The sequence below is a fragment of the Pantoea sp. XAF26B01_ASV70 genome, from assembly GCF_054512635.1.
Genome location: NZ_JBTNCJ010000004.1, coordinates 114,524 through 207,631 on the forward strand (window position 1 = coordinate 114,524; position 93,108 = coordinate 207,631).

Annotated in this window: 65 protein-coding genes and 3 pseudogenes (1 of these 68 running past the window's edge); 33 read left to right on the forward strand and 35 right to left on the reverse strand. The window is 53.9% G+C overall.

All coding sequences use genetic code 11. The features are described from left to right. The 7 genes from ACX8ZY_RS23830 to ACX8ZY_RS23860 form a co-directional block, all read right to left on the reverse strand. A protein-coding gene (locus tag ACX8ZY_RS23830) for a type I secretion system permease/ATPase (RefSeq protein WP_158601662.1) crosses the window boundary here: on the reverse strand, positions 1-1,756 show its 5' portion. The gene continues 521 nt to the left of window position 1, outside the view; the window shows 1,756 of its 2,277 coding nt (coding positions 1-1,756); its start codon is at positions 1,754-1,756; its stop codon lies beyond the left edge, outside the window. An 88-nt stretch (positions 1,757-1,844) separates the two neighbouring features. After that, positions 1,845-3,059 carry a TolC family protein gene (locus tag ACX8ZY_RS23835; protein WP_161973546.1) on the reverse strand — a complete coding sequence of 405 codons (1,215 nt, stop codon included), beginning with the start codon at positions 3,057-3,059 and terminating at the stop codon, positions 1,845-1,847. 394 nt (positions 3,060-3,453) lie between these two features. Next, positions 3,454-5,367 carry a hypothetical protein gene (locus ACX8ZY_RS23840; RefSeq protein ID WP_459261477.1) on the reverse strand — a complete coding sequence of 638 codons (1,914 nt, stop codon included), beginning with the start codon at positions 5,365-5,367 and terminating at the stop codon, positions 3,454-3,456. Continuing rightward, the gene (locus ACX8ZY_RS23845; RefSeq protein ID WP_459261479.1) at positions 5,364-16,247 is read right to left on the reverse strand and encodes an Ig-like domain-containing protein; all 10,884 of its coding nucleotides are present in this window, start codon (positions 16,245-16,247) and stop codon (positions 5,364-5,366) included. Before ACX8ZY_RS23845 ends, ACX8ZY_RS23840 begins: the two co-directional genes overlap by 4 nt. A 363-nt stretch (positions 16,248-16,610) precedes the next feature. Continuing rightward, positions 16,611-17,330: a hypothetical protein gene (locus ACX8ZY_RS23850; protein ID WP_050680289.1), complete on the reverse strand. Its 720-nt coding sequence runs from the start codon at positions 17,328-17,330 to the stop codon at positions 16,611-16,613. 140 nt (positions 17,331-17,470) lie between these two features. After that, entirely contained in the window at positions 17,471-18,106 is a 636-nt protein-coding gene (locus ACX8ZY_RS23855; RefSeq protein ID WP_010256756.1) for a helix-turn-helix transcriptional regulator, read from the reverse strand. 45 nt (positions 18,107-18,151) lie between these two features. Then, entirely contained in the window at positions 18,152-18,742 is a 591-nt protein-coding gene (locus ACX8ZY_RS23860; protein WP_033759834.1) for a helix-turn-helix domain-containing protein, read from the reverse strand. A gap of 1,025 nt (positions 18,743-19,767) precedes the next feature. Between ACX8ZY_RS23860 and ACX8ZY_RS23865 the strand changes: the two genes are divergently transcribed. From ACX8ZY_RS23865 to ACX8ZY_RS23915, 11 genes are all read left to right on the forward strand, one after another. Then, positions 19,768-20,085: a hypothetical protein gene (locus ACX8ZY_RS23865; protein WP_010256762.1), complete on the forward strand. Its 318-nt coding sequence runs from the start codon at positions 19,768-19,770 to the stop codon at positions 20,083-20,085. Between the two features lie 9 nt (positions 20,086-20,094). Beyond that, entirely contained in the window at positions 20,095-20,316 is a 222-nt protein-coding gene (locus tag ACX8ZY_RS23870) for a hypothetical protein (protein WP_158150227.1), read from the forward strand. 94 nt (positions 20,317-20,410) lie between these two features. Continuing rightward, positions 20,411-20,941, forward strand: a complete 531-nt coding sequence (locus tag ACX8ZY_RS23875) for a fimbrial protein (RefSeq protein WP_421665529.1) — start codon at positions 20,411-20,413, stop codon at positions 20,939-20,941. Positions 20,942-21,003: 62 nt separating this feature from the next. Then, the gene (locus ACX8ZY_RS23880; protein ID WP_033759838.1) at positions 21,004-21,741 is read left to right on the forward strand and encodes a fimbrial biogenesis chaperone; all 738 of its coding nucleotides are present in this window, start codon (positions 21,004-21,006) and stop codon (positions 21,739-21,741) included. Positions 21,742-21,766: 25 nt separating this feature from the next. Continuing rightward, complete coding sequence (locus tag ACX8ZY_RS23885; RefSeq protein ID WP_421665530.1) at positions 21,767-24,358, forward strand: fimbria/pilus outer membrane usher protein; 2,592 nt, start codon at positions 21,767-21,769, stop codon at positions 24,356-24,358. 12 nt (positions 24,359-24,370) lie between these two features. Beyond that, positions 24,371-25,426 (forward strand): fimbrial protein, encoded by a 1,056-nt coding sequence (locus tag ACX8ZY_RS23890; RefSeq protein ID WP_062759546.1) that lies wholly within the window; start codon positions 24,371-24,373, stop codon positions 25,424-25,426. Positions 25,427-25,485: 59 nt separating this feature from the next. Further along, positions 25,486-26,148 (forward strand): response regulator, encoded by a 663-nt coding sequence (locus ACX8ZY_RS23895; protein WP_010256781.1) that lies wholly within the window; start codon positions 25,486-25,488, stop codon positions 26,146-26,148. Positions 26,149-26,182: 34 nt separating this feature from the next. After that, positions 26,183-27,505 carry a TolC family outer membrane protein gene (locus ACX8ZY_RS23900; protein WP_459261485.1) on the forward strand — a complete coding sequence of 441 codons (1,323 nt, stop codon included), beginning with the start codon at positions 26,183-26,185 and terminating at the stop codon, positions 27,503-27,505. 25 nt (positions 27,506-27,530) lie between these two features. Continuing rightward, the gene (locus tag ACX8ZY_RS23905; protein ID WP_158150231.1) at positions 27,531-28,790 is read left to right on the forward strand and encodes an HlyD family efflux transporter periplasmic adaptor subunit; all 1,260 of its coding nucleotides are present in this window, start codon (positions 27,531-27,533) and stop codon (positions 28,788-28,790) included. 16 nt (positions 28,791-28,806) lie between these two features. Then, the gene (locus ACX8ZY_RS23910; RefSeq protein WP_029519681.1) at positions 28,807-30,990 is read left to right on the forward strand and encodes a peptidase domain-containing ABC transporter; all 2,184 of its coding nucleotides are present in this window, start codon (positions 28,807-28,809) and stop codon (positions 30,988-30,990) included. Continuing rightward, positions 30,983-31,417, forward strand: a complete 435-nt coding sequence (locus ACX8ZY_RS23915; RefSeq protein ID WP_010256796.1) for a DcrB-related protein — start codon at positions 30,983-30,985, stop codon at positions 31,415-31,417. The genes ACX8ZY_RS23910 and ACX8ZY_RS23915 overlap by 8 nt, the downstream gene beginning before the upstream one ends. A 112-nt stretch (positions 31,418-31,529) precedes the next feature. On the opposite strand, the gene ACX8ZY_RS23920 is transcribed toward ACX8ZY_RS23915, so the two are convergent. From ACX8ZY_RS23920 to ACX8ZY_RS23945, 6 genes are all read right to left on the reverse strand, one after another. Further along, the gene (locus ACX8ZY_RS23920; RefSeq protein WP_022624196.1) at positions 31,530-32,027 is read right to left on the reverse strand and encodes a FidL-like protein; all 498 of its coding nucleotides are present in this window, start codon (positions 32,025-32,027) and stop codon (positions 31,530-31,532) included. After that, the gene (locus ACX8ZY_RS23925) at positions 32,024-32,857 is read right to left on the reverse strand and encodes a winged helix-turn-helix domain-containing protein (protein ID WP_132499668.1); all 834 of its coding nucleotides are present in this window, start codon (positions 32,855-32,857) and stop codon (positions 32,024-32,026) included. The genes ACX8ZY_RS23920 and ACX8ZY_RS23925 overlap by 4 nt, the downstream gene beginning before the upstream one ends. A gap of 200 nt (positions 32,858-33,057) precedes the next feature. Next, on the reverse strand, positions 33,058-33,978 hold the full coding sequence (locus tag ACX8ZY_RS23930; RefSeq protein WP_421665531.1) for a substrate-binding domain-containing protein: 921 nt from the start codon (positions 33,976-33,978) through the stop codon (positions 33,058-33,060). A 68-nt stretch (positions 33,979-34,046) separates the two neighbouring features. Then, complete coding sequence (locus ACX8ZY_RS23935) at positions 34,047-34,826, reverse strand: TIM barrel protein (RefSeq protein WP_010256807.1); 780 nt, start codon at positions 34,824-34,826, stop codon at positions 34,047-34,049. Continuing rightward, positions 34,826-35,839 carry a Gfo/Idh/MocA family oxidoreductase gene (locus ACX8ZY_RS23940; protein WP_060678789.1) on the reverse strand — a complete coding sequence of 338 codons (1,014 nt, stop codon included), beginning with the start codon at positions 35,837-35,839 and terminating at the stop codon, positions 34,826-34,828. Before ACX8ZY_RS23940 ends, ACX8ZY_RS23935 begins: the two co-directional genes overlap by 1 nt. Beyond that, on the reverse strand, positions 35,836-37,299 hold the full coding sequence (locus tag ACX8ZY_RS23945; protein ID WP_163763529.1) for a sugar porter family MFS transporter: 1,464 nt from the start codon (positions 37,297-37,299) through the stop codon (positions 35,836-35,838). Before ACX8ZY_RS23945 ends, ACX8ZY_RS23940 begins: the two co-directional genes overlap by 4 nt. Before the next feature lie 189 nt (positions 37,300-37,488). Here ACX8ZY_RS23945 and ACX8ZY_RS23950 point away from each other — a divergent pair, with 189 nt between their 5' ends. The 4 genes from ACX8ZY_RS23950 (at position 37,489) to ACX8ZY_RS23965 (ending at position 42,847) form a co-directional block, all read left to right on the forward strand. Further along, complete coding sequence (locus tag ACX8ZY_RS23950; RefSeq protein ID WP_421665533.1) at positions 37,489-39,447, forward strand: sigma-54-dependent Fis family transcriptional regulator; 1,959 nt, start codon at positions 37,489-37,491, stop codon at positions 39,445-39,447. A gap of 144 nt (positions 39,448-39,591) precedes the next feature. Beyond that, entirely contained in the window at positions 39,592-40,206 is a 615-nt protein-coding gene (locus ACX8ZY_RS23955) for a TetR/AcrR family transcriptional regulator (protein WP_010256825.1), read from the forward strand. Between the two features lie 237 nt (positions 40,207-40,443). Further along, on the forward strand, positions 40,444-41,727 hold the full coding sequence (fabF, locus tag ACX8ZY_RS23960; RefSeq protein ID WP_029519682.1) for a beta-ketoacyl-ACP synthase II: 1,284 nt from the start codon (positions 40,444-40,446) through the stop codon (positions 41,725-41,727). A 241-nt stretch (positions 41,728-41,968) separates the two neighbouring features. Further along, a complete protein-coding gene (locus ACX8ZY_RS23965) occupies positions 41,969-42,847 on the forward strand; it encodes an ROK family protein (protein ID WP_010256830.1) in 879 nt (292 codons plus the stop codon). Positions 42,848-42,961: 114 nt separating this feature from the next. Here ACX8ZY_RS23965 and ACX8ZY_RS23970 read toward each other — a convergent pair whose 3' ends face one another. The 3 genes from ACX8ZY_RS23970 to ACX8ZY_RS23980 form a co-directional block, all read right to left on the reverse strand. Next, entirely contained in the window at positions 42,962-43,912 is a 951-nt protein-coding gene (locus ACX8ZY_RS23970; protein WP_029519683.1) for an Rpn family recombination-promoting nuclease/putative transposase, read from the reverse strand. Positions 43,913-44,242: 330 nt separating this feature from the next. Next, positions 44,243-44,365 (reverse strand): hypothetical protein, encoded by a 123-nt coding sequence (locus ACX8ZY_RS23975; RefSeq protein ID WP_254920079.1) that lies wholly within the window; start codon positions 44,363-44,365, stop codon positions 44,243-44,245. Positions 44,366-44,373: 8 nt separating this feature from the next. Next, positions 44,374-45,159, reverse strand: coding sequence for a MipA/OmpV family protein (locus ACX8ZY_RS23980; RefSeq protein WP_022624202.1), 786 nt, complete (start codon positions 45,157-45,159; stop codon positions 44,374-44,376). Between the two features lie 129 nt (positions 45,160-45,288). Here ACX8ZY_RS23980 and ACX8ZY_RS23985 point away from each other — a divergent pair, with 129 nt between their 5' ends. The 4 genes from ACX8ZY_RS23985 (at position 45,289) to ACX8ZY_RS24000 (ending at position 51,421) form a co-directional block, all read left to right on the forward strand. Further along, the gene (locus ACX8ZY_RS23985) at positions 45,289-45,987 is read left to right on the forward strand and encodes a response regulator (protein ID WP_421665534.1); all 699 of its coding nucleotides are present in this window, start codon (positions 45,289-45,291) and stop codon (positions 45,985-45,987) included. Then, positions 45,984-47,153 (forward strand): sensor histidine kinase, encoded by a 1,170-nt coding sequence (locus ACX8ZY_RS23990; protein ID WP_062759541.1) that lies wholly within the window; start codon positions 45,984-45,986, stop codon positions 47,151-47,153. The genes ACX8ZY_RS23985 and ACX8ZY_RS23990 overlap by 4 nt, the downstream gene beginning before the upstream one ends. Before the next feature lie 93 nt (positions 47,154-47,246). Then, positions 47,247-48,380 (forward strand): efflux RND transporter periplasmic adaptor subunit, encoded by a 1,134-nt coding sequence (locus ACX8ZY_RS23995; protein ID WP_421665535.1) that lies wholly within the window; start codon positions 47,247-47,249, stop codon positions 48,378-48,380. Next, the gene (locus ACX8ZY_RS24000; RefSeq protein WP_421665536.1) at positions 48,377-51,421 is read left to right on the forward strand and encodes an efflux RND transporter permease subunit; all 3,045 of its coding nucleotides are present in this window, start codon (positions 48,377-48,379) and stop codon (positions 51,419-51,421) included. Before ACX8ZY_RS23995 ends, ACX8ZY_RS24000 begins: the two co-directional genes overlap by 4 nt. Positions 51,422-51,471: 50 nt before the next feature. Here the strand turns inward: ACX8ZY_RS24000 and ACX8ZY_RS24005 are convergent, their stop codons facing one another. Further along, positions 51,472-51,717, reverse strand: coding sequence for a hypothetical protein (locus ACX8ZY_RS24005; protein ID WP_010256845.1), 246 nt, complete (start codon positions 51,715-51,717; stop codon positions 51,472-51,474). 71 nt (positions 51,718-51,788) lie between these two features. Then, complete coding sequence (locus ACX8ZY_RS24010) at positions 51,789-52,694, reverse strand: LysR family transcriptional regulator (RefSeq protein ID WP_022624205.1); 906 nt, start codon at positions 52,692-52,694, stop codon at positions 51,789-51,791. A gap of 104 nt (positions 52,695-52,798) precedes the next feature. Here ACX8ZY_RS24010 and budA point away from each other — a divergent pair, with 104 nt between their 5' ends. The 6 genes from budA to ACX8ZY_RS24040 all read left to right on the forward strand — a co-directional run bounded on the left by budA (position 52,799) and on the right by ACX8ZY_RS24040 (position 60,388). Continuing rightward, the gene (budA, locus tag ACX8ZY_RS24015; protein ID WP_342606769.1) at positions 52,799-53,581 is read left to right on the forward strand and encodes an acetolactate decarboxylase; all 783 of its coding nucleotides are present in this window, start codon (positions 52,799-52,801) and stop codon (positions 53,579-53,581) included. A 14-nt stretch (positions 53,582-53,595) separates the two neighbouring features. Further along, positions 53,596-55,275 carry an acetolactate synthase AlsS gene (gene alsS, locus ACX8ZY_RS24020; protein WP_010256852.1) on the forward strand — a complete coding sequence of 560 codons (1,680 nt, stop codon included), beginning with the start codon at positions 53,596-53,598 and terminating at the stop codon, positions 55,273-55,275. Positions 55,276-55,296: 21 nt separating this feature from the next. Continuing rightward, complete coding sequence (locus ACX8ZY_RS24025; RefSeq protein WP_050680277.1) at positions 55,297-56,070, forward strand: (S)-acetoin forming diacetyl reductase; 774 nt, start codon at positions 55,297-55,299, stop codon at positions 56,068-56,070. 205 nt (positions 56,071-56,275) lie between these two features. Beyond that, positions 56,276-57,727 (forward strand): flagellin N-terminal helical domain-containing protein, encoded by a 1,452-nt coding sequence (locus ACX8ZY_RS24030; RefSeq protein ID WP_421665537.1) that lies wholly within the window; start codon positions 56,276-56,278, stop codon positions 57,725-57,727. A gap of 340 nt (positions 57,728-58,067) precedes the next feature. Next, on the forward strand, positions 58,068-59,381 hold the full coding sequence (locus tag ACX8ZY_RS24035; protein WP_031292261.1) for a CitMHS family transporter: 1,314 nt from the start codon (positions 58,068-58,070) through the stop codon (positions 59,379-59,381). A 167-nt stretch (positions 59,382-59,548) separates the two neighbouring features. Then, positions 59,549-60,388, forward strand: a complete 840-nt coding sequence (locus tag ACX8ZY_RS24040; protein WP_159227283.1) for an MBL fold metallo-hydrolase — start codon at positions 59,549-59,551, stop codon at positions 60,386-60,388. Positions 60,389-60,439: 51 nt separating this feature from the next. Here ACX8ZY_RS24040 and ACX8ZY_RS24045 read toward each other — a convergent pair. Further along, positions 60,440-60,753: pseudogene (locus ACX8ZY_RS24045) on the reverse strand (HigA family addiction module antitoxin). A gap of 99 nt (positions 60,754-60,852) precedes the next feature. Further along, positions 60,853-63,390 (reverse strand): excinuclease ABC subunit UvrA, encoded by a 2,538-nt coding sequence (locus ACX8ZY_RS24050; protein WP_421665538.1) that lies wholly within the window; start codon positions 63,388-63,390, stop codon positions 60,853-60,855. A gap of 661 nt (positions 63,391-64,051) precedes the next feature. On the opposite strand from ACX8ZY_RS24050, the pseudogene ACX8ZY_RS24055 reads away from it, so the two are divergent. The 3 genes and pseudogenes from ACX8ZY_RS24055 (at position 64,052) to ACX8ZY_RS24065 (ending at position 65,989) form a co-directional block, all read left to right on the forward strand. After that, a pseudogene (locus ACX8ZY_RS24055) lies at positions 64,052-64,529 on the forward strand (STM2901 family protein). Further along, positions 64,502-64,795, forward strand: coding sequence for a DUF1493 family protein (locus ACX8ZY_RS24060; protein ID WP_421665539.1), 294 nt, complete (start codon positions 64,502-64,504; stop codon positions 64,793-64,795). The pseudogene ACX8ZY_RS24055 and the gene ACX8ZY_RS24060 overlap by 28 nt, the downstream one beginning before the upstream one ends. A 73-nt stretch (positions 64,796-64,868) precedes the next feature. Next, positions 64,869-65,989 (forward strand): annotated as a pseudogene (locus tag ACX8ZY_RS24065) (IS3 family transposase). A gap of 213 nt (positions 65,990-66,202) precedes the next feature. On the opposite strand, the gene ACX8ZY_RS24070 reads toward ACX8ZY_RS24065, so the two are convergent. Continuing rightward, entirely contained in the window at positions 66,203-67,681 is a 1,479-nt protein-coding gene (locus ACX8ZY_RS24070) for a YsnF/AvaK domain-containing protein (protein WP_421665540.1), read from the reverse strand. A gap of 286 nt (positions 67,682-67,967) precedes the next feature. Continuing rightward, positions 67,968-68,537, reverse strand: coding sequence for a pyridoxamine 5'-phosphate oxidase family protein (locus tag ACX8ZY_RS24075; RefSeq protein WP_421665541.1), 570 nt, complete (start codon positions 68,535-68,537; stop codon positions 67,968-67,970). Between the two features lie 258 nt (positions 68,538-68,795). On the opposite strand from ACX8ZY_RS24075, the gene ACX8ZY_RS24080 reads away from it, so the two are divergent. Next, complete coding sequence (locus tag ACX8ZY_RS24080; protein ID WP_010671972.1) at positions 68,796-69,380, forward strand: GNAT family N-acetyltransferase; 585 nt, start codon at positions 68,796-68,798, stop codon at positions 69,378-69,380. 55 nt (positions 69,381-69,435) lie between these two features. On the opposite strand, the gene ACX8ZY_RS24085 is transcribed toward ACX8ZY_RS24080, so the two are convergent. The 3 genes from ACX8ZY_RS24085 to ACX8ZY_RS24095 form a co-directional block, all read right to left on the reverse strand. Continuing rightward, a complete protein-coding gene (locus ACX8ZY_RS24085) occupies positions 69,436-71,571 on the reverse strand; it encodes a putative bifunctional diguanylate cyclase/phosphodiesterase (protein ID WP_010256889.1) in 2,136 nt (711 codons plus the stop codon). Between the two features lie 405 nt (positions 71,572-71,976). Further along, positions 71,977-72,216 (reverse strand): hypothetical protein, encoded by a 240-nt coding sequence (locus tag ACX8ZY_RS24090; protein ID WP_010256895.1) that lies wholly within the window; start codon positions 72,214-72,216, stop codon positions 71,977-71,979. A gap of 361 nt (positions 72,217-72,577) precedes the next feature. Next, positions 72,578-74,011 carry a methyl-accepting chemotaxis protein gene (locus tag ACX8ZY_RS24095; protein WP_421665542.1) on the reverse strand — a complete coding sequence of 478 codons (1,434 nt, stop codon included), beginning with the start codon at positions 74,009-74,011 and terminating at the stop codon, positions 72,578-72,580. A 346-nt stretch (positions 74,012-74,357) separates the two neighbouring features. Here ACX8ZY_RS24095 and ACX8ZY_RS24100 point away from each other — a divergent pair, with 346 nt between their 5' ends. Next, positions 74,358-76,139 carry a sensor domain-containing diguanylate cyclase gene (locus ACX8ZY_RS24100; RefSeq protein WP_029519685.1) on the forward strand — a complete coding sequence of 594 codons (1,782 nt, stop codon included), beginning with the start codon at positions 74,358-74,360 and terminating at the stop codon, positions 76,137-76,139. Positions 76,140-76,163: 24 nt separating this feature from the next. On the opposite strand, the gene ACX8ZY_RS24105 is transcribed toward ACX8ZY_RS24100, so the two are convergent. Together ACX8ZY_RS24105 and ACX8ZY_RS24110 are read right to left on the reverse strand one after the other, a co-directional pair. Continuing rightward, on the reverse strand, positions 76,164-77,747 hold the full coding sequence (locus tag ACX8ZY_RS24105) for a sensor domain-containing diguanylate cyclase (protein ID WP_033770170.1): 1,584 nt from the start codon (positions 77,745-77,747) through the stop codon (positions 76,164-76,166). 398 nt (positions 77,748-78,145) lie between these two features. Then, positions 78,146-78,319: a hypothetical protein gene (locus tag ACX8ZY_RS24110; protein ID WP_010256913.1), complete on the reverse strand. Its 174-nt coding sequence runs from the start codon at positions 78,317-78,319 to the stop codon at positions 78,146-78,148. Between the two features lie 518 nt (positions 78,320-78,837). Here ACX8ZY_RS24110 and ACX8ZY_RS24115 point away from each other — a divergent pair. Then, on the forward strand, positions 78,838-79,749 hold the full coding sequence (locus ACX8ZY_RS24115; protein ID WP_033774047.1) for a GNAT family N-acetyltransferase: 912 nt from the start codon (positions 78,838-78,840) through the stop codon (positions 79,747-79,749). Between the two features lies 1 nt (position 79,750). Here the strand turns inward: ACX8ZY_RS24115 and ACX8ZY_RS24120 are convergent, their stop codons facing one another. Beyond that, entirely contained in the window at positions 79,751-79,996 is a 246-nt protein-coding gene (locus ACX8ZY_RS24120) for a hypothetical protein (protein WP_010256916.1), read from the reverse strand. Positions 79,997-80,378: 382 nt separating this feature from the next. On the opposite strand from ACX8ZY_RS24120, the gene ACX8ZY_RS24125 reads away from it, so the two are divergent. Beyond that, positions 80,379-80,924 (forward strand): chorismate mutase, encoded by a 546-nt coding sequence (locus ACX8ZY_RS24125; protein WP_421665543.1) that lies wholly within the window; start codon positions 80,379-80,381, stop codon positions 80,922-80,924. A gap of 22 nt (positions 80,925-80,946) precedes the next feature. Then, positions 80,947-82,137: a cytochrome P450 gene (locus tag ACX8ZY_RS24130; RefSeq protein WP_158150247.1), complete on the forward strand. Its 1,191-nt coding sequence runs from the start codon at positions 80,947-80,949 to the stop codon at positions 82,135-82,137. Positions 82,138-82,162: 25 nt separating this feature from the next. Here ACX8ZY_RS24130 and ACX8ZY_RS24135 read toward each other — a convergent pair whose 3' ends face one another. From ACX8ZY_RS24135 to ACX8ZY_RS24165, 7 genes are all read right to left on the reverse strand, one after another. Beyond that, complete coding sequence (locus ACX8ZY_RS24135; RefSeq protein WP_039387344.1) at positions 82,163-83,167, reverse strand: substrate-binding domain-containing protein; 1,005 nt, start codon at positions 83,165-83,167, stop codon at positions 82,163-82,165. 29 nt (positions 83,168-83,196) lie between these two features. Beyond that, complete coding sequence (locus tag ACX8ZY_RS24140) at positions 83,197-84,606, reverse strand: sucrose-6-phosphate hydrolase (RefSeq protein WP_421665544.1); 1,410 nt, start codon at positions 84,604-84,606, stop codon at positions 83,197-83,199. Then, positions 84,606-85,976 carry a sucrose-specific PTS transporter subunit IIBC gene (locus tag ACX8ZY_RS24145; protein WP_010256928.1) on the reverse strand — a complete coding sequence of 457 codons (1,371 nt, stop codon included), beginning with the start codon at positions 85,974-85,976 and terminating at the stop codon, positions 84,606-84,608. Before ACX8ZY_RS24145 ends, ACX8ZY_RS24140 begins: the two co-directional genes overlap by 1 nt. A gap of 67 nt (positions 85,977-86,043) precedes the next feature. Next, on the reverse strand, positions 86,044-87,579 hold the full coding sequence (locus ACX8ZY_RS24150; RefSeq protein WP_033774052.1) for a carbohydrate porin: 1,536 nt from the start codon (positions 87,577-87,579) through the stop codon (positions 86,044-86,046). A gap of 158 nt (positions 87,580-87,737) precedes the next feature. Continuing rightward, on the reverse strand, positions 87,738-88,664 hold the full coding sequence (locus ACX8ZY_RS24155; RefSeq protein ID WP_158150249.1) for an aminoimidazole riboside kinase: 927 nt from the start codon (positions 88,662-88,664) through the stop codon (positions 87,738-87,740). A 219-nt stretch (positions 88,665-88,883) separates the two neighbouring features. Next, positions 88,884-89,855, reverse strand: a complete 972-nt coding sequence (locus ACX8ZY_RS24160; RefSeq protein WP_010671957.1) for a ParB family protein — start codon at positions 89,853-89,855, stop codon at positions 88,884-88,886. Beyond that, the gene (locus ACX8ZY_RS24165) at positions 89,852-91,054 is read right to left on the reverse strand and encodes an AAA family ATPase (protein ID WP_158150251.1); all 1,203 of its coding nucleotides are present in this window, start codon (positions 91,052-91,054) and stop codon (positions 89,852-89,854) included. The genes ACX8ZY_RS24160 and ACX8ZY_RS24165 overlap by 4 nt, the downstream gene beginning before the upstream one ends. Positions 91,055-93,108 lie beyond the last annotated feature (2,054 nt).

Genomic DNA, 93,108 nt, shown 5'->3' on the forward strand with positions numbered 1-93,108 from the left:
CATACATAAAACGTGGTTCCTGATTGACCAGCGCGATACGCGTCCGTAATTCCACCGGCTCGACCTGGCCTATATCTACGCCAGCAATGGTGATCGTGCCTGTTGTGGGTGGATATAGCCCAACCAGCATGCGCAGCAGCGAAGATTTACCGCTGCCCATTTTGCCCAGTATGGCAACCCGCTCGCCCTGACAGAACCGGACATCTAGCTGCTCAACGATGGCCGGTAAATCGTCTTTATAACGTAATGAAACGCCCTGACAGACAATCCCGGTCTGGCTGCCCTGGGGAAGCTGCACATAAACCTTCTCATTATCGCGTTCAGCAGGGGCCTGCATCACTTTATTGAGGATGGCCAGCGAGGTTTTTGCCTGCTGAATACGCAATCCCAGCGCGGCAAGCGTTGCTATGGGCATTATGGCGCGCCCCATCAGGGTCATCGTGGCAATGATGCCTCCCATTGAGATATCACCATCACCGACCAGATAAGCACCCCAGACCAGCAGAATAACGGTACCAAACTGCTGGGTCGTCTGAATGACGCTTGAGCCCATAGTGGCAAGGAACCGCGATTTCATATTCACTGCAGAGAGTTTTACGCTGGCAACATCGTGTTTAGAGGCGACCAGGTTTTCAGCACGCAGAACTTTAATGGTTTCAAGATTATCCAGTGATTCAATAACCAGACCGTAACGGTTACTGCCTATTTTCATTGACTCTTCAGCGTGGCGTTTCAAAGGGATCTGCATCAGCAGCACCATCGCCACGATGACCACTAATATCAGGATCACACACCAGACCAGTGGCCCGGCAACCAGATGGATTACAACCAGGAAGAGTAAAACAAAGGGTAAGTCAGCAACCGTCGTTAAAGCGGCTGACGTAGTAAGCTCGCGGACGCTGTCAAAGCTTTGCATGACATTGCCAAATGCACCGCTGGATTGGGCTCGACCCGACATTTTGCCGTTCAGCACGTGACGAAAAAGTTGTGCGCCCAACACCAGATCGATCTTTTTACCGGCGCGATCGGTAATCCAGGCCCGACCCAGCCGTGCAGCCAGTTCAAACAACAACGCCAGACTCACGCCGATAGCCATCGTCCAGAGTGTTACGTAGGTCTGGTTAGGCAGTACCCGGTTATAAACCGTCATGGTGAATACGGACATCGCCAGAACGAGCAGGTTAATAACGACTGACAATGCGGCGGCTTCAAAGATATAACGTTTGAATCCCCACAAAGTATTCCAGAACCAGTGCCCTTTACCGACATGGACAATGTCATCGGCACGATGATCAAGATAAGACTTAGGTCGCAGCAGCAGCAACTCGCCGCTATAGTGCTGAGCCAGGCGAGCGAAATCGACCTCAACAGGCTGGCTGCCCAGTGCGGGATCGATAATGGCGCACTTCTTTTCGCTACACTGTGTCAGCACGCAGTAGCCCGTTTCCAGACGCATGATGGCGGGGAGAACAAAGCTTTTCACATCCGTCAGGTCAATCTTCTGCCAGGCAGCACTCATGCCGCGGCTCTGCAGCGTGCGCAATGCCCAGTCATTCTGGGCGCTGATATCAGCGTCTGGTGGAAATGCAGGCATACCCACACGTAAAGCATTTAGCGTAAGCCGGACGTCAAACAGGCGCAGTGCGCTTTGCAGTGCAACCAGCAAAGTCTCCTGCGTATCTGATGGCGATCTGGATAACACTCTGTTTTCAGCATTCAGTTCAGAGCCAGCAGGCTCAAATTGTATATCAGTCACAATGGCGTCCCCTGGACAACTAATTCATTCTGGTCTGGCGGCAAAGCATGACAGCGGCCAGAAATACTCGTTTTTTACGTCAGCGTGATTAGTGCACCGCTTCGATGGTATTCGCTGGTAAAGCGTTAACCTTCTGCACCAGTTGGCTGGTTTTACCCAGTGCCGCAACGATGTTCCATTGCGCAGCCAGATACTGCATCTGCTGCTCCTGATAACTTGCGAGACTGGAGTAATAGTCGGTAGCAAACGAGATTAAATCCGTTAACGGGCGCTGCCCCGCGAAGAACTGCACTTCCCCCGCTTTCCAGGTTTTCAACGCGGTTTCTGACTGTCTCTGTAATGCATTGAGCTGGCGTTCACGAAGCGGTAAGGAGACCCACAGCTGATCCAGCTGCTGTTTCAATGTCCGGAGTGTTGCATCCTGATCCGCCTCTGCGGCAATGAGTCGCTGAGTTTCAGCTTTGGCATTTGCCCTGCCAGCCCCACCATCCCAAAGATTGATATCGCTGCTCACCTGTAACGTCACCGCTTTAAACGGTTCCATTTCACCGTTGCGCTTTGGACTGTCCATACTCAGTTGCACACTCCATTTCGGCCTGTTCCACTTAGAGGCCAGATCCACTGCGGCTCTCGCTTCTTCTTTACGCTCGCGTGAGACCGCCCAGTTGGGATTTTCTTTCAGTACCTGTTGTGCCTGTGCCAGTGACGCGGGCAACAGACCCGCTTTTTTCAGATCGGGCAGGCCTCTGGTGATAACAATCTCGTGGTTCAGCAGCGAGCTGAGTTGCTGCTGCGCCTGTATATAGGTGGTGTAGCTCATTTCACGACTGGCAATCACGGAATTGAGGCGAGTCGCAACCTGATTGATCTCAGAAGCTCTGCCGCTATCAATACTGGCAATATTCTTTACCCGATTAAGCAGATCCTGCAGTGCGTTAATTTCTTTATCCAGCACAGCGACAACTGTGGCATTAGTGGCTGCAGAGGTAAAAAGAGAAAGCACCTGCTCGTTGAGATTTTCGCGCGTGACATTTACCTGAGCCTGCTGCATGGAATAAGCAGCCTGCTTTCCGGCAACGCTCGCATCAGTACGTCCGTGATCGTAAAGTAATTTACTTACAGTGATATGCGGGGAGACCGGGTTATTCTCATAACCGGGTTGACCTGAATATCCTGATGCGCTGATACCCGTGCTGACCTGAAAACCATCAGCGGCTTTTGCCTGATCGATATCATACATAGCACCGGTGCTGTTTGATAAAGCAGACTTTACCGACGGATGGTCGGCTGTCATACGAATCATTTCAATAAAGTCCGTTGCATGGGCATTTAACAGGGGATTAAAAAATAGCAATCCCGCAATTAAACCATGCAGCGAACATCTGGATTTTGTAGTAAACAAGTTTTTTTTCATAGTTAACTCAAAATAACAAATAAAGTGGGATGGCTAATTTTCCCTGTCGCTAATCCAATGCTGCGACCGGAACTGTTTTAACCGCCCTACATGTCATATGGCAACGTTAATTCTGCTAAAAAGAAATATTTAGGTTTTACATGCTGCTAACATGCCTTTATTTATTCTTTTCATCTGTGAAATCAGATCTGGGGCTCACCTGATGGGCCTGCCTTAAACAGGCCCATCAGGTGAGTTTGATGTGAAAAAAAGCTGGCGATGACCGAAGTCATCGCCAGTTCTATCAGATAACGTTTAAGCCATGCTGGATTAACAGCTTGACAGTGGTGTCATCATTATTGGTATAGACGTCATAATTAACGCCATTTTCAGTTTGTGCGGCTGAAGCCGTCCATTCTGATTTTCCAATATTAACGGTATCAGTTGCATTACTATTGTTTGAACTTCCCACATCTCCCGTAATATGTAATGTGTTCGCTTCACTACCATTATCTTTAGTAATTTCGAGCACATCGCTGGCGCTGATAAATAATGTCTGCGCCGTGTTATTACCCAGATGGATAGCTTCAATTCCACTAATTTTGCCTGATACCGTTCCGAGTTCTAAATCGTTATTAGAATCCCAGACCAGCGTATCGTGACCTTCTCCTCCTTTCACACTGCTAAAATGAGTACTGTTAATGACGATAGTATCATCGCCCTCTTTTGCATCGACGGAATTCGCGCCGCGTGCATCCAGTACATCATTACCTGAAGTGCCATTAAGATCGTACTGAGCAGGTTGATACTCAATATGCGTCGATCCCGTTTCAGACGTCAGTCCCAGTGTCTCGTTCAGATCAACTAAGCGGCCTTTGATTGCTGAGCCATCGCCGTCGCCCACGCCCTGATCGGTCCAGGTCACGTAGAGCTGACCGCCCGCCAGGAAGGTCGCATCGACTTCAACCTGCTCACCATAGGTCAGCTGGTTGATCTGGATCTGCTGGCCCACTTTATTACCCGCTGCATCAAAGTACTGTGCGTAGATACCGCTGGTACCTGCACCCGGCGCGATGTCGGTTGTTGACAGGAAAACGGCAATAAAGCTGCCGTCAGCCTGACTGACCACCCTCGCCATGTGCTGATCGCCAGCCGTCGTGGTGTTGATCAGGAATTCGCTGGTCAGCGCCGTACCGTCTGCCGCGTAGATGCGGCCCCAGACGCTGTAACCATTCTGATCCGGTCCGCTGGTATCGTTAGAGTCCCAGGTCACCACGTAGTTACCGTTTTGCAGCGCACTGACTGCGGATGACGCCTGATTGTTAGTCAGGGTCTGGTTCGCTACGAAGCTGCCTGTTACAGCATGCGTTGACGGATCATAAACTGACACACCAACATCATATCCAGTGGCTTTAATCGCATAAGTAATCGCAACCTGGCCATTTTCCAGCGTTGTAACAGATGGTAACGGCTCCCATTCAGGAATGATGGCATTTGCGTTCAGGGTCGTGGTTGCCAGCACGGTCTCCGCCGTGACCGGCGTGCCGTTTGCGTCATACTGACGGCCATAAACCGTCCAGTTGCCGTTCAGGCTCGCTTCCCAAACCACCAGATAACCGCCGTCTTCCAGCGAAGTGATCACCGGAACGCGCATTTTGCTGGCGGCGGTGCTGGAGTCCACATTGTACTCTGCGCCATTAGTCACGACGCCGTTCACGTTACCCGCACCGTCGTAGCTGTAGGTATAGCCCTGACCCTTGATATGCGCACCGGAATCCGTGCTCCATACCACCTGGAAAGTGCCATCTGACAGCACGGTAACCTGCGGCGTGATCTGGTCGCCCGCTGTGGTGGTGTTCACCGTGAACTCCGCCCCGACCGGCTGGCCTTTCGCATCCAGCAGCTGACCCTTGACGCAGCTGCCGGAGCCGTCTCCGCTCGCCGACTGCCACACCACGATGGCGCCGCCGTCCGGCAGGCTGGCTACCGACGAGACCGTCTGCGCTCCCGTGGTGGTGGTGTTCACCGTGTACTCGGAGTAGAACGCCGCATCCACGTCAATCACGATACCTTCAATGCCGGTTCCCGAGCCGTCCACGTTGTCCGACTGCCACGTCACGTATACGCTGCCGTCCGCGGTCAGCACGGCGTCAAATATGTGCGTTGCATCCACCGAGTCGCCACCGGTACCCTGGTTGCCGCTCGTGGTGGTGTTCACCAGGAACTCGCGTCCCACCCTGTTATCGTTCGCATCAAAGCGCTGTGCGTAGATGGCCGAGCCATCCCCGTCGCCGCCTTCGGAGCCCCAGATAAGCGCAGGTAGCCGCCATCATCCAGCGCCACGCCGACCGGCTTATACTGCTTGCCGCTGGTGTAGCTGTTGACGATGAAGTCACCGCTGCCGACCAGCGTCAGCGTTCCGGTGGCGGCATCCACGCGGTAGTGCACTGCGCGGATGTCAGAGCCGCTGGTGCCGCTGTCGCTGCTGTCCCAGAACACCACGATGCTGCCGTCGTTCAGGGTGATAACGTCCGGATAGTTCTGGGAGCTGTCCGTGGTGGTGTTCACCTGGAAGTTACCCCCCAGTGGCGTGCCGTCTGCGGCAAAAATCTGCCCGACAACCCCGCTGCCGCTGGTGTCACCCGGACCGCTGGTGGCGTTCCACACGGTCACGTACATGCCGCCGTGCGCCGCATCGGTAAAGGCCGCCATTTCCGGCCCGCCGGAGCTGCCCATGCCCTTGCCGGTTGCCACCGTCACTTCGCCCGTCACCGGCTGGTTATCCGCCCCGTAGCTGCGCTGCACGATGCCTGTGCCCTGGTCTTCCCAGCTGATGATGTAGCCGCCGTCGGCGGTTGCCATCGCACCCGGACGGTTCTGTGCACCGCTGTAGGTGGTGTTCACCTGGAACTCGTCGGTCACCGCCTGGCCGTCGGCGCCGTAGCGGCGCGCCATCACACCGTCGCCGCTGTTGTCCAGTCCGTTAACGTTGGACTCGTAGACAATCAGAAAGCCGCCGTCGGTCAGCGCGATCACCTGCGGGCTGTCCTGATTGTTGGCCGTGCGCTGGTTCACCTGCTGCTCGGTGCCGATTTTATGCACACCGTCTGCCTCGTACAGCTGCATGTAAACCTCGGTGCCGGAGGTGCCGTCACCCTGCCACGTCACCACGATGCGGCCGTCCGCCAGCCGGGTGACCGACGGGTTGAGCTGATCGCCTGTGGTAGTGGTATTCACCTGCGCGCTTTCATTCAGCAGATCGTAAGCACTCAGTGCGGCTCCGGAGATCAATACTGGCTGGCTCTGGTTACCTGCCGCGTCAATAGCCGAGAGCGTTCCGTTTTCACCGACACTGAGTGGGTTAGGTACAATACTCCATACACCCTCAGCATCTGCCACCGTGGAGTAAACCGTTCCAGCCGCATTCGTCACGATAACAGTAGCGCCTGCTTCGGTCTGGCCACCCAGAGTCTCCTTAGTATTGGTAGAGAGACCCACGTTCGGCGGCAGTACATCGGTGTCGCTCGACGCTGGTGTCGTCGCAGGCTGATAGTCAATGGTCGTCGGATCGTTGTTGTCCGGCGTCATTTGCTCCAGTCCCAGCGTTTCAACCAGATCCACAACGCGTCCTTTAATCGCCGAGCCTTCGCCGTCACCCACACCTTTGTCAGTCCAGGTCACGTAGAGCTGACCGCCCGCAAGGAAGGTCGCATCGACTTCAACCTGCTCGCCATAGGTCAGCTGATGGATCTGCATCTGCTGGCCCACTTTGTTACCCGCTGCATCAAAGTACTGCGCGTAGATGCCGCTGGTACCTGCACCCGGTGCCGTATCTGTTGCAGACATAAAGAGCGCAACGAAACTGCCATCAGGACGGCTCACGACTTTCGCCAGATGTTGATCGCCTGCTGTTGCCGTGTTGATCAGGAACTCGCTGGTCAGCGCCGTACCGTCTGCCGCATAGATGCGGCCCCAGACGCTGTAACCGTTCTGATCCGGTCCGCTGGTATCGTTAGAGTCCCAGGTCACCACGTAGTTGCCGTTATCCAGCGCGCTTACTGCAGGTGATGCCTGATTATTAGTCAGGGTCTGGTTCGCTACGAAGCTGCCGGTTACCTCATGCAGTGAAGGATCGTAGATCGACACGCCAGCGTCATACCCGGTACCTTTAACGGTATAGGCGATAGCGACCTGGCCGTTTTTCAGTAACGTAACAGACGGCAGCGGCTCCCAGTCAGCGCCAAAGCCCAGCACGCCGTTTACGCTCAGCGAAGTCGTAATCAGCACAGTCTCCGCCGTGACCGGCGTGCCGTTTGCATCATACTGGCGGCTGTAAATCGCCCAGTTACCGTTCAGGCTTGCCTGCCATACAACCAGATAGCCGCCATCTTCCAGCGAGGTAATGGCGGGTTCAGTCAGTTTACTTGCCGTGGTACCGGTGTTAACGCTGAACTCTGTGCCATCAGCCACCAGACCATTTACGTTACCCGCACCGTCATAGCTGTAGGTATAACCCTGACCCTTGATATGCGCACCGGAATCCGTGCTCCACACCACTTCGATATGGCCGTTTGTCAGGACCGTAACCTGCGGCGTGATCTGGTCGCCCGCTGTGGTGGTGTTCACCGTGAACTCCGCCCCGACCGGCTGGCCTTTCGCATCCAGCAGCTGACCCTTGACGCAGCTGCCGGAACCGTCTCCGCTCGCCGACTGCCACACCACGATGGCGCCGCCGTCCGGCAGGCTGGCTACCGACGAGACCGTCTGCGCTCCCGTGGTGGTGGTGTTCACCGTGTACTCGGAGTAGAACGCCGCATCCACGTCAATCACGATACCTTCAATGCCGGTTCCCGAACCGTCCACGTTGTCCGACTGCCACGTCACGTATACGCTGCCGTCCGCGGTCAGCACGGCGTCAAAGATGTGCGTTGCATCCACCGAGTCGCCACCGGTACCCTGGTTGCCGCTCGTGGTGGTGTTCACCAGGAACTCGCGTCCCACCCTGTTATCGTTCGCATCAAAGCGCTGTGCGTAGATGGCCGAGCCATCCCCGTCGCCGCCTTCGGAGCCCCAGATAAGCAGGTAGCCGCCATCGTCCAGCGCCACGCCGACCGGCTTATATTGCTTGCCGCTGGTGTAGCTGTTGACGATGAAGTCACCGCTGCCGACCAGCGTCAGCGTTCCGGTGGCGGCATCCACGCGGTAGTGCACTGCGCGGATGTCAGAGCCGCTGGTGCCGCTGTCGCTGCTGTCCCAGAACACCACGATGCTGCCGTCGTTCAGGGTGATAACGTCCGGATAGTTCTGGGAGCTGTCCGTGGTGGTGTTCACCTGGAAGTTACCCCCCAGTGGCGTGCCGTCTGCGGCAAAAACCTGCCCGACAACCCCGCTGCCGCTGGTGTCACCCGGACCGCTGGTGGCGTTCCACACGGTCACGTACATGCCGCCGTGCGCCGCATCGGTAAAGGCCGCCATTTCCGGCCCGCCGGAGCTGCCCATGCCCTTGCCGGTTGCCACCGTCACTTCGCCCGTCACCGGCTGGTTATCCGCCCCGTAGCTGCGCTGCACGATGCCTGTGCCCTGGTCTTCCCAGCTGATGATGTAGCCGCCGTCGGCGGTTGCCATCGCACCCGGACGGTTCTGCGCACCGCTGTAGGTGGTGTTCACCTGGAACTCGTCGGTCACCGCCTGGCCGTCGGCGCCGTAGCGGCGCGCCATCACGCCGTCGCCGCTGTTGTCCAGTCCGTTAACGTTGGACTCGTAGACAATCAGAAAGCCGCCGTCGGTGAGCGCGATCACCTGCGGACTGTCCTGATTGTTGGCCGTACGCTGGTTCACCTGCTGCTCGGTGCCGATTTTACGTATACCGTCGGCCTCAAAGAGCTGCATGTAAACTTCGGTGCCGGAGACACCTGCGCCCTGCCACGTCACCACGATGCGGCCGTCCGCCAGCCGGGTCGTCGACGGGTTAAGCTGGTCTCCAGTGGTGGTAGTGTTCACCTGCATACTTTCATTCAGCAAGCTATACGTAGCCAGTGCAGATCCCTGGAAGGCCACTGTATCGCCCTTGTTCCCTGCTGGATCGATAGCGTAGATCTCTCCTGACTCGCCAGCTGAGATTGGGTTAGGTGCTATCACCCATTTACCCTGCTGATCGGCTACTACGCTATATTCCGTGCCGTTCTTATCGACAATGACAACCACAACGCCTGGCTCAGTAACACCGCTCAGTGACTCCTCTGAGTTTCCTGAAATCCCAACGTTAGGCGCTGTGATATCGATAATAAAATCCCAGCTACTGCTGATTTCACTGACGTTACCTGCAGCATCCGTTGCCGTCGCCGTAATACCGTGTGTCCCTTCCAGCAGGTTAGTAGTCGGCGTATAGCTCCACTCACCCTGTGCATCTGCCGTCACTGTCGCAAGCAGGATGCCATTGTCATAAAGCGTAACCAGCGAGCCTTTTTCCGCCTTGCCGGTAAAGGTCGGCGCCGGATCGTCAATGACATTACCTGCCACTGGTGAGGTGAACTGCAATGTACCGACGTCATCCTGTAATGACTGGATGATCACTGGTTCTGGCGGTGTGGTATCCACATTCAGGGTAAATTTCGCCTCGCTGCTGTTGCCCGCTGCGTTGGTTACCGATGCCGTAAAGACGTGCTCACCGTCTGCCAGCTCCGCCACCGCGAACGTCCACACGCCGCTGCTGTTTGCCGTGCTGCTGCCCAGCACCGCGCCCGATTGGTCGCTGATGGTCACCACCGCGCCCGCCGCCGCCGTGCCCTGCAGCTCCGGCGTGCTGTCGTCGGTCAGGCCGCCGTTCAGTACCGCGCCGGTGACGCTTCCCGCATCGTCGTTCGCCTGGTCAATGCTCAGCTCCACGCTGCTGCTGTCCAGCCTGAAGGTCGAGCGCTCGCCGCGGGTTTCGTTCCCCGCCGCGTCCGTCACCTTCACCTGCCAGCTGTAATCGCGGTCCGTCAGCGTGCCCAGCGCCAGTGTCCAGTTGCCGTCCGCGTCCGCCACCGTGCTGCCTGCCGGCGTGCTGCTGTCGTCCAGATATACCGTCACCGTCGCGCCCGCTTCCGCCGTGCCCTTCAGCACCGGCGCGCGGTCGTCGGTTACCCCGCCGCTGGCGACTTCGCCCTGCACCTCACCCTGGACGTCCATCAGCGCCGCCACGGCCGCCTCCGGTGCCACGGTGTCCAGCACCACGTTAAACGCGCCGGTCTCCGCCGAGGAAACCCCCGCCGCGTTCACCGCCGTCGCCGTCAGGTCATAGCGGCCGTCCTCGCCCAGCGCCGCCGTGGTAATGCTCCAGCGGCCGTTGTCATCCGCCACGCCCGACCCCGCGTTTACCCGGTTGCCGTCCGCATCCGTGGCCCACACGATGACCGTCAGCCCCGCGCCCGCGGTGCCGTTCAGCGTCAGCGTGCCGTCGTTGGTGAACTGGCCCTTCTGCAGGAAGCCGCTGTCCGCATCCTCGCCCTGGCTGTAGTCGTCCACCACGTTTTCAATCGCCGGCTGCGCCGGGGCGCTGGTCAGGACGCTGAAGTCCCACGCCGCATCCGCCGTACCGCTTACCTGCGGACCTTCATTGCCCGCCGCGTCCACCGCCGCGACCGTCAGGGCGTGTGCCCCGCTGCTCATCGCGCTGTCCGGCGTCCAGCTCCACTTGCCGTCCGCCTCCACCGCTGCGCTGCCGATCAGCTTGCCACTGTCATAGATATTGACACTGACCACACCCTGCGCTATTCCTGCCGTGCTCACGCTACCGCTGTAGGTCGGGCGTGCATCATCAGTCGTTGCACCGTCGGCGATCTCGCCCCGTACCGGACCGACGTCATCGGTCAGCGTGATGCTGCTGTCTGTAAAGGCGTCGATATCCGGCGCAGTGGTGTCGACGGTAAAGCTCCAGCCATCGTCATCAGTGCCGCTCACCTGCGGGCCTTCGTTACCCGCCGCGTCCACCGCCGCAACCGTCAGGTCGTGTGAGGATCCGTCCGCCATATCCTGCTCCGGCGTCCAGCTCCACTTGCCGTCCGCGCCCACCGCTGCGCTGCCGATAAGCTGGCCGTTGTCATAGATATTGACGTGATCGATGTCGGCGGTTGCGTCGCCGGAGAAGGTCGGCCGTGCGTCGTCGGTGACGCTGCCATCCAGGATCTCGCCGGTAATCGCACCGACGTCGTCGGTCAGGGTGATGCTGTCGATGACCAGGCCCGAGGTCTGGTTATCCGGCGGCGTGCTGTCTGCCGGGCCGTCGATCACAACGCTGTTGCTGTTGCCCGCCTCGTCGGTGGCTTCCACCACGACGTCTTTGGCGTCCACGCCCGCCGGATTCGGCTGGATGCTCCAGTGACCGTCAGCATCTGCCACCGTGCTGGTCACGCTGTCGCTGACCGGATCGGTGATCACGATCACCGCACCCGGCTCGGCGTTACCGGCCAGCTCGTCTTCGGTGTTGTTCGTGATTTCCGGAGCCGCCGTGCTGGTATCCAGCTTAAACGGCCATTCTGCGCCAGGCGCGGAGATGTTTCCTGCCGCGTCCGTACTAACGGCTTTGATACTATGATCGCCGTCTACCATATTGGTGGTCGGCGTATAGCTCCAGTTGCCCTGCGCATCCGCCCGAACGCTGCCCAGCACGCTGTCGCCGTCATACAGCGTAACCAGCGAACCTTTTTCCGCCTTGCCGGTAAAGGTCGGCGACGGATCGTCCGTTACGCCACCACTGGTCGTAGACGTGCCCTGTACAGTGCCTACATCGTCAATCATCCCGGTGATGGTCGGCAGGACAGGTGCGATGGTGTCAACGGTCAGGGTAAATTTCGCCTCGCTGCTGTTGCCCGCCGCATTGGTTACCGATGCCGTAAAGACGTGCTCACCGTCTGCCAGCTCCGCCACCGCGAACGTCCATACGCCGCTGCTGTTTGCCGTGCTGCTGCCCAGCACCGCGCCCGATTGGTCGCTGATGGTCACCACCGCGCCCGCCGCCGCCGTGCCCTGCAGCTCCGGCGTGCTGTCGTCGGTCAGCCCGCCGTTCAGTACCGCGCCGGTGATGCTTCCCGCATCGTCGTTCGCCTGGTCAATGCTCAGCTCCACGCTGCTGCTGTCCAGCCTGAAGGTCGCGCGCTCGCCGCGGGTTTCGTTCCCCGCCGCATCCGTCACCTTCACCTGCCAGCTGTGCTCCCCGTCCGTCAGCGTGCCCAGCGCCAGTGTCCAGTTGCCGTCCGCGTCCGCCAGCGTGCTGCCTGCCGGCGTGCTGCTGTTGTCCAGATATACCGTCACCGTCGCGCCCGCTTCCGCCGTGCCCTTCAGCACCGGCGCGCGGTCGTCGGTTACCCCGCCGCTGGCGACTTCGCCCTGCACCTCACCCTGGGCGTCCATCAGCGCCGCCACGGCCGCCTCCGGTGCCACGGTGTCCAGCACCACGTTAAACGCGCCGGTCTCCGCCGAGGAAACCCCCGCCGCGTTCACCGCCGTCGCCGTCAGGTCATAGCGGCCGTCCTCGCCCAGCGCCGCCGTGGTAATGCTCCAGCGGCCGTTATCATCCGCCACGCCCGAGCCCGCGTTTACCCGGTTGCCGTCCGCATCCGTGGCCCACACGATGACCGTCAGCCCCGCGCCCGCGGTGCCGTTCAGCGTCAGCGTGCCGTCGTTGGTGAACTGGCCCTTCTGCAGGAAGCCGCTGTCCGCGTCTTCGCCCTGGCTGTAGTCGTCCACCACGTTTTCAATCGCCGGCTGCGCCGGGGCGCTGGTCAGGACGCTGAAGTCCCACGCCGCATCCGCCGTGCCGCTTACCTGCGGGCCTTCATTGCCCGCCGCGTCCACCGCCGCGACCGTCAGGGCGTGCGCCCCGCTGCTCATCGCGCTGTCCGGCGTCCAGCTCCACTTGCCGTCCGCCTCCACCGCTGCGCTGCCGATCAGCTTGCCACTGTCATAGATATTGACGCTGACCACACCCTGCGCTATTCCTGCCGTGTTCACGCTACCGCTGTAGGTCGGGCGTGCATCATCAGTCGTTGCACCGTCGGCGATCTCGCCCCGTACCGGACCGACGTCATCGGTCAGCGTGATGCTGCTGTCTGTAAAAGCGTCGATATCCGGCGCAGTGGTGTCGACGGTAAAGCTCCAGCCATCGTCATCAGTGCCGCTCACCTGCGGGCCTTCGTTACCCGCCGCGTCCACCGCCGCAACCGTCAGGTCGTGAGAGGTGCCGTCCGCCATATCCTGCTCCGGCGTCCAGCTCCACTTGCCGTCCGCGTCCACCGCTGCGCTGCCGACGAGCTCGCCGTTGTCATAGATATTGACGTGATCGATGTCGGCGGTTGCGTCGCCGGAGAAGGTTGGCCGTGCGTCGTCGGTGACCGAGCCGCTGGCAATCTCGCCGGTGATCGCACCGACGTCGTCGGTCAGGGTGATGCTGTCGATGACCAGGCCTGAGGTCTGGTTATCCGGCGGCGTGCTGTCGCCGGGGCCGTCGATCACAACGCTGTTGCTGTTGCCCGCCTCGTCGGTGGCTTCCACCACGACGTCTTTGGCGTCCACGCCCGCCGGATTCGGCTGGATGCTCCAGTGACCATCCGCGTCCGCCACCGTGCTGGTCACGCTGTCGCTGACCGGATCGGTGATCACGATCACCGCGCCCGGCTCGGCGTTACCGGCCAGCTCGTCCTCGGTGTTGTTCGTGATTTCCGGAGCCGCCGTGCTGGTGTCAACGGTAAAGCTCCAGTCGCCGTCTGCCTGCGGGCCTTCGTTGCCCGCCGCGTCCACCGCCGCGACCGTCAGGTCGTGGGAGGTGCCGTCCGCCATATCCTGCTCCGGCGTCCAGCTCCACTTGCCGTCCGCCTCCACCGCTGCGCTGCCGACGAGCTCGCCGTTGTCATAGATGTTGACGTGATCGATGTCGGCGGTTGCGTCGCCGGAGAAGGTCGGCCGTGCGTCGTCGGTGACCGAGCCGCTGGCAATCTCGCCGGTGATCGCACCGACGTCGTCCGTCAGGGTGATGCTGTCGATCACCAGGCCCGAGGTCTGGTTATCCGGCGGCGTGCTGTCTGCCGGGCCGTCGATCACAACGCTGTTGCTGTTGCCCGCCTCGTCGGTGGCTTCCACCACGACGTCTTTGGCGTCCACGCCCGCCGGATTCGGCTGGATGCTCCAGTGACCGTCCGCGTCCGCCACCGTGCTGGTCACGCTGTCGCTGACCGGATCGGTGATCACGATCACCGCGCCCGGCTCGGCGTTACCGGCCAGCTCGTCCTCGGTGTTGTTCGTGATTTCCGGAGCCGCCGTGCTGGTGTCAACGGTAAAGCTCCAGTCGCCGTCTGCCTGCGGGCCTTCGTTGCCCGCCGCGTCCACCGCCGCAACCGTCAGGTCGTGAGAGGTGCCGTCCGCCATATCCTGCTCCGGCGTCCAGCTCCACTTGCCGTCCGCGTCCACCGCTGCGCTGCCGACGAGCTCGCCGTTGTCATAAATGTTGACGTGATCGATGTCGGCGGTTGCGTCGCCGGAAAGGGTCGGCCGCGCGTCGTCAGTGACCGAGCCGCTGGCAATCTCGCCGGTGATCGCACCGACGTCGTCCGTCAGGGTGATGCTGTCGATGACCAGGCCTGAGGTCTGGTTATCCGGCGGCGTGCTGTCGCCGGGGCCGTCGATCACAACGCTGTTGCTGTTGCCCGCCTCGTCGGTGGCTTCCACCACGACGTCTTTGGCGTCCACGCCCGCCGGATTCGGCTGGATGCTCCAGTGGCCGTCAGCATCCGCCACCGTGCTGGTCACGCTGTCGCTGACCGGATCGGTGATCACGATCACCGCGCCCGGCTCGGCGTTACCGGCCAGCTCGTCCTCGGTGTTGTTCGTGATTTCCGGAGCCGCCGTGCTGGTGTCAACGGTAAAGCTCCAGTCGCCGTCTGCCTGCGGGCCTTCGTTGCCCGCCGCGTCCACCGCCGCAACCGTCAGGTCGTGAGAGGTGCCGTCCGCCATATCCTGCTCCGGCGTCCAGCTCCACTTGCCGTCCGCGTCCACCGCTGCGCTGCCGACGAGCTCGCCGTTGTCATAAATGTTGACGTGATCGATGTCGGCGGTTGCGTCGCCGGAAAGGGTCGGCCGCGCGTCGTCGGTGACCGAGCCGCTGGCAATCTCGCCGGTGATCGCACCGACGTCGTCCGTCAGGGTGACTGAGTCACTGACAATGCCGGAGTTGATGTTATCTGGAGGAGTTATGTCCGGTCGGGAACCGTTGGACGGCGGAGAGACATTACCCGCAGGATCGACAACCACGATAGTTACGTCGGTATCCCCTTCATTGACAGGGTTAGGCTGGATACTCCAGTCACCATTTTCATCAACTACAACCGTGGTGGTTTCACCGGTACTGCCATCGGAAATAACCACAGTTGAACCAGGTTCTGCTTTACCTGAGATTTGTTCATCATCATTGCTATTTATAACCGCCGCTTCTGGCGAAGAGGTGTCAGTAAACTCTTCAGTCAGGCTACCGCTATTGCCCGCACTATCAGTTACCGTAACAGTGACGGTGCCATTTGGTTGTGAAGTCGGTGCTTCCACATACCAGTTACCTTCACTGTCCGTCTGGGTCGTGATCTGGGTGCCATCAGGCAGTTGAATGACAACCTGTGAGTCAGGGCTATTCGATGTTCCGGAAAACTCTGGACGACCATCATTATCACTGTCCGCAACAGGATCAAGTGTCACCGATACACTCTTAGCGGAAGAGTCATGGCCACTGCTACCACGCCCGGACGCACCAATAGCAACGCCGCCTGCCGCGCCGCCCAGCAGCATAAAGGGCAACCAACCAAAATTGTTGTCACTGGCAGTCAGCGGATCGGCACTGGCATATCCTTCACCGCCTAATACCTGTTCACCGCTCTGACCTTCAGTTAAAGCTGGCGGATATTCAGCGACATCGCCGGAAGTCGGCACATATTCATAAAATTGACCGTTTTCGCCCAGCCCAATCAGATGAACGTTTTCATTATCATAATAATCTTCCAGCACAATATCAGGATGCTGAGAATCATCCTGGCTAAAGAAAAGCTGCAGATTATTGCCAACGCGCTTGGTTACAACCATTTGCGGAGCATGTCCTGTAGCGCTATCGATCAGTTCTATATTTAATGCACCCTGATGCGGAACTTTGATCGTTGTAGGATTTTCAGATTTTGTATCAACAGTGTATGAAGAGATAATACCCTTCACACCACGCAAGTTCACTTTCAACATAACAACCTTCTTAATTAACGAGGATTGATTAAATTCAATAGAAATAAGGCTTTCACAAACCCTTAATCTCTATATTCATATACTTAGAATAACCGTGATTTTATGACGAGATAATCTGCAATCCTGACATTGCTTCCAGCACAACTCTTGATTCTGGAGTCAGTGAACGGCATTATCAGAACTGATTAATAAAAAATATGGTGCCAGATTGCATCAATGCAGTGAGTATGCAGCGCCTTGAGCGTTACTGCTTTTATCAGCTATCTTCATAGCATTGCTCTGAGCATGACTACTGTCAGAATTTAATAGTGAAGAAGCCACCGGGTGATTCAACAGTTTTGACTCGCCCGCTTCAGAACAAGAACGTTCATTTACTACACGCGATAACGTACGTGATTGTGCTTTGAGACTGGTTAAAACAGATTCAGCTTCCTTTGCAGGCACCAGACGCGCCGTGATTTTATGCTGATCATTTACCGCTAACTGATAGTAATAGCGCTCACCTGATTTCAGCTCTGGTGTGGATACTTCAATTTTTGCTGGCTGGACAAAATCATGCTGGCTGAACATAACGTCCAGTTTTTTCTGGCCAGGACACACACTAATTTCAGTCCCTCTATCACCTGACATTACGCTCGTATAGTATTGATTATTAACAAATACGTTAACGACGCGTTTTGATGCGGCAGGATTTTTTTCATCAATACGGTAGACAATAATGTGCGCACGCGGGTCGCGTATCTGCTCCGGTGCCTTGTCATTGTTGACCTCTTTAAACAACGATGGCGCAGGAACGTTCTGCGATGGCGCCGCCTCAACATAATTGCAGTACAGGTAGCCTGTAAGTAATAAAACCATACTCAGCATTGCTCCCTGCATAAATTTAAAGGGATTATTCGATGCTTTGCATGTTAAACGTGAATTATTTTCCATATAACTCTCCTTAAGGTGCTTAACCTTTATATTTAAAACACCTTATATCCGATGTTGAACAGGAGCTGACAACTCCTTAAAAAATAAAAAATGGGAAATTTAAACAGCGCAGAAGGGTGAGCCTACGCCTCTGGACAACGTTAAATCTCATTTACATTGATAACTCCTTTGTAAAGTTCAAGCAACGAGACATCATTGATAAATGCATTAAATTCTTTATCTCCTTTCAGAGCGAACTTTCTCATCACATTATATTTATGTGCATAGATTGTTTTAACTGACAAATCTAACCTTTTTGCTGTCTGGATTACACTGTATCCTTTCTTCAAAAAACTAAGCACCTGAAGTTGCACCACGGTGATACGTGCAAATTCGCACCGTAAACAGTCTGAAGGCAGATATCCCATAACTCTTCCCTGAGTGTTTAACCAGGCCTTGGTTATTTTCTCAGTTATTAAACGTACCGAATCCCTTTTTGACACTTCAAGCAAAGATTGATAACAAAATGGTAACGGGTTTTTAATTTTCTCTCCGAAATCATCGGTAAATACCAATATGATACTGCCAGGCTTTCGCTCGCGATAAGCGGGTTGACACATATAAAGACGCCATTGCGAAACATTGATCAGGATGAAGTCAGCCTGCCGCAGGTTATGACTATCAAAACCTGATAAAAATTTTACTTCTGCATCAGACAGCAGTGCCTCCTCAATTACCTTTGATATGCCCAGTCTGAAGAAGTAATTGTCATCCGTACAAACCACATTAACATCCATTTTTTCCCTTCAGCATCACAAAATTCACGATGACAAATATTATATTCAGGTGAACTTACCGTTAATCAGTACCAATTCGCCTTTCTCTTTTAGTTCCTTGAGCACTCTGCAAATGGAACTTTTTGATAAATGAGAACTATTTTCAATAAGATATAGTGCTGAAAATCGTTTCTTTAAATGAGTCGGCAGTTTTTTCCATCTTTCAATCAAAGAAATAACTTCATCATATGAGTTACTTTTTGGTAACTGAATGTAATTCATCAGATCAGAATACTGTCCTGATAAAATAGACATTGCGTCATTAAAAAGATCTTTCTCAAAAACCAATCGCCAGAACACGTCATAGTCAATGAAACTGACTTTTCCATAATCGACTCGTTCCAGATAGACTGGCGGCTCGTCTAAAGCTGGAGTGACGCCGACAACAAACGGAGCGGATAAGATATTCAAAACCTTATTCTCGCCTTTAAGTTTAAGTAAAAAATCGCCGTCAAGAATGAACATAACGCGACGTACATTATCTTTAGTCAAATGATAACGGCGCTTGCCTCTTGAAATTTCATCTGGATTAGCAATCTGCGTAAATCCTGCTAATGCATCGATGATCCGTTCATGATTTTCAGTCACTCTATACATATTAATTAACTCAATCTAACTGACGTATTGGTCAGTGATTAGCAACAATTCGTAAAATCAGTTTTTTATAGTCTCTTTCTCTTTCGCCTGGTGTACTCGCTTACCTGAGCTCGCCTCCATAACTCGGGCAGTTAAAAATAGTCTTTATCGGTTCCACTATAATAAAACCGACCCAACAAAATTCAAAACCGCAAATACAAATAAATAAAGACATTCAGGCTAATAAAAGAAACAATAACCAGATCTTACACCATTCAAATGCTGTTTAGTTAGCACATAAATCTACTTTGTAGCACCTTACGGGCAGTGTTATAACTTTTTTCCTAAAAAAAGAATTTCCCATTACCATTTGAAAGATGATGTTATGAGCATGCTATTTTAAAAGCACGTATTTAAACACCTCTCTCAATTTTCCAGCATGGCTGAAAAGAAACAAATCAAATTGGCATCAATGTTAATGCTCCTTACTAAAGTTACGCTGTCAGGCAGCATTGCATGGAAGGAATTAAACCACGGCACCCATCAAACAGATACTTAAATTGGTTATCTTTAGATATTTAGTTTTTTATCCTGATAAATATAATTTGCTTAGCTTAAATCACCAGAAACTGGCAAATGGGATTTTTCCCTTTTTAATTCCACTTCTCAAATGACTTCACATTCAGGCAAGTGAAATCATTAACTCATAGCTTTATGCACAAGCTTATTCATAGATGAATCAGTTTCACTGAACCGCGTTCATGGCATGCGCTTCCCTGATGCCAGATAATTTTAAGCATCAGGCATAAGCAGTGCTGTTAATGGTTAAATCACGCATAAGAACACTGTGCGCTCAAAAAACTCCAGAATACCAACAGCAGTTAATATTATGTAAAAATATAATAGCCATATCCTTGCTTGCGATAACAAAAGAAGAATTATGGATGTTTTACTATTTCATTTTTTATGACCACCAATTCTAATAGCGCCGTTCGCTAGAAGCGGCATAAATAATAATATTGAAAAAATGATACATGGAGATATCGATGAGAGAGTTAACATCTTTTGAAATGCAAAACGTTTCAGGAGCAGGTTTTTTTGACTTTATTGGTGCTGTAGTTGTCGGTGCCGTTACAGGTATTAGTTCTTTTGGTCTTAAATGGGGAATGAGTGGCGGAAGCACCGGTGGCGTGTTAGGCGTTGGTATTGTCTCTGCCGGTGTAGGTCTGATTGTCGGCGCAGTCCTTGGTCTTGTTGATGGTGCTTTATATGGTGCTATGAATGGCTGGGATAGCACGGCAGGCTGGTTTAACGCGGTCGTTGAAAACCAGTTTGATCCTAATGCATCTGTAATTACAGCTTAAGGAAACAACATGCGTGACTTGAACAATAAAGAAATCGAAGGCGTTAGCGGTGGTTCATTAACTTCGGTGATCCTGGATTTCTTTAAGCAGCTAGGCGCAAGCTCAGAAGAGAAAACTGAATGGACGCGCCCAGACTCAATTCCAGCAGCGAACCCGGTTAGTGGGTCTGCCTTTGGCATGGGTATTGTTGGTGTCGCAGCAGCAGTCGTATTTGGATTGCTGATTTTCTAATTCTCTTGTGAGGAATGAATCCTCCAGGGAAGTGAACGATTATTAAATCGTTCATTAATTGATGTTATTAATTATTTTATACAAAGGAAAGTATATGAAAAAGTTATCTATGGTTGCTCTTGGTCTGATGCTGGCTGCTGCTCACGTTAATGCTGCTGAAGCTTCAGATGGCACCATTAACTTCACAGGAAATATTGCGTCACAGACTTGTACTGTAAGCGTAAACGGCGGCGGCAGCACTGCAACCGTTACACTGCCTAAAGTAGCAAGTAGTATTTTAAGCACATCTGGTCAGACTGCAGGTAACACTCGCTTCACTATGGCGCTGAGCAATTGCTCAGCTACGACTGGTGACGTGTACGCTTACTTTGAACAAGGTGCCAACGTCAATGCTGATGGTCGTTTGACCAATACTGGTACTGCAACGAATGTTGACCTGCAGCTGCTGGATAGCGGAAATGGCGTGTTGAACGCGGGTAGCACTCAGCAGACCACCTCTCCAAAAACTGTCGCTCTGACTGCTGGTGCAGGTACTCTGACCTATTCTGCTCAGTACTATGCAACTGGTGCAGCTACTGCTGGTACCGTCTTATCAGCTGTGAACTATTCAATCAATTACCTGTAATTGATTATGGTGGGAGCATCTGTTCCCACCTCTCTTCCTCTATCATCATTTCTGTCAAAATCATGAAAAAAAAAAGTTTTAAATTTTTGATCTCCTGTCTGCTGGCTTTTACGGTGACCTCATCGGCTTTTGCCAGCGTGACGATTATCGGCACCCGGGTAATCTACCCCGCAACAGAAAAAGAAGTCACAGTCCGCTTAGATAACCATGGCAATCAACCTGCGCTGGTACAGGCCTGGATTGACAATGGAAATCCTGATGAAGCACTGGATAAAATAAACGTACCGTTTGTCTTGCTACCGCCTGTTTTCCGTATGGAGGCTAACAAAGGACAGACATTACGTATCGTTTATACCGGTTCAAACCTGCCCAAAGATAAAGAGTCGGTATTCTGGCTTAACGTACTCGACATCCCTCCTCGCGATAAAAGCCTTGCGAATCAAAATCAGTTGCAAATGGCTATTCGTAGTCGCATCAAAATTTTCTTTCGCCCAGCCCGGTTCGATGCGATGCAAGCCACAGAAGCAGCGTCGGGTCTTATCTGGCATCAAGGGGAGAAAGCGAATCAGCTGACAGCAACAAATAACTCTTCGTTTTACGTCAACGTTTCACAGATCAATGCCGAGGATAACGCGGGGCGAAAAGTAGTCAGTGAAAAGGGAGATATGCTTGCACCAGGCGAAACAAAAAGCTTCTCCCTAAAAGGATTGAACGCAAATCAAATAAAAACAAACTTTCATTATCAATATCTGGATGATTATGGCGCTGCACGCAATGTAGACGCCAAAATTAGTCAGTAACTTTGGTAACTCATCAGGGGTAATAATGATGGCAAGGATGATTAAAAATAATAAACCAACGGGAAAAATATTTTACCGATCTTTTCTGGCGCTTTTTTTAACTGCATCAACAGGCGCCGCATTTGCAGAAAATTCGTATGATTTTGACGAATCATTTGTGAAGAATTTACCGGGCGTTAAAGTTGATGTGGCCCGCTATGCAACCGGTAACCCTATTGATCCTGGTACTTATACGCTGGATATTTTCCTGAATGGTCGTCAGATTGGTCGGGAAAATGTTCAGGTCATTCGTGAAGGGGCGGGAACCAAAGCGTGCCTTTCCTATGATCTGGTCAAAAGCTTGTCACTTAAGGACACAGTTTTTAGCCCGGGACAAGCTGAAGATTTGCGCTCTGGTAAACAGTGTATGGCGCTGGAGGAGGTAGTTAAAGAGAGTCATGCAGCTATCAATTCTGCCGATATGCAGATGGATATCTCAATTCCGCAAATTTATCTGTTGCGATCTGCGCGCGGCTACGTTGCGCCAGAATTCTGGGATAAGGGTGAAACAGCACTCACGCTAACCTATAACACCAACTATTATCGCTCTGTAAATCACGGTCAGCCATATGACTCATTTTATGGCCGTGCGCTGGCGGGCTTTAACCTTGGCGGATGGATGTTCCGTCACGATGGTTCTCTCAGCTGGCAACGTCAAAAAAACAACGAGTATCATCATTACGATGCAATTAATACCTATGTCCAGCGTGATATTCCGCAAATAAAATCACGGCTGTTATTAGGTGAAGGCAATACCAGTGGCGAAATTTTCGATACGCTTTCTTTTCGTGGTGCGCAAATATCTACAGTTGACCAGATGTGGCCAGACTCTCAGCGAGGCTATGCACCAGAAATCCGCGGCGTAGCCCGAACCAACGCTCAGGTAACTGTATCGCAAAATGGCAACAAAATTTATGAAACGACGGTTTCACCAGGCCCTTTTAATATCACCGATCTTTATCCTACAGGCTACGGTGGTGATTTAGACGTGACCGTGAAAGAAGCTGACGGCGGTGAGACCCGTTTCTCAGTTCCTTACGCAGCGATGACGCGTCTGAAACGTCCGGGCATGACTTTTTATAGTCTGACCGGTGGTGTATCCCGAAAAGACAATATGGTTTATACACCTTCGGTCTATCAGGGCACTATTCAGCATGGTTTTAGCAATAGTCTGACCGGTTACTCAGGTATTCTGGGATCAGATAACTACACCTCTGTGCTGTTGGGAGGTGCATTTGGTTTACCTGTTGGTGCGATCTCACTGGATATTACTGGGGCTCAGACAAAATATGGTGATGAGAAAAAGCAAGGTGTAAGTTATCGGGCAACTTATAGTAAGAAGGTTTCTCAGACTAACACGAATTTTACTCTGGCGGCTTACCGCTTCTCATCATCCGGTTATTACAGTTTTGATAACGCATTACAAATCAATAACTATTATAAAAAAAATCATAAAAACAGTTTGTCAAATTATCTTTCGCGCCCCAAACAACGTTTTTCTATGACGGCAAGCCAAAATTTTGGGGAGTCATATGGGAATATCTATCTTACTGGTTTTGTTCAGAATTACTGGGATTCTGCCGGAACAAATACGCAATTTCAGCTGGGTTACAATAATACAATTGGTCGGGTCTCCTATACTTTATCAGCAAACCGATTATTATATTCAACCGGCGGGCATGACACTCAACTGTCACTCGACTTCTCGGTGCCAATTGGCAGCGATAGTCAAAGTTATGTAACCGGAAGTGCGACACATAATAAACAAGGTGTGAATGCACAAACAGCAGTTAATGGTGTTCTGGGTGAACATGACCAATATAACTATAACGTTGGAATAGCGCGCGATACTGATAATGAGAAGTCCGGTTCAGTTAGTGGGCAGTACCGTTCGCCCTACAGTATGCTGACGGCGTCTTATACTAAAGGGGAAAACTATTATTCTGCCTCGGGTGGTATCAGCGGTGCGGTAGTCGCTTTACCTGATAGCATTAATTTCAGCGCTTATCAGTCTACGACTTATGCTGTTGTTACCGCAGAAGATGCAGAGGGCGCGCGTGTACTCGGCTATCCCAATATTGTGTTAAACGGCAGCGGCAAAGCTATTGTGCCAAACATTAACCCGTACCGGATAAACGAACTGGCCATCGACCCAAAAGGAATTCCACTGGATGTTGAGCTTGAATCAACTCAGCAGCGCGTTATTCCTGTTGAGGGTGCAGTCGTCAGACTTGATTATAAAACCAGCAAAGGAAAGCCACTGTTAATTCGGGCTAATCAGCCGAACGGAAATGCCTTGCCATTTGGTGCAACGGTTAATGATGAAGACGGTAACCTTATCACCACTGTTTCACAGGGTGGTCAGATTTATGTGAGGTTAAATAAAGATGTCAGCCGCCTGCATATTTCCTGGGGTAAAGCAGCCAGTGATAAGTGTCTGGTTAACCTGGAGTCCGGTATTGTTAATTCCAGTGAAAACAACACCCTTGCAAGGCTCACAACAACATGCAGCAGCGATCAATCAAAACCTGTTCGCTACGTGTCTAACGGCGAAATGCACAAAGATAATCAGGGTTAATCGGGTGACATTATGATGTTTATTAACTTTAGAAGGACACTGACCAGAATAGTCAGCATCATGATTATGGTATCTGGTTTCGTCATGCTAGCACCAATTAATGCGAACGCGGCAGATGATGTCACACTGACGTGCAAAAAATCTCTTTCTGATGCGGTATTAGATTTCCGCTCACTGGGGATAAATATTTCGGCAGCTGTTCCGGTGGGCACGGTCGTTTATAGTGGCAATTTAACAGTCACGTTCAAATGTGCCCTGGATAATCTGCAACAGTTTTTTGATGGTTTAACGGGAGAAGTGTACTTAAAGCGTAAAACAATTGCTGAAGATGCACTCGGTTATGGCTTAACCATTTATACCGGTTACGGTGGTGAAATGTCCACCGACGCTGCCAATATTCCTACCGGCAACAAGATCGCTACTTACGCGTTAACCAGTGGCGGTACAGTCGGTGCTTATACTGATGTCACATTGAATGTGCCTTTTCAGATTGTGCGGACGTCAAACTCGATGGCTGGCCCCAATTTGCTTCCGGACTATGTCAACGTATTTGATGTAGGCTCATTGGTACCAGGAAATGACCTGAAACTTTATGTCAGATATATTAAAAGCGGCATCACTGTGAGGGATCAAACCTGCTCAGCAGCAGGCGATGTTAACCCGAAGGTGTCATTAGGGAGTTACACAGCGAATACCAGTAGTGGGTTGGGTTCCGGTATTGGACAAACCAGCCCATCTACTGCTTTTAATCTTCAGCTTAACTGTGAGGCACTTCTTTCAGGTACCTTTGACGTTATGATGCAGTTGGATGGGGATGCGGCTGATGGGCTATCGGATGTCGGCGTAGTTTCTCTGAATTCGACCTCAACTGCCAGCGGAGTGGGTGTTCAGATTCTGAATGAAAGCCAGCAACCTGTTGCACTGGCAGCACCATACAGAGTTGCAGCTTATCCACTGTCGTCTGCATTGATAACAGTGCCCTTATATGCACGTTATTACCAGACTGCTGCCACAATAACTCCTGGTAGTGCTAACGCAGTTGCTACCTATACCATTAGTTATCAGTAACCATATGGGCTCTTCGGAGCCCTTTACCAGACTTTATAAACTGAGAAAGGATTTTATCAGTGGATAGGCCATTAAAAGGAAGGAGGTTTAAAGTTGGTGTCTCTGATGAGAGTCCTTTTATTTTTTATTCAATACAAAAAATACTCTCAACCGGATTTCACAACCTGGACATTGCAGCATACCCGGTAGAAGCAGAAAATCTTTTTGTAAAACTGAATAGCGATCCTCCTGATATATTAATTACTGATTTTTGCTTTAATTTTGAACGTAATGATTTGAACGGCGTTAGAAAGCTAGAAGAAATTTACAACCATAATGCTAACCTTAAAATCATTATCTTTACGGCACAGAATAGCCCGGCCATTTTGAAAAGAATATTGCAAATTCCGGTAAATGCAATAGTGAGCAAACGTGATGATATACGGGATCTGGTAGAAGCTTTGCACTGGGTTTGCTCATCGAATTCTGAAATATTTTATTCAGAAAAGATGAAAGATCTGGCGCATTCTGCTTCAGAGGAGCCCGCACAGACTCTTTTATCACCCGCAGAAGTTGAAGTAATCAGACTTTTTGCTATCGGGTACAGTTTAATGGAGATAGCTAAAGCACGTAAACGTAGTATCAGTACGGTTGCAACGCAGAAATATAACGCCATGCGTAAACTTCAGCTGCAGTCTAATACTGATTTGATTAAATATGTCTTTGCCCAGCAACTCATTTAATTTCGGGCTTAATTTTTAAGAAACAGCGAGCATCATGAAATTTTATAATTTTAAAATTGCATTTATTGTACTGTCCTGCGTGCCATTTGGATCTTATGCGACCAGCTTACAGCAGGCTGCCCGAGCCGCATTAACCTATGACTCTGCATTGCAATCCAGCCAGATGACCAGTGAAGCCGATCAGCAAAAATACTGGCAGGGTATGGCCGGAATGTTGCCCACATTGACGCTCGAAGGAAACTGGGATCGTCAGGAACAGCCGGATAAAAAATATCAAAGTGGTGTAACAAATCACAGTTACGATCTCAGTGTCAGACAACCCCTGTTTGATATGAGTAAATATGCTGGCTGGCGTAAAGGCGTTGCTATTGCCAATACCGCTGAAGCCCAGTCAAAAAAAGCTGAAGAAAAGTTATTAAATGCGATCAGTAATGCCTACTTTTCGGTGCTCTATCAGCAGGAAGTTTTACAGGCTGCGAATGCTGCCAGTCACAACTTCAAACAACAACAGCAAAAACTGCAGGCCGGTATTCTGAATGGACAAAACACCCGTACAGAGCTGGATGAAGCTAAGGCCAATTACGCTCTTGCTCAGGCCAAAGAAATAGAGGCGAGTAGTCAGTTATTGCTGGCTGGAGAAGCATTTCGTCGCTTATCGGGTGTCAGTCCGGACACTGTCGAGCCGGTAAACTTTCAGTGCCTTAACGCTTCGCCCTACGCTTCTTTAACTGATGCGATTAATGCCAGCCAGCAACGTAACACTGAAATCAAAATTGCCCTGTTTCAGAATGATCAGGCCGATGCTGATGTATTGGCTGCAGATGGCGCACATATGCCTGTCGTGTCACTTTACGCCAGATATGGCAAAAACTGGAGCCGTAACGATAACGACGATAATTTACTTTATGATGCTATTTTTGGCACTAACTCTAAAAGTAATAATCTGCAGTATGGCGTTAACGTTTCTATTCCATTATTCGCGGGTGGCAGCCAGATTTCACAATCTTATGAAGCAGCCTATCGCCGTCAGGCAGCGAAATATTCCACCATGGAAGCACAACGCAAAGCGGCTACAGATACACGTTCAGCATGGCTTAGTCTTACGAATGGAAAAGCGTTAATCAACGCGCAGAAAAATGCCGTCGAGTCTTCACGCGAAAAAGTGGTGTCTGTTCAATATGGCCGGGAAATGGGTTTCCGTACGGTAAATGATGAGCTTGATGCTCAGCAAAAATATTTTAGCGCACTTAAAGATAAGGCTGAAGCTCGCTTCAATTACCTGAACGCCCTCATTAATCTGGCACAAAGTACCGGATCACTATCAATCGACATGCTGAATTTTTTTCAGTGCCGTTAATCCCTTACTCATGATGATTATATAAATGGAACAGTCACTATTCCGTCAGGAGGCACTTGATGCAGCCAACCGTGGAAACCTGGGCATTGTGGCACTCTATTGCCCACCTTATCGCTGGTTAGTTATTTCCGTTGTAGTGCTGATCACTGCCGCGACAGCGCTGTTTTTTATATTTGGCAGTTATACAAAATATGAATCCTCTACCGGAGAACTGCTGCCTAAAAATGGCATGCTGATCATTCCGCCCCCCGTAAGCGCCACGGTGGTCGATATCCCGGTAAAAGAGGGCCAGCATGTTGAAAAAGACGATGTGCTGATGGTGTTGTCATCAGAGGTTTCAACACAGTTAGGTCAGACTCGTCAGGTTATTGCCGAGAATCTGAAAGGCCAGCGTGAAAGGCTTGAACAGGATCTGGTGACGCTTGAAAAGCTTCATCAGGTTGAAATGAAGGGCCTGACCGACACTATCGCCAGCCTGAAACTGCAACAGGAGCAGCTGAAGCTGCAATTGACACACCGTCGGAAACAGGTTTCCCTGGCGAAAATGCAGTTGGACAAGCTGGAAGCCATGCACAACGAAGGGTATGCCTCAAGCCGTCAGATGGAAGAGCAAGAGTCTAATCTGCTCGATAGCCAGGCGCGCTACCAGGAATATCAACGTCAGCTGTTGGACATCTCGCAAAAAATTGTTCAGACCGAGCAACAGCTGCATGAAAAACCGCTGGATGACGAGAAAAAGCGTAACGATATCGAGCGCCAACTGGCTGATAACCGTCAGTCGATGGCTGAAAATGAAGCGCGCCGCTCGTTTGAATTACGTGCGCCTAAAAGCGGGTATGTCGGCATGATTATGGTCAAAAATGGACAGATGCTCACCGCCGGTCAGTCAGCCATAGCAGTTTTGCCAAGCAATACTGAACTGGTCGCCCGCATCATGGTAAACACGCAGTCCATTGGTTTTATCCAACCGGGACAGCGGGTGGTGCTGCGCTATAAAGCGTTTCCTTATCAAAAGTTTGGTCAACAGTATGGAAAAGTTATCGAGGTTTCACGCACCGCTCTGTCTCCTCAGGAAGTCACTACGTTAACCGGCAAAAACAATATTCAGGAACAGCAGTACCGCGTGCTGGTCTCCCTGGACAAACAATCAATTACTGCTTATGCGCAGAATGAAAAACTCAAGCCGGGTATGGCGCTGGATGCCGATTTTATCGTCGACAAACGTCGTCTTTATGAATGGGTGCTGGAGCCAATTTTTGCGCTTGGACACAAAATCTCTCTCTGATTAAAAGGTCTGTTCTGTGTTGTTATTAGAGAAACTCAATTTTAAATGGTTTAACCGCCTGCCGATGATTCGTCAGTCACAGGCGACGGAATGTGGTCTTGCTTGTCTGGGGATGATTGCCAATTATCACGGTCATGAAATCGACATGATCACCCTGCGTCGCAGGTTCGCAACGTCGCTTAAGGGTGCAACCCTTAGTGATGTCATTGCCATGGCACAACAACTCAATATGAGTTCCCGTGCGTTACGCGTTGATATGGAAGAGCTGTCTAAATTACGCATGCCCTGCATTCTGCACTGGGAATTGAACCATTTCGTTGTGCTAAAAAAAGTGCGTGGCAATAAGATCACGCTTCACGATCCTGCACGCGGCATTCGGGAACTGACATTTAAAGAAGCATCACCGGCGTTCACCGGCGTTGCACTGGAGCTGGTTCCCTCCTCCACTTTTGAGGTCAAAAAAGAAAAAGAAAGCATCTCGATGATGAAGCTGGTGGGCAGTGTGACAGGGGTGAAATCTGCCTTTGCCCAGGTGCTTATCCTGTCCATCGCTCTGGAGCTTTTCGGCGTACTCTCCCCCTTCTTTATGCAGTGGGTGATGGATATGGTGCTGGTCTCCGCAGATTACTCGCTACTCTCCTTGCTCGGGATCGGCTTTATCATGATTGCGTTGTTTCAGACCATGATTACAGCGCTGCGCTCATGGGTGATGAGCTGGTTCTCAAGCCAGCTCAGCGTGCAGTGGACGGTCAATGTCTGTCACCACATGTTAAAGCTGCCACTTGAATGGTTCGAATCCCGTCACGTTGGTGACATTCTGTCCCGCTATGGCTCGCTAAACACCATCCAAAGTACGCTGACCAGCCGCTTCATTAGTACTGTGCTGGATGGGGTAATGTCGATCGTGACAGTAGTGATGCTGTTTATCTATAACGCTAAGCTTGCCTGGCTGGTAATTGGCCTTTTTGTCGCCTATGCACTGTTACGCTTCATGGCTTATGATCCTGTTCGCCGCGCCAACGAAGAGCAAATCATCAGTTCAGCCCGCACGCAATCTTCATTACTGGAAACGCTTCGCGGTATCCAGGCGGTAAAAACCAATAACAAGCAGGTGCCTCGTCTCTCCGCCTACATGAATTTCCTGGTGGATACGACCAACAAAGGCATTGTGATTCAGAAGCTTAACATTTTGTTTGGTTCCGCCCAGGGATTGCTCACTTCTGTAGGCAGGGTCGTACTGGTCTGGCTGGCTGCGCTGCAAGTACTGGATGGCAACTTCTCTGCAGGTATGCTTACCGCCTTTATTAGCTTCTCCGATCAGTTTATGAGCCGCGGTGCAGGTCTGATCAACGCCGTAATCGACTTCAGAATGCTGCGTATGCATGGTGAACGACTGGCCGATATCGTGTTGTCAGAAACTGAAGTCAGCTCAGAAGCCAGTCCGGTACTGGTGAGTAAAGATACGCATGATGAGACAGAAACGCCGCAGGATATCAAACTAACGGATATCCGCTTCCGCTATGCACCTACCGAACCCTGGGTAGTAAATGGTGCCAGTCTGGAAATTAAGGCTGGCGAAAGCGTTGCGATTGTCGGCCCTTCAGGTCAGGGAAAGACCACCATGGCCAAAATCATTCTGGGTCTGCTGCACCCGGAAGGTGGAACAATCACCGTGGGCGGAATGGACATTACCCAGACAGGACTTGAACACCATCGTAACCGCATCGGCTGTGTTATGCAGGATGACATCCTGTTCTCAGGCTCGATCAGTGAAAATATTAGCTTCTTTGATAATAATCCTGACCACGCAAAAATTACCCGTGTAGCACGCCTGGCGCAAATTCACGGCGATATCATGAAAATGCCGATGAACTATCAAAGCCTTGTCGGTGATATGGGATCGTTTCTCTCTGGCGGGCAGCTGCAGCGTATTCTGCTAGCTCGCGCCCTCTACCGCGAACCAAAAATACTGGTACTGGACGAAGCAACCAGTCATCTGGATATCTATAACGAAGCGCAGATCAACAATGCAATAAAGCAAATGAAAATCACCCGAATCATGATTGCACATCGCCCGGAAACCATAAGAAGTGCAGATAAAATCGTCCTGTTAAATAACGGTACGCTCAGTGAAGTTACCGCAGATCAGTTATTTGGCCAGACAGAAAAAACTAAAGAAATGGAGATTACACATGGATAAAAATATTTGCCGGTTTAGCGAAGGTATGATTACTTTACCGGAAGGCTACTGCGAGCGAACCCTGAACACGCTGGCGGATCCCCGTTCAGCGATGCCACCCGTCACTATTTCTCGTGATAAACTGGCCAATCACAACAATCCAGAAGAATATATCAGCAGCCAGCTCGCTATTCTGCAGAGACAAATGAAAGACTGGCAACAGCAAGCAAATCAACCCGTGGTGTTGGGCGATAATCTGAGCACAGGCATCATGATTACTTATGATTTTCTGCGCCCGGATAATATCCGGCTTTATCAAAAACAGGCGATTTTCACCTTAAACCTGGAGGATGTATTAATTTTCTCTTTGTCAAAGGCTGCCCCCCTGACCGATGAAGAAATTCAGCTGTTTAATAATATCCTGAAGAGTTTCCAGAGCTGGCCCTGATGCTTTTCCTCAGCAAAGCCTGACGACATAACGTTAAAAGAAAAACCGGGCAGGATAAATCCTTCCCGGTTTCATGCATTCTGAACACCGCTAAGTTAGCCGTTTACAGAGCTTAGTAACGCTGGCAGGTAAAGAGATAGGAGATCGGCCCACCGATAATATAGGTATTTTTATCAATCTTATCGACATCCAACTGCAGATGCGTTGGATCCAGCGTGATCTCTGCTAACAACTTATTAAAGATGACATCAGGAGTAGTATCAGTATTCGAAGTGACAACTTTGCTGATCTGATACCGGTAAGTATCATCGGAAATTTTAGCGCCATTGATTAATGCAACCCTTCTGTTAAGAATAGTAACACCGTCATTGCTCGTTGCCTGCCCATTCAGCAAAAGATAGCCTGAATCCTTTTTATCAAAACGTAAATCCTGGGCAACAGCGAACTCAATTCGTTTATCATCATTACGACTGAGATCGTAACGGCTAAACGCTGAGCATCGAAAAGGAAAATCTTTGGCCTGATGTGTTAAGTAATAAACCCCTGCAAAAGTCACCATTAATAGCGCAGCCAGCATGAAGATAATATTAATACCAATGCTCCGCTTCATCCCATTCTCCAGTCAAGATAATAAAAATTGTCGCATGAGATGATATGACCATCGCTATTAATTTTACACGATGAAAGAATCGTTCTTCCGAAATTCTTAGTAGTAAAAGAGGTGTTTTTATCAAAAATAATCCGGTGACCCGCATCGCAGGTTTGATTATTTTCCCTTAGAATTTGCACTATTTGCTTACCCAATGCCTGTCGTTCAACCTCATCCAGACCCTGCAATAATACTGCTTCGCAGCCACCTTCAAGTTTTATTGAACTCATTGGAATAATTTGCTCGTCAGGACGCGATACCGTGAAATACCAGAGCACCATGCCCAGCACTATCAGAGCAACAGAAGCAAACCAGTATCGCCGGGTGACGTTAACGGACGTAGCTGGCAGCTGATTACCGGGCGGAGTGGCAGGCAGGACAACGTTTTCAGCAGACCCTTCAGTTATACTTCCTTCCGATATGTCATCAGTTAAAACTTCCGTCCCCCCCATGACCGGGGCTGATTGACGTTCAATTTTAATATCGGTATTCAGGCGTATACCAATTTTCGGGATGGTGATAATCAGATTTTCACAGCCATAAGCCGCGAGTGCCCTGCGCACAATACTCAGATATTGATTCAGATTACTATTCGATCCACGCAGGCCATATTTATCCCAGACCTCGGTCAGCAACGTATCACGCGCCAGTATTTCTCCCCCGGAATTCAGTAACTGCTCAAAAAGCCGACCTGAAGAAATACTGAGGCTCAGCGACTCCTGAGTAGGAATGTGGCTAAGCGTGCAGTCATCAGAATTGTAAGAAACCTGATCATCGATTATGTAAATCATTAAGAAATCACTGAATTTCCGCTCATTTATCGACAGTATAATTCAGCTTATATGAAGAAGCACTACAGACGCGTTAATCAGGCGATTAAGGAAATTTTTACAGATTAGCCAGCAAAACAGGCCGGGCAGAGTGCGTCACTGCCCGGCAGCTGGCTAATAATTTAAGAAACGACGAAGAATCATAAAGTTAGCGGCAATTTTTATGGCTGATTAGCGGCAGCAAACTCCGCATAATTACTTTGTGTAATGGTTTTATAGGGGATCCAGTTCAGTGATTCGACTTTCTGTTTATCCAGTAACGCTTTCACGACTTTCACAGCGCCCGTCGCCTGCCCTTTCGCATCCTGGAAAATAGTCAGCGTCATCTTTCCATTTTTGACGAACTGCTGGCCATCTGGCGTGCCATCGATCCCGGCAACCAGAACGTGGCTGTTTTTCGCCTGATTCAGCGCCATAATCGCCCCGATAGCCATTTCATCATTATTGGCGGCGATTGCATCGATTGGTCGCTGATTAAGCAGCCAGCCCGAAACTACGTCTACCGCTTCATTACGCTGCCAGCGTGCAGTCTGTTTTTCGATTACCGCCATTTGCTTATATTTAGCGATCACCGCTTCAACAGCACGCGTCCGTTCCCGCGCTTCTTCATTTGATAATGCGCCCATTAAAATGGCGACATTGCCCCGATAGTTCATCTGTTTTGCCAGCGCTTCCATCTGCATCTCACCCCCCAGGGCAGAGTCAGAACCGACATAGGCCATACTGGACGGTAATTTCACTTCCGGTTTACGGTTAACAAACACCAGCGGAATGCCCGCCGCTTCTGCCGCTTTCACCATCGGCAGTACGCCCTGTGTATCGACCGGGTTGAGAATAATGGCATCCACGCCCTGATTGATAAAATCTTCAACCTGCTGTACCTGAAGAGCTACATCCCCTTTGGCATCGACGAACTGCCCATCCATTTTCAGCGCTTTTATCTCACCCACCATCTGCGTCCGCAGAATCGATACGAAGTTAAGATCGAAATTAGCCAGTGCGACACCGATTTTAGGTGTTTTAGCCCAGGCGGTAACGCTGATCATCAGGCTGAGCAGCAGTGCTAACATTTTGGTTTTCATTGCGTAATCCTGTAGGGTTTATTATTGATAGAACCGCCGGGCAACAGGCAAATACCCGGCGGCAGAGCTCACAACGTAAAGTGATCGCGGAACTGTGCCAGGGCTGTTTCGCTGTCGCCTTCGGCCCAGCCCTCCAGCGCAACGACGCCGCAATAGCCGACCTGCTCCAGCGCACGGGCAATGGCGCGATAGTTAATTTCCCCGGTGCCAGGCTGCATGCGGCCCGGCACATCAGCCACCTGGATTTCACCGATAGCGGGGCCGCAGCGTCGTATCAGCTCTATCAGGTTGCCCTCTCCAATCTGGGCGTGATAGAGGTCCAGATTCATCTTCAGTGCCGGGCTGTTGACCGCTTCGACCAGCGCCAGCGTATCGGCAGCCCGTGCGAACGGCGTACCCGGATGATCAACCGCCAGATTCAGGTTTTCGAGAGTAAATACTCGCCCGGCCTGCTCGCCGAGCGCAGCGACACGCCGCAGGGTGTCGGCCGCTTTAAGCCACATCTCACCAGTGACCACCTCAACCGGACGAACCGCCTGGCCGTGAGCATCCAGCCCGGTGCCATGCAGATTCAGGCTCGGGCAGTTCAGACGATCTGCAATCGCCAGTGAGGTTTCTGCGCTATGCAGCAACTCTGCAATCTCATCATCATCAGTCAGGTTACCGTTGAGGTAGCCGGTCATGGAGGTAAAACGCGCACCTGTCGCCACCAACGCGTCGATATCTTTGTTGGCCCAGTTCCAGATCTCCACGCCAAATCCCAGCGCATGAATCCGCTCAACACGCGCGATAAAAGGCAGTTCGAGAAACACCATCTCCGCACAGACTGAAAGCTGATAACCGGCCATTAGCGTTCTCCCAACAGAATGGGTTTGCGTTGCTGCACCGATTCAATACAGGCCAGCGCAATTTCCAGCGCGTTACGTGCATCAGTGCCAGTAGCGCGCGGCGTGTCACCGTGCAGAATCGCGCGGGCGAATTCTGCCATTTCAGCAACATAGGCCTCACGCAGCAGATCGGTATCCATTCGAGACGTTGCGATGGCAATACCCTCGGCGTGATAGCGCACACAGTTGTCCTGATTGATGTTGCCCGCCTGCAGCATACCTTTACTGCCAAACACCTCACCGCGAACGTCATAACCGTAAACTGCCTGGAAGTTGGCTTCCGCAGTGGCAATGGCACCGTTATCAAAGCGGATGGTCACCACCGCGGTATCAAGTAATCCCTTATCTTTAAAATCGGGACGCACCAGCGCATCAGCCAGCGCATAGACCTCAACCGGCCGGGAACCCGGATTGAAGTGCAGCAGGGTGTCGAAGTCATGGATTAAGGTTTCAAGGAAGATGGTCCACTGCGGGATTGGGGCCGGATCGCGCAGGCCAGGGTCGCGTGTCACCGAACGGCTTAGCTGGGTGGTGCCATTGGTGCCTGCTCTGACAGCTTCAATAGCTGCGGCGAAGCCTGCACTGAATCGACGATTGAAGCCGACCTGCAACACAACGCCCGCATCCTGTGCGGCCGCGATCGCCCGATCTGCCTCATCCAGCGTTACCGCCATCGGTTTTTCGCAAAACACGTGCTTGCCAGCCCGGGCTGCAGCGATCACCAGTTCGGCGTGAGTGCGAGCCGGCGTAGCAATAGCAACGGCATCGATTTCGCTGTCATTGAGTAACGCCTGGATATCGGTATAGGCTTTCTCCACCCCCAGCCGGTCTGCCAGTTGCTGCGCTGCGCCGGGTTGCAGGTCGGCGACCGCTGTCAGCCGTGCCCCAGGCACCCGCAGCGCCAGATTCTCTGCATGAAAACTGCCCATGCGGCCAGCACCGATCAATCCCACTCGTACTGTTTTAAGGTTCATAACTGCTCCTGTTTTTTGTTGTCAGCCCAGTCAGGCTGAATAGGGTGTCCGGATGTCGCCTGCGCTTTGGCGGCAAAACGACGGGATTTTGAAAGCATCAGCGGCTCGATGTGCTCCAGTGAGATGCCTCGGGTTTCAGGCAGAAAACGTTTTACAAACCAGAAGGCCACCAGGGAGCCAGCGGCGCAGAGCATCAGTGGAAAAGCACCATGGAAGTGATCCATCAGCAAACGGCTACGGTTCATCATCGGGAAAGTCTGAGTAACGATGAAATTGGCGAGATACATCGAAGAAAAGGCGTAGCCCATCGCGACGGCACGAATTCGGTTGGGAAATATTTCAGAGATCAGTAGCCAGGCACCCAGACTCCATGACATACCAAAAATCAGTACGAACGCCACCAGGCCCACGACCGGCAGCAGGCCACCGATCTGCGCTATAAAGGCCCAGGCCGTAATCACCAGGCTGACAGCGCAACCCAGCGCTCCCCAGCGCAGCAGACGCGTCCGTCCCCAGCGATCCACTGCGTTCAGACAAAACGCTACTCCGACCAGCAGCGCCAGTCCAAGGAAAATGCTGTGATAGAGGGAGGTCTGTGTATCCGGTGAGATGTTCTGCAGCAGCGACGGTGCGTAATACAGCAGGATGTTGATGCCCGAAACCTGCTGAAGAATTGCAATCGCGCAGCCGATCAACAGGATGTAACGCATTCTGGCGTCGCGGAGCAGACGGGTTCCCTGCTGACGGGTAACAGAATCCGCGTCCGGTGCACTGATTTCTGCCAGCAGACGCCGCGCATGTTCAGGCGTCGAAAGCCGGGTCAGCACTGCCAGCGCGCGTTCACGCTTGCCGTTTAACGCCAGCCAGCGTGGTGATTCCGGCATAAAGGGCACCAGTGCCAGAAACAGCAGGCAAGGCACCACACCCGACGCCAGCATCCAGCGCCAGCCTTCACTGACTATCCAGGCATGGGGCATACCGCGTGCAATCAGGTAATTCACCACATAGACCGTGACCTGACCACCAACCATCAGCATCTGCTGCAGCCCAAGCATGCGCCCTCGCCAGTCCTTAGGTGAGACCTCTGCGATATAGAGCGGCGTAATTGCCGACGCCATCCCGACCGCCAGGCCACCCACCAGCCGGTAAATCACAAACCCGGTTAGTGAATCTGCCAGCGCAGAACCCACCGCAGACACGGCAAACAACAGCGCGGTGATCACCAGTGTAGGTTTACGCCCGATCCGATCTGAGATCGCGCCGACACAGCCAGCGCCGACGATACAGCCGAGAATGACATTTGAAACAGCCCATCCACTTTGCCACGGCGTTAGCGCAAGGTGTTCCGTTAATGGCTCAATAACGCCGGAAATCACTGAGGCGTCATAACCGAGGATCACCCCGCTCAATGAGGCGATGGAACAGATGAACAGCAACAACTTCAGATTATGTTTACGCATAACACCTTAACTTTCCCATTGTTTTTGACAGGTGAGAGTTAATGTCAGCGTTGCAAAGTGGATGCCAGTTTTAAAGCGGGCTTTTATGTGAACGCGCTCGCAGATGACGCGTCCTGATTGAAAATAAAATTTACATGTCAACTTAACATGTCATTAAAATGGACATTCCATCGACCACGAGAGAGTGAAATGCAATCTCTGCATGATTTGCTGCCTAATAAAGAAGAGAGCGATGCCATATTCAGCCTGCCGGAAGGCGGTGATGCGGCACAGTGGGAAGCTCGGTTTGCCCGGGGCTGGCAGGCATTTAGCCAGGGTGAACAGCCGCGCTGGATCCGCCGCAGTATTTTGCAGTCATGGAACCGCTCGCACGAACATGGCATCGATCCGGTATCTTTTGAGTACAGTGCCTCCGATCCAACGGAGCTGGCCGCCGTTCTGCGTCATAACAGTGAGCTGATTACTGTGGCGCATAGCGTGATGGAGAACCTGCTGGCTTACAATCCCGATGGTCATATCAATCTCACAGATGCGCAAGGCATCGTACTGAGTTTTTGCGGCAGCGACCTGACTCCGGTCGGCAGCATCCTGCGTGAGGAGGTGCTCGGCACCAACTGCACCGCGCGCTGCCTGCGCGAGCAGCGGCTGGTCTATGTACTCAGCGGAGAAAACTGGAAAATCGCGCTGCGTGAACGTAACCGGCAGTGCGCCGCAGCTCCTATCCGTGATGCCAGCGGTCGTATGACCGGCGTACTGACGCTGACCGCCACGCCTGACAATTTCAGTGCCCATACGCTGGGCACCGTGCAGGCTGCCGCAGAGGCAATTGGCCAGCAACTCACCTTACGCCGTCTGCTGGCCGAGCAGCAGTCGATACTGGAGACCCTGAATGAGGGCGTTTTGGTCTGCGACCGCGACGGGCGCATCAAAACCCTGAACCGCTACGCTCGTCAGATCTTTGCCGGTATTGATACCGACAACGCCCTGATCGATCAGGTGCTGCAGCCCCAGTCCGGTTCATTGCTCACACTGCCCTGCTGTAATGACCGCGAGATGGTGTTCCGCCCCGATGGCAGACCCAGTGTTTCATGCCTGGTCTCGCTGATGCCGGCACCGGACGGCGGTCGCATCCTGTCGCTGCGGGAAAATCAGCGCATCCGTGCCATTACCCGTCGTGTGCTTGGCGTCAGCGCCAGCTATACCTTTGAGATGATTCGTGGTCAGGCACCCACGCTGCAGAAGGCTCTTCAGGATGCCCGCGCCAGCAGTCGCAGTGACAGTACCGTTCTGCTGACCGGTGAAAGCGGAACCGGTAAAGAGCTGTTTGCTCAGGCGATCCACAATGCCAGCAGCCGGGCGCATGAGTCCTTTGTCGCGGTTAACTGCGGCGCACTGCCGCGTGACCTGGTGCAGAGTGAGCTATTCGGCTACGTCGATGGCGCGTTCACCGGCTCACGGCGCGGCGGTTCGGCAGGTAAATTTGAGCTGGCCGACGGTGGCACGCTGTTTCTGGATGAGATTGGCGAAATGCCACTGGAGGCACAGACCAGCCTGCTACGCGTGCTGCAGGAGAGTGAGGTGCTGCGCATCGGAGCGGCGCATCCGCTGAAAGTGGATGTCCGCATCGTGGCGGCAACCCATTGCGATCTGCTCAGTGCAGTGGAACAGGGTGCTTTCCGCCGTGACCTGTTCTATCGCCTCAATGTTATCTCCCTGACCATCCCTGCCCTGCGTGAACGCCAGAGCGACATTCCTGATCTGGTGAATACCTTCATTCACGCCCTGTGTCAGCGGCTGAATAAAACGCCTCCGCAGGTGAGCATTGAAGCAATGAACGCCCTGCAGGCATGGCACTGGCCCGGCAACGTGCGCGAGCTGGAAAATCTGGTCGAGCGGATCGTTAATCTTTGCCAGAGCAGCATCATCGACCTTGCCGATTTGCCGCCAGCGATGGTGACGCGCGCAGCCGAAAACAGACCAGCGGCCAGCAGCCTGTTGCAGGATAATGAACGAGCCTGCATCCTGCAGACCCTTCGCGCGCAGGGGGGTAATCTGCGGCAGTCCGCTAAGCTGCTGGGCATTTCCCGCACGGCGCTCTATAACAAGCTCAATCACTGGAATATCTCTATAGATACGCTGCGCCAATAACCGGCTGGTGGCACTCAGCAACACCAGCATACATTCAGCCCGTTCAAAATATGGCTTTTGATCGCAACAGGGCCTAAAATGTGACCACCCTTAACAGTGGTCACTGAATTTTTTCACCCACCTTTGATCTGCCAGGTTCTGACAATGACTCAATCCGTAACGGAAAATGGCACACGCGGCCCGGCCGGGCACAATGTGCGTGACCAGATTGTCGATGCTGCCATGCAGCACTTCGCGCATTATGGTTACGAAAAAACCACCGTCTCCGATCTCGCCCGTGCTATCGGCTTTTCCAAAGCGTATATCTACAAATTTTTTGAATCAAAACAGGCGATTGGCGAAGTGATTTGCTCCACCCGGCTTGCGATGATTATGCAGCACGTCGAAGTCGCTATCGCCGATGCGCCTGGAGCATCGGAACAACTGCGGCGACTGTTCCGCACGCTTTCCGTCACCGGCACTGAACTCTTTTTTCACGAACGTAAACTCTATGATATTGCTGCCGTCGCGTCGCGTGACCGCTGGCCGTCGGCGATGGCGCATGAAGAACGACTGCTCAGCCTGATTCAGCAGATCCTGCGCCGGGGGCGTGAATCCGGTGAGTTTGAGCGTAAAACCCCGGCTGACGAAGCGGCGGAGGCAATCTATCGGGTGATCAAACCCTACGCCAGTCCGGTACTGCTGCAGTACAGCCTTGATGACGCTGAAGAAGCCTCTGCACAACTGGCAGCGCTGGTGTTACGTAGCCTTGCGCCCTGAACAATGCGCATGATGTGACTATTGACTTATTTAGTCACAAGAGCAACGATAGCACTCTGTCTGGTTATCGCTCAGGATTCTGATGCTGCTAAGCTTATCTCTCTCTGCTCTATTCCATCCCTGCGTTCGTCCATCGCACCATTCTACGCAGGGTCTCACCTTCCGCGCTCAAGGCGTGTATCCATTGTCTGCGGCAGCATTTCAATCACTGTCCGGACTCTCTACGGGAGTAATCCAATGAGTCACTTAGCCTCATCACAACGCATTGTCATTACCGGCGCGGGCATCGTTTCGCCACTGGGTTGTGGCGTTGAAACCGTCTGGCGGCGATTAACGGCTGGAGAATCAGGTATACGTACCCTTCCCGATACGCTTACTGCTGGCACCGGTATTTCAGTAGGTGGCAGCGTGCCGGGCATCGATGAAGATCCGCTGGCAGGTTACGACCCCGAGGCGTTCATTGCGCCGAAAGAGCGTAAAAAGATGTCGCGCTTTATAGAATTCGCGCTACTGGCAGCAGAAGAAGCGCTGAATCAGGCGGCCTGGCATCCTGAAGATGAGGCGGCGCGTGAACGTACTGCGACGATTATTGCTTCAGGCGTCGGCGGCTTTGGTGCCATTGCCGACGCGGTGCGCACCACCGATGCACGCGGCCCGCGCAGGCTCTCACCCTTTACAGCACCTTCGTTTCTGGCCAACATGGCCGCGGGTCATGTCTCGATCAAACACGGCTTCACCGGCCCGCTGGGTGCGCCCGTTACCGCCTGTGCAGCAGGGGTTCAGGCAATTGGTGATGCAGCCAGGTTGATCAGAAGCGGTGAAGCGGACATTGCTATTTGTGGCGGCACAGAAGCAGCGCTGGATCGCGTCACGCTGGGCTGTTTCGCGGCTGCACGTGCGCTATGTGTGGGCTATGAAGATCAGCCGCACCATGCCTCACGTCCGTTTGATCGTGACAGAAACGGCTTTGTGATGGCCGAAGGTGCAGGCCTGCTGGTGATTGAGTCGCTGGCTCATGCCGAAGCACGCGGTGCGACGCCGCTGGCGGAGATTGTCGGCTATGGCACCAGCGCCGATGCATACCACTTAACCGCGGGTCCGGAGGATGGCAGCGGGGCTGCGCGGGCGATGAGAACCGCCCTGCGCCAGGCGGGCATCAGCCCGGAAGACGTCCAGCATATCAACGCACACGCAACCTCAACTCAGGTTGGCGATCACGGTGAGCTGGCGGCTATTCGCGCAGTGTTTGGCGATGATTCGCAGGTCGCGATCGCCTCAACGAAATCCGCCACCGGCCATCTGCTGGGTGCGGCAGGCGGCGTTGAGGCGATATTCACCCTGATGGCGCTGCGGCAGCAGCTTATTCCGCCGACGCTGAACCTCCATCATCCCGATGAAGCCGCAGGCAATCTTGACCTGGTGGCGCTCAATGCACGTCCCACGGCGCTGACTTATGCCATGTCGAACGGTTTTGGTTTTGGCGGCGTCAACGCCAGTCTCCTGTTGCGTAAGTGGCAATGACTTCAGAGTGACGATTAAGCCCGCGCTGCCAGACACCCTCTCAGCGCGGGTAATACATCGGACGTCCTTAAAAATCATGCACAGCTGTTCCCTGTGTGCCGGGGTTTATCAAAACACCCTCTGTACAACACTCGCTTTATAAATCTGTACCTTTCCTGACAAAATTGCCTCCGCCAGACCTCCTGCCCTTTTTCTTTCAGCACTACAATTAATCGGATGAAAACAACCTCAGAGAACGTTAATGAAGATTGCAGCTTTCGATATTGGTGGTACCTCTTTAAAAATGGGCGTGATTGATGAGCAGGGAAATATTCTGACCAGTGAGAGTGCTGATATTTCCCATAATTCACGCGACAAAATACTTGATGAGATCCTGGCCTGGCTGGAGAAAAATCCCGGCTGTGCTGGCATCGCCGTCAGCACGCCCGGTTATATTGATGCAGAAGCCGGATATATCGCCATGGGCGGCACCATTCGGGACTTCGACCAGTTTCATCTGAGCCAGTGGCTGACGGAAAAAACCTCACTGCCTGCCACGGTCGAAAATGACGCCCACTGCGCCTTACTGGCTGAACAGTGGCTGGGCAAAGCAAAAAAACTCAGTGATTTTCTGATGTTAACTATCGGCACAGGATTAGGCGGAGCGGCCTTCTGCAACGGCGCGCTGATCCGGGGCGGTCGTAACCGCGCGGGCGAGTTTGGCTGTCTGCTGACTTCGCGCCCCACCAGCAGCAATATTGAACGCCATACCATGAGCCAGAGTTGTACCATGACGGCGCTTCGGGAGAATTACAGCCAGCTCATCGAAAAATCTTCCGACGACGTCACGGGTAAAGATGTCTTTGACGCATACGATCGCAAAGAAGAAGCCGCGCAGCAGGTGGTGAATAAATTCTACCAGGATCTTGCAGCCTGCTTATATAACCTCTTCAGCGTGTTCGATCCGCAGATGATATTTATCGGTGGTGGAATTACCGAGCGGGAACCGTTCCTCGAGGAACTGGCAGAGCAACTGGCAAAATATGATCTTGATATCCGCATTGATACCGCGACCTACGGCAACGACTCCGGCATGTTGGGCGCAACCTGGAATTTCCTGCAGCGTCAGCCAGACAAATAATGGCTTGTAGTTCAGGACGTATGCAGGTTACACCTTTCTGATAATTATGATGATTTATCTGGTGCGGTATTCAAAACGATAACCCGGTCATGACTGGGTTTACTCTTGTTTATATTAGTGTCGTATTTGCGCCAGATCGTCTGACGTCAGGCCGGTCATTTCTATGACAGTTTTACGATCAAGGCCGTTTTGTAGCATAGTGCGCGCAATTTTCAGGGTAGCTTCACGCTGTCCTTCAGTACGACCTTTCTCAATACCACGCCGTTCACCAAGCTCGATACCTTCTGCGCGACCTTTTTCGATCCCTTTTTGTTCAAGCTGCTGTGCGATGGTCATCAGTGCGTCTCCGTGTTGTGGCACCCGCTGTGCCAGTTCGCGAACGAAAGCTTCGTAGTCAGCTGACTCACCAGCCTGCAGTAAATAGTGTATCAGCGTCATCACCTGGGGTGAAGAAAGATAATCGGCCATGAGTAGCGTGACCAGATGGTCAGTCAGGCTTGCAATGTCGCGTTGATGAATATGTTTCTGCAAAAGCGTCAGGGCGGCCATACTGCGATGAGTCATGATCTCATCATCCGGGATGACCGTAATGTCCACCAGCGGGAAGGCGCCTCTATAAAGGCTTTCCGCCACTACCGGATCATCAAATTCGTCGAACCAGCGGGTCGACCACGGATAGGGAGTGCGCTTACCGGTATAGAACAGTACAGGTATGACTAAAGGCAGCTTTTTATGGCCAGCTTCAAGGTGGCGCTGCATAGCGGCTACCGCATAACGTATCAGGCGGAATGCCATATGCCTGTCAGGGGTGGATTGGTGTTCAATCAGAACATGAATATATCCGTCACCGGTTGAGGTTCTGAGACTGTACAAAACGTCACTGAAGTATTGACGCAAATCGTCTTCAACAAATGATCCGGACTCAAGCTTCAGTGTGGTGAGATCGCAGATTTTAAGCAATTTCTCCGGAAGGTGGATCTGCATAAAATCTCTGGCAACATCCGGATGCGTAAGAAACTGTCTAAAAGTAGCATCATGAGGTGTAGCACTATTTTTATTTTTCATCAGTTCAGCCCCTGTAAATTCCATGCGCTGCTACCACAGCGAAGAGGCTATCTTAATAGATCACATTTTAATTTATAATATTTAAATCTTGCCCAATCCATATAGATTAACTACACCAATGCTCTTTTAAAAAATTTATTAGCAAGATGCATTATGACGCAATCTAAATTAACCACCTTAATCAATTTATATAGCGATAATTAAAACATCCGGATGTACCCGAAACTTCTAACGCTGACCATTAATGTCTGAACCGCTTTACGAAAAGTTAATTTTCTATTTAAGTCACGGCATAACCAGCCCGATCACGCTGTTTATACCGCTCGCTCCCTATCCCCGTCCCGGCGCATCCAACAGGCTAAGCGCAACGCCTGTCAGGGTATAGACCACGACATACAACAGAATCAGTGCCGCAAGCAAAAGGCGGTGGCTGCGCATCTCACTTTTCTTCATGGTGCCATTCAGAAGGTGTAGCTCAATGCCAGGGTGGCCGATGCGCCGTTGTGCCGTGCAACGATGGGGCTATCTGAAGCATGTTTATCCAGCCAGCTGTAGTCACCGATCACACTGGCAGCCCAGGCAGGCGTGAACTGATGGCTCCAGGTCAGGCTGGTATCGGTGCCATAAAATCCACCCGCGGCGTCGTACCGTTCAAATCCGCTGCGCGCACTTTGCTTGCTGTTAACGCCATACCAGGTATTCATATAACGCCCGTCGCCAAACAGTCCCGCCACCTGCAGTGCCACGGTATCGTCACTGGTCTGCCATGGGATCAGGGTAACGGAAGTGCGGTACTGCACACCCTGACTATCACTTAATGGCAGCGTCGCTTTGCCCTCCAGCACCAGCCACGGCGTTACCGACCATCCCAGCGCCAGCGCGGTGTTCATCGTTGCGTCGATGTTCCCCATGCCTCTGAGCCGGTCATCCCCATCTCGCCAGGATGAATTCTGGTCAGAACGGCCCAGCCCGTAGCCCAGCGTATGTTCCAGATACAGTCCATTATCTGCCTGCAGGTCATAGCCAATGCCTTTCTGTGAGTCTAAAAAGAAGGCCCCGTCGCGTGCCTGGATCACCGGCATCAGCTGCCAGTGCTGCTTATCTGCGCCGCTATAGCGTGGTGCATTGATACCTGCAATGCCCAGCGTGACGCTTGGCGGCGGCGTAGTCTCATCAGCCATGGCAGTCGCGGCACTGAATCCCAGCGAAAAACAGACCATGTGCAGCGTTATTTTTCCGGTTATCATCACGTTTCCTCATTATCACATCAGGTGCGGAGCTGAGGGGTTCAGAGCCGCGTCAATGGCCGGAGTATGCGAGGCGAGTGTCAATTAACGACCAGGGATTTATGAAGAAACAGTCAAGGTGATCCGAAAATGCAGTCAAAACGTGTACTGATTATTGAAGATGATGCTGATGCGGCGGGCGTACTTGAGGCCTACCTGAAACGTGAAAATTATGAGGTCATGATTGCCGATGATGGGCCAGGCGGGCTGGATGCCGCCAGACGCTGGCAGCCCGATCTGATCCTGCTGGATATCATGCTGCCCGGCATGAACGGCACTGAAGTGCTGGCAGCGCTGCGACGTCGTGACGATACCCCGGTGATCATGGTAACCGCGATGGGTGATGCGCCGGACCGCATCGGCGCACTGCGCTATGGCGCGGATGACTACGTGGTCAAACCCTATCATCCGGGCGAAGTGGTGGCGCGCGTTCAGGCAGTACTGCGCCGTAGCCAGCAGAGTCAGGTACCCGCGGCAGAAACCCTGCGCTGGGCGGGTTTAGTGGTGGACCCGGTGGCGCTCACCGCAGTGGTCGATAGCGACAGTACTTCACCGCGCCGCCTCGATCTGACACCGACCGAATTTTCCCTGTTGGTCACCCTGATGCGCGCTCCGACGCGTCCGTTTACCCGCCTGTTTCTGCTGGAGCACTGTCTGCCGGAAAGCGATGCGCTTGAGCGGGTGGTCGATACCCACGTCTATAACCTGCGTCGCAAACTGGAAGCCGCGGGCATTTCAGATGTCTTACCGGCGGTTCGCAGCGTCGGTTACCGGTTCAGACAGCCATGAAGAACGATACGCATACCTCACTGTGGCGCTGGATCTGCATCCGGGTGCTGTTTCTGGCGATTGGCAGCGTGGTACTCATCGCCATCTGTATGTGGCTGCGCTTCGCAGTGCAGGCGTACTGGGTCTATTACCGGATGCCGCCCGCGCTGCTGGAGGAGTTCACCCAGCTGCGCCACCACCCTGCCAGCGATCCGGCACGCTTTCATCAGATTATCGACCAGTGGTGGGGTATCAACTTCTCCGATCCCTCGCTGGCCTCGTCGGACTGGCTGACCGTATTCGTGCTGGTGGTGGTCATGATCCCGTTTATGGTGGTGATGGCGCTGCGTTTCGCCCGTCCGCTGTCGGCGCAGTTCAGCCAGCTAGCGACCGCAGCGCGAGCGGTATCGAAAGGGGAATTTGGCCGAACGGCGGCGGTGGTGAAAGAAGCGCCACAGGAGCTGGTGCGCTTTACCGAAGATTTTAATCAGATGACGCAGCAGCTGGCGCGTTACGAGCGTGAGCTGCGCACCTCGCATGTAGCGATGGCGCATGAACTTCGCTCGCCACTGACGGCCGCAATGGGCCGCCTGCAGGGCATTCTGGATGGCGTCTTTCCTGCCGAACCGCAACAGCTGGCGATGATCATGAAGCAACTGATGCAGCTCAGTCGCCTGACAGACGAACTGCATCTCTTGTCACTGGCGGATGCCGGGCAGCTTACCCTGAACCACGAGTGGTTTAATCTCAGCGAGTTACTGCGCGAGCGCTCCGGCTGGCTTCTGCCGCAGGCAGAACAGGCGGGGATTGCCATCAGCGTGACATCACCCAACGATCTGCGGCTGTATGCCGATACCTTCCGGCTGGGCCAGGTAGTGACCATCATCTGTGAGAATGCAATGCGCTACGCTGCCGACGGTGGCGCGTTGCTGATCACCGCCAGCAGGAACGATCAGGCGATCACAATGACCTTCCGCGATTACGGTCAGGGTGTGGAGCCGGACTTCCTGCCGCAATTGTTTGACCGCTTTACCCGCGCTGACTCCTCACGCGCCCGCCACTCCGGCGGCAGCGGTCTGGGACTGTCGATCGCCAAAGCGATCGTCGAGGCGCACGGCGGGTCGCTTCACGCCACACTGCCCGCCGACGGCGGTCTGCTGATCGGGATAACGCTGCCGGCGAGATAAATTGTTCTGGCTTGACCATTTCTTGATGGTTCATGGAACGTTTCTGGACACATGCCGGGTTCAATGAGCACAACTCATTAAAGGAACCCGGTTATGACAGACTTCTTATCGGATGCTGCCCGCCAGGTGTGGCGTCATCTCTTCGGTATTCACATCTTTGCGCCGATCATCTTCGTGCTGCTCGGGGTATTCATCATGACCGGTTGCCGGGACAATAGTTCTGCTCCGCCTGCCGCCCCGCTCCGCCCGGTTAAATCGGTGATTGCTCCACCGCTCAGCAGTGATGCATCGCTGGTGCTGACTGGCGAAATCCGCGCTCATGAAGAGGTCGCGCTAGCCTTCAGACTGGATGGCCGGGTGGTGAGCCGTGCGGTTGAGCTGGGCGATCGCGTCAGCGCCGGGCAATCGCTGGCAGCGCTGGAAAATGATCAGTCACGCAATCAGCTAAGCAGCGCACGGGCCGATCTCGACAGCGCACGCGCCGCCGAACGGGTCGCCGCGCTTAACCTGCATCGGATGCGGCTGCTGATGCCCGGAGGGGCCATCGCCCGCAGCCAGCTGGACAGCGCCCAGGCGGACTGGCAGAGCGCACAGTCCCGCCGTCTCAGCAGCGAAGCGGCTCTGAAAAATGCCCAGGATAACCTCAGCTGGACTCAGCTGACTGCGCCTGCAGCAGGCCGGATCACCGCCATCACGGTTCAGCCAGGTCAGGTGGTCAGCGCCGGACAAAATGTGATGACGCTGGCAGCAGGGGATGCACGCGATGCGGTGTTTGACCTGACAACGCCTGCGCTGCTGCATCCTGATGATCGGACACCGCTGAAAGTGACGCTGCTCGCCGATCCCGGCGTGCAGGCCAGTGGCACAGTGCGTGACATCAGCCCGCAGGCCGATCCGCAGACCCGCACATGGCGGCTGCGCATCTCGCTAAATCAGCCGCCTGAGGCGATCGCTCCCGGTGCCACAGTCATTGTCACCCTTCCCGATGCGCAGCCGCCGGTCATCGCCCTGCCCGCCAGCGCCCTGACCCGCTCCGCAGACAAACCCGCGCTGCTGGTCGTTGATGCGGCGTCACGCCTGCAGCTTCGTCCGGTAGTGCTGGCCCGCTTTAACGCGCAGCAAATCTTCGTCACTGCCGGGATCAAGCCAGGAGAGCGCGTCGTCACCGCCGGAGTCAGCACCCTGCAACCTGGCGAAAAAGTGGCGCTTTCGCAGGAGGCTCCATGAAAAAAACGTCTGGCTTTAACCTCTCCGGCTGGGCGCTGGCGCATCAGCAACTGGTGATCTTTTTCATGCTGCTGGTCATGGCGGCGGGTGTGCTGAGCTATGAACATCTGTCACGCAATGAAGACCCGGCGTTTACTATCAAAACCGCCGTAATATCAGCCCAATGGCCAGGCGCTGATGTGAACACCACGGTGCAACTGCTCACTGACGTACTGGAACAGAAGGTGCAGGAGATCCCATCGCTGGATGCGGTTGAGAGCGAAACCCGCGCCGGACAAACCGTCATCTATGTCAACCTGCGCGATGACACGCCGCCCTCTCAGGTGGCCGGCATCTGGTACCAGCTGCGTAAAAAGATGCAGGATGTTGCCCCTTCACTGCCGCAGGGCGTGCAGGGTCCGGCCGTTAACGACGAGTTTGATGACACCTTCGGCACCATTTATGGCTTCACGGCGGAGGGTTTTACCGCCAGAGAGCTACGCGACCGGGTCGATAACCTGCGTCGCAATCTGGCCAGTCTGCCCGACATCGGTAAAACCAGCCTGTTAGGTGTACAGGAGCAGCAGGTGGTTATCGCCTTTTCGCCGCGCAAGCTGAACGGCATGGGGCTCGATTTACAGCAGGTCAGCGACGCCATTAAAGCTCAGAACGATGTCGTCCCGGCGGGCAGCCTGCGTACCGACCGCGAGAATATTGCGCTGCGGGTCAGCGGCACCCTGACTTCGGTTGAAAATCTGCGGGCGATTACCCTGCATATCGGTGAGCGTTTTATTCCGCTGACCGATCTGGCCACCATCAGCCTGCAACCTGCCGAACCGCCAGCGCCGACGTTCCGGGTTAACGGCGTTCCGGCTATCGGGCTGGCGATCTCCATGGCCGGCAGCGGCAACATGCTCGATTTCGGTCAGCAACTCAGTCAGCGCATGCAGATGCTGGCCAGTCAGTTACCGCACGGTATTACTATGACCCGCGTGGCCGACCAGTCTTCCGTGGTGAAAAACGCGGTCAGCGGCTTTGTCCGGATACTGGGCGAAGCGGTCGTCATCGTGTTAGCCGTCTCCTTTGTCTCACTGGGACTGCGTGCCGGTCTGGTCGTTGCGGCGGCGATCCCGCTGGTACTGGCAATGACCTTTACCGGCATGTTAATGGCAGGCATCGGACTCCAGCGCATCTCGCTTGGCGCACTAATCATCGCGCTGGGGCTGCTGGTGGATGATGCCATGATCACCGTCGAGGCAATGGTGGCGCGACTGGAAGCGGGCGACAGCAAGTGGCAGGCCGCCACCTATGCGTTTAAAACCACCGCCTTTCCGATGCTGACCGGTACGCTGGTAATGATCGCCGGGTTCATTCCGGTCGGGTTCGCCGCCTCCAGTGCCGGAGAATATTGCTACTCATTGTTTGTGGTGATTACCCTGGCGCTGCTCTGCTCGTGGGTCGTCGCGGTCATCTTCTCTCCGCTCACCGGCTGCTGGCTGCTGTCGGCCAGGCACATCAAGGCCGATAAGCCGCCGGGCGTGCTGACGCGCAGCTATCACCGGCTGCTGGAGATGATTCTGCGTCACCGGCTGGTGACGATTGGCACAGCGATGGCGATGCTGCTGGTCAGCCTTTACGCCACCACTTTTATGCAGGGTGAGTTTTTCCCTGCGTCGGATCGGCCCGAGCTGCTGGTCAGCCTGACGCTTCCCGCCAGTGCAGCCCAGGCTGAAACCACCCGCTGTACCGCACAGCTGGAACAGATGCTGCGCAACGATCCGGATGTGGCGAACTACACCAGCTACGTTGGCTCGGGCGCGATACGCTTTTATCTGCCGATGGATGTGCTGCTGGATAATGAAAACATCGCTCAGCTGGTGGTGGTGGCGAAAGATCTGGCGGCACGCGATCGGCTGCGCAGCAGGCTGGAGCAGAAGCTGGCGGTGGATTTCAGTGATATCACTACCCGGGTATCGCCGCTGGAGCTGGGTCCACCGGTCGGCTGGCCGCTGAAATATCGCATCACCGGCCCGGATAATGCCAGGGTGCGTCAGGCGGCCGATCGGCTGGCGGCGCTGATCGCCCGTTCACCGCTGACTCGCGAGGTCAATCTTACCGCCGGAGAGCCAGAACGGGTCATGACGCTGGCGGTGAACCAGACTGCAGCCCGCGCAGCCGGACTCTCTTCCGAGACGATAGCCACCGCGCTGAATACTCTGATGTCCGGCAGCGTGGTGACCACCCTGCGCGATCGTAACCGCCTGATCGACGTCGTGCTGCGCAGCAATGACCCGGAGCGGCAGGACACTGACACACTGGCAGGATTGATGATCACCAATGCCAGCGGACAGAAAATCCCATTGCGACAGGTAGCAACGCTGAACTGGGAAGTGGATGACCCGGTAATATGGCGACGTCAGCGGCTGGCTTACATCACCGTACAGACCGATATTGCGCCCGGTCAGCGGGCTGAACAGGTCTCGCAGCAGCTCGCACCAGCCGTCGCCGCCCTGCGCGCCTCGCTGACGGCCGGATACGGTATTGAAGAAGGTGGCGTGGCGGCCGAATCGGACAAAGGCAACGGTTCAGTGTTTGCTCTGCTGCCGGTAACAATCTGCGTCATGCTGGTCTTGCTGATGATTCAGCTGCAACGCTTCTCCGGTATGCTGCTGGCGCTGAGCATGGCACCGTTTGGCCTGCCCGGCATCGTATCCGCGATGCTGCCGGCTGGCACACCGCTGGGGTTCGTGGCGCTGCTGGGGATTATTGCCCTGGCGGGGATCATCATCCGCAACGCGGTGATCATGATCAGTGAAGTCGATGCGAATAGCCGGGCCGGCCTGACCGCGGGTGAGGCAATCCGGCAGGCTGCCCATCACCGTGCGCGTCCCATTCTGCTGACCGCCTGTGCGGCAATACTCGGCATGATCCCCATCGCCCATCAGGTTTTCTGGGGGCCAATGGCACTGGCGATTATTGGTGGTCTGGTCAGCGGTACGCTGGTGACGCTCACGGTGCTGCCCGCCGCGTTAAGTCTGTTGATGCAGCGCGGCTCACGTTAAAACAACATCCGGCGATCCCGTGCTGAGAACGGCGGGATCGCCGGAAAGGATCAGTTCATCACCTCGACCAGAATCAGCGGGCACTTTCTGACTTTGCAGGCCTGACTGTAGGCCAGCGAACAGACCGAGCAGAGATCGCGCACGTCAGACTGGTACTCATACTCCATGAAATAGCGGAACTGGCCGCCCGCCGAATCTGTTCTCCAGAATCGCTGCGGCTCCAGAATTTCATCCAGTTGCCTGAATGTCAGGGCTGACGGGTTGTGAAACCCGACTCTTACGCGGTATGTAGTCATGCACCGATTATTGGCATCCCGGCCCCGTGCCGCCAGTTGATTATTGTTTTCAGTTCAATAGCTGGCGCTTATCAACCCGCTTCGCCTGGTGCGGCAGGCTGTTCTGCCAGCAGCGCCAGCAGGTGCAGTACTGCTTTTGACGGGTGAAGCCGACGCCAGGCAAAGGCAACATCGGTAAATAGCGTGTTGTTCTCGATATCGCAGAAGCTGACCCCGGGGTTATCGACGCAGCGCATCGACTCCGGCACCAGCGCAATCCCGCAGCCCGCCGCCACCATGCCCAGCGACGTAGTGATCTGCGGAGCCTGCTGAAAAGTGTGGCGCGAAAAGCCCGCCCGCAGACAGGCAGTGACAATCAACTCATACAGGCTGGGCGAGACGTCGCGCGGGAAGATCACCAGGGTTTCTCCCGCCAGCGCGGATAGTGCCACGGTGGGTGTGCCGCTGAGGGGATGGCAGCGCGGCAGCGCAATCAGCATCTTTTCGGTGGAGATGACACGCAGATTAAACGCCTTGCTGCTTTCACACGGCAGCCGGATAAAAGCGGCATCCAGCAATCCTTCCTGTAAATCCTGCATCAGCAAAGACATATTCTCTTCGCGGGTCAGCAGCTCCATCGCCGGATAACGTTCTTTAAACTGGCGGATCAGGGTGAAGATGCGTGGATTAAACGCCACCGAGCTGGCAAAGCCCAGCGACAGCTGACCACTGATCCCCCGCGCAATACCGCGTGCGTTCTCCAGCGCCTGATCGGCCAGTTGCACAATCTGCCGGGCATCCGCCAGAAACGCTTCGCCCGCTTCGGTGAGTTCCACTCCGCGCGTCAGGCGCTTCAGCAACGGTGTGCCAATTTCCTGCTCCAGCCGCAGTATCTGCTGACTCAGCGGCGGCTGCGATATGCCCAGTATCTCGGCGGCACGAGTGAAATGAAGCGTCTCGGCTACGGCAACAAAATAACGCAGGTGGCGAAGTTCCATATCAAAAACGTCTCAAAGTTAACAGGTTTCGCTATTGGACCCACCGACTGAATCGGTTCACCATTAGGTTAACACGGCTTAACGGTTAATCGATGAGGCATCAAATGAGCAATTGTGTAACTGATTGTTCCTGTAAGGATCAACTAAAACATACTGTCCTGACGCTTTCACAGGATGCACCAGAAAGCGTTATCTATCAGACCTCTTTAATGAGTGCGCTGCTGAGCGGCGTTTACGACGGCAATGTCCGTATTGCCGACTTGCTGCGTAAAGGGGATTTCGGCCTGGGTACCTTTAACCGGCTGGATGGCGAGATGATCGCGTTTGACAGCAAGGTCTATCAGCTGCACGCCGATGGCAGCGCGCACCCGGCCGATCCGGCGCAGAAAACTCCGTTCGCCGTGATGACCTTTTTTAAACCGCAGCATCTGTATGAATTTGACCGGCCGATGTCGCGTGAGGCGATCCATCAGGTGATCGACAACGAAATCACCTCCGATAACCAGTTCTGCGCGCTGCGCATCAGCGGTCGTTTCAGTCGCGTCGAGACCCGCACCGTGCCATGCCAGTGTCGTCCCTATCGCTCAATGCCGGAAGTTCTGGGCGATCAGCCGACCTTTGCCTTCAGCCAGCGCGCGGGCGAACTGATCGGATTCCGTACACCGCAATATATGCAGGGCATTAACGTTGCGGGCTATCACGAACATTTTATTACCGACGACCGCGAAGGCGGCGGCCACATTCTCGATTATGCGCTGGAACAGGGCACCCTGACCTTTGGTGCCATCAGCAAGCTGGTCGTAGATTTGCCGCAGGACAGCGATTTTCTCAATGCCGACCTGAACCCCGCCAATCTTGACGCCGCGATTCGTGCGGTAGAAAGCTAATCAGAGGAATGACGATGAAAACTCCAACCGATACCACACTCTGGACTTGTGGCGCTGACCTGGTGGTGGCGCAACTTGAGGCACAGGGCGTCCGCCACGTCTTTGGCATTCCTGGCGCAAAAATTGATAAAGTCTTCGACTCACTGCTGGATTCCTCCATCCAGACCATCCCGGTTCGCCACGAAGCTAACGCTGCATTTATGGCCGCCGCAGTGGGCCGCCTTACCGGCAATGCGGGCGTGGCGCTGGTCACCTCCGGGCCGGGCTGCTCCAACCTGATCACCGGCATGGCCACCGCCACCAGCGAAGGCGATCCGGTGGTGGCTATCGGCGGTCAGGTGAAGCGCTCCGACAGCGCCAAGCAGGTTCATCAGAGCATGGACACGGTTTCAATGTTTCGCCCAATCACTAAATATGCGGTTGAGGTCACCGACCCCGCTGCACTTTCTGAATGCCTGTCGAATGCGTTTCGCCACGCCGAACATGGCCGGGGCGGCGGTGCCTTTATCAGCCTGCCACAGGATATTGTCGATCAGCCGGTTACCGGCAAAGCGTTGAGCAGCAAAGGCCGCCCGGTACTGGGCGCCGCACCTGACTCAATGATCGACGCCGTCAGCGAGGCCATCGCCGGGGCTAAAAATCCGGTCATCCTGCTGGGATTAATGGCGAGCCAGACAGAGAACAGCGAAGCGATTCATGAGCTGCTGACACGCAGTCACATTCCGGTTACCAGCACCTATCAGGCAGCAGGAGCGGTCAGACAGGATCACTTCTCACGCTTCGCCGGGCGCGTCGGGCTGTTTAACAACCAGGCGGGCGACAGGCTGCTGCAACAGGCTGACCTGATCGTCACCATCGGCTACAGCCCGGTGGAATATGAACCGGCGATGTGGAACAGCGGTAACGCCACCCTGATTCATATCGACGTAATACCCGCTGAGACCGACAACCGCTATCTGCCGGATGCAGAACTGGTGGGTGATATCGCCGCCACGGTGCGTAAACTCGCCGCGCGTATCACTGCCCCGCTACAGCTGACCCCGGAAGCCGCCACCATCCTTGAGGATCGGCAGCAGCAGCGCAAATTGCTGGCGATGCAGGGTGCCAGCCTCAATCAGTTTGCTCTGCATCCGCTGCGCATTGTCCGCGCCATGCAGGACATCATTAACAGTGACGTCAGCCTTACCGTCGATATGGGCAGCTTCCACATCTGGATCGCCCGCTATCTCTACAGCTTCCGCGCCCGTCAGATCATGATCTCCAACGGTCAGCAGACGATGGGTGTGGCCCTGCCGTGGGCGATTGGTGCCTGGCTGGTCGAGCCGCAGCGCAAAGTGGTTTCAGTTTCCGGCGATGGTGGTTTCCTGCAATCCAGCATGGAGCTGGAAACTGCCGTCCGCTTAAAAGCCAACATTCTGCACATCGTCTGGGTCGATAACGCCTACAACATGGTGGCGATGCAGGAAGAGAAAAAATATCACCGCGTCTCGGGCGTCAATTTTGGGCCGGTCGATTTCAAAGCCTATGCCGAAGCGTTTGGGGCAGCGGGCTTTGCGGTGACCAGTGCGGCAGAGCTGGAGCCGACGCTGCGTAAAGCGATGGATGTTCAGGGGCCCGCCGTGGTCGCGGTGCCGGTCGATTACACCGACAACCCGCTGCTGATGGGTCAGCTGCATCTGAGCCAGCTTCTTTAATTTCTCAAAAAGGAAATCATGATGAAAAACAGAGTGGCATTTGTGACCGGCGCAGGCCAGGGCATTGGTGAAGCGATCGCCCTGCGTCTGGCGAAAGATGGACTGGCGGTTGCAGTAGCCGATTTTAATCAGGAGACCGCACGCCAGGTCGCGGAGAAGATCAACCAGCAGGGTGGCAAAGCGATTGCGCTGAAAGTCGATGTCTCGCAACGTGATCAGGTGATAGAAGCGGTAGAAGAGGCGCGCCGCACGCTGGGCGGCTTTGACGTCATCGTCAATAATGCCGGTATTGCGCCCTCCACGCCGATTGCTGAGATCACCGAAGCGGTGGTCGACAAGGTCTACAACGTCAATGTCAAAGGGGTGATCTGGGGCATGCAGGCCGCGATTAAAGCGTTTGCTGCAGAAGGTCACGGCGGCAAAATCATCAACGCCTGTTCTCAGGCGGGTCATGTCGGTAATCCGGAGCTGGCGGTTTACAGTTCCAGTAAGTTTGCCGTGCGCGGCCTGACGCAGACCGCCGCGCGTGATCTGGCACCTGCCGGCATCACGGTCAACGCCTTCTGCCCTGGCATTGTCAGAACACCGATGTGGGAAGAGATCGACCGCCAGATCTCTGAAGCAGCCGGCAAGCCCGCCGGCTACGGCACCGAGGAATTTGCGAAACGCATTACGCTGGGACGTCTTTCTGAACCGGAAGATGTGGCTGCCTGCGTCGCCTACCTGGCCAGTCCCGATTCCGATTACATGACCGGTCAGTCGCTGTTGATTGATGGCGGCATGGTGTTTAACTGATCTTCGTTCGCCTGCTGCGTTATCGCGTGGCAGGCGTTTTTCCTGACCGGGTTGAACCGTTAATTTTTTTTATCTGAAAAGCGGTTAACCATCAGCCTCTTGACCGTCTGGCCCCGTATTTCCTGCCTTTTTGTCGCCACAGAGATTAAAGCTGCTTATCACCCTGCCGATAAAACAGAGACTCCTCTCCCTGTTCGAAGCGACCATGTTAACGATCAACCATAACGAAACCGCCGCGATTACGAACAAAACGCGGTACAGCACTGACTCTGTTCTGGGACGAACGGTTGAACGGTTATCATCAGGGATGAGAATTAACAGTGCCAAAGATGACGCGGCAGGTCAGGCGATTGCCAACCGCATGACGGCCAATATTAATGCCGATGCGGTGGTAGCGCGTGGCCTCAATGACGCCATCAGCTATTCCCAGACCGCCAGTGGCGGCCTTGGCAGCATCATCGATCTGCTGATCCAGGCGCGCACCCTGTCGGTCCAGGCCGCTAACGGCACGCTGTCGGACGCCGATCGACAGAGCATCAACGGCCAGTATCAGCAGATTATGGCAGGCATCAATGAAGTGGCAGACCACACCGAGATTTTTGGCCGCTATCCGCTGGCGACGAATAATCCCGATCTTCCCCCTGCGAAACTGGGTAACGTTGACCCTATCAACACGAAGTTTCCGGTGCCGGGCAAGAATTACTCCTTTACCTCGGGCGTGATTCCGCTGGCCTATATCCCGGCAGGCTCGACGGCGATAAGCATCACCATCGACTCACTGGGTATGGATGACGATCTCCAGCTCTTTACCCGCGACGGTAAACACCTGGTCGGTACACCACTGGACGGCAGTGCGCCTGATTACACCTGGGCCAGCAAAAGCATCACTAATTCGGCTACCGCGGATAGTCGACTGCTGACCAGCAGTAACGGATTTGCCAGCGGTGCGGCTTATGACAGCTCGCAGTTACTGGAGGGCGGCCCGAGCTGGACGCTGGCGGGCAGTAACAGCAGCACCTACAACGGCATGAACATCACTTACAGCGGTGACGGCGATCGCTATGAGGATGTCGCCAGCGGCGATTTCAACAACGGCACCATCACCAGTAACCGGCTTGAGCGCATCACGCTGGATACCGTCAGCGAGGATTTGATTGTGGTGGTGGTGGGCAATGGTTCCTTCACCGGTAATCTGACCTGGGGAAATCTGCCGGAACCCAAAAGCCTGCCTGCAACGCCGCCGAAGAAGAGCGAACCTATGGAGGTGGTCACCAGCGCCGATTACGGTCAGCCGATCCAGTCGGATACTATTCCGGCAACGCCATCGGATACCAAAACGCTGGGACTGAACAACACAACGCTGCTTACAGAGGGCGATATCTCAACCACCATGAAGGCACTGGATAGCGCGCTCGAGAAGATCAGCGGTTATCAGTCGATCTATGGCGCAAAGATCAACCGTTACGAATCGAACCGTAATGTGTTATCGCAGCAGGGCGTGGATACCTCAGCGGCTCGCAGCCGCATACAGGATGCGGACTATGCTGAAGAAGCAAGCCAGCTGGCACGCAGCCAGATTATTCAGCAGGGTCAGACGGCCGTCAGCAAAATGGCGAATAAAACCCCTGAGATGATTATTCAGCTGTTAGGCAGCTAATAACGTTAACTGGCTGAGCATCATGGCTCAGCCGGTTACCCTGTTTCTCCACCACTCTACTACCCGCCTGATTCAGCCTCAGCTGGCCCGAAACCCCGGTTACACTTCGACACCCTTTGATCTCAGTCACACAATCTCGTTTAAGAACCGTTTAAAGATGATCATGATCACCCTTCTTTGTTAAAGAAATGCTAAATACTGACAACTATTTATTATCATCTTTGAATGCAGGGTTAATTAAAACAACAGGTTAATCATTACCACGCTAAGTAATTACCTGAATTTTCCTGCCGGTATGTAACTTTTTCATTACTTTTCCGCCATTGCGAGGGCTGTTAATTTGCTGACGATACTGGGTTTTTCCATGGTTGTTTGCTTCATGTATCTGATCATGACCAAACGCATGTCAGCCTTGATTGCGCTGATCCTGATACCAACCATATTTGCGCTGATTGGCGGTTTTTACGCAGGTCTGGGTGCCATGATGCTGGACGGCGTCAAAAAGCTGGCCCCTACCGGCGTGATGCTGACCTTCTCCATTCTCTATTTCGGTCTGATGATCGATGCCGGATTGTTTGATCCACTGGTGCGCTTTATTCTTCGGATGGTGCGCGGTGACCCCCTGAAAGTGCTGGTCGGAACGGCGGTACTAACGCTGCTGGTTTCTCTGGATGGTGACAGCTCTACCACTTACATGATTGCCATTGCCGCATTCCTGCCGCTCTATCACCGGCTGGGCATGAACGTGCTGATGATGACCTGTCTGGTGAACCTTGCCAGCGGCATCATGAACCTCTCCCCCTGGGGTGGCCCGACAGCCCGTGCCGCGGCGGCACTGCGCATTGACGCCCTCGATATCTTTATTCCGATGCTGCCAGCCATGCTGCTGGCCTGTGCCAGCCTGGTGGCAATGGCGGTGCTGTTTGGCCTGCGTGAGCGTAAGCGTCTTGGCGTGATGACCATGAAAGATCACCATCTCGACAACATTGAGCTGGGGCTGGGCGATGCCGAAGAGTGCGCAGCCAATCGCCGTCCGAAAATGTTCTGGCCTAACTTCATCCTGACCACCGTGCTGCTGGTGCTGCTGGTGATTGGTTTAATGCCGATTCAGATCCTGTTTATGCTGGCGTTTGCGATTGCGGTGATGCTCAACTATCCCACGCTGGAGGAGCAGAAAGCCCGCATCAGCTCCCATGCCGGTAACGTGCTGGCGGTGACCGCATTAATTTTTGCCGCCGGTATTTTCACCGGCATCCTCTCCGGCACCGGCATGGTTGACGCCATGGCGAAGAGTCTGCTGGCTGTGATCCCGCCCAGCTTCGGCCCTTTCCTGGCGGTGTTCACCGCGCTGGTCAGTCTGCCGTTTACCTTCTTTATGTCGAATGATGCCTTTTACTTCGGCATTCTGCCGGTTATCGCCCAGACGGCGGCCAGCTACGGCATTACCGCAGAAGAGATTGCCCGCGCTTCTATTGTCGGCCAGCCATTCCACCTGCTGAGTCCGCTGGTGCCGTCAGTCTACCTGCTGGTGGGTCTGGCGAAAGTCGACATCGGCGACCACCAGCGCTTTGCAATTAAGTGGGGGATTCTGGTCAGTCTGGTGCTGATGGCGGGCGGTCTGCTGACCGGTGCTTTCCCGCTGTTCCACACCTGATAATCCTCTGCTTTCTGGCGGATAACCGGCAATTTTGCCCGGTTATCCGCGTCACCGCTCCGCCTACTGCGTCATCCCTCTCTACACTCTATAGCCAGGCTGATGTGCTGCGCGCCGGACAGGGCGTAGCCTCTCAGAAATATCCCCATTGTCCCTATGGAGGCCCGATGAAAATTCACCACCTTAACTGTGGCTGTATGTGTCCGCTGGGCGGCGCGTTCTATGATGGATTCAGTAAAGGCCTGAAAGCACATCTGGTCTGTCACTGTCTGTTGATTGAGACGGATCGCGACGGGCTGGTGCTGGTGGATACCGGCTTTGGTCGCCAGGATATCCATACGCCCGGCAGCCGCCTGTCCGGCTTTTTCCGTGCATTAAACAATATTCAGCGCCGCGATAATCTCACCGCACTGTCACAGGTTACGTCACTGGGTTTCCGGGCTGAGGATGTGCGGCATATTATTCTGACCCATCTCGACTTCGATCATGCTGGCGGACTAACCGATTTTCCGCAGGCGCGAATCCATCTGTTGCAGCAGGAGGTTGATACCGCGCATCAGCGCCATAGCTGGCTGTCACGGGAACGTTACCGGCCCGGACAATGGGGTGGGATCAGCAACTGGGAGACCTATCAGCCGCAGGGAGAAAAGTGGTTTGGTTTTGAGGCGGTTAATCGCCTGCGTGACTTACCGCCGGAGATCTTGTTAGTTCCGCTGGCGGGCCATACGCCGGGTCACGCGGGTATCGCGATTCAGCAACCCGATGGCTGGCTGCTGCACGGCGGCGATGCCTGGTTTTACCGCGGCGAAATGCGGCAGCAGACGCGACACTGCACGCCGGGACTGCGCTTTTACCAGTGGATGATGGGCATGGATAACGTGGCCAGACGACACAATCAGCAGCGACTGCGTGAGCTCTCCTGCCAGCGCGGCGGCGAAATCACCTTTTTTTGCAGTCATGATGCCCGTGAGCTGGATGCATTACAGGTTAATGCGCCGCTGCGCTGATGAGATAAAAGGTTTGTTTTGGCGATGAGGAAAGCCGCTTCGGGGCGAGAACTATACCGTCTCGTCCCGCAATAATGATGCTACGATCCCTGGATGCAGAGGAACGCCGGAAACATCTGTAGTTTCTCGCGCCTTATGCAGATCACATGCGGCCTGCATGGATAACCAGAGCCGTGCCGCATACCCAGGCCCGCCTCCAGCCGTACAGCCATTTCCGGGCTGACGGAGGCTTTACCGCTAGCCACTTTGCTAAGCGAAGCTGCGGAAACGCCCAGCTGTTTAGCCAGACTGCGCAGGCTGATGTCGTTATCTTCGAGATATTCCGCTATCAGGCCACCAGGGTGTGGCGGATTAAACATTGCCATCAGTGATAATCCTCAAGGTTGAGATTTGACGGGCTTTGAAGCCAGCCCCTGAGCCCTCAGACTACATCACCTTTAGCGGAAGATATCTCTACCGCCCGATTACTCCGGATCGCCCGCCCTCTTTTTCAGCTGTGCGGAAAGCCAAGGCGCAGTCAGACTCTCTGCAGATGCGCTGACCTCTTCCGGTGAGCCGGAGGAGACAACCCTTCCTCCTTTAAGACCCGAGCCGGGACCCAGATCAATCACCCAGTCCGCCTCTGCCACTATGCGCATGTTGTGTTCCGCCATAATTACGGTATGACCACGCTTTACCAGTTCATCCAGCACTACCAGCAGCTTATCCATGTCAGACGGGTGCAATCCTGTTGAAGGTTCATCAAGCAGATAAAGCGTGGGCGTACGCTGGACCCGCTGCAGCTCCCAGGCAAGCTTGATACGCTGGCACTCGCCGCCAGAGAGTTCAGTGGCGGGCTGACCCAGGGTCAGATATCCCAGCCCCAGCGACGTCAGTGCCTTAAGCGAACGCTGGATCCCGTCATGTCCATGAAACACCTTAGTGGCGTCGTCCACGGTCAGATCAAGCACATCCGCTATCGTCAGGTTGTTCCATTTCACCTCCAGCGTTTCGGGGTTATAACGGCTTCCCGCGCAGACGGAACAGGTTGCGGTAGCGCTCGGCATGAAGAGCAGCTCAATCGAAATCTGTCCCTGCCCTTCACACGCAGGACAGCGTCCGGCTGGCAGATTGAAGGAAAACCGGCTGGCGCTGAAGCCTTTGGCTTTCGCCGCGTCGGTGTCTGCAAACAGCCTGCGGACGATATCGAAAAATCCGGTGTAAGTGGCCAGATTTGAGCGTGGCGTCCGGCCAATAGGACGCTGATCGATTCTGACCAATCGGCCGATGGCGTCACTTCCGCTGACAACCTGACCCTTAACGTCCGGCACCAGATCCTCTTCCTCGCCCTCCTCGATGTCAGGCGTTTTGTCAAAACGTCCGAGCATTTCCGGAAGCACGCGATTCAGCAGCGTCGATTTTCCGGAGCCGGACACGCCGGTGATGGCCGTCATTCTCCCCAGTGGGATGGCGATATCCACTCCGGCAATATTGTTGCAATAGACCTGTTCAAAGCAGAGCCAGCTCTCTGCGGGCCGGCGCTGGCGCAGCCCGGTATAGCTTCGTGAGAAAAGATAGGCCGAGGTGGGTGACGCACTGACTTCTTCAAGTCCTGCTGGTTCGCCGTTATAGACGATCTCGCCGCCATGCGTTCCCGGACCGGGGCCGACCTCGATAAGCCAGTCTGCCTCGGCGATGAGGTCAATATTATGTTCGACGACCACCAGAGAATTACCGGCACGCACCAGGTTCTTCAGGGATGCGAGCAGCGATTTGACATCATCGGGATGCAGCCCGGCTGACGGCTCATCCAGTACATAAAGCACGCCAAACAGCCGCGATATCAGCTGGGTGGCCAGACGCACGCGCTGCAGCTCGCCGGATGAGAGTACGGTGGTACGGCGTCCCGGCGCCAGATGACCCAGACCCAGCGTTTCCAGCTGCTCAAGCCGCATACAGATATCCGACGCCATCCGGATGACCGCCTCACGCAGTGCCGCCTCTGCCGGCAGGTCCGGTGATGCGCCACGCGCATAAGGCTTCAGCAGTTCAGCGAGCTCTGAGACCGACAGCTCACTCAGGCTGGCAATGTCATGCCCGGCAAAGGTCACGGACAGCGCATCCCGGTTTAGCCTTTTACCGTGGCATTCAGAACAGGGAGTGACCGTCACAAAGCGCGCCAGCCGTTTCTTCGTCGTCTCGCTGCCACCCGAATAACTCTGCAGCACGATTTTTGCTGCACTGGTGTACGTGCCGGTATAAGCCGGCTCTTCGCCCGCCGCCAGCGCGTTTTCGCGCTGCTCAGCATTCAGACCGACAAAAATTGGCACCGATGGCTGTTCGTCAGTCAGCAGTATCCACTGCTGATCACGGGCTGAAAGTGTATTCCAGGGCGCATCGACATCGTAGCCGAGCGTCTCAAGGATGCTGCGCAGATTTTTGTTATGCCAGCCTCTGGGCCAGGAAGCGATAGCCCCCTGGCGGATGCTCAGTGAGCTATCCGGCACCATCGACTCGGTTTTAACGGTGTGCACTCTTCCCAGTCCCTGGCAATGCGGACAGGCACCTTCAGGATTGTTAGGCGAGAAAAAATCGGCGGTCATAAAGGGAACGCCTTCAGGCCTTACGCCCGCACGGGAAAACAGCAGACGCAGCGTGACAGAAATTCGGGTGAGGCTGCCCACCGTTGAACGCTCCTGCGCGCCAGCCCGGCTCTGCTGAAGCGCCACCGCGGGTGGAAGTCCGTCAATATTATCCACATCCGGTGCAGCAGCCTGATCGATCAGACGACGGGCATGTGGCGACACCGATTCGATAAACCGGCGCTGGGCTTCCGCATAGAGGGTATCAAAGGCGAGGGACGATTTACCGGAGCCTGAAACCCCGGTGAACACCACCATGGCGTTACGGGGAAATCGCAGCGAAACATCTTTGAGATTATGTGTTCTTGCACCCTGTACCGAGATATAAGGATCAATGTGCTCATCAGCACGGTAATGATCGGCGTTGCGTTGTTCTGTCATGATTTCCCTGATTGATAATGCACGGCAGATTCACGATCGCCTGCCGTTAATGACTAAAAATTGCAGATGCTAATCCGGCGTTCAGGCTATCCGGCCCGCTTTGGGAATAGAAACAACAGCAAGGGTAGTCAGGGATCGCGGTCTGCACAACGCGAGGGGGGGTCATCGCTTCGTGGCAGCACAGACTGGTAACCAGCATGTACAGGAAGCCTCCTTATCTCTTAAGAAAACCCTGGAGCAAACTTAAATAAGGCAAAGCCGTCACTAGCAAATCGCTTATGTGACTCTAATGTAGATTCCTGTGGTATCGATAAATGCAGGTCTATGTAAGGTATGGATATAGACAATGGGAAATGTTTAATACCCCAGGAACCTTTCTATAACCTTTATCTCTATGGCCAGGTATGCACCCCAGAGTGCCTGATGACGCCCCGCTCCCGTTATTCAGCGCGCTGACGGCATAAAAAATCATTTAAGACATAAGGATAGCGAAACCATGCCCATTTCTGAAATGATGCCGCCAGTGCCTGTAGGGAGATGAGGTGAAATTACCGTTTTTTATTATCCTGTCCCAGACCGTCAGGTTGTCAAGCATGAACGCGCGAGGTATTGTTTAAAAAGCATCAGGATGATGAATGAAGTGAACTTGTGGGAGCTGGCAGTGGATACGACTGAAGAACTCAATAACACCTATTTCTACGCAGGTAGACCGAACCTCACCGCTGGTGAGCTCTTTTTCATGATTTTCTGTGAAGAAGTCGCTGAACAGCTGGGCATTGATGACTTCGGAGCGATCGTGGCCATCCTGTCTGGACGTAATGTCCTGACTACCCGCACCAAACCGCGCGATGCTCTCAAAGGCCTCCTATGCCTCACGGGCAGCACGCAGAGTATTCCCTAACGCCAAGTTTCCTTTCGGCATACAGCTCCCCACCATCGTAGGGGGATACCCGCCCCGGACCGCGCGTATCCTTTTTACGCATAAGCTCAGCACCTTTGTTGGTCGGGCGATACCCGTCGTGGGCTGGGTGATTCTGGCAAGAGACGTTGCCGATATCAGTTTCAATTCGGTCAGACTGTACAATGCCATCGCTCGCGGGGAGGATAAGTTATGGCAGATGACACACAGGCACGCGTAATGGCACTCATTGAGCCGTGGAACGGCCGATCGCTTCTTACGTTCCGGAAAAAAACACTCACGCCAGAGATGTCGCTTAATCAGGACATGAAGCTTGACCCGGAGGACGCTGCGGAATGCCTTCAGAACGTCTTCGATGCGTTTGGAATGGATTCTGATCTGGTGACTTTCAGCCTCTACTATCCAAAAAACCCGCGCGAGGCCATCCCTCTTACTATCGGGATGGTAATCGAGTCAGCCCGTGCCAGGCGATGGTGCTATGACTGATATGACCTGCTCCCCGTTGATTAGTACACCCCGATGTTAGTAATGTCTTCATAAGCCACATGAGGGCATCCCCATGAAGACGCGTTTTTCCGAGGAACAGATCATCAGTATTCTCCGCGAGGCCGAAGCCGGGGTTTCTGCCCGTGAGATCTGCCGTAAGCACGCCATTTCCGACGCCACATTTTACACCTGTCGTAAGAAGTATGGCGGTATGGAGATGCCCGAGGTTAAGCGCCTGAAGTCGCTTTAGGAAGAGAACGCAAGACTCAGGAAGCTGCTTGCCGAAGCCATGCTGGATAAGGAGGCACTTCAGATGGCTCTGGGGCGAAAGTACTGACGACAGACCAGAAGCGGGAAGCCGTTGAGTTTATGTGTGATGCGACCGGTCTGTTGCAACGTCGTGCCTGCAGGCTAACAGGTTTGTCCCTGTCGACCTGACGCTATGAGGCTCAGCGTCCAGCGACTGATGCACATTTATCAGGGCGTATCACTGAACTGGCGCCCGAACGAAGGCGTTTTGGTTACCGGCGCATCTGGCAGTTATTGCGTCGTGAGGGCCTTCACGTCAACCACAAGCGGGTATACCGCATTTATCACCTTAACGGCCTGAGTGTGAAGCGCAGACGACGTCGTAAGGGTCTGGCGACTGAGCGGCTTCCGCTGCTTCGCCCGGATGCGCCCAATCTGACCTGGTCAATGGATTTCGTCATGGATGAACTGGCCACCGGTCGCAGGATCAAGTGCCTTAACTGCGTCGATGACTTCACAAAGGAATGCCTGACTGTCACTGTTGCCTTGGGGATTTCAGGCGTGCAGGTCACGCATATTCTGGACAGTATTGCGCTGTTTCGCGGATATCCGGCTACGATAAGAACTGACAAGGGGCCGGAGTTTACCTGTAGAGCACTTGACCAATGGGCCTTTGAGCATTGCGTGGAGCTGCGGCTTATTCAGCCCGGTAAACCGACACAGAACGGATTTATTGAGAATTTTAACGGACGCTTTCGCGATGAATGCCTGAATGAACACTGGTTCAGCGATATTGTTCATGCCCGGAAAATCATTAATGACTGGCGGCAGGACTATAACGAGTCCAGACCTCATTCATCGCTGAATTACCAGACGCCGTCTGAATTTGCAGCAGGCTGGAGAAATGGAAAATCAGAAGGTGAACAAACCGACATTACTAACTGATCGTTGTATCTAATACTAGGGGCAGCTCACGAATAACGTACACACACTTAAGACGAGAGCTCTATACAACTTTCAATGTGGCCATTCTCCATCAACGGGTGTCAGGTCTAAGTGATGCCATTAAATTGCCTACAGAATTTCAGTGTGATTTATGAAAAAAACCCGTCTGCGACGGGTTTTCAGGCATAGAAGGCGACAATCACCGATCCGGCATTACGGCTTTTTAAACTTGTCCTCGACCTTCTCTTTCGCTTCCGCGATTTTATCACCGGCCTTCTCCGCGAAACCCTCTTTATGCGCTGGCTCGCTGCCTGGCGTTACCGGACGGGTGTCGTGTTCAGCGTGGGCCTGACGCGTGCTTTCAAGCAACGGATCGGCCACAGTACGATTCCCGGTCAGCCGGTCTGCGCCGAGAGGATCTGTACTGGTATGGTTAATATCCACTTCCTGACGGCGTACCGAATCGTTGATAGTTTCAACCCGATCGCTTGTCTCTTTGCGTAACACCACCTCTTCAATGATCTCCGCGGTCTTATTAATCACGGGCTGCTCATGCGTCTCTTCCACTTCGACAGTTTTTTCAGACCAGTCAACATGGGTGGGTGAACCTGATTCATTCACCGGACGACGGAAGATTGCGGCGTGCTGCTCATGCAGCGAGACATTTTCTGAGACCTGATCGGTGACAGTGTAGCGACGAACGCGGGTTGAACCTTCACTGACCAGACGTTTACCCACTTCCAGTCGCTCCTCGGCCAGACGCAGTACATCCTCGTCACTTTCGTCACCGGTCAGGGCAGTACGGGCAGCGCCACGATGGGCAGGATCGGTAGAGAGCGGATCGACGGCGGCATTATCCTGAAGCGTTCCACTGGCAGGTGCAGTCAGACCATCACTGGTCGCGTAACCGGGCGCGTAATCATCGGGCAGCGCCGCACTGCGCTCGGTAAGTTCTTCATGTGCATCAAGGATGCCCAGGGCGCGAGGTAACTCATCTTCATCGGCCCGCAGCGACAGCACTACTCCGCCGGTTCGCATCGCGTCTTCATACACTTCGGCCTGATCCTCCTCCAGCGTATTGCCGAACAGGCGTTGCCAGAAGCCAGGGTGACGGGCCTCCTGACCTTCGGTACGCAAACGATCACCGGAGATGATATCAATGTCATCATCCAGGAACCCGGCCTTGATCAGGTTACGCTTTGCACCCTCTGCCAGTGAGATATTGCTGAACATTGTTACGATTGTTTCACGCGCCATGTTGTGTTCCTCGGTGATGGATTCGGACGGCTCTGAATAGGGTGTTCGGGTCAGGTGAGCGTGCTGTTTGCGCAGGGAGACGACCTGTTCTGTCGCTTCCTCACTGACAACTTTGCGGATATGCCACTCCTCTTTCAGCACCAGATGACGAACGATCTCGATTTCCTCTTCAACGACAGGAATGATCAGAACGCCATTTTCTTCACGGATCTCCGGCATCTCAGCCAGCCGTTCCGATTTAGGAATGCGTTCTATTTCCGCCGTCTGGTGCCGGAGCATCAGCGCAATCTTCTGCTGATGCTCAGTGACCTGTCGGGTAACCCTGACATGACCGTCGATGACCCGCTGTTTCGAGACCTCAACGGTTTCCTCCGCCAGGCTTAGCACCTGGTCGCTACCCTCTGACCCTGGTTTTTCAGGAGGTTGATTGTTCATGTTTAACCTGCCTGTAATACAGAGCGATCATTTGTACTTTTCTTTACCTTGAGCATAAGTCACTGCTTTTCGGTTAGTTAAAGCCTGGCACAAACAATGACAAAAGATAGGAAAAAGCAGAAAAACGCCATTATATGAAGATAACGTGGTGCTAAAATCGATTAAGCGATGCGGCAGATAAAAAACAGCTAACGAAGCGGCAGACAGTGAAATCTCTTTTATCCAGTGCGCGAAAAGAGGATCAATCAGGCGTTAACCCGACCCGAAGTGAATCAGGCATATCGGGTCAGGGGTTAAGCCATTCGCTTTCCTGCAGTTCGCCATTAGCCGAATAGCGAAACAGGGCGCGCTGATTTTCGTTTCGCTGAAGCTGATAGGCGTCCAGCACACTGGCCTGCAAAATCACCACGCCAAAGCGGGATTCCCCGGTTTCCGTTGCTGCCGCGTCAGGCGTCTCATCAGCCGTTGCCCGTGCTTCCCCCGGAGGTCCGCCGGTGTAAGTCTGCCGCGTGTGCTGCGGTAACGCACGCCAGGCTGCCCGGGCAACATCACTTCCCGCCGCATAACACGCAACCCGCCCTGCCAGCCGTAACTGCAGACGACGCTGATGGCAATATCCCAGCGCGGTGACCTGCGGATTCGCCGCCATCTCCTGCCACTTCGGGCTGCGAACATCCGTATGAAATGTCAGCATCCTGCGGTCGTCGGCACACTGGCGCAGAACCACGGTGCGCGCCTGAGGTTGTAGCAGAGCATCGACCGTACAGAGCATCAGATAACGAAATCCACCCTGTGGATCGGTTGCAGATTCCTGCAGCGCAGCCCAGGCTCCAGTTTCAAACGTTTTCAATTCCATGGGGATTACTCTCATCAGGATCAATTTTCAGCCATCTGGCTAAAAGCGTAGCAATGAAGTGGGCAGAAGGCCTGACAGCGCAGCGATAAGAGCAAATGTGGCAGCGGGAGCTGGACAATGCACGAGAGCAGGAGCTGGTGAAATAGCGTCGGGATTGCGGGATACCTCGCAGAGCGGCAAAAGCGCGTCCCGCCAGTCAGCCACTCTGTGTTATTTTGCGCCATCGCCACAGAGATCCGATCCGCAGGGAGTTGCACGATGACAACTGAAGAGTCTGCTAAAGTACCGGCTGAAATACCGCTGAAAGTCACCTCGCCGCGCCTGACTTATCGGCCACTTCGGCAGGAAGACTGGCCCTTCTATCTGGCAGTCAGTCAGGATAGATCGGTGATGCAGTACATCAGCGATCCGCGCAGCGCTGAAGAGATCAGAACCCACTCATTTGATGTCCGCCTGCCCGCCTGGTACAAGGGCTGCAGGCACTGGCTCTGTCTGGTTATCGGAGAAAAAACATCCGGTGCTCCGGCTGGCTTTTGCGGGTTTATCGATCGTGGAGAGGGTATTGCGGAGTTTGGCTTTATTCTGGCCGCAGATGCGCAGGGCAAAGGCTACGGCAGCGAGTCTCTGCATGCCATTATCACGTTCTGCTTTGAGCAACAGGAATACCGCAAACTGATCGCGACGGTGACAGCAGGCAATGCGGCCTCACGCCGGACCCTGATTTCAGCGGGCTTTGTGCAGGAGGGGACGTTGCGGCAGAACTTCTTCCTCAACGGCCAGTGGCAGGATGACTGGATCTTCGGCTTGCTGAAACAGGAATACCAGCCCGCACACTCACCCTGAGGCGCAGACTATCAGCGTCGGGCATCCTCCGCTACGCTCGCCACAATCAGACCGATTAGCGTGGCGTAACGTCATAACCGCTGGCGATAGCGATAGCGGGCGCACAGTGCTCCTCTCCGCACAGCATCGCCTCAAAGTCCGCCGGCGTCAGTGGCTGGCACAGGCCATTGCCCTGCATAATGTCGCATCCGGCGGCCGTAACAAAAGCGATCTGCTCTTTGTCTTCCACCCCTTCGGCGGCCACCCGGATACCCAGGCTTTTGCCGAGCGCGGTAATGGCCCGGAACATCATACGCACCCGCATGCTGGAATCCAGCTCGTGCGTCATCGACTTATCGATTTTAAAACCCGTCACAACGCTATAGCGCAGCAGGTTAATCGCCCCCAGCGTACGCCCGTAATGATCGATAACGAACGAGGCTCCCGTTCGGCGTACGGCGTCAACCTGAACCGGCATATCCTGCATCAGCACGGCCAGCAGTGGCTCATCCACTTCCAGCTCAACAAAACCGGCATCGCCTCCGGCACTTTCACGTATCACCGTCTCCAGGCTGTTCCCTGCCAGCTGGCGCGGAAACAGGTTAATGCTGACGCGAAGCTGAGGAGAGCGAACCTGCCACTGCCGGACCTGTGCCAGAGCACTGCGGATGATCCATTCACCCAGCGTGACTGAAAGCGGACTTTTAACCAGCATGCCGATAAATTCAGCCGGCAACAGCAGCCCGCGCGTCGGATGCTGCCAGCGCACCAGTGTCTCGCAGCCAATAAGCTTTCCGCTTTCAACGTCGTAGCGGGGCTGATAGTAAAGAGTGAACTGCTGCTGCCGCACCGCCGTTTCCAGTTCGCGCTCAAAACGGCGCCGCTGCTGCTCCGCTTCACGAAACGCGGGCATAAACAGCATGCTGCAGCCTTTACCCGACGCTTTGGCGCGATAGAGCGCCAGATCAGCGGCGGACATCACCGAAGAGGGATCCCTGCCGTGCTCCGGATAGGAGGCGATGCCGGTGCTGGCACCGACCACCACCGGTGAGTCGTGATAGCGGAACGGCGTCTGAACGGCCGCAATCAGTTTCTCCGCCGTGATCGCCGCCTCTGCGCTGCCGCCCGCTAACAGGATCACAAATTCATCACCGCCCAGGCGCGCAGCCGTCACGGCACTGGCGCACACCGCACGAATCTGTTCGGCAACGTGGCACAATAACGCATCGCCTGCAGCATGCCCCAGCGTATCGTTAACCTCTTTAAAACCATCGAGATCGGTCATCAGTAACGTATAGGGGACGCCCGCCCTGGTCAGCTGGCCGACCTGATCCATAAACGCGCTGCGGCTGGCGAGACGTGTCAGCATATCCAGTGAGGCCAGCTCACAGAGCCGCGCCTCACTCTCATAGCGGGCCGTGACATCGCGGATGATCATGCCCACCAGCCGTTCGCCCTCTTCACGCCAGCCCGAAAAAGAGACCTCTGCCGGAAATTCACGACCTTCACGCGTGACACCCCATATCTGCAAAGAGCGTGGGTGCGAGATAGCTGCTTCGTCAGAGGTAATCCGGACCAGTTCATTACGGTAGTCAGTCTGACAGCGAGCAGGGATCAGCTCGCTGATATACTGGCCGCGCATCTCCTCTGCGCTGTAGCCGAACAGCGCGGTGGCGGCCGGGTTCCAGAAGGTTATACCACGCCGAAGGTCAGTGCAGACAATGGCGTCAGGCGAAGTGGATGAGATCGCCTCGAGTCGCTGCTGGCTGGTGTAGCGCAATAACTCCAGACGATGCATCTCCATGCGATCCATCACCAGTGCAGCAATATCGTTCAGATGCTTTCGATCCTCTGCAGTTAACGGCTCACGAGGATGGCTGTCGGTCAGGCAGACCGTGCCAATATGATGCCCATCCGGGGTCGAAAGCGGGATCCCCGCGTAAAAGCGGATAAAGGGGTAGCCGTGAACCAGCGGACTGTCGCGGAAGCGCGGATCTTTCAGCGTATCCGGCACGCAGAGGATATCGCCCTGCGCCAGGGTATGGTGGCAGAAGGCGACGTTGCGTGCCGTACCTGAAATATTTAAACCGTACCGGGAGGCGAAGAACTGCCGCTTTTCGTCGATAAGCGAGACAAAAGCGACCGGCACCCGAAACAGCCGTGCGGCAAGCGTAGTGAGGCGATCCAGCGCATCGGTCGGCGGTGAATCCATCAGATGATACTGCTTAAGTGCGTCGAGGCGAGCCGCCTCGGCATCATGATAAACTGGACGTTTCAGCGTAACTCTCCTCTGGTGTTATCTGCTGTGGCTGGCCTGACACAGCATAAAGAGGACACGTTCAATCAGACAGAACGCGCAGAGTTCGCTGCCGATCCGTTGCCGGAAGAAAGGCCCGTCAGTAAACCCGGCAGCAACAGGTTGCCGCACTGAGTCCGATAAAGCTGACACCGCAGACAGCGAGGCATCAGTTAACACGTTATGCCTGCCAGAGAGAATGCGGCGGACCGCCCAGGATTATCTGGCCAGAGCATATCAGACAGGCGGTAATGCGCCTCGCTTAGCTCTCTATATCGGCCCGACATGATTTTACTTAAGAGAAAACAGAGGATGAACGCCTTACTTTTTCAGCTTTGGTACCAGTTGATAGTGCGGATGCTCTCCGGCGAGCAGCATCAGCAGTTCATACTCTCCCTGACTGAGCAGCGCAGGATTTTTCGATGCTTCTTTCGTCTGCCAGACACGCTGGCTAAGATCGAAACGCTCGGCTGCAATCTCCTGAGAGAGACCGGCCGCAAGGCGCAGCTCACGCACGTTGTGCTGGACGGCGACAGGCCGCTGTAAAATCTGATTTCCCATATAAACGCTCCGCATACGGTGCCCCGGTGAGATGGCCGGGCGGAAGTACACGCCTGCGGCCAAAACATAAATTTGAGTTAAGTTTTAACAGCCCGGCGTTTTACACTTATCAGGAAAGCGTAACGCACCAGTAAAAACAGAGAAAATAACCTGAATTATATTTAAATCGCTGCCCGGATAATTTTTGCACCGCTGAGAATAGTAATTGCAATTCTGAATGGTGGCGTTGATCGAATGATGATCAACGTCAATCACAGTCACAAAAAATGACCGTTTCATCCCTCTTTTAAAAAGAGTGAATATTAATCGTTATTCCGTGCCGGACAGACATTATCTACAGTTCAGAAAAAATACGTTCAGGCTATGCCCGCGCAAACGTTGCCCAGCCGCCTTTTTCATCAGGCGTGACGCGTTTAGGCTCTACGGCAAGAGGGTGATGCGGCAGGGTAAAGCGCGTAATCACGCTGCCCAGCGCTTCAGTCTGTCCACTGAGACTGTCTGCTGTCGCCGAAACCTGCTGAACCAGCGTCGCATTCTGCTGCGTTACGCGGTCAAGTTCTGCAACGGCGACCGTGACCTGGGCAATCCCTTTGCTCTGTTCATCCGAAGCCAGCGCAATCTGTCCGATCAGTTCATTCACGCCGCCGACGCCGCGCAGCACGGCCTCCATGGTGGTTCCTGCGCTCTCAGCCGCCCGCCGTCCATCGTCAACGCGTGCTACGGTATCGGCAATCAGCTCTTCGATCTCTTTAGAGGCAGCAGCACTTCGCTGTGCCAGTGAACGCACCTCACTGGCGACCACCGCGAAGCCGCGGCCCTGTTCGCCCGCACGGGCGGCTTCTACAGCGGCGTTTAACGCCAGAATGTTGGTCTGAAACGCAATACCATTAATAGTGGTGGTGAACTGCCGGATTTTTTCTGATCCCTGGGCGATGCTGGTGATGGCTGCCGATACCAACTGAACCAGTTCCACGCCCTGCTGAGTCGTATCCGTGGTGCTGGCAGCCAGTTCACGTGCCTCGCGGGCATTCTGTGCATTGTGACGCACGGTGACGGTAATCTCCTCCATGCTGGCTGCGGTCTGCTCCAGCGCAGCAGCCTGAGTGGATGTCCGGTCGGAGAGATCGGCGTTACCCGCAGCAATGTCCCCCGCTTCACGATGAAGAATGGCTGCGTTGTCACGGATAGCGCTGACCGTCTGCAACAGACTGTGCTGCATCTCTTTGACCAGCGGCACAAGTTGTCCGACACAGTTGCGCCCCAGATCTTCCGGCTCGCGCGTCAGATCACCATCGGCAATAATTTTTAAATGACCGCGAATTTTACCTACCGGACGCACCAGATGGACGACCAGATAGCGGTCACAAAACAGCAGCAACGCCACTGCCGCCAGCAGTGCTGCCAGCAATACGCCCTCAAGCCGATGCCGGTCAGCCTTCAGGGGTGCCTGATTCCGGGCCAGCTGCTGCGTCACCTTGTCCAGCTGCGCACGGGCAACCTTTGCGTATTCTGAGGGGGTTGTCGTAAGTGCCGCGCGGACTTTATCCCAGTCAGCATCGGCCGGGGTTGAGGCGACGAGCGCGTTTTTATCGGCTGGCGTACCGCTCTGCATGACGATAGCGCTGTGCGCCAGAAAGCTCAGCTGCTGCGTCAGAACGGCTGAACGATCGGTTTGACGAAAGATATCGCGCACGACCTGGCTGCTGTAGCCACCGGCCAGCACGACGATGCCCAGTGAGACGATCATCATCCACAGCACAACGCGGCGGATAGTGAAATGCCTGAGTGAATTCATGAGGTTTCCCCGATGTTGTCATTGGTGTAGTTAAAATTAAACAAAAATAAATTATGTCATCTACTTTAGTGCGTTATTATATAGTGCACTATGTTTATACTCTGTATACTGGCAGGATATTTAAGAAATTAAAAGTTTTTAACGACAAAATAATAGAATCGTGATTACTAAAATATTTCGTTAAAGAAAAGTGATTTGCTATTCTGACCAGCAATGCCGTGCAGTGGGATAAAAAATAAATGGTCATGACTCTTTCTTTTTGCAGAATTTGCCTGTAGTCATGACATCATACCCTTCAATTTTTCTGTTTAATTTCGCGCCGTAACCAGCCGGTGCGGAGGAATCCATGCTTATGAGTCTCAGCGACGGCGACGATTGCCGTACGCGAACCCTGCACGCGCTGCGCAGTAACGACGAAAGTCGTGACGATGTGTTGCGACAGTTCGTCCGACTGGCCAGCCAGGCACTCGGTATACCCGGCAGCTTTATCTCCGTACTGGATGATGAGATGCAGCATGTTAAGGCTGCGCAAAATTTCACACTCACTCAATCCTCCCGGCAGGACTCGCTCTGCCGGCATGCAGTGGACAGTGACAGCACCGTGGTAGTACCCGATACGTTGCTGGATACCCGCTTTGCTGAGCATCCGCTCATTGTTGGCGCGCCTTTTATTCGCTTTTATGCCGGCGTACCGCTTAAAAGCAGCACAGGTCTGATACTGGGTACGCTGTGCGTGACTGACACCGCGCCTCATCCCTTTAATGCGGATCAGGTCGCCATGCTGAAGATGCTGGCGGCACTGGTGATGTCATTTCTTGAGGCCTGGTACTCGGCTGGCTTTGCCGACCCGGTAACCGGTCTGCCCAACCGCCAGCGTCTGATTCGCGACCTGCAGTTTCTTGCCGCCTCCGGTGACACCACGCCACGGCGGCTGGTGCTGATTGACTGTATCGATATGCCGCGCGCCTACGAGCTTGCGCGCTCAATGGGCATGGGACCAGTTGAAAGCCTGTTGAAAGATGTGGCGACACTGCTGCCGCTGCGCCTGAGGCCTGCGCCAGGAGAGATGCTCTACACCGTAGCCACCGGGCGCTTTGCCCTGCTGACACGTCAGGAGAGCAGACTCACTGCCAACTGGGTGGCAAACAAGCTGGCCGGGATCAGCGCGGATCTCGGCGATGGGCTGTCGGTTGCACTGATGACCCACACCGGTGAGGCGAGTTTCAATACCGGGGAGATGCCTGCCCAGGAGATCCTGCGGCGTGCGGTCAGCGCGCTGCACGAGGCCATCACACGCGACGTGGCCTCGATGCCTTTCAGTGAGGCCACTGATACGCGCCATACGCAGGACTTCACCCTGATGCATGACCTGGCCATCGCGATACGCCAGGATAAGGGATTATGGCTGGCGTATCAGCCTAAAATCTGTCTGCACAGCGGCAAGCCAATTGGCCTGGAGGCCCTGATCCGCTGGCAGCATCCGCAGCGCGGCGAACTGTCTCCTGCACAGTTTTTACCCTTTGCCGTGCAAACCGAGCTGCTCAGCGAACTGACCACCTGGGTGACAGAGCACGCCATCGCCCGGCTCTCCCGGCTGCGCAACAGCTATATTCAGTTGCCCATCACCATTAACGTTAGCAGCAGCGATTTTTCACGTGACGGTTTTGCCGACGAGCTGGAAGAGCAGATGATCAGGGCGAAGCTCCCGGTTTCGCTGCTGGGCATTGAGTGTCTGGAGACGGAACGGATTCTGGAGAGCGCGACCGCAATGCGGGGGCTTGAGATGCTGAAACTTCGTGGATTCGGTATTTCACTGGATGACTTTGGTACCGGCTACAGCAACATCAGTTATCTGCGGCGCATTCCGCTGGATGTGATCAAGCTGGACCGTTCACTGATCAGCGAAATTTCATCTGACACCGCATCGCGCGTCATCGCCCGCAGTATTATTGCGATGCTTAAAGATCTCGATTATATGGTGCTGGCTGAGGGCGTGGAGAATGCGGAAACCGTTACGGCGCTGACCGAGTTCGGCTGCGACCAGGCGCAGGGCTTTTTCTACTCCAGGCCGCTGCCGGAAGCGGCACTGGATGAGTGGCTCGGCTGGCGATTACGCAGTAAGTGCTGAGCCTGTCCCACCCACCCCGGAATCTTACCCGGCCGAATCAGACGCGCTGAACTCCTCAGCTCCGGCAATGATGACGGTATTACGCCCGGCGGCTTTTGCTTCGTAAAGCGCTTCATCGGCACGCCGCAGCAGAGAGTCGCGATCGCTATCCTGATCGCTGCGCGAAGCCACCCCGGCTGAGATGGTCATCGTTCCGGCAAACGGAAAGGTGGTGGCGCTGACGGTCTCACGGATGCGCTCCGCGGTGCGGACGGCATCAGCCAGCGTGGTATGCGGCAGCAGCAGAATAAACTCCTCGCCACCAAACCGGCTGACAATATCGCCGGTACGACAAGCCTGACGCAGCAACGCTGCCAGGCTCACCAGAACCGCGTCGCCCGCGTCATGCCCGTACCAGTCGTTTATCTTCTTAAAATGGTCAATATCAATGGCGATGGCACACTGTTCATGCTCACTGTCTGACTGCGCCGCCAGCGCCGAAAATCCGCGTCGGTTGCAGAGCCCGGTCAGCGGATCGGTCATCGCTTCATCGTTTAGCGCGGCAAGATGACCCGCAACGGCGTGCCGATGCGCCTGCACGGCTTCTTTGAGCCGATCAGCCTCGTAATACCAGGTTTTGACCGTGGCGAGAGATTCCGCCTGGGCTTCGCTGCCGCCATCGCGCACTCTGTCCGCCAGCTTTTCCAGTGGAGAGGCGATTCGACCGGCCATAAAGGCAATAATGGCCGCTGTTACGGCAATAATGCCCAGAACGAACCAGACGGCGCTTTCTGCCGTGCGCATCAGAATATGCCTGACCGTTTCAGAGGTGCCGGTAATAAAAACGTTCCAGCCGGTTTTATGCAGTGTGCCATAGCCAGTCAGATAGTGCTGTCCCTCACTCTCCAGCGTGAAATGCCCGCTTTCTGTCGTGGCGAGCCGTTTCTGCAGTGCCAGACTCAGCAGCATCTTTGTTCCGACGCGCGCCGCGTCATGACTGAAAATAATCAGCCCTTCATTGCTGACCACGCTGACCGTTGAACCATTGGAATAGAAATGCTGGCTCAGGATTTCGCTCAGCATGCTCTGTTTCTTGAGATAAATAGTCCCGCCAATGTAGCCCAGATAGCGGCCATCTTCGCTGAACAGAGGTTGTGATAAAAACACCACATAGTTACCGGCCGCAGAGGTAAAAGGAGCAGAGATAAAAGGCTTTTGGGTCGCTATGGCCTGCAGGCTGGCAAGTGAGTGCAGCTTCACGCCAATGAGATTCAGACTATCAGGTGAGGTTGCTGCAATAATGGCATCATGATTTACCACCACCACCGAGTTGAAAAAGCCCGACTGCATTCGCAGGCGATCGCTCTCTCCTTCCAGTCGTTTAATATCGCTAAGCTCCTTGATCTGCGACGCACTCCAGGCCAGTTCACGTTGTGCTGTCGCCAGGTAACGATCGGTGGTATCAGCCAGCTTGCGGGCATAGGCAATGTTCCCCTCAAGCAGACTGTCTTCGATGTTGGCCTTCTGAAAGAGCAGCAGCGCACTCAGCAGCAGACCGGAGGTCAGAATGACGCCCCCGATGGAAAGCAAAGTCAGCAGCGAGCGAAGGCGCATTTTTTCATGGGGCATTGCAGTCGGGATCCGGATTAAGTGTCATCTGAGTGTAACAGTAGACGTTTCACGTCAAGGGCCGAACAGAAGATGATTTACACAGGATCACGGCGCATTGCCGGGCGCAGCACACAACCGTCCAGCCCTGCATAAAGGATTGTTTAGCGTTTCGATAGCCCTGATAAGCAACAGCAGAAAATGATTAAGCGGTAATAATGATACTGAGCAGGCCGGTATCTGTGCAGATGACGCACTATTATTACCGCTGACCGTGATAACAACGCCATATGGTCGCTGAAAATAACGGGGCAGGCTCTGCCACGTTTATCATTACGTTAAAAATATGCGTAGAACAGTTAAATAAAACCTGCATCAATAATAAGTAATTGTGCATCAGCCTTATCTTTTAAGCGAATTTAACGCCAGAACGATTTAATATAAGAGCGGCTGCTGAGCCTTTTAATAAAATGATGCGGACAGGTATAGCGGCGCCCTTCCCACTCCAGATTAAACCACTGAAATTCATCATTTTTAATTTTTTCCAGCAGGGTCATTGCCTGCATCGGCGTCTGAAAAGCATAAGCTTTCATCACGCCCTCCTGGGTGCATAAATCAATATGAACCATGTAACCCCCGGGTGTTAAAAAGATCGAACATTTTATAATTATTGAAAATCCTCTTTATCATAATCCATTTATCGGCTGCCGATTATCTGATTCCGTATTATTTACGTAAAAATTTCGCATCTATTTCCCATTTAAATTTTTGGGCAACCCTGCCTTATTTCATCAATTAATTTGACCATGTATACGAAATCCAGCCAGACCCGAATAGATCGTAACCCATGTTTAATGCAGCTCAGAGGGTGGCGACGATAAGCGATCGCAGAAGATGACGTATACCTGCTCACATTGTCAGCATTGCACCGTCTGGCAGGTCCAGAGCCGTCATGCAGAGGGGATGTAATGGTGCTGGCTGAGAGGTTGAGATGGTCATAAACAGAGCACATCGTTTACACTCTCATCAGCCTCATCTGCAATCCGGTAACGGTACAGATGTATCGCGGAGCGAGGCAGGAGATCACTGACGGCGGGCAATAAGGAATCTTATGCTGGATTATATGGTGTCGCTCTACCGTACTGTTCCTGTCTCATCTGAACGTCTCAGCGACTGGCTTGCCAGCTGGCTGGCGCAGCAGCAGACACGATGCCACGATCACCATTTTTCTTCCGCCTTTCCATGGCGTGAAACCGGTCTGCCCCAGCACGCCTTTTTGCAGCGAGAACTGACGATAAACGGCCAGCGTTATCTCACCGGGCCGCGCTATCTGGGTGGCGATCCTGCACAGCCCTTTATTGAGGTTGTTGCGCGTGACGGCATCATCGATTACAGGGTCGCTAGCGCCATTATGCAGGCATGGCAGCCGCTGAAACCTCTGAAGCTGCGCATCCTGTTGCCTGCGACTTATCCTGACATCGGTATAACCGATCAACTGCTTTTCCTCAGCGACCTGGCTTCACTCTCTGTTCCTGTCGACGAAGATATTTCACTGGTGACAGCCCGCCGGAAGGATTATCCCGCCTGTATCACGGCGATTAACCGCGCCTATCGTGCCAGCTGGCACACGCTGCCGCATCTGCGCGATCAGCTACTGGCAACCAGCAGGCAGGAATTACGGGAGGATATCGCCGCGGGACATGTGTTTCTGATTATCTGGCAGGGCATAGTGGCAGGGCTGATGATTTGTGTCCCCCGGCGACTGACCTTTATTGAGGGGTTTCAGATTATGGATGAGGTGATTATGCCCGCTTATCAGGGCCGTGGACTCGCCGCGCGCGCTCAGCAGCGTTTGCTGCAGCAGCTTCATCATCATTATGGTGAGAAGGCACTGCTGACCGGTACCATTCTGCCCGGTAACACCCCTTCACTGCGCAGCGCGCAAAATGCCGGGCGACGCTGCGTGCTGAAATATCAGTTTTTTACCCCTGCCGATTTACGTGCGAGCCGACGGGCAATTTAAATCACCATAAAGCCAGCTCAATCAACTTATCCTGCACACTGTAAACGCGCTGCTTAAGGCTCAGGCTCTCGTCTGCGCTGATCCATTTTGCAGCAAACGCACCATTAATTTTTTCCAGTGCGATTTTGGTGCTGCTTTTCAGACCTTCGTGCCAGTTCGCGTCTGAACGTTTTGCCGCCTGTTTTTCCAGGCTCTCAACTAACGCCGCGACACTTTTACCACCGGTAGTAGCTTCGGATACAGACATACCTACCTCGTTTTGCTGCTAAAAAACGGCCACACTCGCGGAACATATTATACCTGAACCCTGATCGGCATGGCGCTTTCCTGTGCGCACTACCCGGCATGCCTCGTAAACTCATTCTGGCATCACAGAGATGACGTAAATGGCGCAACGCCACCTGCATCAGGGGGGAATCCATTCAAACGTCATATCCAATCAACCCGCCAGCATTGCAAATTAATGTGAATATTTAATGACCATAAAGATAAAAAATAACTTTAAAATTAATGACCTGTTCTCATTTCACTGACCCGCCTTGTGATTCACATTTTGAAAACAAAATAATCACACATAGTTATTTTTTCATGCATAAATTAGTGCCAGTTTTCATTTATGGAGCAGGCAAATGACTCACTTTGTGGCAATTTTTTTCTCTTCACTGTTTATGTGCAGTAACGTTTTTGCAGGTACAGTCTCATCCGTCTCTCTTGGGGCGCTTTCTACCTCGCTCAACGAACGGATGCAGGTGATGAAAGCGGTGGCGGGTTATAAAGCACTGCATCATTTACCTATTGAGGATCTGCCACGGGAACAGGTGGTGCTGGATAACATGCTGCAAAACGCACAACAGGCCGGGCTTGAACCCCACTCCTTGGAGCCGTTTGTTCACGCTTTGATGAACGCCAGCAAGGCGATCCAGTATCGCTATCGGGCTGACTGGCTCTCAGCACCAGACAGCGCTGTTCCTGTCAGGGATCTGACCGAGACCAGACAGCAGATACAACAGCTGGATACCCAGCTCCTGACGGCGATCAGCCAGCGCCTGATGGCTGGCGCCTTCTCGCAGGAGGACAAAGAATTTCTGATGTCACACCTCACGGCACCTCACCTCAGTGAAAGTGATAAAAACAGCCTGTTCGCTTCCCTCTCCCGCATTCAGTGCCAGCACTAATCCTCTATCAGCGGAGTACGCTATGCAGCTTCATGAACTCATGAACCCCGACTACTCTGACAATCCCTTTCCCCTTTATCGAAAACTGCATCAGCAGGGACCGCTTATCCCTGCCGGAGATAAGATCATCATCAGCGGCAGTCACGCGGTGGTGGACGCCCTGCTGAACGACCGGCGGGTCGGTAAAAATTATATGGAAAGTGTCAGAGTAAGATTTGGTGATGATGCAGCCGGACTGCCGCTGTTTCAGGGTATCAGCAGAATGTTTCTGGTGCTGAACCCACCCGATCATAACCGGTTAAGAGGACTGGTTATGAAGGCGTTCAGCGCCCGGGAGATTAAATCTCTTCGGGAGATGGCGCTGACGATAGCCAATGAACTGGTTGATGAACTGGAAGGGCGTCGTGCCTGCGATCTGGCTCAGGCATTCGCTTTTCCGCTACCGGTGCGCATTATCTGCCGGATGCTGGATGTTTCAGAATCTGATGCACCAGAACTGGGTCGCCTTACCTCTGCACTGGTCAGGGTTTTCGATCCTCAAATCAGTCAGCCAGATTTGCTGAAAGCCGCTGAAGCTTTTGCCGTACTGGAAAGTTACTTCAGTGCCGTGATCGTATCCCGACGTGATAGCACCGCCAGTGATCTGGTGTCGCTTTTTCTGCGCAGCGGCAGTGATGGCGACCGGCTGGATCACGATGAGATCATCGCCAATGTGATACTGCTGTTTCTTGCCGGTCATGAAACTACATCAAACATGCTGTGCAACACCATTCTGGCCCTGCATGCTCATCCGCAGGAACTTGCGAGCCTGAAACAGAATCATGCGCTGATACCCGATGCCATAGAGGAATGTCTGCGCTACGACAGTTCGGTCCAGATGCTTTACCGCACGACTCTGGAAGAGATTGAGCTGGCAGGAGAGCTTATCCCGCCCGGAACCCGCTTCTTCCTTAGCCTTGGTGCAGCCAATCACGACCCGCTGGTATTTACCTCTCCGGAACGGCTGAATATCCGGCGGCATGAGGGGCGCTGTCTGGCATTCGGTGGCGGTATACATCACTGTATGGGCTACCGGCTGGCACTGGCAGAAATGGAGGTGGCGCTGGAAGTATTACTGACGCGATTGCCAGAGATGCGGCCCGTGACCGCTGGCGTTCGCCGCAACCACAGAGCTAATCTGCGCGGCGTCAGCGCCCTGCCGGTCGAATGGTAAAGCACTGCCCTGAAGCGCCCGGCAGTTAACCGCGCAGCCGCAGCGTGGCGGGCAGGATAAGCTGACTGTCAGCGGGATCCTCACCAGCGATCATCGTGGTCAGCATAGAAAAGCAGGCCTGCGCCAGTGCCGGGACATTCTGCTCAACCGTGTCGATCGGAATGGAGAGTGAATCATAGAGATAGTGATCATCGAAACTGGCAATGCGGATGTCGCTGGTCAGCAGGTTATGCTCGCTCATGTAGCGCAGTACTCCCTCCAGCAGACCGCAGGCGGCGGTGAACATCGCTTTAGGGGGGCGTCCCAGCCGGCGACAGAGCGCGGCAAACATCTCATAGCCACTGCCGGGATGATAGTTACCCTGAATTATCCACTCCGGCCGCAGCGTCACACCCGCCCGCATCAGTCCCTCTTTGAATCCCGTCAGACGATCCTGGGTCGGGGAGAGGTCAGACTGTCCGCCAAGAAAATAGATCTCCTCCGGACAGGTGCGCGCCAGCTTTTCGACCAGCTCAGCGGTGGGCGTCACAGAGTCGGTGATGACCCAGGGCAGCCTGGTATTGTTCATGTGGCGGTCAAACAGCAGCACCGGCAGCTGTTCGCTGAGGCTGACATAGTCGCTGTCGCTCAGCATACTGGAGGCGACAATCAGCCCGTCGACCTGACGCGCCACCAGGTTATTGACCACGGCCATCTCCTGACCGGCATTTTCATCGGTGCAGGAGATCAACAGTTGCAGACCGGCCGCGCGACAGAGATTTTCCAGCGCATGGGAAAAGGCCGCAAAGCCGTGGTTGGTGATTTCCGGCACCACCAGCCCCAGCGTATGACTGCGGGCGTCATGCAGCATACGGGCGTGTATGCTGGGCTGATAATGGTGTTCCCGGGCCAGTGTCAGAACCCGCTCACGCGTCTCCTTCGCCACCCGTAACTCTTCGCCACGGCCGTTGAGCACCAGGCTGGCAGTGGCTTTAGAAACCCCAGCCAGTCCGGCGATGTCACTGATGGTAACGCGTTTGGTTTTTCTCACGGCAAGGCATCGGTTAGTGAAACAAGGACTTATTCTACCATGCAGCGACGTAACGACCAGTAGCGGGCCTGCAGTTCTGCGCGACCGCGCAGGGTTAGCATCGCCGGGTGGTCCGGAAAATAACGGCTGCTCATCACCCCTTCCCCGTCGTTGATAAAGATCTCAACGCTGGAGTGATCACACAGGATCTGCAACCGGCGCGCAGCCCCTGTCCAGTAACGATAGGTCCATTGACCCGATACCAGGCTGCGACGGGCAAGCCGCAGTTCATTCTGCTGCCACGTCAGGATTAGCGTATCGGCGAAATTGAGTTCTATATCGCCCAGGCTCTCCAGCGCAAGCTCCAGCCGCTGCGCGGCGATTGGCGGCGCGTCATCGGCGCGGCCCTGGTAGTGCTGCTCCCTCTCCCGCAGCGCCTGCAGTTCTGCAATCGGCTGCTGACAGAGCCGGCCGTTGCGGGAGCTCAGCTCGCGCAGACAGGTCATCTGATGGATCCAGTGATGCGCCACGGTTGGCTGGGCCATCTCTTCACCGTCTGGCGTTCCCATCCAGCCCACCAGCAGACGCCGGCCGTCAGCGGTCAGCGTGGTTTGTGGTGCATAGAATTCAAACCCGGCATCCATTTCGTTCAGCGGGCCATGCAGGTAGGCAGCCTGCTGATAATCCAATGAGCCACTGAGCCAGGCGCAGGCGTGACTGTTCAGATAGCGTTTCTCTTCAGGCACAACACCCTGCGGACAGCAGATCAGATACGTGCTGTCGCCGAGGGTGAACATATCCGGGCACTCCCACATGTAGCCAGCGGCGTCCAGCCCGCCCAGTTCGCTGCCCGCAATCTCGTCGAGATTCTGCCATTCGCGCAGATTATCAGAACGCAACAGCAGCACCCTGCCCTGCAGCTGGGTAGTCTGCGCGGCCAGCACCATGTACCAGTGATCTTCATGACGCCACACTTTGGGATCGCGAACGTGGCCGGTGTAACCCTCCGGCACGGCGATAACCGGACCGAGTTTGTCAAAACCGCCCGCGCTGTTCTGCTGCGCCAGACACTGCCACGCGGTGCGTGAACCATCATCAAACTTCACATTGCCGGTGTAGATCAGCGTCAGTACACCGTTATCGTCTACCGCACTGCCCGAGTAACAACCGCCGCGGTCATACTCCTCGTCTGGCATCAGGGCGATGGGCTGATGCTGCCAGTGCAGCAGATCGGCTGAGCGCCAGTGTCCCCAGCATTTTTGCTGATGCGCGCACTCCAGCGCGTTCCACTGATAGAAGAGATGATATTCATCGTCGAAATGGATAAAGCCATTGGGATCGTTTAGCAGGCCGGTTACCGGTGCCAGATGCCAGCCAGGGTAATGGCTGTCGCTGAGCGCCTTTGGCATACCCTGCATCACCGCCTGCAGAATGGCGGCAAGACGTGTTGATGAGGCCATTATTCAGAATCCGTTTTGTATTTAAGCAGGTAAGAGATCACAAATGCAGTGGTGAACGCGATTGCGATGCCGATGACATAGTTGAGCAGAGAGCCAGCCTGGACAATCGCCATGCCCGGCAAACCGGTCAGTCCGACCGCAGTCATATAAACATGGACCGACACCACCCAGGCACCACCGAGCGCGCCGCCCACCAGACCCGCTATAAAGGGTTTCATAAAGCGCAGGTTAATACCAAAGATAGCCGCCTCGGTAATCCCCAGCAGCGCGGAAAACGCTGAAGGTAGCGAAATCGCTTTGATCTTCGCATCGCGGGTTTTAAACCATACGGCCAGACAGGCACCGCCCTGAGCCACGTTCGCCATCGCCCAGATAGGCAGCAGGAAGTTCACGCCGATGGAAGGATTGCCCAGCAGTCCGGCTTCGATAGCGTGAAAACTGTGATGGACGCCGGTAATCACAATCACCGAATAGAGTCCACCAAACACCAGTCCCGCCAGCCAGCCGGCGTGCGCAATCAGCGTACTGAGAATAAAGGAGATGCCATCACCCAGCATACGACCCGCCGGTCCGATAATCAGCAACGCAATAAAGCCAGAGATAATCACCGTCAGGAACGGGGTCAGGATCAGATCCAGCGCATCCGGGATAACCCGACGCAGCTGCTTTTCCAGCATGCTCATAAACCACACCGCCAGCAGCACCGGGAACACCGTGCCCTGATAGCCAATCATCGCCACTTCAATGCCGAAGAAGTTCATGGTGTGGAAACCGGCGGCGACGCCCCAGGCGTTGGTCAGCGCCGGATGAGTGAGAATGCCGCCCAGCGTCGCACCAAGAAACGGGTTACCACCAAACTCGCGGGCAGCCGTAAAGCCAATCAGGATCGGCAGGATAATAAAGGCCGCCGAGCTGCACATATCCAGCATGATATAGAGCGCATTTTCCGGGTTGACCCAGCCGTAAGTTTTGACCATCCCCAGCAGGCCCATCAGCAGACCTGATGCCACAATCGCCGGAATGATCGGCACAAAGATGTTCGACAACAGGCGAGCGATGCGCTGGAAAGGGTTGAGCTTACGTGCGGCTATATCAGCGGCCTCAGATTTGCTCGATTCACTGATGCCCGCCTCGGCGATAAAGGCAGCGTAGACCTTGTTCACCACGCCGGTGCCGAAGATAACCTGAAGCTGGCCCGCATTGCGGAAGCAGCCTTTAACGCCCTCTATCCGGCCAATCGCGGTGGTATCCGCTTTTTCATCATCCGCCAGCACCAGCCGCAGCCGGGTGGCACAGTGAGCAGCGCTGGCGATGTTCTCTTTACCACCCAGCAGGGGCAGCAATGCCCGCGATATTTTTACATAGTCCATACACACCTCAATCTTGTTATGTTTTTATCCATCCTGATCTCTGGCCCCGGCATCCGGGGCCGCCCGGTCAGAACCAGGTTTCCATCTGTACGCCGAAGTTCCATTCGCCACCGGCATCGAATCCTTTACTGCCGAAAGCGTCGTCACTGGCATAGTTATCCAGCCGGTGATCCCAGTTCATCCAGGTTGCAAAGAGACGAATTTCCGGACGTTTGAGGAAGTCACCGACATCACCGGCTTTCAGGGTTGGCGCAACGGTGAGTTTGGTAAAGCTGCCGCTGACCGCATTACGGTTGTTGTAGCCTTCGGGACGCAGATCCATGTACTGATAAGAGCCTTCATACTGCATCTCAAAGTTCTGGGTGATTTCCTGAATCAGCCGCAGGTTGACTGTCGCCCAGTCATAGCTGTCACCTTTGACGTAACGATCCTCACTACGCTGAGCCAGTAAAGCAGGTGCAATGTGCCAGCCACCGCCCAGCGGGGTAATACCGTAACTCGCCAGACGCCAGGTGTCCGCTTCCGGCAACAGTGCGCCATCAGAACCAATCGACTTCACCTCTGCGCCCAGTCCATGACCATAAAGCAGTGCAGTTTTCGACGTGCCTTCTCTCAGCCCATAAAAGCTGTCGTTATGCAGGCCAAGCAGCGCATGTACGCCGGTTTCTGCCGCATCGCTTTTGACTCTGAGGCCGTCGATGTCACGGCGATCGTCGTTATCCTTTGCCCGCATACCGCTGACCATCAGCTGTACCGGCCCGACAAAGTTATTCAGCGACAGGATGTAGTTCTGCGCAGTGTTTTCATTGTTTTCAATGTCGCCAAAGGTACGACCATAAAGGGAAATGTTACTGCGCGCCTGATCGCTCCATTTCATGTCGTAAATACCGGCACCGGTACCGGCAAGGAACACCACATCGGAGTCGATCCAGTGAATATCAAAGTTATCGCGATCAAAACGCTTACCGGCCCAGACCGTGGCGTTATCGAATGCGCCGCTGAAGGTGGGAAGCTGCCCGAGCTCGACAAACGCCTGACGCAGGTTGAGATCGCTGCTGGCGGCTGTCCAGTCGTTGTAGGTGCGCTGTCCATCGGCCAGCATCGCTTTGAAACGGGTGGTCGCGCCGTTGTCCAGCGTCTGTTTATGTTCAAGGTTGAGCTCAACGTAGGTATCCGGTTCATTACCAAGGCGACCAACGTGACCGCCGGTTTCCCCGGCAGGGGTAACGGTCGGGCCACCCTGAGTTTTGGCGGCCGAGCTGTTCATCAGCAATCCTGAACGGGCATAACCGTGGAACTCGAAGCCACCTTCATCGGCTGATTTCTGTTCCAGTTTCGCGGTGCGCTGCGCGACCTCAGCGGTGGAGTTTTGGGTCTGTTGTTGTACGGCAGCCAGTTGCTGTGCCTGTTTCTCAGCCATCTGTGCCTGTTTCTCCGCGACCTGTGCGCGGGTTTCCGCTGCATTCGCTCGCTGCTCGGCTGCCTGCAGTCGCTGCTCCATGGCCGCAAGGCGTGCTTCAATGCTGCTCATACTGGAGTCAGCCCAGACTGATGTAGAAAGTAATATCGTTGAGAGGCTCACTGCTAACGTGCTTTTTTTCATTTTTTTATGTCCCTGAAGAGAGGCTATCACCACCGGATTTTTTTGCTAAACCGGTTTAGGCGCAAATCATAGCCACGGGTAATTTCCCTGCGCAATGAAAATAGCTAAACCGGTTTAGTGATTGTGAGATAGCTCCCAAAACAGGGGCAATAAGATAATCAGCCTGGCAGGTCGTCCAGCTGGTGGAGCCGCGGAAGTGCTGTCATGGCCCCTTTAGCCGTGGTTGCCAGTGCACCGCAGCGTTGTGCACTGGTAAGGCAGATGGCCAGCTGCGATTCATCGGCAGGAAGACCCGACTTAGCCAGCCCCCAGAGTAATCCGGCCACGAAGGCATCACCTGCGCCCGTGGTGTCGATGCTGGCCACGGGCGAAGTAGCATAGTGGTATAGCTGGCCCTGATAGCAGGCGATCACACCTTCCCTGCCCCGCGTGACCAGCAATAATTTTATGCTGAATCGCACTGCCAGCTGCGGCATGGTGATAGCCGGTTCCTGATCCGGACAGAGAAAATTGAGTTCCTCGTCGGACAGTTTAACCACGTCCGCATGGCTCAGCGCCTCGTTCACCACCGCATGCAGCAGTTCCGGATTGGGCCAGAGGTCATGACGCAGATTTAAATCGAAACTGACATGCCCGCCTGCTGCCCGGATCTGCTCCATGGCAGTCAGGGTCGCCGTGCGTGAAGGTTCAGCTGATAAGGCAATCGAACAGCAGTGCAGCCACTCCCCGTGCCGGAATACGGGCAGGTCTTGCACCTCAAGAAACAGGTCAGCACTCGGCCTCACCATAAAGGTAAAGGAACGTTCGCCATGGTCATCCAATCCGACCACCACGGTTGAAGTGCGGTGCTGCGTATCAGCGATCATGTAGCGGGTATCAACCTTCTCTTCAATGAGCGTTTGCCGCATAAACTCACCAAAGGGATCATCCCCTACCCGCCCGATAAAAGCGCTGTTTCCCTGCAGACGGGCAACTCCAACGGCGACATTGGCGGGCGCCCCACCCGGACACTGCATCAGGCGACCCGGCATTTCGGGAAGCAAATCAACCACGGCATCCCCGAGGCACCATACGCGTACAGACATAAAAAACTCCTCTGATTAAACGTGATAGCTAAACCGTTTTAGCTATAGCGATAAACCGTGCTGAGTTCAAGCATTACCCTGCGGAAATGATGCGTAATTAACAGAAGTTGTTATCAGCCGAAGCAATATAATGCGGATTGCGCTATCGGGAGGCTGGTGGAGGAAAGAATTAAAAAACCGGCACAGGGGCCGGTTCTGGTATCAAAAACGTGAAGAGGATTATTTTAATGTGGAGAGTATCTGTCTGATTGACGCGTCGATCTGTTCAGCAATCTCTTTTGGCAGACGGCTGAATTCATACTGCACAGTGCGCTTCTCATCATTAGTTTTACGACGCGCATAGGTATTAGCTGTGGTAAAGGTAGCCAGCTTTTCTGTCACCGTCTTGCTGACGGGTGCAGGTTTTTTTAACTGACGACGGGCGCTTTTAAAGCCGTTAAGAATCGCGCTCTTCTTCTCATCCGCATTGGCGCTTAGCAGGGAATCATCAGCTTTCAGCGTTTGCTTAATATCGCTGACCAGCGCGGTGACATCAACCGCTTCCGCTTTCGCCTCTTCCCAGACATCGAGCAGTAGCTGGTAATCCTGAAGTGTCAGCTCTGATACGACCGGAAAGAGTTCAATAAATTCAGCGGGTACGGCTGCGGCCTGGAACGCTCGTGAGACCTTTGCGTTTGAGATGCCTTCGGCTTTAGCAATCTCTGTTTTGCTCATGCCATTTTCGTTCATCAGCATAAAGCGCAGACCTAATTCACGCAGGTTATGCTCTTTTGCTGTCTGAATGTCCGCAGCCAGCTGACGCGCATCACTAAGGCTCAGTTCATCAGCGGTGACCAGTACTTCCAGACTGGCACCGGAAAGAATGCATGCGGCGCGGCGGCGCGAACCATCCATGATTTCAATCCGGTCACCGTTGACACGACCAATAGCCGGAAAAAATTGCTGCAGCGTAATAGTACGGGTGATCTCCTGAAGCGATTCCGGCGTCAGCGTGCTCTGGTCACGTCCGTTGATTTTTGGGTCAACGCTGGTTCTGGTTTCAATATCATCATGCAGGATTAGCTGGCGCACAAAGGTGGCCTTCGCGCCCGACTTCAGCGTAAATGTGCGCGACTGGCTGCTGCTGTCGATCATGTTTGCGATAGCAGAATCACCAAACTTGCGCCCGATGCGCTGTATAGGTTTGCTCACAGGGTACTCCTGATATATTCAATGCGGTCAAACACAGCCCTTGAGAACTGCTCGGCTTCATATTTAGCTTTGCGCAGAGCGTCCGCACTGCCCGGATAAGAGGAGGGATTGGCACTGATCACCGTATCAAAGGATTCGCCGCAGCGTTCAAATCCATCCAGTCGCGGCAGGCTGCAGTCCAGCATCGATTTAGTAAACACTTCCCGGGCATAGCTTTGCGAAGTCAGATGATCGTGTTTAGAGGTCATTTTGGACATAAAGCCGATATTGGCTTTAAGCCGTGGCTCAATGCCTTCGGACTCAATACGCTCCAGCATTTCAGGCAGACGCGTCAGATACTTCATGGTGGAGTGGAAATCGACCTGTGCCGGGGGCGTCGGCGTCAGCAATACATCACTGGCCGCAATTGCATTCAGCATGAATGAATCAAGGTGAGGTCCGGTATCAAGGAAGATAAAATCGTAGTCGCCCGCCAGACGATCAATCACGTTGCGGCGTAGTACTTCCGAAGGCGCAACGCCTGGCAGATGCTCAGCAACCAGCTCTTCCCAGTCGCTTGCAACAAAACCATCGTCGATAGAGGCTGGGATCAGATCAACGCCTGGCATGACAGTAGGTTTAATGAATTGCTTACGAAGCTGGTCAGCATCCAGATCGTTCAGCATCGCCTGCGCTGCCGTCTCCAGAACTGAACCGACACTGTTGGTATGGCTCAGGAACATCGTGCTTGATGCCTGTGGATCCAGGTCGATAACCAGAATACGCAGGTCATTATGTAACATAGAAGGATGTGCACGCATACCGTGGGCCAGCGTGACTGTGCTCACTGTTTTTGAGACACCACCTTTAAGGCTGACAACGAATACGACAAAGGGGCCATCGTGCCGATCACGATATTTCGGTACTTTACGATGCTGATATATGTCGACCACATTCTGGATAGTCAGGGCATATTGTGAGGTGCTGCCGGTCTGTTTTTTCCCAAACTGATAACCTGCTGCTTCCATATCGCCAATTGCGGCGACAACAGCATGCTTACTCAGCAATGGCATGTTGGCGACAGCATTCCGGGAGAAGGTCTGGTAAAAACCGGTCTGGTTAAATTCCTGACGCTGCTGCTCAATATGGTTACTCAGTCCATGTAACATGGAATTGGCACGTGTGGCCATTTCCAGCACTCCACCATAATCACGCTTCATAAGCCCCTCTGCGTTAATGTTTTTTGCATACTACACAAAAAGCACATACCTGCCAATTTTTTAGAAAAATGCCAAAAACCTGGATTTTTTCTCCGCGATGGTGAGATGCAAGCAGCATTACTTTTGTGAATCACTGGAAAGTGAATCGCTCTGCTTTTTTGTCTTACAGGCTGGTTGAGACAGAGAACTTAAAATGGCGACATTAAACGAATATTTTAAGGACTAATGATTCGGAGCGGTGCATTCCGATTCTGATAAATCATCTGCCAGTCTGCAGCTTGCTCGTTAAATTGTTTTCGTGTTTTTTTAATGGTGTTTTCAGCATGAAAATTCAATAAAAGTTATTATAAATCATTTAATTAAGCGTGAAATAGCCTGGTGAAAAATTTCCAGGATTAATGCACTTTCACTCAACATTTACTGCTGACGTAGAGTTTTACTCAGAAGCTATTACAGTGCTTTTGAACCTGAAGGAGTAGGCATAACGGTAAAGTGCGCAAGTAATCGTTACCGTTATCATTGCTAACTTAAGATCACTGCTTCCAAATCTATACCTTTTATGCCTTGTCATTATGTATCGTTCATAATCTGTGTTGCTGCCTGTCAACATAATGTCAGGCGTTTTCCGCATAGGGTTTTTATTGCAAGGCTTAATCTAGAAAAGAGAGGGATTTAATTCCCTTCATCATTATGTGATGTCACGAATCAAAATCATCGAAGAGTTAAGACTGCCGATTTAAGAGCATGAGTAGGAGTAGAGAACAGGCTTAATGCGGCAAGGCTTAGAGCAATATTAATTGTGGCAAGTCACCATAATGTAGCTATGCCGGACAGTCAGAATTAACGCTCTACTGTGCTTGATTCAGCTCCCGATACAATCTTTTCATCTTCATATCATTCTTACATTCCTGAAATTACTTCATTCACGCTAAGCCTATTTATTAGTTTAAGTTATTATGCCGAACGCATTTTCTTACTGTCGTTCTTCCTGTTCTTCCTGTTCTTCCTGTTCTTCCTGTTGTTCCTTTACTGGTGCCTTATTAACTTCTTCCGGGAAAGTTATTTTAAGTGCCTTTTTAGTATGTCTGACAGATTCTGAGTACTGACAAAACAAAGATATTACGTTAAGTAAGAATCTTATGGTGTTTTCATCATGAAAATAAAAAATAATCCATTATTTATCAAATAGATAGGCGATTAACATCATGGTGAGTTTTCTGTATTTTCACTGACCGATTTTCTGAGGCCTGATTTAAACTTATAACCCTAAAGATTTAATGGTTATAGGTGTATGCAACATTCCAGTCTTACCTATGCTCAGCGTTAGATCGTTTTAGCAGTAAAAGACCTTCTCAGTCGTGCTTCTGATAAACCGTACATTCAGAACTGAAGGTGAAAATCACTTCTGACTGGGACTCTCAACTAATTCTTTGTTTTGTGTGTTTTATCCCCGTTATCCACAGGCCAGATCCAATTGGTCGATCCTCAATAGATCAAATTGAGATCCTTAACAGATCCCTGCAGCGTCTGAAGCCTTGTGACACAAGGCCTGGAAGGGGGTCAGTAACCACTGTAGCGAGAAGAATAACCACTATAACGAGTATAACAACCACTATAGCGAGAAAAGCAACCGCGCTGGCGAGTACTCAACAACCACTATAGCGAGTAATTGGCCTGAATCGGTGTGCATAACCCTGATTATGCGTAGATGACGGCTTCTTCCAGGGTGCTTGCGATGAAAGAGTGAGATCCAGTAAAGGGGGAGGGCGGTGGCTCGACTCTTTTTCAGTTAGTTTTCTCAGGTTATCCACTGAATAGATCCAATAACAGATCCATTTAAGATCCTTATTAAGTTCCTTAAAGATCCCAGCATCGCCTCAGGCCACGGTATGACTACGTTAAAGCCGGGTCGCTAACCACTATAACGAGTAAAACAACCACTATATCGAGAGAAATAACCACTATGGTAAGTAGATTAACCGCTGTAGTGAGTGATAGTATCCACTGTATCGAGTAACAGCGGCTCTCGCCTGTTCACATCACGGATCTTCCTA

Coding starts and splice junctions, on each gene's coding strand:
- ACX8ZY_RS23935 (WP_010256807.1), bottom strand. CDS start 34,826: ATGGCCGGTTATCAGCTTTCAGTCTGTGCGGAGATGGTGTTTCTCGAA.
- ACX8ZY_RS23915 (WP_010256796.1), top strand. CDS start 30,983: ATGGATAAAAATATTTGCCGGTTTAGCGAAGGTATGATTACTTTACCG.
- ACX8ZY_RS24095 (WP_421665542.1), bottom strand. CDS start 74,011: ATGAATTCACTCAGGCATTTCACTATCCGCCGCGTTGTGCTGTGGATG.
- ACX8ZY_RS24145 (WP_010256928.1), bottom strand. CDS start 85,976: ATGGACTATGTAAAAATATCGCGGGCATTGCTGCCCCTGCTGGGTGGT.
- ACX8ZY_RS24155 (WP_158150249.1), bottom strand. CDS start 88,664: ATGTCTGTACGCGTATGGTGCCTCGGGGATGCCGTGGTTGATTTGCTT.
- ACX8ZY_RS23940 (WP_060678789.1), bottom strand. CDS start 35,839: ATGAACCTTAAAACAGTACGAGTGGGATTGATCGGTGCTGGCCGCATG.
- ACX8ZY_RS23880 (WP_033759838.1), top strand. CDS start 21,004: ATGAAAAAAAAAAGTTTTAAATTTTTGATCTCCTGTCTGCTGGCTTTT.
- ACX8ZY_RS23905 (WP_158150231.1), top strand. CDS start 27,531: ATGGAACAGTCACTATTCCGTCAGGAGGCACTTGATGCAGCCAACCGT.
- ACX8ZY_RS24125 (WP_421665543.1), top strand. CDS start 80,379: ATGACTCACTTTGTGGCAATTTTTTTCTCTTCACTGTTTATGTGCAGT.
- ACX8ZY_RS23860 (WP_033759834.1), bottom strand. CDS start 18,742: ATGTATAGAGTGACTGAAAATCATGAACGGATCATCGATGCATTAGCA.
- ACX8ZY_RS23870 (WP_158150227.1), top strand. CDS start 20,095: ATGCGTGACTTGAACAATAAAGAAATCGAAGGCGTTAGCGGTGGTTCA.
- ACX8ZY_RS24105 (WP_033770170.1), bottom strand. CDS start 77,747: ATGCCCCATGAAAAAATGCGCCTTCGCTCGCTGCTGACTTTGCTTTCC.
- ACX8ZY_RS23900 (WP_459261485.1), top strand. CDS start 26,183: ATGAAATTTTATAATTTTAAAATTGCATTTATTGTACTGTCCTGCGTG.
- ACX8ZY_RS24085 (WP_010256889.1), bottom strand. CDS start 71,571: ATGGATTCACCGCCGACCGATGCGCTGGATCGCCTCACTACGCTTGCC.
- ACX8ZY_RS24050 (WP_421665538.1), bottom strand. CDS start 63,390: ATGACAGAACAACGCAACGCCGATCATTACCGTGCTGATGAGCACATT.
- ACX8ZY_RS23890 (WP_062759546.1), top strand. CDS start 24,371: ATGATGTTTATTAACTTTAGAAGGACACTGACCAGAATAGTCAGCATC.
- ACX8ZY_RS23875 (WP_421665529.1), top strand. CDS start 20,411: ATGAAAAAGTTATCTATGGTTGCTCTTGGTCTGATGCTGGCTGCTGCT.
- ACX8ZY_RS23945 (WP_163763529.1), bottom strand. CDS start 37,299: ATGCGTAAACATAATCTGAAGTTGTTGCTGTTCATCTGTTCCATCGCC.
- budA (WP_342606769.1), top strand. CDS start 52,799: ATGAGCAATTGTGTAACTGATTGTTCCTGTAAGGATCAACTAAAACAT.
- ACX8ZY_RS23865 (WP_010256762.1), top strand. CDS start 19,768: ATGAGAGAGTTAACATCTTTTGAAATGCAAAACGTTTCAGGAGCAGGT.
- ACX8ZY_RS24000 (WP_421665536.1), top strand. CDS start 48,377: ATGAAAAAAACGTCTGGCTTTAACCTCTCCGGCTGGGCGCTGGCGCAT.
- ACX8ZY_RS23980 (WP_022624202.1), bottom strand. CDS start 45,159: ATGATAACCGGAAAAATAACGCTGCACATGGTCTGTTTTTCGCTGGGA.
- alsS (WP_010256852.1), top strand. CDS start 53,596: ATGAAAACTCCAACCGATACCACACTCTGGACTTGTGGCGCTGACCTG.
- ACX8ZY_RS23965 (WP_010256830.1), top strand. CDS start 41,969: ATGAAGATTGCAGCTTTCGATATTGGTGGTACCTCTTTAAAAATGGGC.
- ACX8ZY_RS23885 (WP_421665530.1), top strand. CDS start 21,767: ATGATGGCAAGGATGATTAAAAATAATAAACCAACGGGAAAAATATTT.
- ACX8ZY_RS24010 (WP_022624205.1), bottom strand. CDS start 52,694: ATGGAACTTCGCCACCTGCGTTATTTTGTTGCCGTAGCCGAGACGCTT.
- ACX8ZY_RS23845 (WP_459261479.1), bottom strand. CDS start 16,247: ATGGTTGTAACCAAGCGCGTTGGCAATAATCTGCAGCTTTTCTTTAGC.
- fabF (WP_029519682.1), top strand. CDS start 40,444: ATGAGTCACTTAGCCTCATCACAACGCATTGTCATTACCGGCGCGGGC.
- ACX8ZY_RS23955 (WP_010256825.1), top strand. CDS start 39,592: ATGACTCAATCCGTAACGGAAAATGGCACACGCGGCCCGGCCGGGCAC.
- ACX8ZY_RS24060 (WP_421665539.1), top strand. CDS start 64,502: ATGGCAGATGACACACAGGCACGCGTAATGGCACTCATTGAGCCGTGG.
- ACX8ZY_RS23990 (WP_062759541.1), top strand. CDS start 45,984: ATGAAGAACGATACGCATACCTCACTGTGGCGCTGGATCTGCATCCGG.
- ACX8ZY_RS23925 (WP_132499668.1), bottom strand. CDS start 32,857: ATGATTTACATAATCGATGATCAGGTTTCTTACAATTCTGATGACTGC.
- ACX8ZY_RS24040 (WP_159227283.1), top strand. CDS start 59,549: ATGAAAATTCACCACCTTAACTGTGGCTGTATGTGTCCGCTGGGCGGC.
- ACX8ZY_RS23930 (WP_421665531.1), bottom strand. CDS start 33,978: ATGAAAACCAAAATGTTAGCACTGCTGCTCAGCCTGATGATCAGCGTT.
- ACX8ZY_RS24090 (WP_010256895.1), bottom strand. CDS start 72,216: ATGGGAAATCAGATTTTACAGCGGCCTGTCGCCGTCCAGCACAACGTG.
- ACX8ZY_RS24120 (WP_010256916.1), bottom strand. CDS start 79,996: ATGTCTGTATCCGAAGCTACTACCGGTGGTAAAAGTGTCGCGGCGTTA.
- ACX8ZY_RS24140 (WP_421665544.1), bottom strand. CDS start 84,606: ATGGCCTCATCAACACGTCTTGCCGCCATTCTGCAGGCGGTGATGCAG.
- ACX8ZY_RS24150 (WP_033774052.1), bottom strand. CDS start 87,579: ATGAAAAAAAGCACGTTAGCAGTGAGCCTCTCAACGATATTACTTTCT.
- ACX8ZY_RS23950 (WP_421665533.1), top strand. CDS start 37,489: ATGCAATCTCTGCATGATTTGCTGCCTAATAAAGAAGAGAGCGATGCC.
- ACX8ZY_RS23995 (WP_421665535.1), top strand. CDS start 47,247: ATGACAGACTTCTTATCGGATGCTGCCCGCCAGGTGTGGCGTCATCTC.
- ACX8ZY_RS24080 (WP_010671972.1), top strand. CDS start 68,796: ATGACAACTGAAGAGTCTGCTAAAGTACCGGCTGAAATACCGCTGAAA.
- ACX8ZY_RS24110 (WP_010256913.1), bottom strand. CDS start 78,319: ATGAAAGCTTATGCTTTTCAGACGCCGATGCAGGCAATGACCCTGCTG.
- ACX8ZY_RS23975 (WP_254920079.1), bottom strand. CDS start 44,365: ATGAAGAAAAGTGAGATGCGCAGCCACCGCCTTTTGCTTGCGGCACTG.
- ACX8ZY_RS23855 (WP_010256756.1), bottom strand. CDS start 18,106: ATGGATGTTAATGTGGTTTGTACGGATGACAATTACTTCTTCAGACTG.
- ACX8ZY_RS24005 (WP_010256845.1), bottom strand. CDS start 51,717: ATGACTACATACCGCGTAAGAGTCGGGTTTCACAACCCGTCAGCCCTG.
- ACX8ZY_RS23850 (WP_050680289.1), bottom strand. CDS start 17,330: ATGGAAAATAATTCACGTTTAACATGCAAAGCATCGAATAATCCCTTT.
- ACX8ZY_RS24075 (WP_421665541.1), bottom strand. CDS start 68,537: ATGGAATTGAAAACGTTTGAAACTGGAGCCTGGGCTGCGCTGCAGGAA.
- ACX8ZY_RS24115 (WP_033774047.1), top strand. CDS start 78,838: ATGCTGGATTATATGGTGTCGCTCTACCGTACTGTTCCTGTCTCATCT.
- ACX8ZY_RS23970 (WP_029519683.1), bottom strand. CDS start 43,912: ATGAAAAATAAAAATAGTGCTACACCTCATGATGCTACTTTTAGACAG.
- ACX8ZY_RS24130 (WP_158150247.1), top strand. CDS start 80,947: ATGCAGCTTCATGAACTCATGAACCCCGACTACTCTGACAATCCCTTT.
- ACX8ZY_RS24030 (WP_421665537.1), top strand. CDS start 56,276: ATGTTAACGATCAACCATAACGAAACCGCCGCGATTACGAACAAAACG.
- ACX8ZY_RS23985 (WP_421665534.1), top strand. CDS start 45,289: ATGCAGTCAAAACGTGTACTGATTATTGAAGATGATGCTGATGCGGCG.
- ACX8ZY_RS23835 (WP_161973546.1), bottom strand. CDS start 3,059: ATGATTCGTATGACAGCCGACCATCCGTCGGTAAAGTCTGCTTTATCA.
- ACX8ZY_RS24025 (WP_050680277.1), top strand. CDS start 55,297: ATGAAAAACAGAGTGGCATTTGTGACCGGCGCAGGCCAGGGCATTGGT.
- ACX8ZY_RS24070 (WP_421665540.1), bottom strand. CDS start 67,681: ATGAACAATCAACCTCCTGAAAAACCAGGGTCAGAGGGTAGCGACCAG.
- ACX8ZY_RS24165 (WP_158150251.1), bottom strand. CDS start 91,054: ATGAAGCGTGATTATGGTGGAGTGCTGGAAATGGCCACACGTGCCAAT.
- ACX8ZY_RS23920 (WP_022624196.1), bottom strand. CDS start 32,027: ATGAAGCGGAGCATTGGTATTAATATTATCTTCATGCTGGCTGCGCTA.
- ACX8ZY_RS24100 (WP_029519685.1), top strand. CDS start 74,358: ATGCTTATGAGTCTCAGCGACGGCGACGATTGCCGTACGCGAACCCTG.